Source organism: Sphaerisporangium perillae (assembly GCF_023276435.1).
GTDB classification, from domain to species: Bacteria; Actinomycetota; Actinomycetes; order Streptosporangiales; family Streptosporangiaceae; genus Sphaerisporangium; species Sphaerisporangium perillae.
The window spans coordinates 56164-171506 of record NZ_JALLPO010000020.1; the positions used below are offsets into that span (position 1 = coordinate 56164).

Below are 115343 nucleotides of genomic sequence, written 5' to 3' on the forward strand. Positions count from 1 at the left end.
CAGGGCCGCCTCGACGTGCTGGTCAACAACATCTGGGGCGGTGAGCTGATGTTCAGCTGGGACCAGAAGCTCTGGGAGCACGACCTGGACACCGGCCTGCGCATCCTTCGGCTCGCCATCGACACCCACATCATCACCAGCCATCACGCCCTGCCACTGATGATCAGGAATCCCGGTGGGCTGGTGGTCGAGATGACCGACGGCACCGGGCAGTACAACGCGGAGAACTACCGCATCTCCTTCTTCTACGACCTGGCCAAGACCTCGGTGATCCGGATGGCGTTCGCCCAGGCCAAGGAGCTCGCTCAGTACGGCGGGACGGCCGTGGCGCTGACGCCGGGCTGGATGCGTTCGGAGATCATGCTGGACGCCTTCGACGTCACCGAGGCGAACTGGCGTGACGCGCTGGAGCGGCAGCCGCACTTCGTCATCTCCGAATCGCCGGCCTTCGTCGGCCGTGCCGTCACGGCGCTCGCGGCCGACTCCGACGTGGCCCGCTGGAACGGGCAGTCGCTGTCCAGCGGGCAGCTCGCTCAGGTCTACGGGTTCACCGACATCGACGGCAGCCGGCCCGACGCCTGGCGGTACCTCGTGGAGGTTCAGGACGCGGGCAGACCCGCCGACGCGACGGGTTATCGCTGATATCGGTGGGGGCGTGCCGCCTGATCGTTCGCTGCGGTCGGCGAAGGTGATGGCTTCGGAAGTGTCGAGGGTGAATTCGGCGCCGAGTGCGGCGATCATGGCGATGTACTGGGTCACCAACTCGAGGGAGTCCGCGCTCAGCCGGATGGCGCACTCGTCGGGCCCGCGGACCTCGATGTCCCCGTGGATCGGTGCGATCAGGCCGGCCCGCACGGTGTCGGCCGGCAGCCGTACGGTGATCCACGCCGTGTAGCGGTTGATCGGCGACGAGGGTCGCGGACTCGACCGCTGAATGGGTTGTCGCAAGCGCCCTGAACTGCGACCGTGGTCCCATGGCAAATGAGGTGTTGCGGGCGATCTACTATCCTTTCTCGCGCACGCTTCAGGAAGCCACTCTCAAACGTGCCATTCTGCTGTATGACGAGGTGCTGTTCATCGACCCGAAAACATCACGGGTCCGGGCGGGTCTGTACGACGTGGAGCACCATCAGCAATATCTGCCCGACAATGCCGCACATCGCCTCAGCGCAGAGTGGGCATCGATCGCGAAGCGCTACGCCCTCTTGGAGTCCGAAGGTCTGGTCAGATTCATCGATCCCGGGCCGATCGTGGAACGGGCGGCCGCCGACAGCGTCATTACCGGAGCCATGCAGGCGGACATGCTCGACCAGCACGTGGTCGATCTATTCGCGGAGCATCCGCCCACCTGGAGCATGCTGCGCAGTCGCATCCCTTCCGCGGCCCTGCGATTCCTCAGCCACCAGTACACCCCGAGGGTGCTGTATCCGGAGAACACCCGCCGTGCGTTCGAGGTCGTCGACGGATACGGTCACGCCCTCTTCGCCGACGGCAAGCCTGACCAGGAGTTCTCCCTGCCAGGCTGGACCAAGCGCACCGCAGTCCCGGACGAGCGAGAGTGGGCTGCGGTGCTCCCGTACTACCTGGGCTCGTCCATCGCGACCAGTACGGCGCTGGCCATGGCGGTCCAGACCGAAGCCGTGCCGCTGACCGACAGCGACGCCCATTTCCGGCTGTTGTCCGCCAGGTTCGCCCGCGCCGCCGCGACCGCACCGAGCATCTCGGAGATTCCCGGATTGAACCGGACGTTCTCTCCAGCCGCCGCCCAGAAACGCGCCCTGATCGAACAGCGCATCGTGGATTCGGTACTCGACAAGGAGGCGTTGGACGCTCTTTCGCTGGAGGACTGCCTGAGATATCGGGAAGAGACGGCGGATCAGCGGAGCCGGTTTCGCTCCTACCTCACAAGTGTGGTCCGCAAGGTCAACGCCGAGCCGTGGTCGCCGGAAATCGAATGGGAAATCGCGGAAGAGATCCAGGCTGCACAGAGAGAGCTGGACGAGCACGCGGGGGCGCTACGAAGCACCTATCGGAGCCTGTTCAAGCGCACGGTGGTCGGTATCAGCGTCGCATCCGCGCCGGTACTTCTCACCGCCGTCTTCCCTGGAGTGTCCCCCCTGTGGGCTCTCCTCCTGGGCGGCGGCACGTTGAGCGGAGTCCTCGCCGACCCGATCAAGGAGCTTGCCAACATCTGGCTTGACCGCACGAAAGACACCAATGGCCTCACTTACCTGATGGAACTTCCCACTCAATAAGGCCGCCGTGCCACGCCCGCCTCGCTGGAGATGGGCCCACTTCCCCGAGACCGGCCAACGGTGCCGGCGCAGCAGCGTCCCCGGGCTGACCAGACGCTCTCGCCGTAGTTCGTGCGGCCTTGCCGGCATTGGGAGGTCTGGCAGCGGTAACATTGAATTTGGGTCGGCGCACTCTCATGTGCGACGTCCTGGAAGGGGCGGCCTCGGCGTGAACACGCCGGGGCCGTTTTGGGTTTGGACATAATGGAGCCGACGTGGGTTTCCACCGTGCGGTCGGTGAGCCACAGCCGGCGGGCGATCCCGACGTTGGCGGTCGGCTCGGTGGCCGGGGTCGACTTCGGTACGGTGGCGGCGCTCTGCCGTGCCGACCCGAGCCTGCGGGCGGGCTTTTGAACTGGGCGCGCGGTTCGGCGGGGCTTTAGTCGGGACACTCCAAGGAGAGGCGATAGACGCGTACGACGTTGCGGACTGTCTTTTCGCCTTGGTCGGCGGTGTATTCCGCCACCTTGACGTAACCACGCTTGTCATAGATGCGTGCCAGTTCAGCGCTTCCCGCCCAGTGGTCCAGTGCCAGCGCGGGAGCCTTGTGCGTCCTGGCACGGCGCTCGACTTCGTTCATGAGCGCCGAACCGACGTCTCGGCCGTCGGGGCCGCGGTGGGACATGACGGTATGCACGAACATCGATCCTTCGGGAACCAGCCCGGTGGGGATGCGTGGCGGGATCAAGGGTGCTGCGGCCAGAAGCCCCACACACTTGCCGTTCCGCTCGGCCAGCGTGATGACATCCTGGGACACCCAGTCTGTGACCCGCTCGGGGAAGCCCGGAATCTGGGAGAACGGCACTGTTCCCCACTGTTCTGTTCGGCCGTGCGCGACGAGCCATTCGAGAACCGAGTCCATGAGCGAGAGCAGGGCCGGAGTGTCGTCGGCTGTTGCTTGGCGCAGGTTGATCTGGCGGTCTGGCATGAACGCCTCCCAAAGGTCTAAGCTTTGCCGGATACGAATAATTTAGTTTTCTAAGGGTTAGATTGTCAAAGGAAAAGAAGATCCGTGTCCTGACCAGGGCTGTGCAGGAACTTCAGGACGCCACCGATCTCATCGACGAGCTGGCGGCCCGGCGTCTGGGCGTCAATCGCACGGACCTGCGCTGTCTGAGCCGGTTGAGCGCACGGGGCGCGCTGACCGCGAGCGAGCTGGCGGCCGTCGCGGGGTTGACTGGGGGGGCCACGACGACCGTCATCGATCGGTTGGAGCGGGCCGGTCTGGCCCAGCGGGTCCGCGACCGCGCGGATCGGCGCCGCATCCTCGTTCACCTGACCGAGCGGGCCGAGCAGCTCAGTATGGAAATCTGGGGGCCGATCGTGAACGACGCTCAGGCCGAACTGCGCCAGTTCAACCTGGCTGAGTTGGAACTGATCGAGAGGTTCTTGTCCTGCGCGCTGGATAACCAGAAGCGCCACGCGAGTCGGCTGCGGGACGGATCATCGTGACGGCCCACTGGTTGGGCGCTCGTGTGCGTCGTCGGCCACGTAGTCGAGGATCTCCCACTCAGGTGGCTCCACCTCGTCATCGTCGGCCGCCGGGCGCTGGACCTCGGGCCGTCGGTGGCCAGTCGTTCCAGCTCGGCGCGGTCTCCCTGCTCGACCTGGACTCGCTGACCGCGATCAACACCGTCCCGGTGACCGCGCTCAGCACGGCCGGGAACTCGATCACCCGTAACCTGACCTGGCTCCAGGCGAACGGGAACTCGCTGCAGCTGATCTCGGTGCCGGACGACGGCCAGTCGACGCTGGTGACCTACAGCACGCCCGCACTGTCCTGACCCCGCGCCCCCGGCCTGAGGTTCCGCCCACCCGTCGGCGCAGGCCACGGGCGGGCGGTCACCAGCCGGTTTGGATGCAGGTGCGGGGCCCACTCGTGCCGTTAGGCCGCCTCAGGCAAGGTCGGTGCGGACGAGGCGCAGGAACGCCTTCAGGCCGGTGATCAACTCCTGGTTGTCGCTCAAGCCGTCCACGGTCTCGTCGAAGCGGCGGGCGATCTGGGTGATGCGGCGGTGCAGGTCATGGTCGGCGGTTTCCGCGGCGGCCCGGGCGTCGGCTAATTCCACGCGGGTCTGGGTGAGCCTTTCCTCGAGGTCGCGGACCGTCTCGTCGAGCCGGGTCCGGGCGTCGGCGAGTTCGCCGACCTGAGCGCGGAGCGTGGTGACGTCTTGGCGGGGGTAGTGCAGTTCCCCCATCAGGGTGGCGATGCGTTGGCGCAGGTGACCCAGGTACGACCCGGCGGGGCGGAAGCAGGTGGCCAGCAGGTAGAAGCCCGCGAAGTAGTACCCGATCTGGGCGCCGGAGAAGAAGGTGATCACGGCGATGACGGTGGCGGAGACGAGGTGCCCGGCCACGGCGAAGCGGAGCATCCGGCGGGCGATCTCGCGTGCCTCGTCTTCGCGCGCCTGGGGGACCTCGATGCCGCGCTCGCGTGACAGGTGGGTCTCGTGAACCACCCTGCGGGCGGCGAAGTAGAGGTTCCATGGCACGGTCAGCAGGACGATCAGCCAGGTGAGGCTGATGGCGCCAAGCCCTACGGCGAGCAGGATGTCCGGGGCGACTCCCGCGTACAGGATCAGCCAGGCGGCGACGATTGCGAAAGCCAGTGATACCAGGAAAATCCACCATTTCATGGCGACCATGATGTCCTGGGGAGCGTGCCCGCGACATCGCTGTCGTACTCATCTTCATCTGAGGCTCCGCGCGATGCGGCCGATGTCAGGGCGGCCCACCACGCAGGCACCGGTGTTGTCCAGTAGGTCGCGCAGGTAGTCCGCGCTGGCCGCGGAGGTGCGGTACGTCAGTCGGTCCGGGTCGTTCGAAGGCGTCGCCACCTCGCCACTGGTGCACCAGGCGAACAGCCGATCGAACCCTGTCTGGTCCGGCCCTGCGATGAACCCGTCCAGCGATACCGATGCCTGCGCGATAACTCTTCCCATGTGCCTCTCCGAACTCTCAGCCTGCGTAGGAATTGTCATCGTCGGCCCGCAGCCGGGCTGTGACCGGGCCGGCGGTCGCAGCCCTTGACAGGGGCAGAACCTAGCACATATAAAACCGTCTAGTTATTAAACCGAGAGGTAATTTTCATGGGTGTCGACGTTCTCGACGCGACGTTCGCCGCGCTGGCCGATCCGACCCGGAGGGCCATTCTGGCCCGGCTGGCGGAGGGTGAGGCCACGGTGACCGAGCTGGCCGCGCCGTTCGCGATGACCCAACCGGCCGTATCCAAGCACCTGCGGGTGCTGGAGCGCGCCGGCTTGATCTCCCGCGGACGCGACGCGCAGCGCAGGCCGTGCCGGCTGGAGGTCAGCCCGCTCAAGAGCGCCATGGACTGGCTGGCGAACTACCGCGGCTACTGGGAGGAGAGCTATCAGCGGTTGGACGACCTGCTCGGCGAGCTCCAGGCCGGCGGACCAGGCGCCGTCGATCGGGAGGCCCCGTGATACCTCCGCGAAAGAACACCGAAGGTCTGTCGGTGATGGCACCCTCCGACACAGAGCTCGTGTTGAGTAGGACCTTCGCCGCATCCCGCCAACTCGTCTTCGACGCGTTCACCCAGCCCGAGTTGCTCCGGCGGTGGCACGGCGCTCGGGGCTGGCACCTGGTCGTCTGCGAGATCGACCTGCGTCCGGGCGGTGCCTGGCGCTTCGTCTCGCGCGGGCCGGCCGGCGCCGAGTTGGGGCACGGCGGGGTGTACCGCGAGGTCGAGGCGCCCGCTCGGCTGGTCCAGACCGAAGTCTACGACGGCTGGGACGCGGGCCCCGCGCTCGTCACCACCGTCCTGGATGAGGGGGACGGCTGGACCACGATGACCACCACGGTGCGCTACTCCTCGCGAGAGGTGCGTGACAGTGTGCTCCGGACCCCCATGGAACGGGGCGCGGGTGAGGCATACGACCGCCTCGCCGAGATGCTCAGCGAAACAATCTTGAAAGGCAGGCTCCGATGACCGAGACCCAGCCCACGCAGGCGGATATCCCGGCCGAGGTGGCCGCACCACCCGTCCGTCCCGGCATGTTTCTGCTCGAACTCGTGCCGCTGCCCGTCGCGGACATCGACCGGGCCAAGGACTTCTACGCCGACCGCCTCGGTTTCAACCTGGACGTCGACGTACAGCCCGCGGAGGGAGTTCGGGTCGTTCAGCTCACTCCGCCCGGCTCGGCCTGCTCGATCACCCTGACCGAAGGCATCTCGTCCCTCGACATGCCCGTCGGCACGTTGCGCGGCCTGCACCTGGTAGTGAGCGACATCGAGGCGGCCCGCGCGACGCTCGTTGAGCGCGGTGTGGACGTAGAGCCGGTCGAGGACCTGGGCGGCGTCTACTACGCCCGCTTCGCCGACCCGGACGGCAACACCTGGACTCTCCAGCACATGCCCTGGCGCGCCTAGAGGACGTGTTCCTTTGGATCATTCGAACGTCGAACAGGGAGAGCTAGGTGGCCCGGCTCGCATCGTTGGCCGGGTAATCGACGTGGCGACTGGCGGCCAGCAGCAGACTGTCTCCAGGACTTGATCTTGGAGGTTCGTCAGTGGACGCAATATCCGGCCAAAGCGGCGTGACAAGCGGTTACGCGACGAGCAGGAGCACGCTGATCGCCAGCATCACCACGGCGGTGGCCCTTCCCCTCTTGGCGACAGCGCCCACTATCTAGCGGCGCTAGTAGCGATAGCGACGGTACTCTATCCTCGACAGGATGTCTAGCGTTGCTATGATGTCGTCATGTCCGCCATCCACGAGCGCCGCGAACGTGAACGCGCCCACCGTCATCAGCTGATCATCACAGCCGCGCGCGAACTCGCGGAGGCCGAAGGCTGGGAGGCGGTGACGACGCGACGGCTGGCTGAATGCGTCGAGTACAGCCAGCCGGTGCTGTACAGCCACTTCAACGGCAAGGACGCCATCGTGAGCGCCGTCGCCATCGACGGCTTCAGCGAACTCGCCGCCCACCTGCGCCGCGCGCGGCTGGCCGCCGAGCCGGGGCAGGCCCTGCGCGCCGTCTGCCGCGCCTACCTGGAGTTCGCGACCGAGCGACCTGCCCTGTACCAGGCCATGTTCATCCTGCCCACCGACTTGAAGTTCGCGAGCGCCGAGACACCGCCCCCGATGCGGGCTGCTTTCGGCGAGTTCGTCAGCTGCTTCCGCCCGGACAACAAGCGACGCGAACTATTCGCCGAAGTCATCTGGAGCGCGTTGCACGGCATGGCCGTCCTGTCGGACAGCGGCCGCATCCCCCCGGACGGACAGGAGGAACGGCTCGACTTCCTCATCACCCAGATCGCCGGCCCCCCAATGAGGCCAACCACGCCATAAGGGGCTTGAAAGGCCAAGGATCTGAGCAGAGCCACTAGGTCGACGCGCGTAGGTAGGCCAGGGCGGCCAGGACTCGGCGGTTGTCCTCGTCGGTGGAGGGGAGGCCGAGTTTGGACATGATGGAGCCGACGTGGGTTTCCACCGTACGGTCGGTGAGCCACAGCCGGCGGGCGATCCCGACGTTGGTGCGTCCTTCCGCCATCAGGCCGAGTACTTCGCGTTCCCGGGTGGTCAGGGTGGCGAGCGGGTTGTCGGGCCGTCGTGTGCTGAGGAGTCTGGCGACGACCTCCGGGTCGAGTGCGGAGCCGCCGGAGGCGACGCGGCGCAGGGCCTCCAGGAAGTCGTCGACGTCGAAGACGCGGTCCTTGAGCAGGTAGCCGAAGCCGCCCTGGGCGACCAGTTCGATGCTGTGGCGCGTCTCGATCTGCTGGGAGAGCAGGAGGACGCCCATGGCCGGCCAGCGTTGCCGTAGCGCGCGGGCCGCCCGGGCACCGTCGTCGGTGCGGTCCGGGGGCATGCGTATGTCGACGATGGCGAGGTCCGGCTGGTGGGTCTCGACCGCTTCGATCAGCGCGTCGGCGTCGCCGACCTTCGCGACGATCTCGTTCCCCGCGTCGGCGAGAAGCCTGGCGAGCCCTTCGCGGAACAGCGCGGAGCGGCACCACGACGGGTGCACGGCGGCTGACCGGCATCGATTGCACGTCCACCGGTTCACGCGTGCTGGGTGATCAGGAGTCCTCTCGTTCCGCGGAGCTCCGAGCACGGGGAAGCTGGGGAGTGCCGATCTCTCTGTGCCCGATCATGAGCTGGGGACGACGGTCTCGCCCCTGGCGATCTTCTGTTCGACCTCGTCAAGACGCGCCCTGATGCCGTCGATCCCGCCGCCCGTCCTGGTGAAACCGATACCGTTCTCCTTGATGCCGTAAACGGTGGGGCCCGGCTCGGCCGAGCCGGTGGAGAAAGCCTTGAGAAAGTCGAAGACCACCATGTCGACCCGCTTGATGACCGAGGTCAGGACAACGTCACGCAGTGAATCATCCGCGGTGCGGGCCTCGTCGCCTTCGGCGCCGATGACGTGGCCGCCCGCCGCCTTGGCGGCCCGCATGACACCGAGGTTCGAGCCCCCCGCCGCCTGGAAGAGAACATCGGCGCCCGCGTCCAACATGCCGGTCGCGACGAGTTCGCCCTTGGCCGGGTCGTCGTAGCCGCTGAAGTCCGGAGGGCGGGTCAGATACTTGACTTCGAGCCCGATGTCCGTCTTGATCGACTTGGCGCCGGCGACGAAACCCGCGGCGGCTCTCTCGATGTACGACCCGTCCTCGACCGCACCGACGAAGCCCACGCGACCCTTCTTCGACAGCAGCGCCGCCGCCGCACCGGCGAGGAACCCGCCCTCCTGCTCGGCGAAGACCAGGTTGGAGACGTTCTTGCCCACGGGCTCCCCGCTGTCGACGATCGCGAACCTGGTCTCCGGGAACTCGGCCGCGACGCTCTTGACCGCGTCGGAGTAGGGAAAGCCGATGGCGATGACAGGGTTGTATCCGCCTCGGGCGAGCACCCGTAGCCGTTCTTTCTTTTGCGCGTCCGTCTCGCCCGCGCCCGCCTCCAGTTCCTTGAGTTCGCGCACGCCGAGCTCACGCTTGGCACGGTCGAGACCCAGCGCCGCCGAGTCGTTGAACCACATATCGCCCCGGCCGTTGACATCGAAGGCGACACCGACCTTGTCCAGCCGGTTGACGATGGTGGTGGAGGGCGTGACGTGGCTGGAGGGAGCGGCGGGGGACATGGCGGCGGTAGAGGTGCGGGGGTCGGAAGGCCGGGCCCAGAACCAGACGCCCGCCGTGACCGCGAGGGCGACCAACACGCTCAGCGAAGGGACGCCTGCTCGGGACACGATCCGCCGGGAGCGGGTCGCCTGGCGTGAATCGCTCATCGCCGCCGGAGCGGTGACCACCGCGGGCTTCGGCACGGGCTGGTCCGCCGAACGAGTCACGGCGGAGGCGGGGGACGGCGACGGCCGGATCCGCTCGCCGGTCGTCGCCGCAGGAGGCCGGCCCGTGCCCTGGCCCACCAGATGGAGCATGATCTCGGCGGCGGTCGGCCTGCCCTCCGGCGACTTGACCAGGCACCGGCCGAGCAGTGAACGCAGGGGCTCAGGCACCCCTCCGAGGTCGGGTTCCGCGGTGAGGACGGCGTGGAGGAGGGCCGGAACGCTCGGGCCGCCGAAGGCGTGACGGCCGCTGGCCGCGAAGACCATGGTCACCGCCCAGCTGAACACGTCGGCCGGTGGGCCGACGGAATCGTTGGCGATCTGTTCGGGCGCCATGTATGCCGGGGTGCCGGCCACGCCGCTGCTGGTGGCCGTGATCGAGTCGAGGGCGCGGGCGATGCCGAAGTCGATCACGCGCGGCCCATCGGGGCCGAGCAGCACGTTGCTCGGTTTGAAGTCGCGGTGTACGACGCCCGCTTGATGGATCGCCGCGAGTGCGCCGGCCGTGCCCAGCGCCAGTCGTACCAACTCGTCGCCTGCGAGCGTTCCACGTTCCTGGACCCGTTGCTCCAACGAGACACCCTCGACGTACTCGCTGACGATATACGGGCGCTCGCCCGCCATGCTCACTTCGACGACACGTGCCGTGGAAAACGTCGCCACCCGCCGCGCGGTGGCGACCTCGCGCAGGAACCTGCGCCGCGCCCTCTCGTCCATCGCGTATTGCGCGTGCAGGCTCTTGATGGCGACCACCTCGCCGGCGGGGGACTCGGCGAGGTAGACCGTGCCCTGACCGCCTTGACCGAGGCGGCCGAGCACCCGGTAGTCGCCGAAGCGGTCGGGATCACCGGGCCGTAACGGGAGCGGGTCGCGCATATGACCTCCATCGTATTGATCCGACGATAGCCATGAATGGCGCGCTTGACGGAGATACAGGGCAGTTCGTGTGGCCGCGCGGGCAACGCGGGCAGCGGTCTACTGAAGGGCGAAACTCCGCGACCGCGACTGCCAGTTGCAGCGAGTGGTTCCTCTGATGGAGTGGCGCGAGAACGAGTAGGCAGCCTGGGCCTACCTCGTGGTGCTTTGCGCATCTTCAGACGTCGAGTTCGCTGAGTTCGTCGTCGGTGAGCAGTCGGGAGCGGATCAGGAAGCGCACGCCTTCGGGGGCTTCCAAGGAGAAACCGCTGCCTCGGCCGGGCACCACGTCGATGGTGATGTGGGTGTGCTTCCAGTACTCGAACTGCGACGACGACATCCACACCGGGATCTGTTCGCCGACACCGTCCACCGTGAGATCGCCGAGGTGGACGTCGGCGTTGCCGGTGCGGAACTCTCCCGCTTGGTAGCACATCGGGGCGCTGCCGTCGCAGCACCCCCCGGACTGGTGGAACATCAGCGGTCCGTACTGTCCGGTGAGCCGTCGCAGCAGGTCGGCCGCGGCATCGGAGAGGTCCACTCGCTTCGCCGCAGGACGGATCCGGCGCTCCTGAATGGACATGATCAGAAGAAACCCTGGGCGTTTTGCGAGTATGACACCAGCAGGTTCTTCGTCTGCTGGTAATGGTCGAGCATCATCTTGTGGTTCTCGCGACCGATGCCGGACTGCTTGTACCCGCCGAACGCGGCGTGTGCCGGGTAGGCGTGGTAGCAATTGGTCCACACCCGCCCCGCCTGGATCTCACGGCCGGCGCGGTAGGCGGTGTTACCGTCGCGTGACCACACTCCCGCGCCCAGCCCGTACAGGGTGTCGTTGGCGATCTTTATGGCGTCGGCGTAGTCGTCGAACGGCGTCACCGACACCACCGGGCCGAAGATCTCCTCCTGGAAGATCCGCATCTTGTTGTGGCCCTCGAACACCGTCGGCTGGACGTAATAGCCGCCGGACAGTTCGCCGCCGAGATCCTTCCTCTCGCCGCCGGTGAGGAGTTTCGCGCCCTCCTTCTGGCCGATGTCGATGTAGGAAAGGATCTTCTCGAGCTGGTCGTTGGAGGCCTGTGCCCCGATCATGGTGTCGGTGTCCAGGGGATGACCCTGTTTGATCTTCTCCACCCGCGCGATGGCGTCGGACAGGAACGCCCGGTAGATGGACGACTGGATCAGCGCTCGTGACGGGCAGGTGCACACCTCACCCTGGTTCAGTGCGAACATGGCGAAGCCTTCCTGCGCCTTGTCGTAGAAGGCGTCCGGCGCGTCCGCGACGTCGGCGAAGAAGATGTTCGGGCTCTTGCCGCCCAGTTCGAGGGTGACCGGGACGATGTTCTCGCTGGCGTACTGCATGATCAGCCGCCCCGTGGTGGTCTCCCCGGTGAATGCCACCTTGCGGACCCGCTGGTGCTGTGCCAGAGGCTTACCGGCCTCCACGCCGAACCCGTTGACCACGTTCAGCACGCCCGGCGGAACGAGGTCGGCGATCAGGTTCAGCAGCACGTGGATCGAGGCCGGGGTCTGTTCGGCGGGCTTCAGCACCACCGTGTTTCCGGCGGCCAGCGCCGGGGCCAGCTTCCAGGTGGCCATCAGGATCGGGAAGTTCCACGGGATGATCTGCGCGACCACGCCGAGGGGCTCGTGGAAGTGGTAGGCCACGGTGTCGGCGTCGATCTGCGAGATCGCGCCGTCCTGCGCCCGGATCGCACCGGCGAAGTACCGGAAGTGGTCGATGGCCAGTGGGATGTCCGCGGCCAGGGTCTCCCGTACCGGCTTGCCGTTGTCCCAGGACTCGGCCACCGCGATGGCCTCCAGGTTCTGCTCGATCCTGTCGGCTATCTTGTTCAGCACCTGGGCACGCTCGGCGGGCGAGGTCCGGGCCCATGCGGCAGCGGCGCCTTCCGCGGCGGCCACCGCGCGGTCGACGTCCTCGGCGGTGCCCCGGGCGACCTCGGTGAACGTCTTGCCGGTCACCGGAGTGGGATTCTCGAAGTATCGGCCCTTTGCCGGAGGTACGTACTCACCGCCGATGAAGTGGTCGTAGCGCGGCTGGAACGTCACAACACTGCCCGGCTCACCCGGCGCTGCGTACGTGGCCATGCGTCTGCCTCCTTTATGGTGAAATGACGGTTATGTACCAATTTAGGAAGGTGGACGTTGCAGCATCGTTGCACCGGGGAACGCCAGGGGCTCGGTCGGCTGTCCGCCTTCGCCGAGGCGGGCGTTGCATAGCATGTTGTCGTAAATCTGATCACTGGCAGTGACGGCTACCCCCCACGCCCTCGTCAAGATCGCCGTGGAGTGCACTATGAAAGTCAAGCCTGGTGAAGCCTCGACAGCCCTGGGCCTGTCGTCGGACCCTGTAGGGCAGTTTCATCTGTTGCAGCGGGTGCACGATGCCACGCTCGGTGACGAGAAAGCGTCGGCGTCGCCCCGTCCGGTGATCTCCGACTCGTGGCGGCGCTCGCTGGCCGCGCGTGTGAACCCCGAGGACTACCGGCCGCCGCTGGTGTACAGATCGGATGAAGTGGCCGAGGTGCGCTCGGCCCATCCGCTGCAAGCCGTGGTGCCGTTGCTGCGCGATCTGCTGGCCGGCATCGCGGACGAGTCAAGGCACGTCATGATCGTCACCGATGCCCTAGGCACCATCCTCTGGCGCGAGGGGCCGAGTGACATCTGCCTGCGCGCGGACCCGGTTGGGTTGTGTGAGGGCGCCCGCTGGGCGGAGGACTCCATCGGGACCAACGCGATGGGCACCGCCCTCGCGATCGACGCCCCTGTGCAGATCTACTCCGCCGAGCATCTGGTGCGTATCTACCACACCTGGACCTGCGCGGCCGCGCCGATCCACGACCCGGATACCGGGGACACGCTCGGCACGATCGACGTCAGCGGACTGCTCCAGGCGTTGCACCCCGCGGTGGTCAGCCTGGTCAGCGCCACCGCACAGCTCGCGGAGAGCCATCTGCGCCGGCGGATGGAGGCGGGTGACGAGCGGCTGCGCACCAGGAACATGCCGCACCTGGCCGCACTGCGCGGCGAAATGGGCGCGCTGCTGACTCCGACCGGGCGGATCATCGCCGCAGAGCCGCACGGCAACTGGCCTGAGCGTATCCAGATCCGGTCCGGTGCGGACAAAGTCCTGCTCGACGACGGCCGTGAGGCGCTGGTCGAGCCGCTCCCCGAGGGATACCTGGTCCGGGTCCCCCGCTCGGCGCGGGCGGCGGCACGCCGGCCCAAACTGTCACTGTCGTTCCTCGGCGATCGCCCCGTGGCGGTGCTCGACGGCCGCGAGCTGCCGCTGACCTTGCGGTGGGCCGAACTGCTCGCCCTGCTCGTCCTGCATCCCGCCGGGTTGACCGCCGAGCAGTTGGCGCTGCAGCTTTACGGCGACGACGGCAACCCCGCGACGGTGCGCGCCGAGATCCATCGGCTCCGGGCACACCTCGGCGGTGCCGGCATGCGGGCCAAGCCGTACCGGCTGCTGGCCGACGTCGAGGCCGACTTCATCGCCGCACAGGCTGCGCTGTGCTCGGGTGACGTGCGCGCCGCGGCTGCGGCCTGCCACGCACCGCTGCTCGCCAATTCGGAGGCACCCGCCATCCGGGCGGAACGCTATTGCCTGCTCGCGGCACTGCGATCGGCCGTCCTCGGTCACCGTGACCTCGATGCACTGTGGACGTTCGCGCAGAGCGAGCCCGGCAGCGATGACCTCGAGGTGTTCGAACGCCTGATCAGGGACCTGTCCGCGCACGACCTGCGGCGGCCGGTCGCCGCGGCCAGGCTTGCGTGGCTGCTCGCCGAGAACGAGGAACAGTGAGCGCTACGTCAGTGCTACGTAGCGTTTCGTAGCATCTCGCACATCTCGGCACCGCCTTGAACATCCATGCGTTCGCCCCTGAGGCGGTGACGACTCCGGTGGTACCGGCCCCCGCAGGGCTCGGTGGAGGAGAAGGCAGGTACGAGCCCATGACCCCCGTAGAGATGCCCCCCGTAGAACTGGATCCGCAGCGCGATTACCCGTTGGCGTCGCACCGTCCGGAGTTGCTCAGGACACCGACCGGCAAGCGTCTCGACGAGATCACCATGGAGGCCGTCCTGGCCGGCGAGGTGGCGGCCGAGGACCTCCGCATCGCGCCGGAGACGCTGCGGCTGCAGGCGCAGATCGCGGACTCCGTCGGCAGGCCGCAGCTCGCGCAGAACTTCCGCAGGGCCGCCGAGCTGACCGCGTTGCCGGACGAGACGGTGCTGGAGATCTACAACGCCCTGCGGCCGCGCGCGTCCACGAAACAGCAGTTGACCAAGATCGCGGAGGGGCTGGAGCGTGGCTACTCCGCCACGCTGTGCGCGCGACTGATCAGGGAAGCCGCCGATGTGTACGAGCGGCGAGGCATCCTCGCGAGCTGAGTACGCCACGCGTTCGCCGGCAACAGACGCATCAGGAAGGTGAGACCGGAGATGAGCACCAAGCGTGCGGCCCCTCGTCAGACGTCAGTCCCCAAGCGGTCCAAGCGCACGGAGATTCTGGAGAACCGTCCAGTCAACCTCGACGGCTTCGTGGAGGAGCGGCCCGAGGTCGGCATGGTCGCGATGGACAGCCCGTACGACCCGCGGCCGAGCGTGCGGGTGGAGAACGGGATCATCGTGGAGATGGATGGGAAGAAGAGGGAGGACTTCGACTTCCTTGACCAGTTCATCGCCGACCATGCGATCGACGCCGCGGTGGCCGAGCGGGCGATGGCCCTCTCGCCCACCGAGATCGCGCATATGCTCCTGAACCCCAAGGTGCCACGCGGCGAGGTGCTGGCGGTGTCGTCCGGCCTGACGCCGGCCAAGCTGCTCGAGGTCGTCAAGACCATGAACGTCGTCGAGATGATGATGGCGCTGCAGAAGATGCGGGCGCGGCGCACCCCGGCCAACCAGGGGCACTCCACGAGCGCACGGGACAACCCGGTCCAGGTGGCGGCGGATGCCGCGGAGGCCGGGCTGCGAGGGTTCCGCGAGCTAGAGACCACCCTCGGAGTGGTGCGATATGCCCCGCTGGTGGCCATCGCCCTGCAGATAGGTGCGCAGGTCGGGAAGCCCGGCGTGCTCACCCAGTGCGCGCTGGAGGAATCCACGGAACTCGAACTGGGCATGCGCGGCATCACCGCCTACGCGGAGACGATCTCGGTGTACGGCACCGAGCAGGTCTTCTGCGACGGCGACGACACCCCGTGGTCGAAGGCATTCCTCGCATCCGCCTACGCGTCCCGCGGGATCAAGATGCGGTTCACCTCGGGTACCGGCTCGGAGGTGCAGATGGGCAACGCCGAAGGCAAGTCGATGCTGTACCTGGAGATCCGTTGCATTCTGGTGGCCAAGGGGGCCGGGGTCCAGGGTCTGCAGAACGGCTCGATCAGCTGCATCGGCGTACCCGGTGCGGTGCCGGCGGGAATCCGCGCGGTACTGGCCGAGAACCTGATCGCCAGCACCGTCGACCTGGAGTGCGCGTCCGGCAACGACCAGTCGTTCTCGCACTCCGACATGCGCCGCACCGCGCGGCTGATGCCGCAGCTGTTGTCCGGCACGGACTTCGTCTGCTCGGGCTACTCCGCCGTGCCCAACTACGACAACATGTTCGCCGGTTCGAACCTGGATCCCGAGGACTTCGACGACTGGAACACCATCCAGCGGGACCTGCAGGTCGACGGCGCGCTCCGGCATGTCCCGGAGCCGGAGATCCTCGCCGCCCGCAACCGGGCCGCGCGAGCACTGCAGGGCGTGTTCGCCTACCTGGACCTGGCGCCGATCACCGACAAGGAGATCGAGGCGGTCACCTACGCCCACGGTAGTAAGGAGTTGCCGCCCCGGGACGTACTCGAGGACCTGAAGGCGGCACAGTCGGTGCTGGACCGGGGCATCACCGGACTCGACATCGTCAAGGGGCTGGAGGCCGGCGGTTTCCCGGAGACGGCTGAGGCGCTGCTGGGCGTGCTGAGGCAGCGGGTCTCCGGTGATCTGCTGCACACCTCGGCGATCCTGACCCCGGAGCTGACGACGCTCTCGGCCGTCAACGACGCCAACGACTACGCGGGCCCGGGTAGCGGCTACCGCCCAAGCGGTGCGCGGTGGGAGGAGATGAAACGGCTGCGGCACGTCGTCAGCGCCCTCAACCCGGAACAGGAGGTCGGCCACCCCTCCCATCAAACGGTGGGCAAGAGCGGGGACGTGATCACGGCTGACGGCCGGGCTGCGGGAGGCGTGGTCGGCGAGCGCACGCTGCACCTGGAGGAGAAGGGCGCGGCCCGGCCGGGGCGCCGCTCGGACGAGGTGGTGATCGGCGTCTCGCCGGCCTTCGGTGAGTTCTTCTCCAAGACCATCGTCGACGTCTCGCACGCGGATGTGCTGCGCGAACTGCTGGCCGGGGTGGAAGAGCAGGGGGTACACGCGCGTGTCGTCCGGTTCCGTGCCAGCGCCGATCTCGCGGTCATCGCCCAGAGCGCGGCCAGGCTCTCCGGATCGGGCATCGGGATCGGCATCCTCTCACGCGGCACTACCATGATCCACCAGAAGGACCTGGTTCGTCTGTCCAACCTGGAGCTGTTCCCGCAGGCACCGTTGATGGATCCGGCGACCTTCCGCATGATCGGCCGCAACGCGGCCCGGTACGCCAAGGGCGAGTCGCCAGAACCGGTGCCCTCGCGCAACGACCACATGGCCCGCCCGCGCTGGCAGGCGAAGGCCGCATTGCTGCACATCAAGGAGACCGAGTTCGTACGCCCTGACGCTGAACCGGTAGAACTCGGGGTGCTGATCCGCATGGCTGACGCCGGCTGAGGCTGGGGGGAGGCTATGTCCCTGGTGGTGGGGGTGGACATCGGTAACTCGACGACGGAGGCGTGCGCCGCGCACATCGGCCAGGACGGGAAGATCACCTACCTTTCCGGGGCATTGGGCAGGACCTCTGGCGTGAAGGGCACCACGGAGAACGTCCCGGGTGTCGTCGAGGTCGTGCGCCTGGCCCTGGCCAGGGCCGGATGTGATCCGGCCGAGGTCCAGGCGGTGCTGGTCAACGAGGCGACCCCTGTGGTCAGCGGATTGGCCATGGAGACGATCAGCGAGACGATCATCACGGAGTCCACGATGATCGGGCACAACCCGGGAACTCCCGGTGGTGTCGGGCTGGGGGTCGGCGTCACCGTGGCCTTCCCGAATCTGCCGCGATGCGCCGCCGGGAGCGCGGTGATCTGCGTGGTCGGCGCGGGCGTCGACTTCGAGGACGCCGCCGCGGGGATCAACGCCGCCATCGCGCGCGGGGTCCGGGTCACCGGGGTGGTCGTGCACGCGGACGACGCCAACCTCATCGCCAACCGGCTGGGCGAGCCGGTACCGGTGGTCGACGAGGTCACGCTGGTGGACAAGGTGCCGCTGGGCATGCCGGCCGCCGTCGAGGTCGCGGAGCAGGGCCGCACCATCCGGACCCTGTCCAACGCATACGGGATCGCCACGGTGTTCGAGCTCGACTCCGAGCAGACCCGCATGATCGCACCGGTGGCGCGGGCGCTGGTGGGCAACCGTTCGGCTGTCGTGGTGCGTACCCCGGCCGGGGACATCACCGACCGCAGGATCCCCGCGGGAACCCTGATCCTGATCGGAGAGAAGACCAAGCGGGAGGTCGAGATGGACGCCGGCGCCGAGGAGATCATGTCGACACTGCGCCGGGTGCGGCCTTTGGTCGACGCCGTTGGCGACCCCGGCACACATGTCGGAGGGATGCTCGCTCGCGTCCGCGACACCATGTCGGAGCTGACCGCGATGCCTGTCGATACCGTGCGCGTTCAGGACGTGCTCGCCGTGGACACCTTCGTACCCCAGCGGATCACCGGTGGCCTGGCAGGAGAGTTCGCGCTGGAGAACGCGGTCGCGTTGGCCGCGATGGTGCGTACGAGCAAGGGACCGATGGAGCTGCTCGCCGCCCGGCTGCGAGAGGCACTCGGTACCGAGGTGCTCATCGCCGGTGTCGAGGCCGACATGGCTCTGCTGGGCGCGCTCACCACTCCCGGTGCCGGCAGGCCGGTGGCGATCCTCGACCTCGGTGGTGGATCCACTGACGCGGCGGTGACCACCGACGGTGCCGAAGTGCACTCGGTGCACCTGGCCGGTGCCGGCGATCTGGTCACCAGCCTGATCAACTCCGAACTCGGGCTGGAGAACCTGGAACTCGCCGAAGAGATCAAGAAGTTCCCGCTGGCCAAGGCGGAGAGCTTCTTCCACATCCGCATGGAGGACGGCACCGTTCGCTTCTTCGACAAACCCCTGCCTGCCGACGCCTTCTCCCGCGTTGTCGTGCTCACCGACTCCGGCATCCACCCGATACCGACCCGGCACGGCGTGGAGAAGATCCGCCAGGTGCGCAGGTCTGCCAAGCACCGGGTCTTCGTGGTGAACGCGCTCCGTGCGCTCGAACAGGTGGCCCCGGACGGCAACATCCGGCACATCATCGGCTTCGTGGTGGTCCTGGGTGGTTCCGCGCTGGACTTCGAGATCCCAGACATGATCGCGGAGGCCGTCGCGGAGTTCGGAATCGTCAGCGGGACCGGCAACGTGCGTGGCTCAGAGGGCCCGCGCAACGCGGTGGCCACCGGCCTGGTGGCCGGCTACGCGTTGGCACGGGCGAACGGCACCGCGGTGAGGGGCTGATGGATCATGCGTCATACGCCCGCCGATGATCGGCCCTTCGATCATGTGGGGCAGAACCGGCCCGCTGTCGTGGTGCTTTGCCATCCGGACCCCGGAAATCGGCACTGCGTGCGTGAGATCAATGCCGGCATGGAGGAGGAGGGCGTGCCCTGCCGCACCGAGAACGCGGCGGACGGCAGTGCGCGGGAGCTGGCCCTTGCCGCTGCCCAGGCCTCCAATCTCGACGTCGGGGTAGGTGTGGACTCCGTAGGAAACATCTGTGTGCACCACGCCAAGCTGCCGCCGGACGCCCCCGCGGTGGCGGGCCCGGCCACGAGTGCCCGCACCATGGGCCACAACGCGGCCCGGCTGGTTGCCGGCCTCCCGTTCAAGCAGCAGGAGGGCGTTCGCCGTGCCTGACCACACCGCCACCGGGTGCCCACCCAGGAGAGTGGCGGGCCCCCGCCACCTCATTGACCAGTGAAGGGAGACATCGTGCCCGCACGACTCGGCCTCGCCGACGCCCGGCACGTGCTGGACGCAGCGCTGCGCAAAGCTGACGAGATCGGCCAACCCATGAACGTCGCCGTGGTGGACCACGGTGGACACTTACTGGCGTTCGCGCGCCAGGACGGTGCGATCCTCGGCAGCATCGACATCGCCGCCCGCAAGGCCCGTACCGCCGCGCTGATGGAGATGACCACCGAGCAACTCGGGAAAGCCGCCGCACCCGGTGGCCCGCTTTACGGCATCGAAGTGACCAACGGAGGCCTGATGATCTTCGGCGGCGGTATCCCGCTGACCGAGGCGGGCGGTGAGGTCGTCGGCGCGGTCGGGGTGAGCGCGGGAACCGTAGAGCAGGACATCACGGTCGCCCAGGCAGGTGTGGACGCCTGGGGCGGCGTGGCAAGGTAGGCGCTGGCGCCGACCTTGCCCGCGGAAGGGGCAGCAGGGCCGACCATGTCGATGATGTCGTTCAGCCGGCCGCCGTTGTCCTACGAACTGGTCAAGGGGTGGCGGGGGATTCGAAGGGCTCGCCGACCGCGTAGGTGACCAGTGAGGTCAGTACGTCCTTGACCGACTCGCGGTCGCGCACGTCGCAGAGGATGATCGGGGCCACTCCGTCCAGGCCCAGGGCTCGCTGGATCTTGACCGGATCGTGGCGCCGGGCCCCGTCGAAGCAGTTGACCGCGACCACGAAGGGGAGCCCGCGCTGCTCGAAGTAGTCCACGGCAGGGAAGCACTCCTGCAGGCGGCGGGTGTCGGCGAGCACGACGGCACCGAGCGCGCCGACGGCCAGTTCATCCCACATGAACCAGAATCGGTCCTGGCCCGGGGTGCCGAACAGGTAGAGCCACAGTCCTTCGCGGAAGGTGATTCGGCCGAAGTCCAGCGCGACGGTCGTGGTGGTCTTCGACTCCACGCCGGAGGTGTCGTCGACGCCGATGCCTCGGTCGCTCAGTAACTCCTCGGTGTGCAGCGGCCGGATCTCGCTGATCGTCCCGACCATGGTCGTCTTGCCGACTCCGAAGCCGCCGGCGATGAGGATCTTGATGGCCATCGCCGGGGTGACGTCGGTCACGCCCGGCTCAAAGGCTGCGGAGCCCATGCAGCACTTCCCTGTAGATGCGTTCGTCGATGGCCTGCGCCGCAGGCTGTGGTCGGTCGATGGTCACAAGGCCGTCACGCCGCAGGTCGCCGAGGATCACGCGGGTGATGTTGAGCGGCAGTTTCAGCTGCGCCGCGACGTCCGCCACCGGGGTGGGCCTGCGGCAGATCGACAGCACGGTCAGATGCTCCGGGATCAGCTCCGACGGCTCGTAGAACGTGCTGACGGTCGTGACGATGGCCACCAGGTCGAAAGCCTCGCCCAGTGGGCGCGCACGGCCGCCGGTCAGCCCGAAGAGCCTGACCAGCGGCCCGGGATCCTCTCCCGTCACGATCTTGAACCGTTCCAGGCGGGTGCCGGAGCCGCTCCCCTCGGCTGTGCGGACAGGTGTTCGCCGACGCGCTTGACCATGAGCGCCATCTCGTAGGTGATCATGCCGAGCTCGGCGTCGCCCGCGGCCAGCACGGCCAGCCGGGCCCCCTGCCCTGCCGCGGTGACGAACAGGAAGCCCTCTTCCAGCTCGATGATGGTCTGCCGCACGCCGCCGAGGCCGAAGTGCCGTCCCGCACCCAGTGCGAGGCTGTGGCTGCCGGCGGAGATGGCGGACAGGTGCTCGGCGTCCTCCCGGGTCAGTTCCCGGGAGCCGCCCATGGCCAGTCCGTCGGCGGACAGCACGATGGCGTGCCGCACGCCGGGGATGCGCTGGGTCAAGTCATCCAGCAGCCAGCTCAGTTCAGGTCTGGGGTCGGGCATCGGAATGGCCCTCCTTTCGGTTCCACATGTCTTGCTCCTGCTCGGTCTGGCTGCGGCCCTGCTGCCAGCCCCGTTGCATGGACGACATGAGCTTCATGAGCTCCTCGGGGGATCGCACGGAGACGTCGTGCTGTTCCGGGGAACGTTCCCGGCGGAGCTGGGGGGCCAGGCTGGCCTGCCGTACTCGCACCGGTAGCCCGTCCAGGTCATCGTCGGCGTCCGGCATGGACACGGGCCGCCGCACGGGCGCCGGCGACGCGGGGGGCTTGTGGTCTTGCTGCTCGGCCAGGAACCACCCCGATGGGCGTTCCGGGCCGCGGTCCGCCGGCCGGTCCTGCGTGCCGGCGAGCGCCTTGGGCCGAGCTTCCGGGCCCGTGCTCAGCGCCCGTACGGCCCTGTCCGGCCGGGCGGGCCCGGTCTGCCCGGCCCAGCGCGGCGCGGCCTCGGCGAGGGGCGTCTTCGAGGGGGCGAGCAGGCTCGACGGCAGCAGCACGATCGCGGTGGTGCCGTCGTAGGGCGAGGGCCGTAGCCTGATCTTGATGCCGTGCCGGGCCGCGAGCTTGGCGACGACGAACAGGCCCAGCCGGTCGGTGTCGACCAGGTCGAACTCCGGGGGGTCGGCGAGCTTGGCGTTGAGGTCGTCGAGGGTGTCGGGGCTCAGTCCCAGGCCCCGGTCCTCGACCTCCACCGCGAAGCCGTTGGCCGCCGTCATGGCCCGGATGTGGACCGTGGTGTGGGGCGGAGAGAAGAGGGTGGCGTTCTCCACCAGTTCGGCGATGAGGTGGATCACGTCGGCGACCGCGGCGCCGACGAGCAGCGGTGCCTGCGGCATGGACGGCATGGTGACGCGGGTGTAGTCCTCGACCTCCAGCACGGCGCTGCGCACCACGTCGAAGATCGGCACCGGGTCGCGCCACCTGCGGGCGGGGGCCGAGTCGGACAGGATGATCAGATTCTCCGCGTGCCGCCGCATGCGGGTGGTCAGGTGGTCGAGTTTGAAGAGATCCTCCAGGATCTCCGGTACTTCGACCTGGCGCTCCATCGTGTCGAGAAGCTCGAGCTGGCGGTGGAGCAGTGCCTGGTTGCGCCAGGCGAGGTTGAGGAAGACCTGGCCGACGCCCTTGCGGAGCGTCGCCTGGCTGACCGCGGCCTCCACCGCGGTGCGCTGCACGGCGGAGAACGCGTGCACGACCCGGTCGACCTCGGCGGTGTTCGCGGAGTCCAGGTGGGGGGCCTCGGTCGCCGGGTCCACGTCGTCGCCCTTGCGCAGCCGCTCGACCAACCGTGGCAGCCGTTCCTCGGCCAGTTCCACGGCCGACGCCTGGAGCCGACGCAGCTCGTTGATCATGGAACGGCCGAACCGGTAGGACAGTGCGACCGACACGATGACCGCGAGCAGGCCGACGCCCAGGACCAGCCCGATCCGCCAGTACGCGGCCGTCTTGAGCTGCTCCGCCTCGGCCGCGGCGCGCACCAGTTCGTACTGGGTGTCCCGGTTGATCTTGCCGATGAGGGCGCCGGCGTCGCTCTTCCACACGGCGGGTTGCACCGGAGGCGCGCCGTTGGTGTCCCACACGAAGAGCGCGTCCTCCACCGCCACGAGCCGCTGGTAGGGGGCGCTCTTCACGAGGTCCTCGTAGTGCACCCGCAGGTCGGGGCCCACGTCGCGGCCCGCGTTGGCGAGGACGATCCGCCGGCTGGTCATCCCGGCGACGAACGCCGCGCGGTCGGTGGGGGTCATCCGGTGGCGCACGATCGTCGAAGTGAGGACGGCGTGCTCCCTGCCCAGGTACTCCGCGGTGGCGCTGAAGGCGGCCATGCCGCGCACCGCGCGGTAGGACGACACGTCGCTCAGCGTGTCCCCGTCGCTGAACTGCCGGTTGGCGGTGGCGATCAGGTCGCTGTACGCGTCGATGATCTTGATCGGTGGGGAGAGCCTGCGGCTGTCGGCGGCGGCGCGAAGCCCGTCCAGCCCGTCCAGCGCCGTCACCAGGGCCCGCACCTCGGCGGGGGTGTTGGCGGTCCCGCCCTGGACGTCGACGACCCCGATCACCTGGCGCAGCCGCTGCACCTGGGCGTCGGTGATCTTCCGCTGTTCCGTCAGCGGCTTGTCATCGGCGGTGCCGGCGACCGCCTCGGCGGAGAGCTGGCGCTCCTTCTGGAACTCGATGATCAGCTGCTGCACCGGCGACCCGATGGCCTTCCAGCGGTCCTGGGTCTGGGAGATGGTCGCGATCTCCTCGACGCTGGAGTAGGCGATGAAGCCCCACAGAGCGATCATGGAGATCAGGGGAAGCAGGAGGATTCTGAGCAGCTTCGAGCGGATCGGTGGTGGGGCGCTCATCCATCATGTCCAATTCCGCGTGTGCCGGGCCGCCGTAGGCAGCCGGCGGCCATGGCCCTCCCCGAGAACGCATGCCACCACTGATACGGCCTTGATCTGGACAACTATGCCTATTGGGGCAGAAGTGCTTCAAGATAGCGAATGCGAAGATTGAGTATCGATGTCTAAGGGGTTGGTTCACCCTCCGTGACGAGAGGGCGGGCTGTGCCACTCGCCTAGGTGAACTTTGTCGAATCGCCTGACAAGTTGATCACCGGGATGGCAGCCTTGCCCCTTGTGCGAACAAAGATCATGATAATGAGTGTTTGTGGCGCCATGGTCGCCTTGGCCGGTTCGGGGATGGCGAACGCCGAGGCTCGCGCCGCCGCCCCCACCTTCCAGCTACCCTTCCCCTGCGGGGAGACCTGGATCGGCAGTAGCGAGAGCTTCGCCCACACCGGCAACGAGATCGACTTCAACGGCAAGGCGAACGACGGGAACGCGGACCTGGGGAGGACCGTCGTGGCGGCGGCGGCCGGCACGGTGGTGATCTCCGCCTACCAGACGAACAACGGCTTCGGCAACCTGGTCAAGATCCGTCACGCCGACGGCAGCGCCACCCTCTACGCGCACCTGAACTCGCGCTCGGTCGGTCAGGGTGCCAGCGTGGCGCAGGGTCAGAAGATCGGCACCCTGGGCAAGAGCTCCGCCAAGTACAAGATCATCGCCCACCTGCACTACGAACAGCGTTCCGCCTCGGGCGCGATCGTCCGTGCCTCCTTCAACGGCTCCACCTTCAACTACCCCGGCCAGAAGGTGAAGTCCAATAACTGCGGCGGCGGTACCGCGCCCAAGAAGGCGCCCTCGACGTCGAACCCGTTCACCGCGGCGAAGGTGTGCGGTTCGGGCTTCAAGCAGATCGACTCGGCGCCGCTCGGCTCGCAGGGCCGCGTGGTGCTGATGTACTCCTCGGCCACCGGCCAGAACTGCGTCACGACCCTGCGCAACGGCGGTACCGGCAAGATCGGCGCCAGTGCCTACCTCGAGGTCAAGGGCAAGTCCCGGCAGACCGACTCCGGCAGCTACCAGTACTACGCGGGCCCGGTGAAGGCCAAGGCCGTCCGAACCTGCGTGAAGTGGGGCGGCTCCCTCGGCTCCGCCAAGTACGACAGCCCGTTCGAGCACTGCGGCTGATGACCGCCGGGAGCGGAGGACCTTGAGGTTCACGACCTCGGGCCTCCGCTCCCGACGACTCAGGCATGGCCTGGGCGAAGACGCCGTCGATGACGGCGCGGAGCGGCTGCTTCAGGGGGAGCCGCTGTCCGGGGTCAGCAGACGGTGCCCGGCCCGGCCGCGGTGGCCGCGAGCAGGTCGCGCACGAGGTCGAAGTCGATCTTCTCCGGCTTGCGGAAGCGCAGGCAGCCCTTGCCCATGTCGTGCCCGGCCAGGCGCTGCTCGAAGGCCGCGCGGACGTCGGTGCGCAGTATGTAGAAGGAGATGTACTGCTTCTGGCTCGCGAAGCCGATCTCCACGACGCCGTCCCGCGCGTAGGAGGGCATCCCGTACTCCATGCCCTCGGTGAAGCCCTTGAGCTCCGCACGGCACAGATCGCGCAGCCTGGCCAGCGCCTCCCTGCGCTCCCCGGGCACCTCGGCCAGGTAGCCGTCCACATCCGCCGCCTTGCTCTGCACCATGCCGAGAGCTTATGCCGGAGGGTCGAAGTCCGCCCCGAGACCACCGGCGGCGAACGGTACTGATCGTGGGCATGTTCGCATCACGGAATGGCTGGCTGCGGCAGAGGAGGAAGACATTCGCGTAGTGGTCAGCGCGGCCACCCTCGTCGAGGTCTCCCACCAGAGGCTCAATCGAGCTCGCTACGAATGGACGCTGTCGCGCCTGACCGTCGGCGGGTGAAGGTGGCGAGCAGCAGGATGAGGGCCGACTGGGCGAGCATGCCCGGAGCGAGGGGTGGGGCCGGGCCGACCATCTTGGTCAGCGCGTACCACCACTGGCTGATGGCGGGCAGGGTGTCCCACGTGGCCGCGTATCGCTGGTCGAGGACGCCGGCGTCGTGGTTCGCCGCGACGTGCGCGTAGACGCCGTACAGGGACGCCAGCAGCACGGCCACCGTGACCAGCCGGACGGCGGCGAGGAGCCTGCGGGAGTTCCGCAGGTACATGAGCGGCACGGCGATCGCGAGGAGGGCGAGCGCCGCCCAGGGGATCAGCTGCTCCACGGTCTTCCAGTGCTGTTCGGTGGCGAGCTCGAAGGCGGCGCCGAGGACGCCGATCACGGTCAGCGCCACCAGCCCGTGCCGGACGAGGCCGCCGTCGTTGCCGCCCGTGCGCGGATGGCGGTCGACGAGGCCCTCGCCCGTGCCGCTTCCGGCACGGGCGTGATCGTCCAACGGGGGAGTGCTCATGGCGTGAGTGCGGAGACGATCTTGTCGACGGTCTCCTGGCCCGGGTTGTACTTGGCGAGGTTCTGGCGCAGCGAGGTGAGGTCGGCGTCGCCCGCCTCGTAGGGACGGTACTCGACCACTTCACGGGCCCATCGGCCGGCGTTGTCCACGCCCGCGGCCTGCAGCGCCGCGGCGATCTCGCTCTCGCTCGCGGTGTTCGCCGAGACCTTCCCCGTCTGGCCCGTCCCGTTCGTGGCGGTCGCCGTGGCCGTGGCCGCCGGGGTGGTGGCCGCCTCGTCGGACGACGACCCGCACGCCGCGAGCGAGGCGCATGCGGCGAGCGCCGCCAGGGCCAACCTGAGCTTGGGTGATCTCACGGTGAACCATCCGTCCTTCATGTCGTTCGCTGTATTCCCGAGGCCGGCCGGGGCGTCACCTTCCAGGCCGGTCGGGCTGTCACTCCAGGCTGGTCGGGGTGGCTTATAGGGATATCTGTGCCACATGAATATCAGCTGAGAAGTCGCTGGACGTCATCGTGGGTGTGGCGCATGGCGATCGGGGACGCTTCTCCGGAGAGATCCGTGGCGTGGCGCTCAGAGATAAATGGGTTGCCCGCTACCGGAAGAGGCGCATTAGGGTGGGGTTCATGATCTATTCGATCCGTATGCGCAACGCCTGAGACGGCGTGACCGCAGGGCCTGCCCGCCATCGGGCGGCCCCTTCTGAGCCGTCCCCTCTTCCGGGACCTTCTCCTGCGCGCCGTCGGAACACGTCTTTCGAGAATCCGACAGGACATCATGCGTAAGCGCGAACACATCGCCATGATCGGCTGCACGGCGCCGAGCCACATCTACCCCTCGCTGGCCGTCATCAGGGAGCTCGTGTCCCGTGGCCATCGGGTCAGCTACGTGGTCGGGGAGACGCTGACCGGGCTGGTCGAGCCCACCGGCGCCGAACTCGTCCCGCACCCGTCGCTGTTCCCCGACAACGACGCCAAGTGGCCCGACGACCCGGCGTCCGCGATGCGGGTCTTCCTCGACGAGGCGATCGCGGTGCTGCCGCGGCTCACCGGACGCTTCGACGACGACCGGCCCGGCCTTCTGCTCTACGACATCGGCGGGCTGCCCGCCCCCGTACTGGCCGCCCGGTACGGGGTGCCCGCCGTGCAACTCTCTCCCACGCTCGTCGCGTGGGACGGCTACAAGGAGGACATGGCCGAAACGCTGGCCGCCATACGGACCTCGGAGTCCGGGAAGAGCTACCACGCCGCGTACAACGCGTGGCTGCGGGAGAACGGGATCGAACGGGACGCGTGGGACTGGCTGGCGCGTCCCGAGCACGTCCTGTCGCTGATCCCCCGGGCGATGCAGCCCGAGGCCGACCGGGTGCCGGCGAGCGTACGGTTCGTGGGGCCCTGCCTCGATCCCGAGCGGCTGGCCGACACGGGCTGGACGCCGCCGCGGGACGGCAGGCGCGTGCTGCTCGTGTCGTTCGGCACCGCGTACAACGACCGGCCCGACGTCTACCGGGCCTGCCTGGAAGGCTTCGCGGGCTCGGACTGGCACGTGGTGCTCGCGGTGGGGCAGCACGTCGACCCGGCGGATCTCGGTCCGCTCCCGGCCGGGTTCGAGGTGCACCGCAGCGTGCCGCAACTGGCCGTGCTCGCCGAGGCTTCGGCGTTCGTGACCCACGCGGGGATGGGCGGGTGCTCGGAGTCGCTGTGGTTCGGCGTGCCGACCGTGGCGATACCCCAGGCCGTGGACCAGTTCGGCAACGCGGCGATGCTCGAGGCACTCGGTGCCGGACGGCACCTGCCCGCCGATCAGGTCACCGCGGCGACGCTGCGCTCCGCGGTCGATGCCGTCGCGGGGTCGGCCGACGTGGCGGCACGGCTGGCCGCGATCCGCGGGACGGTACGAGCGCACGGCGGCGTCGACCGCGCCGCGGACGCGGTCGAGTCGTTCCTCCGCTGACCGGGCGACCTGGTGGGGCGGAGCCTCTCTGCTCCACCAGGCCTTCCCGATCAGTCCGGGAGACGGCCTCGTCAACAGTGGGTCATTCCTCCACAACGGTGATCTATCTGGAGACCACGTCTGGGGGACGGCCGGTGGGTTCACGCGTCGCGACCGCGGGTGGCGGGCTAGGGGGTCTCGCGGCGGCGCCCAACATGGTGCGGCTGATCATGCGGCTGGGTCTCGGAGACGCGCTCTCGCTGCTGCGGAAGGAGATGGACGATCCGGGATCATCGCTCGCCTGTGGCGGTCAGGCTCGAGCGGAGCGCATCGCTTTGAGGATCTTCATGGTGTCGCCGGCGAGGAAGTCCTGGTACTCCTTCGACTCCATCGGGCACAGCGCCACCCTGCCTTCGGCGTCGCAGGCCAGGCCCCAGCCGAACTTCTTCGGCAGGGGAGAGGCGCGCACGCAGGGCTGCGGCTTGGCGAAGAACTCGTCCCGGAGCCTGGCGACCTCGTTCTCCGGCAGGTCGGCCGGCTCCTGGCGTCTGAGCCAGGACTCGAACAGCACGTCTTCCTGGGTGTACACGTAGGGGTTGCCGGCCAGCATCTCGTACTGCAGCACGGCGACGGTCTTCTTGCCGCCGCGAGCCTGCGGGACCACGCCCTCGGTCACGGGGCAGTCGTCGGCCACCGCGATGAAGGTCCGGTAGTAATTCACGTCCATGGGGGGAGGACTCCTGCCAGGGCCGTCGGTCGATTCGGGCACCTGTGTTCGGATTCTAGCCGTCCCGGCCCGCCGAGCGTCTCGACCGCTGGGAGCTTGTCCACAGCCTGTGGACACGCGATGACGTGGCCGAGCCGCAGTGGGTACTTTGGGGGACGAGATCGCGTACGCGCCTGCCGGGGAGGGCCGATGCTCGGGTTGCCTGACGGGGTCAGGGGGTGCCTGTTCGACATGGACGGTGTGCTCACCCGCACCGCGACCGTGCACGCCGCCGCGTGGAAGGCGACGTTCGACGAGTTCCTGCGGGAACGGGCCGGCCGGACGGGCGAGCCGTTCGTGCCGTTCGACGCGGTGGCCGACTACGACCGGTACGTCGACGGCAAGAAGCGGCTGGACGGCACGCGGAGCTTCCTGGCTTCGCGTGACATCACCCTGCCCGAGGGGTCGCCGGACGATCCGCCGGACGCGCCCACCGTGCACGGGCTGAGCAACAAGAAGAACGCGCTCGTGCAGCAGATCATGGACAGGGACGGCGTGGAGGTGTTCCCCGGCTCGGTCCGGTACGCGCGGGCCGCCCGGGACGCGGGTCTGCGCAGGGCCGTCGTGTCCTCCAGCGCCAACACGGAGCGGGTCCTCGCCGCCGCAGGGCTGACCGATCTCTTCGAGGCGCGCGTCGACGGCGTGGTGGCCCAGCAACGGCATCTCGCGGGCAAGCCGGCCCCGGACATGTACCTCGCGGGCGCGGAGGCGCTCGGGCTGGCACCCTCCGAGGCGGCGGTGTTCGAGGACGCGCTGGCGGGAGTGGCGGCCGGTCGTGCGGGAAAGTTCGCCTACGTCGTCGGCGTGGACCGCGCCGGGCAGGCGGACGCGCTGCGCGAGCACGGCGCCGACATCGTCGTCACCGACCTGGCAGAGCTACTGGAGCCGTGATGATCCAGAATCCCGCGTTCGCGGTCGAGCCCTGGGCCATCCGGGAGCGCGGCCTCAACCTCGACGTGCTGGCGCAGACCGAGTCGCTGTTCGCGCTGTCCAACGGGCACATCGGCCTGCGCGGCAACCTCGACGAGGGGGAGCCGTACGGCCAGCCGGGCACCTACCTCAACTCGGTGTACGAGCTGAGGCCGCTGCCGTACGCCGAGGCGGGCTACGGCTATCCCGAGTCGGGCCAGACCGTGGTGAACGTCACCAACGGCAAGCTGATCAGGCTGATGGTCGACGACGAGCCCTTCGACGTGCGGTACGGCACGCTGCACGAGCACGAGCGGGTCCTCGACATGCGAGCGGGCACGCTGACCCGCCGGGCCCACTGGAGCTCCCCGACCGGAGCCGAGGTGCGCTGCGCCTCCACGCGGCTGGTGTCCTTCACCCACCGCGCCGTCGCCGCGATCCACTACGAGATCGAGGCGGTCGGCCGCACCTGCGGTGTGGTCGTCCAGTCCGAGCTGGTCGCCAACGAGACCGTGGAGTACTCCGGCGACGACCCGCGCGCCGCCGCCGTCCTCGAGTCGCCGCTGGTCGTGGAGGAGAACGTGCCGGCGAGCGAGGGGGTGGCCATCATGGTCCACACCACGCGGGCCAGCGGCCTGCGCGTCGCCGCCGCCATGTGCCACGACATCGAGACTCCCGGTGAGGCGAGCGTCGAGGCGGACGGCGCCGGTGACGTCAGCCGCGTGACCATAGCCACGCGCCTCGCGCCCGGCCAGCGGCTGCGGATGGTCAAGTACTTCTCCTACGGCTGGTCGGCCAAGCGCTCCCGGCCCGCCCTGCACGACCAGGTCGTCGCCGCGCTGTCGGCCGCCCGGCTGGTCGGCTGGGAGGGCCTGTGCGCCGACCAGCGGCGGTTCCTCGACGAGTTCTGGTCCGGCGCCGACGTGGAGGTCGACGGCGACGCCGAGGTGCAGCAGGCCGTGCGCTTCGGGCTGTTCCACCTGGTGCAGAGCGCCGCCCGGCTGGAGGATCGTCCCATCCCCGGCAAGGGGCTGACCGGTTCCGGCTACGACGGCCACGCGTTCTGGGATACCGAGATCTTCGTGCTGCCGGTGCTCACCTACACCTACCCCCGGGCCGCGGCCGACGCGCTGGCCTGGCGCGCGTCGATTCTGCCGATGGCGCAGGAGCGCGCCGTCCAGCTCGGGCTGCGCGGAGCCGCCTTCCCCTGGCGGACGATCAACGGCGAGGAGTGCTCCGGTTACTGGCCGGCCGGCACCGCGGCGTTCCACATCAACGCCGACATCGCCCACGCGGCGACGAGCTACGTCGACGCCACCGAGGACAGGCGGTTCGAGCGCGACACCGGCCTGCCGCTGCTCGTGGCGACCGCCCGGCTCTGGTGCGCTCTCGGCCACCACGACGCCGAGGGGCGGTTCCGCATCGACGGCGTGACCGGCCCGGACGAGTACAGCGCCATCGCCGACAACAACGTCTACACCAACCTCATGGCCCAGGAGAATCTTCGCGAGGCGGCCGAGGTGGCCACCCGCCACTTCGAAGAGGCGCAGCGGCTCGGGGTGACGCTCGAGGAGGTCGCGACCTGGCGTGACGGGGCCGCCGCGATGTACCTGCCCTATGACGAGCGGCTCGGCGTGCACTCCCAGAGCGAGGAGTTCACCAGGCACGCGGTCTGGAACTTCGCCGCCACCAGGCCCGACCAGTATCCGCTGTTGCTTCACTTCCCCTACTTCGACCTTTACCGCAAGCAGGTGGTCAAGCAGGCCGACCTCGTGCTGGCGATGCACCTGCGCGGCGACGCGTTCACGGACGGGGAGAAGGCCCGCGCGTTCGCCTACTACGACGCGCTGACCGTCCGCGACTCCTCGCTGTCGGCCTGCACGCAGGCGGTGCTCGCCGCTGAGGTGGGGCAGCTGGAGCTGGCCTACGCCTACCTCGGCGAGGCGGCGATGATGGACCTCGCCGACCTGGAGAAGAACACCGTCGACGGGGTCCACATGGCCTCACTGGCGGGGGCGTGGATCGCCCTGGTCTCCGGGTTCGGCGGGATGCGCGCCGGCCACGGGGGCATCTGTTTCGCTCCGAAGCTGCCCCCGGGCATCTCGCGGCTGGCCTTCCGGCTGCGCTACCGCGGCCGCGTGCTGCGCGTCGGCGTCACGGCGGCCTCGACGACCTACCGGCTCCTTTCCGGCGAGCCGCTGACGCTGACCCACCACGGGGAGCCGTTGACGGTCGACGGGCGGCCGGTCAGCCGCCCTACCGTCACGGTGCCGCCACCTGAGGTGCAGGTGCGCCAGCCACCCGGCCGCGAGCCGGTCCCGCGCCGTCCCCCAGCCGAACGGCCGTCCGGTCACCAGGCGGCCACGCAACCACCGGAGGAACACCCATGACCACCACCCCGCTCCGCGACCGCGCATCGTGGAAGGCGCTCGAGCAGCACCACGCCGAGATCGGCGGCCGGCACCTGCGCGAGCTGTTCGCCGAGGACCCGGGGCGGGGCGAGCGCATGTGCGCCGAGGCGGCCGGGCTGTATCTCGACTACTCGAAGAACCGCGCCACCGACGAGACGATGCGCCTGCTCGTCGAGCTCGCGCGGGAGTCGGAGCTGGAGCGGCGCAGGGACATGATGTTCCGTGGCGAGCGCGTCAACACCTCCGAGCGCAGGTCGGTGCTCCACGTCGCGCTGCGCATGCCGAAGGGCGCCTCGCTCGTAGTCGAGGGCGTGGACGTCGTCGCGGAGGTCCACGAGGTGCTCGACCGGATGGCCGGCTTCGCCCAGCGCGTCCGCTCGGGCGAGTGGAAGGGCCACACCGGCAAGCCGATCAAGAACATCGTCAACATCGGCATCGGCGGCTCCGACCTCGGGCCGGTCATGGCGTACGAGGCGCTGCGCCATTACAGCAGGCGTGACCTGACGTTCCGGTTCGTGTCGAACGTCGACTCCACCGACATCGTCGAGGCGACCCGCGACCTGTTCGCCGACGAGACGCTGTTCGTCGTCTCCTCCAAGACCTTCGGCACGTCCGAGACGCTCGCCAACGCCCACTCGGCACGCGACTGGCTGGTCGGCCAGCTGGGCACCGAGGAAGCGGTCGCGCGGCACTTCGTCGCGGTGTCCACCAACGCCGAACGCGTCGCGGAGTTCGGCATCGACACCGCGAACATGTTCGGCTTCTGGGACTGGGTCGGCGGCCGTTACTCGATGGACTCCGCCATCGGCCTGTCCACCATGGTGGCCATCGGGCCCGAGCACTTCCGCGAGATGCTGGCGGGCTTCCACGAGATGGACGAGCACTTCCGCACGGCCCCGCTGGGGGAGAACCTCCCGGTGCTCATGGGGCTGCTCGCCGTCTGGTACGTGAACTTCTTCGGCGTGCAGAGCATCGGCGTCATGCCCTACGAGCAGTACTTGAAGCGGTTCCCGGCCTACCTCCAGCAGCTCACGATGGAGTCCAACGGCAAGCACGTGACGCTCGACGGGGAGGTCGTCGACTACGACACCGGGCCGGTCTACTGGGGCGAGCCCGGCACGAACGGCCAGCACAGCTTCTACCAGCTCATCCACCAGGGCACCCGGTTGATCCCCGTGGACCTGATCGGTTTCGGCGCGAGCCTCAACCCGCTGCGCGACCACCACGACCTGCTGATGGCCAACGTCTTCGCCCAGGCGCAGGCCCTCGCCTTCGGCAAGACCGAGGAGGAGGTGCGCGCCGAGGGCACCGACCCCGGCGTCGTCCCGCACCGGGTCATGCGGGGCAACCGTCCCACGAACGTGCTGCTCGCCCAGCGGCTCACCCCACACCTGCTCGGCGCGCTCGTGGCGCTGTACGAGCACAGCGTGTTCACCCAGGGCACGATCTGGGGGATCGACTCCTTCGACCAGTGGGGAGTGGAGCTCGGCAAGGTGCTCGCCGCCCAGATCACCCCCGAACTCGAGAGCCCCACCGACCCCGACCTCACCCACGACTCCTCCACCAACACCCTGATCCGCCACTACCGAGCCCTGAAGCAGAGCTAGGCAGGCGACATCTGGCTGCCCCTGTCGGGCTTCTTCTGACGCGACGCGCTGATCCGCTGCTACCGGCTCCTGAAGCCGGGTCGGTGCGGCGACGAGCCGTGTTGGGTCGGCGGGCGGGGCTTTTCGGCTGGTGTGGTGTTCGTGCATCGGGCGCCGCGTCGGTGGGAGGGGGTGCGGCGATGCCGGCGCCGCCGTACGTCGAGCAACCTGGCGTGCACCAGGGAAGCGCAGGGAAGGCCGAAGTCGTGGCAACCGCGTGTGCGGGCTGAACCGGGCACCGTCCAGGAACGTCTGAGGGTTATGCCTATCGACGTGCCGGGCCGGATGCTCAGGCGGGAGTTCCTGGCGGCGGCGCTCGTCGCGGTCGCCGCCGCCGGTTGCGGCCGGGCGGGAGGTGACTCGCGGGTGCTGACGATCGAAGGGGTGAGCCGGGAGGTCCCGAAGGACGCTCCGGTCGAGGAGGTCGTGGGCGGGATCACCGCCTTCGGGCACGCCCTGTACGCCGCCGGCGCGAAGGCCGCGCGCAACACGGTCATGTCCCCGCTCAGCATCGCCTACGCGTTCGGCATGGCCAGGGCGGGCGCGGCCGGAGCCACGGCCACGGCGCTGGACAAGGTGTTCGGGTTCCCCACCGCCGGGCCGCACAGCGTCTTCAACGCGTTGACGCGGGAGATCGTGACGGTCGACGGCCCGCCGCCCCCGCCGGAACGAGGAGCCGAGCGAGACGCGCGGAGCGAGTCCGGCGGCCCCGTCGTCGGCATCGCGAACGGGCTGTTCACCCAGAAGGGCATGCCGGTCGGGCAGGACTTCCTGCGCACGCTCGCCGCCCAGTACGGCGCCGGGGTGCGCCCGGTGGACTTCTCCGCGGATGCCGCCGGCACGATCAACGCGTGGGTCGACGAGCAGACGGCCGGGCGCATCGAGAAGCTGTTCGACCGGCTGGACCCGGCCACCCGGCTGGTCATCGCCAATGCCGTCTACCTCAAGGCCGACTGGCAGCACGCGTTCGCCGAGGACGACCCCGAGGACGCCGCCTTCACCCGGGCCGACGGGTCCACGGTGCGCACGAAGCTGATGCGGCAGAGATCCGCGCTGCGCTACGCGTTCGGGGCCGGCCGGCAGGCCGTCGAGCTGCCGTACGCCAAGAGCGAGCTGGCCATGTGGGTGCTCGTGCCGGCGCGTGGCGGCTCCCCCGCCGAACTGCTCACGCCGCAGACGCTTCGCCAGGTGGCCGGTGGGCTGACCGCGGGCAGCGTCGGCCTCGCCCTCCCGGCGTGGGACTTCGGCACCGACCTGGACCTGGAGCCGCCACTACGGAAGCTCGGGCTGGGCGCGGTGTTCGACGACGCCGACTTCTCCGGCATCGCCGAGGGGCTGTTCATCGGCCAGGCGGTCCACCGGGCGAACATCAGCGTGGACGAGTGGGGGACCGAGGCGGCCGCGGTGACCGGGCTGGCGTTCCCCGTGTCGGGCATGCTCGGCCGGGACGTCGAGGTGCGCGCCGACCACCCGTTCGCGTTCGCGATCGTCCACTCGCCCACGTCCGCGCCCCTGTTCATCGGCCACGTCGCCGACCCGACCGCGACGTCCTGAGCGGCCGGACCGGCGGAACGACGGCGGGGCATCATGGTGCGCCATGGGGACGGTGAGGGCAGGCTCACCATCGTCAGCCGCTACGAGCTCCCGCTGACCCCGTGAGAAGAGCGGACCGTGGTGTGGTCAGTCGGTGAACAGGTGGAGGCGGTGGGCTGTGGCGGCGGCTTCGCCTCGGGAGGCGACGCCGAGCTTGGCGAGGATGTTGGAGACGTGCACGCTGACGGTCTTGGCCGAGATGAACAGCTCGCCGGCGATCTCGCGGTTGCTGCGGCCGGCGGCCACCAGGCGCAGGACCTCCCGCTCGCGGGCCGTGAGGCCGAGCCCGGCCTCCTCGGTGGTGGCGGGGACGGGTGTCGCGCCGCCCGCGGGGGTGATCGGAAGCCTGGCCCGCCGGGCGAAGGAGTCGATCTTCGCGCTGAGCGGTGCGGCGCGTAGCAGGTCGGCGAGGTGGGCGGCCCTCGCGAGGCGCTCGGCGGCGTGGTCGCGCTCACCGGCGGCGACGGCGGCCTGCGCGGCGCCGAACAGGGAACGGGCCTCGGCGTACGGCTGGCGCAGCGCGGCCCACGCGGCCACGGCCTTGTCCCACATCGCGCGGTCGGGATGCCCGGACACGCGGGCCGCCTCGGCGGCGAAGGTGACGGTCTGCGCCTCCTGCAGGGCTCCTTGCACCTCCAACTGCTCCGCCAGCGCGCGAAGCTCGTCCAGCAGCGGCCCCGCCACCTGGAGGCAGGTGATGATCACCGGCCAGGTGTAGCGCGGGCTGGCCGGCAGATCTTGCTCGCGCAGGACCTGCTCGACCACCGCGAACGCCTCGTCGCCGCGGCCGTGGGCGACCAGCAGCTCGATCTCTCTACGAGCGTGCGGCAGCACGGTCTGGTCGCGGTAGGTGCCACGGGTCATCACGCTGGTCGTCGCGTGGAAGAGGGCATCGGCCCTGGCGAGCTCGCCGCGGGCCAGCATGATGTCGGTGGCGAAGCCCTGCAGGCTCGCGCGGTAGGGCGGGGGCGGCATGACCTCGACCCCGCGCTGGATCACCTCGAGGGCTTCGTCCCACCGGCCGAGCGAGACCAGGGGCTCGGCGAGGTTGATCGTGAGGAAGGCTCCCGAGGTGCGGGCCAGGCCGTACGCCTCGGCGTCCGCGATGCCCCTGCGGGCGACCTTGGCGGCCTCCTCGTGCCACCCGGCGCCTTCGAGCACGTCGGACTCTGAGATGGCGGCCCGCATCAGCGCGCTGTAGCTGTCGGCGCGCTCCGCGACCTTCCGTGCCTCCGCGAACGCGACGACCTTGGTCTCCATCTGGGAGTACTGCTGCTGTGTCCAGGTGAGGGTGACGAGCGCGTGGGCCTCGGTGTCGGCGTCGCCCACGTCGCGGGCGATGCGCATGGCCTCCTCGGCGAGCCGCTCCCTCTCAGACCAGGCGTCGGGGCCGTGGAGCATGCGCGACAGGCTTTCCAGGACCTGGGCGCGCAGCGATGACGGCGGGTCGGCGGGGACGAGGGCGGCGGCCGTGCGCAGGTCGTCGATCTGCCCGGCCCGGCCCAGGTCGTACCTGACCAGGCCGCGCTGCCGCAGCACCTTGGCCGCGCGGATCGGGTCGGTCTCGGTGTCGATCTCGCGCAGAGCGGCCTTGGCCAAGGAGAGGCCGCGCTCGAACTCGCCGGCGAGATGGGCCACGGTGATGGTGCGCCGCAGCACGCCGACGTAGTCGGACTCGACGCGCGCCGCCGCGTCGGGCACGGTGTCCCACAGCTCGAGCACCCTGGTCAGCATCCGCAGCTGCTCGTCGTAGGCGGCGGACTTCCTGGCCGCCGCCGCCGCGCGCCAGGCGCTGGTGAGCGCGTTCGGGACGTCGTGGGCGGCATGCCAGTGGTGGGCCAGCTCGATGGCCCCGCGCAGGGCGGGCAGCATGGCGGGGTCGCGTTCAAGGGCGCGGGCGAAACGGGTGTGCAGGCGGGCGCGCTCGCCGGGCAGCAGGTCGTCATGGACGGCCTCCCGGATCAGGGCGTGCCGGAAGGCGTACCCCTCGCCGTCCACCACGAGCACGTTGCCCGCCACCGCCGGGCGCAGCGCGCTCGAAAGCGCCCCGTCGTCGAGGCCGGAGACGGCCGCGAGCAGGGCGTGCTCGATGCGGGCGCCGCCGGCGCCGGCCACCCGCAGCAGCTCCTGGGTGTCCTCCGGCAGGCGCTCGACGCCGGCCAGCAGCAGGTCGCGCAGCGACTCGGGCATCGGCTCGTCCTCGCCGCCGCTGAGCAGCGCCTCGACGAACAAGGGGTTGCCCTCGCTGCGGGCGTAGATGACGTCCACGTCGAGGGCGGTGGGCTCGCGGTCGAGGATGCTCGCGGCCTGCTCGACCACCTCACGGCGGGTGAGCCTGCGCAGCTCCAGCCGGGTGACCCAGTCGATGCGGCCGATCTCGGCGAGCAGCGGCCGGAGGGGGTGGGTGCGGTGCAGGTCGTCCGACCGATAGGTGACGAGGGTCAGCAGGCGGGTGTCGGGCCGCTGGTAGCGGACGAGGAACGACAGCAGGTCGCGGGTGGAGCGGTCGGCCCAGTGGGCGTCCTCGATGACAAGGATGGTCGGGTCTCGCTCGGCGAGCCGCTCCATCAGGCCGAGGACCTGCTCGAACAGCCGGGCACGGGCTTCGGCGCCCTCGTCGTCGGGCTCGCCGAACTCCGGCAGCAGCCGGGCCAGCCCTCGGGTGCGCCCGCCGGGCAGCAGCGCGGCGACGCCGTCGTGCCCGAGGTCGTGGGCGAGCTGCCGGAGCACCGCGGTGAACGGGGCGAAGGGCAGGCCGTCGGTGCCCAGCTCGAGACAGCCGCCGACCAGCACGCGCGCCTCGCCGACGCGCTTGGTGAACTCGCGGACGAGCCGGCTCTTGCCGACGCCGGCCTCGCCGCCGACGAACACGGTCGTGGCCGACCCGCCTCGCACCCGCGTGAGCGCGTCGCGGAGAAGGGCCAGCTCGGCTTGCCGCCCGACGAACAGCGGGCTCACCGTGTGGCCGCTCACGACGGCACCCCCCGCCGGCCCAGGGCACCCGCGGGGACGGTGGCACCGTTCCTGCCGGTCACGCGAACACCGTCTCAGCCGTCACGCCACAAGGATGCCATTCCCCGCCGACATTTCCCCCACGGTGGACCGCCCGCCGGAGAGTCCGGGTGGTCGTGTCGGCGGTGTCGGATGATCCGGTCGGCGCCTTGGTCGTAAAGTAGGGGCATGAGCCCGAAGATCGCGACCACGGACACCGTCACCCGTGACCAGCTGCTCGACTTCATCCGTGATCGCCATCGTGCGCTGCTCATCACGACGCGGCGCGACGGTGGCCCGCAGGCGTCGCCGGTCACGTGTGGGGTGGACGGCCTGGGCCGCATCGTCGTCTCCACCTATCCTGAACGCGCCAAGGCCAAGAACGCCCGCCGCGACCCCAAGGTGAGCATCGTCATCCTGTCCGACGACTTCGACGGCCCCTGGGTGCAGGTCGACGGCGCCTGCGAGGTGATCGACATGCCTGACGCGGTCGAGCCGCTGGTGGAGTACTACCGGGTCATCGCGGGCGAGCATCCCGACTGGGACGACTACCGCGCGGCCATGGAGCGCCAGGGCAAGTCGCTGCTGCGCATCACACCCTCGAAGTGGGGTCCGGTCGCCACGGGAGGCTTCCCCGCCCGCCTCGCCTGACCGCCTCGCCTGATCGCTTCACCGTCTCTCGAAGGCGGTCTCTCCCGTGCGGCCGTCTCCAGCGTGGGCCGTCTCATCGATGGCGGCGCCGTCAAGACCCTCTGACATCCGGGAGGCGGTTCAGGCGCCGAAGCGCTGGACGCGTACGCCGGTGAGGATGGCGGCGAGCCCGTGCCGGAACTGGGCGTCGGTGTCCGGGGTGAGCAGCTCGTCGATCATCTGCGCGGCGAGCGGGTACCGTCCGGCGTCGACCATCTCGGCGAGCCGCTCCCGGCTGTAGGGATTCTCGCCCTCGGCGTACGTCTCGCCGAGCCTCGCCTGCTCCTCGATCGTGAAGCCGACGGTGTAGTGGAAGATCGTCGGCACGGCCCGTACCGCGTCGGCCAGGGAGAATCCGGCGTCCTGCAGGGTTCGCAGGGTCAGTTCGATCGTCCTGAAGACCAGCGGATGGCTGACGTTGGTGCCAGCGACGACCCGCGCACCGTCGCGGTGGCGCAGCATCGTGCGCCGCAGCCGCATGGCCCGGTCGCCGAGCCATTCCTCCCAGCCGACGCCGAGGCGAGGTGATTCCAGACCCTCGTCCGCCTCGACCATCACGAGGGTGGCCATGGCGTCGAGCAGTTCCTGCTTGTTCTTGACGTGCCAGTAGAGGGCGGGGGCCTTCACGTCCAGCTCCTTGGCGACGAGGCGCATGGTGAGCCCGTCGAGGCCGACCTCGTCGAGCAGGCGCAGCGCGGTCCGCGCGATGACCTCGGCGTTGATCTTCATCCATCCTCCACGTCGTACCGGCACTTGACAGCTTAACATCGTTCGAGTGACGCTTAACGCCGTTAAAGAGGGCCGATGAAGGGATGCCTGATGGGCGGCACGACGGTGGAAGTGGTCATCGCGGGAGCCGGGCCGACCGGCCTGATGCTGGCCTGCGAGCTGCGGCTCGCGGGGGTGGACGTGCTGGTCCTGGAACGGGACGCCGAGCGGGCTGACGCGGAGTCCAGGGCAGGGGGCATCCATGCGCGGACCCTGGAGGTGCTGGACCAGCGAGGCATGGCCGGCCCCTTCCTGGAGGCCGGGCGCACGATGCAGGGCGGTCACTTCTCGGCGCTGCGGCTGGACTTCGGCGGGCTGCCGACCAGGCATCCCTACCTGCTGACCCTGTTGCAGCGGCGGATCGAGCGGCTGCTGGAGGAGCGGGCGCTACAGCTCGGCGCCCGGCTGTGGCGCTCGGCGGAGGTGACCGGCCTGCGCCAGAGCGAGACCGCCGTCGAAGTCGAGGTACGCGGGCCGGACGGCGACCGCCGGCTGAGCGCCGCGTACCTCGTGGGGTGCGACGGCGGGCGCAGCGCCGTGCGCAGGCTCGCCGGCATCGGCTTCCCCGGCACCCCGGCCACGCTCACCGCCCTGCTCGGCGACGTCGAGCTCACCGATCCACCGGAGAACGTCCTCTTCCAGGAGCGGCGCGAGCACGGCACGTTCAGCGTGCTGGCGTTCGAGCCGGGCTGGTACCGGGTGATGACCACCGAGTTCGACCACGTGGCCGATCGCGACGAGCCGGTGACCTTCGAGACGTTGCGCCGGACGTGCCGGAAGATCGCCGGCACGGATTACGGCATGCACAGCCCTCGCTGGCTCTCCCGCTTCGGCGACGCGGCGCGACAGGCCGACCGGTACCGCTCCGGCCGGGTGCTGCTGGCGGGCGACGCCGCCCACATCCACTTCCCGGCAGGCGGGCAAGGCCTCAACCTCGGCGTGCAGGACGCCGTCAACCTCGGCTGGAAGCTGGCCTCGGTGGTGCGCGGGCAGGCCCCCGAGCGGCTGCTCGACAGCTACCACGCCGAGCGCCACCCGGTCGCCGGGCGCGTGCTGCAGAACACGCGGGCCCAGACCGCCCTGTCGCGGACCGACGCGAACACGACCGCGTTGCGCGAGGTCATGGCCGAGCTCATCAAGCTCGACGACGTGAACCGCCACCTGAGCGGCATGCTCACCGCCCTGGACGTGCGCTACCCGATGGACGAGTCGTGCCCGCTCGCGGGCTACCGCGTGCCGGATGTCGACATCAAGGCGGCCGCGGGGGACACCAGTGTCTTCGCGTTGCTGCACGGCGCTCGCGGAGTTCTGCTGGACCTGGGCGGCGGCGGCGCGGGGGTGCGGGCCGTGGCGTCCTCGTGGGCGGGCCGCGTCGACCTGGTGGAGGCACGGTCCTCGGCCGGTGACTGGGAGATCCCCTCACTCGGCACGGTGCCGGCTCCGGGCGCGCTTCTCATCAGGCCGGACGGGCACGTCGCCTGGGGCGCCGGCGAGCGCCCCGACCTGGACGGGCTACGCGCGGCGCTGTCCACCTGGTTCGGACCCGAGCACTGATTCGGTCCGGACACTGGTTCGGACCCGTGCACTGATTCGGTCCGGATACCGGTTCGGCCCCGGTCACTGCTTCGACCTGGGCACCGGCTTGGACGTGAGCACTGCTTTGGACCTGAGCATGGCTTGGGGTGCGCCTGGAGGCCGGTCAACGGTGGCCGACGCATGGGAACGTGCCACTTTTCTCAGAAATTGCTGGAGTTTGACGGCAGGTGTCACCTTGTGATCGGCTCTTCCCTTTCGTGTATCTCGGTCGCCGGTGTCCGAACAACGGGGAGAGCCATCCATGCCGCGTCTCCAACGGCACTCGCTCGCGAGGATCCTCGTGTCCGCGTCGCTCGCCAGTACCGTGGTGATCATCGCGCCGCCGATCGCGCATGCCGATCCCTCGGTCGCCTCCGCCACGACCCGCCAAGCCGCGACCGGGCGGGAGTCGGTGGGCAAGGCGAAGATCGAGCCGGTGCCGGCGGTCGTCGTCCCCCCGAACGCCAAGGCGGACGTCGCCGAAGGGCCGTCGCTCGCGGACCGGCCCGTACAGGCTCAGCCGGTCGGACCCGCCCCGCCCGAGGTGACCACGCCAGCCGGTCCGGCGCTGGTCGACCAGGTGGCGGCGGAGGCGGCGTCCCGGCTGAGAACCGAGGGTCTCCTGACGGCCGGCCGTGCCGGTGCCGACCCGGGCAGGTTGCTGCCCGCGACCGAGCAAGCAGGGGTGCTCGGCGTGTCGAAGGCTCCGTCCGGAGACGTCGGGCGGACCGCGGCCAAGGTCAAGGAACTGGCCGGTGTGGACGTGGCGCGGCTGTACCGCGCGCTTCCGGAGGGCGTCCCGCTCGTCACCTACCGGTTGTGCGCGGAGACGGCGTCGCTGCCGGTGTCCTGTTCGACCCCGCGTCCCCTGGTCGAACCCGTGGCGGCGGACGTGACCGGGGACGGCACCCCCGACATCCTGGCGAGCCTGGTCCCCACGCTGGATCCCGCCGACCTCACCCGGAGGGCGGACGCGCTCGCCGACACCCAGCGCAAGCTGGACTCGCTGCTGGGAAGGACGACCGGCGGGCTCCTCGGCTCCTCCGGCCTGAGCGGTTCCTCCGGTAAGAGCGGCTCGCCGGGTGGCGAGGCGGAGCGCCGGCGCGATCGGCAGCGGGACGACCTCGCGGCGCGCGTGGCCACCGGGCTGGGCCTGGCCACGGCACGGCTGACGACCAGCGAGACGCGCGGCAAGCCGTTGAAGGCGCAGGTGTGGGCGCAGTACGACATTCCCGCCGCGGGAGGGCGGGCCACGGTCAAGCGGCTCTCGATCGGCTTCGACGGATTCCGGCGCGGTGCGTCCCTGTCCGGAATGGACTGGGGCGTCTACCAGTTCGACACCGACGGCGAGGGCGTGGCGGACGTGCGGGTGAGCGTGCGCCGGTCCGGTCCGGGCGCCTCGATCGCCACCGTCGCGGGCATCGCCGACCTGGCCGGCAGGCAGTCCGCCGAGCCGGTGCTGGTCAGCCTGCGGCAGTCCCCCGTACCGGGCAGGATGACCGCCGGCGCCCGGTTCGACGGCGGCAAGGGCCAGGGCACGTTGAAGATCACCGTCTCCGAGCCGTCGGCGCTCAACGCGCTGGTCCTGGACGGCAGGCGGGCCGACCGCCCGTCTGGGAATCGGTTCACCCAAGTGGTGCTGGACAAGGTGACCTCCCGCGTGACCGCGCAGCTGATCCGGCAGCCCGGGAGCGGTGCGACGCAGGGTGGGGGGACGGAGGTCCGGTTCGTCGGTTCCGCTCCGATGGGCAGGGCCGAGCTGCGCGACTACGTCTACCGCGACGGCAGGCTCGACAAGGTGGTCGCCGGGTCGATGACCGGGGTGCCGGCCGACTTCCGATCGCGGTACGAAGCGGTGGACGGCACGTCGCAGACGCTGACGGTCACGACGGCTCCCCGGGCGAAGGCGGTCCAGGTGCTGTACTTCGACCGCGCGGCGGCCAGGACGGTGTTCCGGACGTCGCTGACCGCCCTCCCAGCGCGGATGCAGATTTCTTACGACATAGCCCGAAATCGGGTTATACACACCGCCAGCTCGCAGATCGGCGGCGTCGAGGTGCTCCTGCAACGCGACGGGGGCGCCATCTCCGACCCTGAGGGAAGCCACGTCACGGTCATCAAGGACGGTGGGCGGTTCGGCGTCTCCGGCAGGCTGTCGGCGCTGGCCGGGTTCGACCTCACGTACGGCGAGAAGCCGCACGCCACGCTGGAACTCGGTTCCGCCGGGCGCCCGTTCCTCGCCGCCGCCGGTGTCGACGGCACCCACCTGCTCCGGATGGAGATGTCGAACACCCCGCACCGGGTGGAGGTGGACCTGGACCCGGCCGCCAGGAAGGCGCGGTACCAGGCGAGCGGAGCGATCGGCAGGCTCCGCGCCGCCTACGCCGATACCCGGCACGGCCCGACCATCGACAGCAGCCTGTACGGCCTGCGGTCCACCGTCGAGGGATCGTGGCAGCTCGGGGAGCGGCCCACGGCGGAGCTGCGAGCGGCGTCCGGCCTGAAGAAGGCCGAGCTGTACGCCAACCGCGCCTACGTGACGAACATCGCCCCCACGGGAACCGGTCCGGCCGGGGGGAAGGGCGGTGGCGGGGCCGCAGGCGGAACGGGGACCGGCTCGGCTGGGAGTGAGGATCTCCGGATCACCGTGCGCGGCGTGCATCGGCAGGTGGCGGTGCTGGCCGATCTGCCCGGCCGGCGCCTGGACTGGACGGCCGACCGGCCCGTCGACTCCGTCGCCGCCTTCGCCCGGGCCCGCTACCAGGGCCGCTACTTGCGGGTCGCGGCCAAGGCGGACGACGTGCCCGCCCGTTTCGAGGCCGAGTGGGGCGACGGGACGTACCGCTTCCGTGGCATCTCCGGGCCCGTCGGGTCGGCGACGGTCGCCGTCACCAACCACGACGGCGCACGGGCGCCTTCCGGGCCTCACCTCGCCGCCCACTACAGCCAGGCCACCGGTGACCTGGACGGCAGCGTCCGCGTGGACGGGCTGTCCAGCGTGGAGTTCGGCAGCGCCGCCGGCGGCTTCAAGGCGGGGTTCCAGGCGGCCCGCCAGACCGTGGCGCTCGACGCCGACGTGTACCTGGCCGGTGACCTGCGCTTCGGGGCGCTCGGCAGGCTCGGTCCGGTACCGGGCGGCATCGAGGTCACGGCGGCCGGAGGCGGGCCGGTCACCTACAGCGCGAGCGGCGGGCGGATGGACCTGAAGGGCCAGGTCTGGCTCGGCAAGGTGGCCGCCATCAGCGGCATCTCCGGCGTGCCGGAGGTGGCGAGCGGCGTGACCCTGGCCGACGGCGGCTGTACCCCCGGCTCGGCGGGATGCGCCGCCGACCAGGGCCCGTTCTGCGCCGGCACCGCCCCGAGCCCGGCCGCCGCCCCGAAGGCCGGTTCTGCTTCGAACGGGAGTGCCGGGTCGAAGGCGAGTACGGGCCGGGGTTGTTTCGGGGTGCGTGGGTTCGTGCACCTGAGGGGGCTGCCGTCGAAGGTCACGGTGGATCCGGCCCGTAAGACGTTCTCGTTCTCCGGGTACCGGCCGAGGGACCGGAGGCTCTCGGTCTACCTGGACAGCAAGGTCGTCGCGCCGGTGCCGATCAAGGCGTTCGCGACGCTGGACGGGCTGCCGCGTTCGGTCACCGGCATGTCGGTCGGCCCGTTCGAAACCGGCAGGGGCAAGGACGCGGACGGCCGGGACGCCGGTGTGATCAAGGTGAACTACCGGGTCGAGCCGGCGGCGACGATCACCTCGCTGCGGGCGGTGGCGGAGGCCGACACGGGTGACGCGTACGGCATCGTGCGCGGCGAGGCCGTCGTCGATCCCGTTCCGGCCGCGGTCGCGATCGACGGCACGTACGGGGGGAAGACCCACATCCGCGTGCAGAACTCCTCGGCGGTCAAGCGGCTCGTCGCCAAGGTCACCGTCCTCCCACGCCAGGCCGGACAGGGAGCGGGAGCCGATACGGCCCGGCCGGTCAAGGGCACGGGGATGGTGCGGTTGGCCGATGTGCCTGCCGGGTTCACGATCGATGCCGGTGACACCTCCGAGAAGGGTCTCCGGGTGCCGCGTGTGGCGTACAAGGCGGATGGCGGCGCGAACACGCTGGACGGGATCTTCGCGGTCGAGGGCGCGCTGGTCCCGGGGGTGTACCAGCCTCGTCAAGGCGAGCTGCTCGGTGCTTCCTTCGCCATGAAGGACCTGGCTTCCGACACCACGATCCGGATAAATCCGGATCTGTCGGTCGATCTGGCCTCGAAGCCGGTCGCCACCAAGCTCCTGGAGGTCCACGCCGGCCTGTCGGTGAGCCCGGTCGCGCGGCAGCGGATCGCCGTGCGCGAGGACATCCCGTACACGAACGGCTTCCTCTCCTTCCAGATGAACGGGGACTTCGCGCTCCAGCGCAGCACGATCCAGGACGTCTCGCTGGGCGTCCACGGCATGTCGTGGCTGAGGATCCGGCCGGGCAGGATCCCGTTCGGGATGCGCGCCCCGGGCGAGTTCGGCTACGTCTCGCCCGGCTTCGAGGGGAACTACGACCACCTAGACCTGCGAGCGGGCGGGGTCGATCTCCGGCCGGACGTGCGGCTCGACGTCCGCATCGCACGCGACATCGGCAAGGACGTCTTCAAGGACACGCTGGAACTCGGCTCCGCGACCTCGCTGGAGTTCCGGCGCTACGACCAGCGGACCCGGCCGATCAGCGCGAAGCAGGCGCTCAAGGTGGGCGCCACCCCCGTCGCCTGCCTGACGATCGACACCAAGCCCGGGCTCGCCGCGGCACGGCGGACGAACTCGGTCACGCTGCGCGGCGCGGACGGGCCGCAGGTGGTCAGCCTGCTCGACCCGGGCGGCCAGGTGCAGGGCTACGCCCTCGACCTGCTGTCGCAGTTCATGTCACCCTTCGACGGAGCCGGCTGGAAGGTCTCCGGCCTCACCGCCGGCCGCTGCCGCTGACCCCTGCCCCCGCGCTGACGCGATGTCCGGCCGGGACGCTCCCGAGGTCGCCGGCCAGATCGCGCGCCTCGGCCGGCACGCCATGCCGGCGACCGTGCCGGTCGCCGGTCTCGTCCGGCTCAGTCGCGCGCGTACCTGGCCGCCATCGTGTGGAACACCTCCTTCGGCTCCCAGCGGTTCTGGTCGAGCATCCTGACCACGCCGTAGGAGCCGAGGTCCTTGTCCCCGATCGTGTGGAAGCCCGCGAAGGTGAACCAGAGCGCGGTGTCCACTCCCTCCTCCTCGAAGACGTCCAGCAGCTCGGTGAAGTAGCGCACCTGCTCGCCCTCGTCCGGCACGGCGTCCGCCGGCACCTGCCAGGCCATGCCGCCCCGCTCGCTCGCGCCCCGGTAGGCGCAGGTGCCGAACTCGGTCACCGCGACCGGCTTGCCGTGCTTGAACCGCTCGCGCAGCTCCTCCCGGAAGGTGTCGGCGTTGTAGGCGGCCCGGTAGGCGTCGACGCCGACGATGTCGAACGGGTCCCAGTCGACGAACTCCCACGGGCCCGCCGCATAGGTGACCTGGCCGCCGAAGCGGGCCCTCACGGTGTCGGCGCTCTCGGCGAGGAAGCCGTTGAGCCGCTGCAGGACGGGTCCGAGCGAGGTCCACCACTCCACGTCGGCGGTGGCCATCGCCGCCATGCGATCTCTGTACGTGGCGCCGGGGATGAACCCGGCGCCGAACGCGCTGATCTCGCACCCGGCCACGAAGACCACCTCGGCGCCACCGCGCCGCACGGCCTCGGCACGCTCGGCGCAGTCGGAGAGGAGCGAGAGCATCTCCTCGGGGGGGAGATCCACCGGGAAGGGGGCGAACCAGACCTCGAGCCCCGCGGCGGCGGCGTGCTCGGCGGCGACGCTCAGCCGCGCTGGATCGCCACCGGAGATCCGTACGGTGTCGCAGTGCAGCTCACCGGCGATGACGTCCATGTCGTACCGGACGGCGTCGGGGTCGAACGTCTTGCGGGTGGTGTCCTGGCCGGGGAGGAACCCGGTGTCGTAGTTGATCCCTCTGGCGCGCATGTCGCTGTCCTCCCTAGTGGTTGATGCCGTGTCGCAGCAGGTCGAAGGCGAGCTCGACGTCTTCGACCAGGTGGCGGCCCGCCTCTTCCAGCGAGGCGCCGTCGACCAGGTGGCGGAAGAACCTCTCCTGGAGGGTCAGCACGGAAGCGGTGATCTGAGCGGCCATCAGGGCGGCCGTCAGCTCGTCGTGCTCTTCGGCCAGCACCCGCGCCAGCGCCTGGCGCTGCCCGTAGAGCAGGTCGTTGGCGCCGCTGCTGAGCGCGGGACTGTCGAAGATCACTCGCATCTGGGTGATCAGCGCATCCCTGTCCACCGCCGCCACCACCACGGGCTCGGTGGCGAACGCGCGATAGTGCGCGCGCAGCGCCTCCAGCGGCGACTGCCCGGGGGGCCGCGCGGCGACGATCCCGGCCAGATCCTCCTCGCCCACGCCCTGCAGAACGAGGGACTCCTTGGTCGGGAAGTATTTGAACAGCGTCACCTTGGCCACCTCGGCGGCCTCGGCGATCTCGTTGATCGTCACCGCGTCGAAGCCTCGCTCGGCGAACAGCCGCAGCGCCACCTCGGCGATGCGCCTCCGCGTCTGCTCCTTCTTCCGCTCTCGCAGTCCTGCCACGTGAGCAGCATAAAAGTGAACCAGGTACAAAAGCAAACCCGGTTCATATTACGTTGTCCCGTCCGCGCCAGGCCCGCTTTCCCGAGGCCGAGGCTCGGCCCGCCGAGGCGTGGCCGTGAGCGACGAACGGGTGACCGTGGTGGTCATCACCATGGATCGGCGGGCGGAGCCGCCGCGCACCCTCGGCCACATGACATCCCTGCCGGAGCGTCCCCGGATCATCGTCGCGGACAACGGGTCCGACGACGGGAGCTCCGCCGCTACGTGGACTGAATCGGTGAGGATCAGGCCCCCCGGGCGGAGAGGGCCGCGACCAGGAGGGAATCATTGAAGAATGGACATTTCACCCGATCCGTGCCTTTACTGCGACGTTGTCGCGGGCCGGACCGAGGCGAGCCTGGTATTCCAGGATGACGTCGCGATCGTGGTCATGGAGGGCAACCCGGTGAACCCGGGGCACGCGCTGGTGATAGCGCGTGGCCACGCTTCGGGATTGGAGGACCTCGACGAGGAGGTCGGAGCCCACATGTGGTGCCTGGCCCACCGGGTGGCGCGCGGGCTGCGCCGTTCGGGACTGCGGTGCGAAGGCGTCAACATCTTTCTCGGGGACGGCGAAGTCGCGCTGCAGGAGGTGCTCCACGCACACCTCCACGTGTTCCCGCGCTTCGAGGGTGACAACGTCGTCGTCGACGCCGACTGCGAGCCCAGGGGGCAGCGGCTGCTGAACCAGGAGGCGTGGGCGCTCCGGGAGGCCATGAAGCCTTTCATCCCGGCACCCTCCGCGGTGATGCTCCCGCACGGTGCTCCGGCGCCGTGAGATGTCGCCTTTCGCCGGCTCACCGGAACTTTGCAGGTTCAAATCCTTTCGTAACCGACCAGTGGTGATGCCCTGGGATTAAGCGGTGAACGAGGAGATTTTTACGATATTTCGATTACGCACCGGCTACCATTTGCCATGATCCGGTACTACTTAGTGTGCTGATCTACCAGGCTGGGGACGGGTGTGTCTGAGCGCGAAGAAGACTGGAAGTGGACGGAGAGCGAGCAGGTTCACCTGCCGCCGGAAATCGACACGACCAAGCCGAGCATCTCGCGCGTATATGACTTCATGCTCAACGGCAAGGACAACTTCGCCGTCGACCGCCAGGTCGCCGAGATGGCACTGCGCATCGCCCCCAACGCCAAGGAGATCGCGCAGGCCGGCCGGCGGTTCCTGAGCCGCGCGGTCCGGTACCTGGCCGCCGAGGAGGGGATCCGCCAGTTCATCGACCTCGGCTCCGGGCTGCCCACCCGGGGGAACGTCCACGAGATCGCCCAGCGGGTCGACCCGGCGGCGCAGGTGGTGTACGTGGACAACGACCCCATCGTCCTCGCCCACGGCAGGGCGCTGCTGGCGACCAACGGCACCACCACGGTCATCCAGGCCGACGTCCGCGAACCGCAGGCGATCCTGGACCATCCCACGTTGCGCGAGTTCATCGACTTCACCCAGCCGATCGGCCTGCTGCTCTTCAGCATCCTGCACCACCTCAACGACGACGAGGACCCCGTGGGCGTCGCCGCCGCCCTGGTGGACGCCCTCCCGTCCGGCAGCTTCGTCGCCATGTCCAACTTCTACGACCCCGGCGACGAGCATCCCGAGTCGTCCCGGCAGGCGCTGACCGCCGAGAAGCTCTTCAACGAGAACCTGGGCACCGGGCGGTGGCGCACCCGCGACGAGCTCATGGCGTACTTCGGCGGCCTGGAGATGGTGGAGCCGGGCCTGGTGCCGCTCGCGGAGTGGCGCCCCGAGCCCGGGGACACCTGGGAGCGCAGCCTCGCCTACTACACCGTGGTCGGCGCCGTCGCCCGCAAGCCCTGAAACACCCCCTCCCGCCTGCCCGGCTCCCGCACGGCCGACAATGGCATGGAGGGGGGATGGCGTATGCGGGTGGCCGTACTCGGGATGGGCAACATGGGCCGGGCCGTGGCGGGGCGCCTGCTCGCCGAGGGGTACCACGTCACGGTGTGGAACCGGACGCCGGGCAGGGTGGCCGAGGTGATCGAGGCCGGCGCCGTGGAGGCGTCATCCCCGGCGGAGGCGGCGCTGGGCACCGAGGCGGTGCTGATGTCGCTCACCGACGACCGTGCCGTCCTTGAGGTCATGGAGCGGCTGACCGGGCTCGGCTCCGCCGCCGACACGCGGCTCCTCGCCGACGTGCCCGGTACGACCGCCACGGCGGACGTGGCGGAGGCGCCGGTCGTGGTCGACATGAGCACGATCTCGCCCGACACCTCCCGGATCCTGCGCGACATGGCCCCCGGACGGCGGTTCCTGGCCGCGCCGATCATGGGCGCGCCCCAGGCGGTCCTCGGCGGGACGGCCTCCGGGCTGCTGGGAGGCGACCGGGGGGTGGCCGACCGGCTCGAGCCGATCTGGTCGCGCCTGTTCTCCGCCTACTGGTACTGCGGCGAGGATCCCGGGAGCGCGTCGACGTTCAAGCTGCTCAACAACTACCTGATGATGTCCGGCGTGGCCGTCGTCGCCGAGGTGGTGGCCACCGCCGAGGCGGCAGGGCTCGACCGCACGCTGCTGCGCGAGGCCCTGCACCGCTGGCCGACCGTGGCGCCGGGCCTGCACAACAGGCTCGACGCCATCATCGACGGCGACCACCAGGGCTGGTTCGCCACGCGTCTCGGCGCCAAGGACGTGCGGCTGCTCGCCGAGGTCGCGGAGTCCAGCGGGATCACCCCGCCCATCGCCCGGCTGGTCCAGCGGCGCTACGAGGAGGCGGCCGACCAGGGCTGGAGCGAGGCCGACATCACGGCCGTCGTGGAGCTGCTCCGCGCACGACGCCCCGCGTAGCGCCGTCGCGGTGCCGCCCTGCTCGGGGTCGCCCCGCGTCGTGGAGCCGCTCTGCTGGGAGTCGCCCCGCATCGTGGAGCGGCCCCGCGCGGGCCGGCCTCCGGCGAGCCGGGCCTGGTCAGCCGCCGATGCGCAGGACGGCGGCGCCGATGACGCGGTCCGCCGCGAGATCGGCCAGCGCCTCGTCGGCGCGGTCGAAGTCGTACGGGGTCGTGGTGACCTGGAGCGGGTGGAGCGTGGCCAGCTTGAGGAACGTGCGGCCGTCGTCGCGGGTGTTGGCGGTGACGCTCCGCAGAGTGCGCTCGTAGAACAGGTGCTCCTCGTAGTTCAGCGAGGGGATGTCCGTGAGGTGGATGCCGGCCACGGCCAGGGTGCCTCCCATGTCGAGGGCCTTCAGGGCCACCGGGACGAGATCGCCGACGGGCGCGAAGATGATCGCGGCGTCCAGCGGCTCCGGCGGGGCCGCGTACGCGTCGCCGGCCGAGGCGGCGCCGAGCTCCAGCGCGAGCTCCTGGGCTCGCGGGGACCGGGTCAGCACGTGCACCGTGGCGCCCTGGGCGATCGCAACCTGGGCGATGAGATGCGCGGAGGCCCCGAAGCCGTAGATGCCGAGCCGCCCGCCCGGCGGCAGGTCGGCGCGCGAGAGGGACCGGTAGCCGATGATGCCCGCGCACAGCAGCGGAGCCAGCCGCTCGGCGGGGATGTCCTCGGGCAGCTCGTAGACGTAGTCCTCCAGCGCGGTGGTGTACTCGGCGTACCCGCCGTCGACGTCCCAGCCGGTGTATCCGGCGTTCGGGCACAGGTTCTCCGATCCGCGCAGGCAGTAGCGGCATTCCCCGCAGGTCGAGTGCAGCCAGGCCACGCCGACGCGGGCGCCGATCTCCAGCCGCTCGGCGCCGGCGCCCCTGGCCACGACCCGGCCGACGACCTCGTGCCCGGGGACGGTGTCCGGCCGCCGGGGCGGCAGATCGCCCTCAGCCAGGTGCAGGTCGGTGCGGCAGACGGCGCAGACCTCGACCTTGACCAGCACCTCGCCGGGGGCGGGGGCGGGCACGGGCAGCCGCACGCGCTGGAGCGGCTTGCCGTCCATGGGCCCTGGGCGGCGCACCACCCAGGCGGTCATCTCGGCCATGCCTCCATGGTCACACGCCGCGCTTCGGATGCGACGGAGGCCGAACGTGCCGTCGGGTACCCTCACGGCCCTCAAAGGCGGACCCGGCAGTTCGCCCGCGCCCTGCGCTCGGGTGGAGACCTCTGCCTTCAGGAAACGCGGCACAGTGTGGAACGGTGTGGAATCGAATCGGTGTTCGCATACGGTTGATCGTGCTTAAGTACGAGCCGTGGCGCGAACCGTGAAGCGGGCGTTCAGATACCGCTTCTATCCGACCTCCGGGCAGGCTGAGGCGCTTGCCCGGACGTTCGGGTGCGTCCGTTCGGTGTACAACAAGGCCCTGGAGGAACGCACCCGCGCCTACAGGCGGGAAGGCAAAGGGGTTGCCGCACTGCGGCACGAGACCGGCATGCCGGTGGAAGGTGGACGATGACCTCGGCGACCGTCCTGGCGATCGACCAGGGCACCTCGGGCACCAAGGCCCTCATGGTCTGCCCCGAGCGGGGGATCATCGGATCCGGGTACGCCGGCGTGCGCCCCCGCTACGGCGCTGGAGGCTCGGTCGAGCAGGACCCGATGGAACTGCTGCGGTCGGTGCTCGACGCCGGGCGCCGCGCCATCGCCGCGGCGGGCGAGCCCGTCGCGGCGGTCGGGCTGGCCAACCAGGGCGAGACCGTCCTCGCCTGGGATCCGGTGACCGGCGAACCCCTCACCGACGCCGTCGTCTGGCAGGACCGGCGCGCGCAGCCGGTCTGCGACGAGCTGGCCGGCGAGGCCGAGCGCCTCGCCCGGCTGAGCGGGCTGCCGCTGGACCCCTACTTCGCCGCGCCGAAGATGGCCTGGCTGCGCCGCAACCTCACCAGGGAAGGCGTCGTCACCACCAGCGACGCCTGGCTGGTCCACCGGCTCACCGGAGCCTTCGTCACCGACGCCTCCACCGCCTCGCGCACCATGCTCCTCGACCTGGACCGCACCGAATGGTCGCCGGAGGCGCTGGAGACCTTCGGCCTGCGGGACGAGCGGCTGCCCGAGGTCGTGGACGCGTCCGGTGCCTTCGGTGAGACCGGCGCCTTCACCGAGGCGGGCGGCTCCGGCGCGCTCGGCTCCTCCGGCGTGGCGAGCGCCGGCGGTTCGGGGCCCGCGGTGCCGCTGACCGGCCTCCTCGTCGACCAGCAGGCGGCGCTGCTCGCCCAGGGATGCCTGGAGGCGGGCACCGCGAAGTGCACCTACGGCACCGGCGCGTTCCTGCTCGCCAACGCCGGGCACCAGGCCGTACGCTCCTCGGCCGGCCTGGCGGCGTGCGTCGCCTGGCGGCTCGCCGGACGGCCGACGTACTGCCTGGACGGGCAGGTCTACACGGTCGCCTCCGCGGTCCGCTGGCTCACCGACCTCGGCGTCATCGGCGGAGCCGACGATCTGGACCGGCTCGGCGGCAGCGTCCCCGACGCCGGCGGGGTCACCTTCGTGCCCGCCTTCGCGGGTCTGGCCGCGCCCTCCTGGCGCGGCGGCGTACGGGCGTCCCTGACCGGGCTCGGCCTGGACATCACCCCCGCCCACATCGTGCGGGCGCTGTGCGACGGCATCGCCGCGCAGGTCGTCGAGCTGGCCGGCGCGATGGCGGGCGACCTCGGCCGTACGCCGTCCGTGCTGCGCGCCGACGGCGGGCTGACCCGCAGCAAGGTGCTCATGCAGACCCAGGCCGACCTGCTCCAGGCCCCGGTCGAGGTGTACGCCTCGCCCGACGCCACCGCGCTCGGCGTCGCCGCCGCCGCCAGGATGGGGCTGGACCCGTCCCTGCAGGTGGCGGACGCGACCGTACAGGGGCCGCCGTCGGCGGTCTACGAGCCGCGCGTCAGCGCCGACGAGGCCGCGCACCGGCTCGGCGCCTACGCGGCGGCGGTGCGCGCGCTGCTCGCCGACACCGGACCGAAGACGGAGGAGAACCGGTGAGCGAGGCCCCGGAGGACTCGGCGAGCCGAGTGACGCACGGCGTGGCGGATCCGGTGGATCCGGCGGGCCAGGCGGTGTACGACGTCGTGGTCGTCGGGGCGGGCGTCGTGGGCAGCGCGATCGCCCGCGAGCTCTCCCACCACGACCTGCGGGTCGCCCTGATCGACGCCGCCGACGACGTCGGGGAGGGCACGTCCAAGGCGAACACCGCGATCCTGCACACCGGCTTCGACGCGACCCCCGGGACACTGGAGTCGCGGCTGGTGCGTCGCGGCTACGAGCTGCTCAAGGACTACGCGGCCGCGACCGGCATCCCCGTCGAGCCGCTCGGCGCCCTGCTCGTCGCCTGGGACGCGGAACAGCTCGCCGCGCTGCCCGGCCTGCGGGCCAAGGCCGAGGCGAACGGCTATCCGCTGACGCGGATCATCGACGCCGACGAGGTCTACCGCAGGGAACCCCGGCTCGGCCCCGGCGCCCTCGGAGCCCTGGAGGTGCCGGGGGAGAGCATCATCTGCCCCTGGACCGCCACCCTGGCGTACGCCACCGAGGCCGTCCGCGCCGGAGTCGACCTGCGCCTTTCGACCCGGGTCGTGGACGTGGTCCCCGGACGTGACGGTACCCCGCACGAGATCCACACCGGCTGCGGCGTGCTGCGCGCCCGTCATGTGGTGAACGCCGCCGGCCTCTGGTCCGACGAGCTCGACCGGCGGTTCGGGCACCAAGGGTTCACCGTCACGCCGCGCCGCGGCGAGCTGATGGTCTTCGACAAGCTGGCCCGCCCGCTGGTGAACCACATCCTGCTTCCCGTCCCCACCTCGCGCGGCAAGGGCGTCCTGGTCGCCCCGACCGTGTACGGGAACGTCATGCTCGGCCCCACCGCCGAGGACCTGGACGACAAGACCGACACCGGCTCCTCGCCCGAGGGACTGCGGTTCCTCAGGGAGAAGGGCATGAAGATCATGCCCGAGCTCCTCCGGGAGCAGGTCACGGCGGTGTACGCCGGGCTGCGCGCCGCCACCGAGCACCGCGACTACCAGCTCCGCTCCCACCCCGAGCAGCGTTACGTCTGCGTGGGCGGCATCCGGTCCACCGGGCTGACCGCGTCCCTGGCCATCGCCGAGCATGTCATGGAGCTGCTCGCCGAGGCTGGGCTTCAAGCCGGGCCCGGCCGCGAGTCCGCGCCGCCCCGGATGCCCGGCATCGGAGAGGCGCTCCCGCGCCCGTACCAGCGGGCCTGCCTCATCGCCGACGACCCCGACTACGGGCGCGTCGTCTGCCACTGCGAGCGGGTGACCCGCGGCGAGATCCGCGACGCGATGCACGCGACCGTGCCGCCGCGCACGCTGGACGGCCTGCGCCGCCGCACCCGGGCGCTCAACGGCCGCTGCCAGGGGTTCTACTGCGGAGCCGAGGTACGCGATCTGTTCACCCACCCGCCCGCGCCCGGTCAGGCACCGCTCGGCGAGAGCGAGCACCGGGCATCGCCCGACGGGAGAGAGCCGGGTCGGGTGCCGCGCAACGGGAGCGGGCCGGATCGCGCGGTGCTCGGCGTCCAGGAGGCGGACGACGCCGGGGCCGGCGTGCGCGAGCGCGCCGTCGAGGTGCTCGTCGTCGGGGCCGGGCCGGCCGGTCTGGCCGCGGCCGCGGAGCTGGCCCGTGCGGGCGCCGGCCGGGTGGAGGTGCTTGACAGGGAAGAGCAGGCCGGAGGCGTCCCGCGCCATTCGCACCACACCGGCTACGGGATACGCGACCTGCGCCGCGTGATGACAGGGCCCGCCTACGCCCGCCACTACACCGAGCTCGCGGCCGCCGCCGGCGCCACCGTGCGTACCGGCGTCACGGCCACCGGATGGGCCGGCCCGCTCACGCTGGAGACGACCGGCCCCGGCGGCCTGGAGAGGATCACCGCCGGCGCGGTCGTCCTGGCCACCGGAGCGCGGGAGCGCCCGCGCAGCGCCCGGCTCGTCCCCGGTACACGCCCGGCCGGCGTCTACACGACCGGCATGCTCCAGCAGGCGGTGTACCTGCGCGGGCAGAGCGTCGGGAAGCGCGCGGTGATCGTGGGCGCCGAGCACGTCAGCTACTCCGCGGTGCTGACGCTGGACCACGCCGGGGTGCGGGTCGCCGCCATGGTCACCGACCTGCCTCGCCAGCAGTCCTACGCCGCCTTCCGGCTCGGCGCCGGGGTGCGCTACCGCTTCCCGCTGCTGACCGGGACCACGGTGACCGGGCTCGTCGGGCGGGCACGGCTCCAGGGAGTCGAGGTGCGGCGGGCCGACGGGCGCGTCGAGGTGATCGAGGCCGACACGATCGTGTTCACCGGCGACTGGATACCCGACCACGAGCTGGCACGGCGCGGCGGCCTGGACATCGACCCCGGGACCCTGGGGCCGTCCGTCGACACGGCCCTGCGGACCTCGGCCCCGGGGGTCTTCGCGGCGGGCAACCTTCTGCACCCGGTCGCGACGGCCGACGTGGTGGCGCTCGACGGCCGGCACGTCGCCCGTTCGGTCCTCGCGTTCCTCTCCGGCGGCCCCGGCGCCGCCGACGTTCCCGGCGTGCCGCTCGCCGTCCAGCAGCCGCTGCGCTGGGTGTCCCCGGGCCGCGTGGGACCGGACGGACCGCCGCCCCCGAGGGACCGGTTCACCCTGTGGACGACGCGGTTCGTGTCCCGGCCCACCATCGAGATCGTCCAGGATGGGCGGACGCTGCTCCGGCGCCACCCCCGGCGCACGCTCATACCGAACCGCCCGATCTCCATCCCGGCCGGATGGCGGACCACCGTCGACCCGGAGCGGGGCCCGGTCACGATCATCGTCACCTGATCGGCGAGGCTGCAGAGAGGGCGAGGTCGAGCCGCAGGCTGGCCGATCCGGCGTCGACGGTGAGCGCGACACGGGACACGTCCGAGCCATCCCCCGGCGGCCGGGTTTAGATCTCGCATAGTGAGGAAGCGGGAGTACCCAGGACCACACCAGTAGAGGAGAAGGCGGCCCATGGATGCCATCGTGCTGTTGAAGGACGACCACAAAACGGTCGAGAAGCTGTTCAAGCAGTTCGAGAAGGCGGGGGAGCGCGCCTACAAGGAGAAGCGGCAGATCGTCCAGCAGATCCTCCACGAGCTCACCACCCACGCCTACATTGAGGAGGAGATCTTCTACCCGACCGCTCGCAAGGACGTCCCCCAGACCGAGGACCACGTCCTCGAGAGCGTCGAGGAGCACCACGTCGTGGTGTGGATGCTGTCGGAGCTCAGGGACCTCGACCCGAAGGACGAGCGGTACGACGCCAAGGTCACCGTCCTGATGGAGAACGTCCGCCACCACGTGGAGGAAGAGGAGCAGGAGTGGTTCCCGCAGGTGCGGGAGGCCATGGGCCGCAAGAAGCTCCAGGAACTGGGCGAGCAGATGGAGAAGGCCAAGGCCGACGCGCCCGACGACCCGCTGGCGCTGCTAAGCGCCAGGAAGTAGGGCCCTTCCCGGTTCGGCGCCGGGAGGCGGAGCCCTTCCGGATCGAGCGCCAGGAGGGGGTAGGGCCGCCCGGGTGCGCGCCGGCCTGTGGCGGCGGTGGGTGGTCAGCCGGGATTGTTCGCGTGGGTCAGGGTCTCCCAGGCGACGAAGAGGCTGTTGGTGCCGGCGGGACGCTGCTGCTCGGTGAGGTGCGGGGCGCCGAGCGGGTCGCGTCAACCCCGACAAGCTCGAGTACCTGGATCGCCGGCTCACCGACGGCGGACGACCACCCGCCCGCCACGGCTCCGGCGGGTGACGTACATGGGAGAGGCGGCGTCCGGACGGTGGTCAGGCGGGCCGAAGCGGGCCGATGCCCCAGCGATGGGTGACGGACTCTCCGGGGGCCAGGCGGATGACGTCCTCGCCGCTGCGGAAGGCGTTCGGCGGGCAGCTCATCGGCTCCACGGCCAGCCCCTGGCGGCGGTGGTCCGGGGCGAGGGTGTCGCCCGTGAAGAGCTGGAGCCACTCGATGCCCTCGGTCACCCACAGCTCGACGCCGCGCGAGCCGTCCGCGGTGGTCAGCCGTACCCGTGCGAGCCCGTCGGCGTCGCGCGCCAGGCCCGTGAACGCCGTGTCGAGGGCGAGATCGCCGATCGGGCGCGGGGTGCGGAAGTCGTAGGTGGTGTACTGGACGCCGCGCCTGCCGACGGGGATCTTACGGTCGTTAACGGCGAGCCATTCGGCGGCCGGCAGCTGTAGCACGGCGCCGTCGACCGGCTCGCCGAGCGTCAGGTACGGATGGGCGCCGAAGCCGTACGGCGCGGCGGTGTCCCCGGCGTTCCGCGCCCCTATCTCGACCTCGAGGCCGGAGTCGCCCAGGGCGTAGGAGACGGTCAGGTCGAGGATGTGCGGGTAGCCGGCCTGCGGGAACAGCCGCAGGCCCAGCGATATCGAACTGTCGTCGCGCGAGAAGACCCGCCAGGGGAGCGTCCGGGTGAAGCCGTGCGCGGCGTTGCCCGACTTGGGCTCGGTCAGCGCGAGCTGCCGCTCCTGGCCGTCGAAGGTGTAGCGCCCGTCCTCGATGCGGTTCGGCCAGGGGAGCAGCGGCACGCCCGCCGAGCCGGGCGGCGACTCCTTCTCGGAGTAGCCGACGATGAGCGGCCGGCCGTCGTGCGTCAGACTCCGCAACCCCGCCCCGACCTCGGTGACGATGGCCCGGAAGCCGCCGCCCTCGATGGTGTGCTGGTCCCCGGTAGGCGCGATGCTCGTCACCCGCCAATTCATACCATCGCCCCCGCCGCCCGCCGCCACCACCTCCAGATCAAGGTCCCAGGTCCAGAACCAGGTCCACGTCCGGGTCCGGGTCCAGCGCCCCGCTTCCTTCAGCCCCCCTCGGCCACCGGCCACCGGTCCTCGCTCTCCGTGCGCTTTCCGATCCCTATCGTCCAGCCCGTGGGGCGTAGGGGGAGCCGGTGATCCGAGTGTGGGGCGGCAGTGGGGTCTCGCTGCCGGAGATGCGGTGTTTGTCTTGAATCAGGCGACATTAACGGTGTGGCAGACCTCCTTCCACCGCGACGACGGGGGCGATCACTCACCGGCCGCCCGAGGACGCACTGTCGGTCACTGCGGGGTGGGAGAACACGGCATGGACTCGATCATCATGCGGGAGGCGACCCGCGGCATGACCTCCGAGGTCCTCGACGAGGGGGCCAAACTGCTGCGGTTGTACGAGTTTCTGACCGGCCTGGGTGTGGCGGCCGAACTCCACGAGCACATGCCCGCGCTCCTCCTCCACCGGCCGGACGTGGGCCTGCCGCTGTGGGTCTTCGTCGGATACGGAGGCGCGTACTTCTCCTGGCAGTCCGCCGAGAAACGCCACCCGGTAGCGGACGTACCAGGCGCCGCCCTAGCCCTGGCCGACTACATCAACGGACGAGTCTTCTAACCCCAGCGACCCTAGATCGTGTCATGGGCGGCCCTCCACGCGCTTTCGCGTCGGTTCAGGCCCGGCCTCGCCATGCCGTCGTAGCGGATTACCTCATCGGGGATACCCGGTTCTTGTCGGAAGTACGGCGACACGCCCACTTATAGCAGTTTTATGCCGAAAAGAAGACTATGGGTAGTCGTTTCATAAAAAGTGGGAAACCGATGGTCGGGTGGCAGTAAGCGGCCGTCAGCCGTCGGCGACGGGACCTGTCTGTGGACGGCCGATTCGATTTCCACAGGGCTGGTCGGTTCGCCGTCGACGGTGCGGGGTGCTCGTAGACTGGCGCGATGACCTCCCTCGACAACGGCCTGGAAGCCGGCGACGCGCTGCGGGTGCTCGACCGCGTCTTCGGCTACAAGTCGTTCCGCGAAGGCCAGCAGGAGATCATCGACCACGTCGTCGCAGGTCAAGACGCCCTGGTGCTCATGCCGACCGGCGGCGGCAAGTCCCTGTGCTACCAGATCCCCGCGCTCGTGCGGCAGGGCGTCGGCGTCGTGGTCTCGCCGCTGATCGCCCTCATGCAAGATCAGGTGAATGCCCTGACGGCGCTCGGCGTGCGTGCGGGGTTCCTCAACTCCACGCAGGACGCCGACGAGCGGCGCGAGGTGGAGGCCGCCTTCCTCGCGGGCGAGCTCGACCTGCTCTACCTGGCGCCCGAGCGCCTGCGGGTCGACGCGACGTTGAGGTTGCTCGACCGCGGCAAGATCTCCCTGTTCGCGATCGACGAGGCCCACTGCGTGGCGCAGTGGGGGCACGACTTCCGGCCCGACTATCTGGCCCTGTCGATGCTGCACGAGCGCTGGCCCGACGTGCCGCGCATCGCGCTCACCGCGACCGCCACCCCGGCGACCCACGCGGAGATCGCCGCACGGCTCAACCTGCGGGACGCCCGCCATTTCGTGGCGAGCTTCGACCGGCCGAACATCCAGTACCGCATCGTGCCCAAGAGCGAGCCGAGGCGGCAGCTGCTGAAGCTCCTGCGCACCGAGCACGCCGGTGACGCGGGCATCGTCTACTGCCTGTCACGGGCCTCGGTCGAGAAGACCGCCGAGTTCCTGGTCGAGAACGGCATCGCCGCGCTGCCGTACCACGCGGGGCTCGACGCCCGCACCCGGGCCGCGAACCAGTCGCGTTTCCTGCGCGAGGACGGCCTGGTCATGGTCGCCACCATCGCGTTCGGCATGGGCATCGACAAGCCCGACGTGCGCTTCGTCGCCCACCTCGACCTGCCTAAATCCGTCGAGGGCTACTACCAGGAGACCGGCCGCGCCGGGCGTGACGGGCTGCCCTCCACCGCGTGGCTGGCCTACGGCCTCCAGGATGTCGTGCAGCAGCGCAAGATGATCGACACCTCCGAGGGTGACGACGCCCACCGCCGCCGCCTCGGCGCGCATCTCGACGCGATGCTGGCGCTCTGCGAGACGGTGGAGTGCCGCGGCGTGCGGATCCTGGCGTACTTCGGCCAGGAGGGCTCTGCCTGTGGCAACTGCGACACCTGCCTGTCGCCGCCGGAGTCCTGGGACGGGACGATAGCCGCGCAGAAGCTGCTGTCCACCGTGGTGCGGCTCATGCGTGAGCGGCGCCAGAAGTTCGGCGCCGGCCAGATCATCGACATCCTGCTCGGCAGGCAGACCCCCAAGGTCGTCCAGCACGGGCACGATTCGCTGACCGTGTTCGGCATCGGCACCGAGCTGAGCGAGGCCGAGTGGCGGGGCGTCGTGCGCCAGCTGCTGGCCCAAGGGCTGCTGTCGGTCGAGGGCGACTACGGCACCCTGGTGCTGACCGACGCGAGCGCCGAGGTGCTGGGCCGCAGGCGGGAGGTGCCGATGCGCCGCGACCCCGAACGTCCGGCCAAGGCCGCCAAGGTCGCCAAGGCCGCGCGCTCCGCTCCCACCGCCGACCTCCCCGAGGAGGCCGTGCCGGCCTTCGAACGGCTGCGCGCCTGGCGGGCCGCCACCGCCAAGGAGCAGGGCGTGCCCGCGTACGTCATCTTCCACGACGCGACCCTGCGCGAGATCGCCGCAGGGGCGCCTGCCTCCCTCGAAGAGCTGGGCAAGGTGAGCGGCGTCGGCGAGAACAAGCTGGCGAAGTACGGCCAGCAGGTTCTCGAGACGCTCACCGCCTGACACGCGCACGCGCCTCGCCGTGTGGCGCACCCCGCGGCATGGGCCGGCGAGGTGGGCCATACGGCGTGGTCATGCGTGAGGTCCGGAGGGGGTTACCTGACCTTGGTCCAGGTGTGCCCGATGAGGTCGTCCTTGGTCAGCTCGTCGACGTAGTCGCGGACGCTGCCGCCGCCGAGGCTCACCGGCGCCCAGTAGTGCCCGGCGCGGAACTTGCCGTAGTAGCTCGTCTTGATCCAGACGTTGAACGACATGGTGAGCTTGGTGTGGTTCAGCGAACGCACGACGCAGTAGATCTCGTAGTTGCCGGCGGCGTTCCGGCTATGAGTGCCACACGAAGCGCCACGCGGCTTTGTTACGAAACGCACCTTCGAGACGATGCCGCGCGGCAGATCCGTGGCGAGAACCAGCGTTTCGTCATCGATTTCATTCGGGTTTGCAACCTTGAAGGTGTAACGGGCGGGCCACCCTCTGCGTATCTCTTTGGGATACGTAACGGTGACCCGGGATCTGAGCTGCGTGGCCGTTTCCGCGGCGGACGAGCGCTCGGTTGAGGCCTGGGCGGCCGGGGGCGCCAGGAGGAATACGCCGGTGGCCAACGCGACGGGCAGGAGGAGTTTCCGCATGAATGCTTCTCCAAGGGGGAACGTCGAAACGGTGATGCAAGGTGTATAACGACCATAAGTGGCAGAGGTTCCCGATGTCCCCGGGTTTTCGTCCTCGGTATGAAAACGTGCTAAAGCCCTGCCACGTGGAGTGGCATCCGCGCCCCAGCTATCTCGGTCCGCCTCAGCGGCCCCATGAGGCCCACCGGCACTAAGGTGCACGGCACGAGGGTCACCGTTATGGGGTCATCGGCACGAGGGTTCACCGGCGCGAGGTCACCGACATGGGGTTCACCGGCATGCGGGTTCACCGGCACGAGGTCACCGGTCGCTCGGTGACCGCTCCGCTCGGGCGGGCGAGGCGGCGTCCCGCGACCACGGCAGCGCGGGCAGCCCGTGTCGCGTGCGCAGGAACATCCAGAACACCGGGGCGGCGAGCAGCACGGCGAGCAGCACCCAGACCGTGGCGGAGGTGCTGACGTCGAACATCTGCAGTGCCGAGGCGAGCAGCACGAATGCCAGCGCCCGCCTGATCAGCCCGCCGGGGGCGCGGGAGGAGATCCGCGAGCCGATGTAGACGCCGGGAATGGACCCCACCAGGAGCGCGGCGGTGACCGAGAGCTGGAAGTCGCCGAAGAGCAGGTGGCCGAGCGCCGCCGACATGACGAGCGGCACGGCCTGCACCAGGTCGGTGCCGACCAGCTGGTTGGCCTTGAGCACCGGATACACGGCCAGGAGCGCCACGATGATCAGCGAGCCGGAGCCGACGGAGGTCATGCCGACGACCAGCCCGCCGACGATCCCGATGATGACGGTCGGCACGGGGCGTACCGGGACGGAAGGCAACCCGGTCGCGGCGGGCTCGCCCGGCTCGGCGGTGCGCCGGCCGGTGGCCGGGGTGCGGCGCTCCGCCCGGTCCCTCATCGCGAGATAGCCCCGGATGGCCAGGCCGGTCGCCGCGATGAGCAGCGCGACCCCCAGGGCCTTCTGGATCACCTCTTGGACGTCCTTGCCGTCGCCCAGCGTCTTGGCGAGCAGCACCCCGCAGAACGCCGCCGGGATCGAACCGGCGCACAGCCAGCCCACTAGTTTGAGGTTGACGGTGCCCCTGCGGAGGTGGACCAGGCTGCCGACCGGTTTCATCACCGCCGCCGCCACCAGGTCGCTGGAGACGGCGGTCAGCGGAGGTACGCCGAAGAAGGTGACGAGCATGGGCGTCATCAGCGCGCCGCCCCCCATACCGGTCAACCCGACGACGATGGCGACCAGGAACGAGCCGATCGCCATGGTGAAGTCGAAGTGCACCTGACTAACCCTACCAAAACCATCGGAAAATCGGATTAGCACCCCCTCGGCGCGACGGAGACCATCACGCACCGACCTGGCGCGACGTCCACGAACACTCACCGCTTCCGCACCGTAACCCGGCGCCGCCTTCACCACACCACATCCCGCCGCACCGGCGCCGAAATGCATGCACACGGTGGGCTGAGAAGGGGGGCCACTCCTCTCCGCCGGCTGTGGTGGTGGGGTATTCCGCGCCGGGTTTGCCTCCGGCGACTGGAGCGCTGATCCCGCAAGCGGCTGACCTTGCCGCACGCCTGAGGTTCGCGCTAGGGGCGTGCACGGGCGGTCGAGTCGCGCACGACCAGCGTCGGCTGGAAGCGGATCTCCCGTGCTGGTGATCGTGGTTCTCCTCGTCGGGCACGCGTTCCCGGTACCGGCCGTGCCGTCAGACTCCGGCTGTGCCGTCAGGCTCCGGCTGTGCCGTCAGGCTCCGGTGGTCCCGTCGATGCCCTCGCGGAGGAAGTCGGCGTGCCCGTTGTGCCGGGCGTACTCGTGGATCAGGTGCAGCATGACCAGCCGCAGCGACACGTCCTCGCCCCATCTGGCGTTGTGGCGGACCACGTCCAGCGACTCCGCCTCCCGTTCGATGCGGCGCGCGTGCTGGACCTCCGTCTGCCAGGCGTCGAACGCCTCCGACCGCTTGGCGCCGCTCGCGTCGTACGCCACCTGGTAGTCACCCTCGTCCGACCACACCAGCGGGATGTCCTCCCCGTTGATCACGCGCCGGAACCAGGTGCGCTCCACCTCGGCCATGTGCCGCACCAGCCCGAGCAGTGACAGCGTCGAAGGCGGCATGGACCGGCGGCGCAGATCCTCCTCGGACAGGCCGTCGCACTTCATGGCGAGCGTGGCGCGATGGAAGTCGAGGAAGGAGCGCAACATCTCACGCTCACCGCCGATGAGCGGCGGGGAGATCCGTTCGGTGGTCATCCGTAGAGTCCTATCAGACAAGAAGCAGGCCGGCGCGGGCAGGCCGGTGAGACAGAGGACACCGTCCGCCACGCCGGTCATATGGACATCCTTCGCGAGCTCATCGACGGAGCGACCGGCGACCACCCTCCGGACTGACAGTGGTCATTCGCCGCGCCGGGCGCGGGCGCGGCGCTTGCCCTCGTGCATCGCCTGGACGCGGGCGACCGGGATGGTGTGCCCTTCCTCGATCAGGTCGGTGGGCAGTCGCTGCGGCGGGGGCATGAGCTCCGCCCATGGGTCACGGTCGGCGACCAGCCGTGCGGCGGTGTGGATCGTGAAGTCGGCAGGGGTGACCTGGGGCAGGTCCTCCCACGCGACCGGGAACGACACGGGCGTGCCCGGCCGGATGCGAGGGCTGTAGGCGGCCACCACCGTCGCCCCGCCCGCCCGGGTGGAGTCGAGGAACACCTTGCCGCCGCGGTCCTCGCGGATGAACGCCGTGGTGGCGAGCGCCGGGTCGACGCGTTCGGCCCGCGCGGCGAGGGCGCGGGTGGCCGCGGCCAGGTCTTCCACGGCGATCCCGGCCTCCACCGGCACGAAGATGTGCATCCCCTTCGCCCCACTGGTCTTCACCGCCCCCGCCAGCCCCGCGTCGTCGAGGGCCTGCCGGACCAGGTGGGCGGCTTGGACGGCGAGCGGGAACGCGTTCTCCTCCGGCGGGTCCAGGTCGAGCACGAGATGGGTGAAGTGGTCGCCGCGTACCAGCGCCGGGTGGTACTCCACCGCCCGCTGGTTGGCGAACCACAACAGGGGCCGGCGGTCGTCGCACAGGGCGTAGGACACCTGCCGGTGCGAGGCCTCCGCCCACACCGAGACCGTCCGCACCCAGGAGGGGGTGTACTTGGGGACGTTCTTCTGCATGAACGGTGCCTGGCCCGGCCGCACGCGCATCACCGACAGCGGCCGGTCTCGCAGGACCGGAATGACCCGCTCGTGAACCGCGTCCAGGTAGTCGACCAGATCCCGTTTCGTCGCGTTCGCCCCGTCGAACAGCGGCTGATCGAGATTGGTCAGCGGCACGCCGTCCCGGGTTTCATCGCTGGTCATCGGCCCACGATGCCCCCGTACGCACGGGAGGTCAACATCACGGGCGGTCGGGCGTTGCGAACCAGGCCACCCAGCGACGCTGCCAGGGGGTCTCGACCGCCCGGCGGTGGTAGTGCTCGCGTGCCCACCCGACGGCCTCTTCGGGAGAGAGACCCGTGAGGGTGGCCAGGCACGCCACGACGGTGCCGGTGCGGCCCACTCCGCCGCCGCATGCCACCTCGACGCGCAGGCCCGATCGCGCGTGGCCGTACAACCGGACGATGGACCCGGCGGCCGCGTGCCGGTCCACGGGCAGCAGGAAGTCCGGCCAGCGGATCCACTCGTGCGGCCAGACCAGAGCGGCCTCGTGCCGACGCCGCAGGCGCGGAGAGCCGAGGTAGAGCGCGAAGTCGGGGACCGGTCCGGCAGGAGCGGGATCGCGCAACCCCCGCCCGCGCACCCAGGTGCCGTCGGGGATCCGGATCGCGCCGGTGAGCGGTGCCGCCATGGAGTGATTGTGGCCCACGAGATGACCGTCCGGCGATGAGCACCCCGATGTTCGGGGCGGTCGCCGCGACCGGACTTCCGGCCGCGATCGCACCTGGCGCGATGAGCAGGTGCGCTCTTTGCCGATCATGTCGCCGACCCGGCGAGCAGCGGAGTCGCGACCGAGGCGCGAGCGGGTCCTCGGGTTCGCCCTGGATGGCGTGCGCGCCCTACCCGGGAAGTAGCCGGCAGGCGAAGACCTGGCCGGCGGCGGCGACCGCGCCGAACTGCTCGATGGTGACCCGCACGGGTATGTCGTCGCCGGGCGGCGCCTCTTCCCTGCGGGCGTGGACCAGGCAGTCGCCCCAGAGTTCCACGTAGCGGTCGAACGTCGCGTACATCTTCACGGGGGTGACGGGCAGGGGATGTGCGATCGCGAGGGTCGCCTGCCGCATGGCCTCCATGAGGGCCATGCCGGGAACATGGTCGAGGCCGTGGTCGAAGAGCACCGGATGGGCGGGGTCCACGCGGAGCAGCCAGGTGCCCTCCGTCCCGGTCGGCGCCAGGACGATGTCCCGTGCCCGGTCGCGGCCGACCAGCCGGGGGGCGACGGGCGCCGGCAGGGGGGAGTCCTCCGCCGGCCGTCCGGCGAGCACCGGCGCGCGCAACCGGTCGTGGGCCGCCTCGGACAGGCAGTCGAAGCTTCCGTCTCCCATCCCGACGAGCCGCCCGTCCCGGTAGAAGTCCACGTGCCCGCGCAGGCCCGCGAGGTTGCGTCCCCGGTGGCGTACCTGGCTGCGGGTGAACCGGAGCACCAGGTTGGTGGGGCCCGGACCGATGGCCAGGTTGGCGAGGTTCACCTCGTAGGACAGGTCCCACATGAGGAACCGCCGGTCGAGCGGGCAGTCCAGCTCGGCGTGGCTGACGACGAGCCCCGCTTGGCGGATGGTCTCGGCGACGAGCAGCGGATCGTGCCTGTCCCCGACCGGTCCGTATAAGCCGTGCGTGCGTGGCCACTGTGCCGCCAGGATGGAGGTCTTGTCGTCGAGGGGGCGCCAGCCGGTGATCATCACCTCGGATACCGCCGCACGGTGCACCAGCCGGCGGGAGACCGTCTGCTCGAAAAGCGCGGGGTCGACGGGCACGTCCATCACGTCGTGTGTAGCCATGGGTACTACCTCTCTAGAGCTTCTGCACATGAGGTGATCGGTGGCGTAGAATACCGACCGAGCGGTTTTTTTCAGGAGGATGTACTTCCGTAATGGCGAAACAGGCACGGGCACTGGCCACCAGACAGCGCATCCTCGAAGGCGCCGCCGAGGTGTTCGAGGAGTACGGCTACGCGGCGACGACGATGGCGGTGATCCTCCAGCGCTGCGGGGTGACAAAGGGGGCGCTCTACTTCCACTTCGCCTCCAAGGAGGAGCTGGCCAGGGCGATCCTCGCCGCCGATGAGAAGCTGCTGAGCGCGCTGGTCTCCGGTGACGCGCCTCCCCTCCAGCTCCTCATCGACGCGAGCCACGGGTTCGCGTCCGAGCTGCAGGACAACGTCATCTCCAGGGCGAGCGTCCGCCTCGCGATCGAGCACGGCACCTTCTCCAAGGGCGACTTCACCACCCATGTGATGTGGCAGGGCGGCGCGAGGGAACTGCTGGAGAAGGCCCGGCAGCAGGGCGACCTGCGGCCGGAGGTCGACATCGACGCGCTGGCCGGCACCGTGGTCGCGGCCTTCACCGGCGCTCAGATCGTGTCGCAGGCCATGACGGGCCGGCGCGACCTGCGGCAGAGGCTCACGCACTTCTGGACATTTCTGCTCCCCGGCATCGTGCCGGACGCCAGGGTCTCCCGGTTCGATCCCGCCGGGGCCTCCTCCACCGGCCCCGCCGGAGCGTCCGGGAGTTCCGCCGGCGCCGACGAGCCCGTGCGGGGCGGCTACACCAGGGTGTAGCCGCCGTCCACGGGCAGCGTCACGCCGGTCACGAAGGACGCACGGTCGCTGGCGAGCCAGGCGGCCGCCTCGGCGACCTCCTCCGGTCCGGCGGTCCTGCCCTGGGGTGTCATCGCGTGCAGCGCCTCCTCCATCCCTGGCCGCAGGGCGAACCACGCCTCGATCATCTCCGACCTGGTGGTCCCGGGCGCGATCGCGTTCACCCGGATCCGGTGCTCCGCGTACTCCGCGGCGGCGGCTCTGGTGATGCCGACGACCGCGTGCTTGGAGATCACGTAGGGCGCCGCCACCGGGGTGGCGACCAGGCCGCCGACGCTGCTGGTGTTCACGATCGAACCGCCGCCGCCGGCCAGCATCTGGGTGATCTGCCGGCGCATGCAGTGCCAGACGCCGCGCAGGTTGACGTCGAGGACGGCGTCGAGCGCCGTGTCGTCCATCAGATGCATGGGGGACCGCTCCATCCCGAGCCCCGCGTTGTTGAACCCGACATCGAGCCGCCCGTATTCATGGACGGCGGTGGAGACGGCGCGGTCGACGTCCGCCGGGCGGGTCACATCGGTCACCGAATAGGCGGCCTCGAAACCCTTTCCCCGTAATTCGTCGACCAGGTCGCTCAATTCCCGTTCTCGTCGCGCCGCGAGCACGACCGCGGCGCCTTCACGGGCGAATACTCGCGCCGCCGCCGCGCCGATGCCGCTGCTGGCCCCGGTGATCAGGGCCACCTTTCCCGATAAGATACCCGACATATACGTATTGTGACTATGCCTTCATCGGGCTGACAATATGCCCCGCGTTTAAATCATGTGAATTCTTGAGAACGTGCGGCCGATTAAGTTATGGCTTTTCGGGCTTTATGTGCTGGCGCGATATCGGTGCATGAGCGCCACGGCCATCGCCCCCTCGCCCACCCCCGACGCGACCCGCTTGACCGAGCGGGAGCGCACGTCGCCCGCCGCGAAGACACCGGGAACGCTGGTCTCCAGCAGGTACGGCTCGCGCTCCAGGCTCCAGGCTTCGCCGGGCACGTCCGAGCCGGTCAGCACGAAACCGTGGTCGTCCCGCTCCACCAGGCCGTCCAGCCACTCGGTGCGCGGCCGGGCGCCGATGAAGGTGAAGACGAAGCGGACCGGCTCCTCGGCCGTCTCGCCGGTGGCCACGTCGGCGAGCGTGGCCCGCTCCAGGTGCTCCTCCCCGGAGAACTCCACGACCCGGGTCCCGAGGCGGACCTCGATGGCGGGGGTCCTGCGGATCTCGTCCACGAGGTACTGGGACATCCCCGCCTCCAGCGAGTCCGCCCGGATCAGCATGGTGACCTTGCGCGCGTACTTCGCGAAGTGCAGTGCCGCCTGCCCGGCCGAGTTGGCGCCGCCGACGACGTGGACGTGCTCGGAGGCGCATGACTGGCTCTCGGTCGTGGCGGCGCCGTAGTACAGGCCGGCGCCGGCGAAGCGGTCCGCGCCGGGAACGTCCAGCCGGTTGTAGGACACCCCCATGGCCAGCAGGACGATCTCGGCGCTGATCTCGGTGCCGTCGGCCAGCGTGATGACGCGCGCCGGATCGGCCCTGCGCAGGCTCGTGACCTCCACCGGATACAGCAGCTCGGCCCCGAACCTGCGGACCTGCGAGACCGCCCGGCGGGCCAGGTCGCTGCCGGCCAGGCCGGTGGGGAACCCCAGGTAGTTCTCGATCAGGCTGGACGTGCCCGCCTGCCCGCCCGGCACGTCGGAGTCGACCATCAGGGTCGACAGCCCTTCGGAGGCGGAGTAGACGCCGGCCGCCAGCCCGGCGGGGCCCGCCCCGATGATCACGGTCTCGTAGTGGGGGCGCGCGGCGATCGTCGGCAACCCGAGGCGCTCGGCGAGCTGGGCGCTGGTCGGCGCCGCCAGATGGTCGCCCTCGGTGAACAGCACGAGGGGGAGGGCGTCCCGCCGTCCCTCGGCCAGCCGCCGCGCCTCCGGGTCGAGGTCGACGTCCAGGAACCGGAACGGCTGCTCGTTGCGCGTCAGGAAATCCCTGACGGCGTGGGTCGCGGGAGAGATCGGGATGCCGATGACCTTGATGCCCTGGTAGGCGGACCGGTGGGAGGCCAGCCAGTCGGACAGGAGGTCGTCGAGCACGGGGAACAGGCGCTCCTCCGGCGGATCCCAGGGCTTCATCAGGTAGTGGTGCAGCCTGACCCGGTTGATCGCCGTGATCGCGGCGTCGGTGTCGGCGTACGCGGTGAGCAGCACCCGCCTGGCGTCGGGGAACCTCGCCCCCGCCTCCAGCAGGAACTCCACGCCGAGCATCTCCGGCATCCGCTGGTCGACCAGGAACAACGCGGGGTCGTGGCCGCGCTCGTCCAGCGCGTCGAGGATGTCCAGCCCTTCCTTGCCGGACGACGCGCCAAGGATCCGGTAGCGACCGGAGTACGTGCTGCGCAGGTCGCGCCGGACGGCCCTGAGCACCTGGGGATCGTCGTCCACCGCGAGGATCACCGGCTTGCCGGTCTCGTCGCTCACCTCGGTCCGGCCTCCTCCACGTGCGAACACCGCGGCCATGGCGGCCTCCCGAATCGCTGCGTGCGCCAACAGAGAACTCTCAGCGTAGGTACCCGCCCCGATCGGCGGTCGCGGACCTGATTTAGTCCCGCGAATCCGCCCCGCCGGCCGATCCTGCGACGCCGTACCCGACAAAGTGCGACCGGATGCTTTGACCGCCCGGCGGCCCGATGCGACGCTCCGCATCATCCGGCGTGAGAGGAGCCACCATGGGTACCACCCGCCTGCTCCCCGAGGAGCTGCGCGCCCATCCGCTCTTCGACGGCCTGACCGGGGAGCAGTACGACTGGCTCGCCGAGAAGGGCCGCCTGCGCGAGCTGGCCGACGGCGAGGTGCTCTTCTCCGAGGGCGCTCCGGCGCGGTTCTTCGTCGTGCTGCTCGACGGCGAGCTGCTCATCTCCAAGGTGGTCGACGACAGGGACGAGGTGCTCGCCCGGCACTCGACCCGGGCCGGCGGGGAGACCCGGGCCCGTCTCGCGCACACCTTCACCGGCGAGCTCTGCGTGCTGGCCGGCGACGCCTACCTGGCCACGGCGACCTCCGTAGGGCGCGGCCGCGTCGCCCTGTACGACAGGGACGCCTTCCTCCAGATGCTGGTGCGCACCCCTCAGGTGTCGGAGATGGTGATCCCCGTCCTGGCGCTCCGCGCCCAGGACATGATCGTCAGCGGCGGGCGGCGGTCCACGCTGGCCTCCCTCGGCACCCTCGCGGCCGGCATCGCCCACGAGTTGAACAACCCCGTCTCCGCCGTGACCCGCGCGATCGGCGAGCTCGACGCCGCCGTCGCCGAGCTGGAGGCGACGGCCGAGACCTGGGGCCGGACCGCGACGGAGGCGGAGCGCGAGGCCGTACGGGCCGCGCGGCACGACTGGCTCGGCCGCCCGCGCGGCTCCGGCCCCGGAGACGCGCTCGGCATGAGCATGCTGGAGGAGGAGCTCCAGGACTGGCTGGAGGATCACGGGCTCGCCGACGCGGCGGCCCTGGCCGCCCTGCTGGCCGAGCGTGGCCTGGACGCCGGATGGCTGGAGGCGCTCACGCGCGGGATGCGGGCCGACCACGTCCCCGCCGCGCTGCGCTACCTGTCGGAGAGCCTCCGGGTGCGCTCGTGCGTCGTGGACGTACGGGACGCGGGCACACGGGTCTCGGCGATCGTCAGGAACACCAAGGAGTACACCAACCTGGACCGCGCCCCGGAAGCCGACGTCGACGTGCGCGAAGGCCTGGAGTCGACGCTGGCGATGCTCCGCCCTCGGCTGGCGGGCGTCACGGTGGTCCGTGACTACGCGCTGCCGCTGCCCCGCGTGCCCGGCTACCCGACCGAGCTCAACCAGGTGTGGACCAACCTGATCGACAACGCGGCCGGGGCGCTGGGCGGCAGCGGCGAGCTGCGGATCAGCGTGCGCGGTGAGGGGAGCTGCGTGCTGGTCGAGGTGGCCGACACGGGACCCGGCATCGCTCCCGAGGTGCTTGCGAGGGTGTTCGAGCCGTTCTTCACCACCAAGGACATCGGCGCGGGCACCGGGCTCGGCCTCCATCTGTCCCACCGCATCGTCACCAGGCGGCACCGCGGGTCCATCACGGTCCGCTCGCGGCCCGGGGACACCCGCTTCCACGTCAGGCTTCCCGGGGCCGGTGCCTGATCTCCGCCCAGGTGAGCAGGGTCAGCAGACCGGCCACAGAGGCGGTCTCGGCGAGCGGGGAGAAGGCCGTGGACGCCAGGCCCAGCGACACCGCGCTCACGGCGGCCGTGACCCGGATGGCGACGAGCCTTCTGGCGAGCGGCCGGCGGATGACCAGGTGCGCGGCGGTCGTCGCGAGCAGGAACACGGCCGCCCCGCCGGTGAGGGCGAGGCCGGCGTTCGCCGGGAGGTGGTCGGCGCCGGCGTGTTCGATGAGCACCTCCGACCCGACCGCGGTGGCCGCCAGCCCGGCGAAGATGGGCAGGTGGCCGTACCCGTAGGCGAACCCGCGTACCAGAGACGACCGGCCGCTGGTTAGCGCGTTGATGATCACACGGTGGTCGACGTGCTCGAAGTAGACCCACCACAGGCACGCGGCGATCACGAACGCGAAGAACGCGACGGGAAGCGCGGTGGGCGTCGAGGTGGTCCCCCGCGCGCCCCAGGCGACGGCGATCACCGACTCGCCGAGCACGATCAGGGTGAACAGGCCGAGCCGCTCCGGCAGGTGGGAGGCGTGCGCCGGCGGCGAGGCCACCGACAGGTACGCCATGAACGGCGTGGCGATCTCGACCACCAGCGCGAGCGCCCACAGGGCCAGGTGCCACGGCGCGGGGACGGCCACCGAGAGCAGCCAGAGTGCTCCGCCGCACCCGAACCCCGCGACGTAGATGCCGCAGAGCCGGTGGAGCGCGGGGTTGCGCGCCGCGCTTCCGGACCCGGCGCGGCGCGCGTAGCCGTATAGCCCGGCGAGGATCGCCTGGAGGACGGCGTTGGCGAGCGCGAAGCCGTGCGCCCCGCCGGCGCCGCCCTCCGCGGGGGCCATGGCGACGCCGATCGTGCTCGCGAGCACCAGCGACCCGAACATCCCGGCCAGCAGGGCGATGCGGAAGGGCGTCGCCTCCGTCTCGAACAGATCGGCGTAGTAGGCGAAGCTCATCCACACCCACCACACCGGGACGAACAGCGCGCAGAACACCAGGAGCCCATGGAGCGTCAGGTCTTCATGCAGCAGGCGTGCCAGCTCGGAGACGGCCGCGACGAAGACCAGATCGAAGAACAGCTCCAGCCACGAGGCGTGCGTCGCCTCGGTGGAGCCCGCCAGGTAGCGCAGCGTGGGGGAGCGGCCGATGTTCACAGACCTCCTACGGTGGGACGGTGCGCGGTCAGGACAGTACGAGCTCGGCGGGCACCTGCCCCGCGGGGAGGTCCACCAGCCGGAGCACGGCCCCGGCGATGTCCTCCGGGCGGAGCATCGACGACCGGGGCGCCCAGGAGCGCGCCCAGTCGGCCATCGGCGTGTCCACCAGTCCGGGGCAGATCGCGCACGCGGCCACGCCTTCTCCCAGGAGCTCCTGGTGGAGGGCGGCCGTGAAGCCCACCACGCCGAACTTGGCCGCGCAGTACAGGGAGAACCCGGCGTCGGCGCGCTTGCCGGAGATCGAGGCGATGTTGGCGATGAGGGGCCGCCCGTCGCGCGCGACCTTGCGCAGGTACGGCAGCGCGGCCTGGCAGAACAGGATCGTGGCGCGCAGGTCGACGTCCAGCACCTCGGCCACCGTGGCCGCGCTGTAGGAGTCGAAGGGGCCGGCGGCCAGCACGCCGGCGCTGTTGACCAGCACGTCGAGCCGCCCCCACCGCTCGACGTGCGCGGCGACCGCCGCCTGCGCGGCCTCGGGGGCGGCGACGTCGGCGACCACGGCGTGCACGGCGGCCTCGCCGGTCGCGGAGGACCCCCGGCCGGCGACCGCGGCGCCGAGCCGGTCGGCGGCGCCGCGGAGCCTGCCCGGGTCCCTGCCGAGCACCGTGACCGCGAACCCGCGCGCGACCAGGGCGCCGGCCACGGCCAGGCCTATCCCGCTCGAACCGCCGGTCACGAGTGCCGCGTGCCTGGGGGAGTTCATGGGTGTCTAACCCTCCACGATGTCGGGGACGATGGTGGCGAGCGCCCGTTCGGCGAGCGCCCCGATGGTCAGGGCGGGGTTGGTGCACGCGGCGCTGCCGCCGGGGATGAGGGCGCCGTCGACGACGTAGAGGCCCGGATAGCCGTTCACCCGGCCGTACTCGTCGGTCGCGAGGCCGATGGGGACGCCGCCGCAGGGATGGCCGGTGAGGCTCGCGTCGATGGCCTCGATCGCCCCGTTGCCGAGCCGCTCGAACGTCGCGCGCGCCCCGTCGGCGATGACCGTCACGCCGGGGTCGCTCGCGGGCCAGGTCAGGTTCACCGTGTCGGTGCGCTCGTCGTAGGCGAACGAGCCCTTGGCCGGGCCGAGGCCCATGCCGATGAGGCCCATGAAGCCTTCCGGCATCCCCGCCTGGGGGATCGGCATGCAGGCCAGGGCGATGGGCGCGACGGGATTGTCGAGGTCCTCCAGCACGGCGCCCGCCGGGCCGCCCTCGCCCGGTCCCGTCGGGGGCAGGCCGCTCCTGATGATCACCAGGTCGCCGTTGGCTCCCCACCGCGTGCCCACCGCGTCGGCGAGCTTGGGCAGGGCGCCGATCTCGCGGGCCCGGACCAGGAGCCGCGTGGTGGCGACCGAGCCGGCGGCGAGGAAGAGGTGCCGGGTGTGGATGTCCCTGCGGGCGACCACGCGGCCGTTGTCGTCGATCTCGTTGACGGCGACCACGTAGCCCGTGCCGTTCTCGCGCACGTCGGTGACCTCGTGCAGCGGCAGGACCTCGACGTTGCCGGTGGCCTCGGCGCGCGGCAGGTAGGTCCGGTCGAGGCTGCGCTTGGCGCCGCTGTTGGATCCGTACCAGACCTGGCCGGCGATCAGCGAGGCGGGCACGTCTCCCGCGAGCTCGGCGCGGATGACGTCCCAGTCGAGCCCCAGTTCGAACAGGCGGGCGGTCATCCCGGCCGCGGCGGCCTCGTCCAGCAGCTCCCGCTGTCCCCGGTAGTGCTCGTCGGCGAGCACGTCCGCGGGCATGGTGGACACCCCGATCGCCGCGCGGACCTTCGGGTACCACACGTCGTCCATCTCGTCGTAGCCGAGCCAGGAGGGGAACACCCGGGCGAACAGGTCGCGCCTGGGCTGGTACAGCACGGTGTTGTACACCAGTGAGCCGCCGCCGACGCCGGCGCCCGCCAGCACGTCGATGCCGGCGCCCTTGATCCGGTCGAGCACCCCGGTGTACACGTCGATCGGCACGCCCTCCTGGGCGGGGGCGACGGTGACGGGGCTGAGCCAGGCCGCGCGGCCGTCGGGGGCGTCGTAGGTGGCGAAGGTGTCGTGCGCCTCGGTGACCGGCCAGCGGCGCCCGCGCTCCAGCACGATCGTCTGGACGCCGGCCTCGCCGAGCCGCAGCGCGGCGATCGCGCCGCCGAATCCGCTGCCGATGACCAGGGCCTCAGTGTCGCGCATTGCCGCCTCCCGCGATGAGCAGGGTGACCGGGTGGCCGGTTCTGAGGACCTCTTCCGCGAGGTCGCGGGGGGTCTTGCCGTCATGTCCGGCCAGGTGGAGCGGTGCTCCCGCCTGCACCAGGATCTCGGCGCATTCGGCGTAGCCGTGCCAGATGGCGTCGTGGAGCGGGCTGTAGCCGTTGGTGGCGCCCTGGAAGCCGAGGTCGATGCCCGGCCGGGTGACGAGCAGGCGGGTGATGTCGGCGTGCCCGTTGTAGACCGCCTTGTGCAGCGGGACGGCTCCGAACGTCGGCTCGACGGCGTTGACGTCGGCACCGGCGGCGAGCAGTTCGCCGACGATCTCGGTGTGCCCGTCGCGGCAGGCCACCAGGAGAGCGGTGTGCGCGTCGTTGAACCCGTTGACGACCGGCCAGCGGGTGTCCACCGGGAACCCGGCGGCCAGCAGTTCGCGCACCTTCGCGACGTCGCCCGCCGTCACGGCGTTCAGGAGCGCGTGATCGTGGGCGGCCGCGTCGTCGGCCTCCTGCCGGGCGCGCAGGAGCTTGTCGGACTCGATGAGCCGCTCCTTGCCGAAGGTGTTGACGTTGAGCTCGTACTGGAAGTGTTCCTTCAGCGAGAAGCCGTAGTGGGTGGAGAGGTTCAGGCCGGCGCCGCGGTCGAGGAGCACCTCGACGATCTGTGGCCATTTGAACCACAGGGCGTCCATCAGCGGCGTGTGGCCGGTCGTCGCCGCCACCGCGTCCACGAAGGCGCCCGCGTCGAGCAGGTCGCGCACCACCTGCGCGCTGCCGCCCTGGCAGGCCTTGTGCAGGGCGGTCGCCCCGGCCTTGGCGTCGGTGGTGAACACGTCGGCCCCCGCGTCGAGCAGCGCGCGCACGGCGGCGGCGTCGGCCCGGCCGGAAGCGATCATGAGGGCGTCGAGTCCGGTCTCGGGGTCGCGTTCGTCGGGATCGGCGCCGGCTGCCAGCAGGTCGCGGATCTCTCCGACGGCGCCGCGGCGTACCGCGGCGGTCAGGTCGCCTTTCATGTGCCACCTTTCGGTCAGGCATCCGTTGAGGTGGACAGTAGGCGCGGCCGCTTCCGGTGGCCATAATCGGCGGCTTTTCCCCCGGCACTTTGTCACATGGCGGCGCACGGCGAAGGGCTGCCGAGGATAAGCCGATATTTCTGGGATGCCATGTGACTTGACTTAAATTCCTGATTTAAGCCGCTATGTCGAGAAGTAATCGCATCTGCTTTGACGGTCGGCGAATACCGCTGCGATCCTCCGAATCAAGATCCTCTGCGAGAAAAAGGAGATCGCATGATCCACCAGTTCATCCTGGCGGCCCCGAAGCCAGGCATGACGACCCAGGAGTTCCAGGACTACTGGGTCAACGTGCACGCCGTGAAGTTCGCCGCCAAGATCCCGCAGATCAGGCGCTACCTCATCGACTCCCGCGTCCCGTTCGACGGGGACCGCGGCCGGCCGCCGCTTCCCCACCAGGGGATCGCGGAGATCTGGCTCGCAAGCGACGAGGAGCAGCTCGCCTCGCTCCAGACCGAGGAGTTCCTCCACGGAGCCAGGCTCGACGAGCCCAACTGGGCGGCCTTCTGGGCGACCATCGTGCTCGACACCGACGCGCACGAGATCGTCCCGGGCCCGCCGCTCACCGACACCGCGCCGTCCTGGGTCAAGGTGACGACGCTGATGAAGCGCAAGCCCGGCCTCTCGCTCGCCGACCACCGCCGGCGGACGCTGGAGGACTACGCGCCGGTGGTCAGCGGGCTCCCCGGACTCCGCCGTCACCTGCACGCGCACACCAGGGACGGCTACTACACCTTCGGCGAGGCGAGCTTCGACAGCGTCGAGCAGATCTGGTTCGACGACCTCGCCGCCGCCGCCGAGGCGCTGGCCGCGCCGTACTACGCCGACCAGGTCGCGCCGGCCCTCGACGCCGTCGCCGACCCCGCGCACGTGTTCTCCCTGGCCGCCCGGGAGAACTGGATCATCGGCCCGCAGGAGAAGCGATGAGCAGGAAGATTCTGGTGATCCTGTCCGAGCACGGGTACTGGGGCGAGGAGCTGCTCGGCCCGCTCACCCAGTTCGACCAGCGAGGATACGAGGTCACCTTCGCCACGCCCACCGGCGGCCGGGCCCACGCCCTGCCTCCCAGCATGGACCCCGCCTACTTCGACCCGCCGCTCGGCCGCTCGGTCACCACGCCCGAGGTGGCGAAGCTGACCCGCGAGCTCGACGAGTCGGACCGGCTGGACGCCCCTCTCGACCTCTCCGCGTGGGTGCCCGAGCGCCCGTACGTCAGCGACGACGGCTACCTGCGCGGCCTGGAGGCCTACAACAGGGCGGTCGCGAAGCTGGAGGAGGACATCGCCGGCTACGACACGATGCTGATCGTCGGCGGCAGCGGCCCGATCGTCGACCTGGCGAACAACGAGCGCGTCCACGCGCTGATCATGGCCTTCGTCCGGGCGGGCAAGCCGGTCGCCGCCGAATGCTACGGCGTCGCGTGCCTGGCCTTCGCGCGGGACTGGGAGGACCGCAAGAGCCTCATCTGGGGCAAGCACGTCACCGGCCACTGCAAGGAGTACGACTACAAGGACGGCACCGGCTTCCTCGGCACGGACTTCGTGATGGGGCCGCCGCCGTACCCGCTGGAGTACATCCTGCGCGACGCCACCGGACCCGAGGGCCGCTACCACGGCAACTTCGGCAAGGAGACCTCGGTCATCGTCGACTACCCGTTCATCACCGGCCGCTCGACGCCCGACTCGTTCCTCACCGGGCAGAAGATCGTCGAGACGCTGGAAGACGGTCTGCGCCGGTTCGGCTGGTGATGGGGTGATGGAGACCCGACGCGGCAACGAGGCGATCATCGAGCAGTTCCTCGCCGACGGCATCAAGTACATGTTCGGCAACCCCGGCACGGTCGAGCAGGGATTCCTCGACGCGCTGGAGAAGTACGAGGACTTCCGCTACATCCTCACGCTGCAGGAGACGGTCGCGGTGGGCATCGCCGACGGCTACGCCCGCGCCACCGGCGGCCCGGGTCTGGTCCAGCTGCACAGCGGGGTCGGACTCGGCAACGGGATAGGGATGCTGTACCAGGCCAAGCGCGGTCACACGCCGCTGGTCGTGGTGGCCGGCGAGTCCGGCGTCCGGTACGAGGCGATGGACGCCCAGATGGCGGCCGACCTGGTCGCCATGGCCCGTCCGGTCACCAAGTACGCCACCAGGGTGACCGACCCGTCCTCCGTGCTGCGTGTGCTCCGGCGCGCCGTCAAGATCGCCATGACGCCGCCGCGTGGCCCGGTCTTCGTGGCGCTTCCCCTCGACGTGCTCGACCAGCCCAACGACGAGCCGGTCCTGCCGTCCCTGCGGCCGCACACCGCGGTTGCGCCGACCGCCGAGCTGACGAAGGCGGCGGCGGCGCTGCTCTCGAGCGCCTCGGCGCCGCTCGTGCTGATGGGCGACGGTGTGGCCGCCTCGGGCGCCCAGGCCGAGCTGACCCGCGTGGCCGAACTGCTCGGCGCGGACGTGTGGGGGGTCGAGATGTCGGAGGTGTCCTTCGACGGACGCCACCCCCTTTACCGTGGCCAGCTCGGCCACATGTTCGGCGAGGTCAGCCGGGCCGCGGTTCGGCAGGCCGACGCCGTGCTCGTCGTCGGCACCTACCTGTTCCCCGAGGTCTTCCCCGACCTCGCCTCACCGTTCAGCCGGGGCGCCCGCATCGTGCACATCGACCTGGACGCCTACGAGATCGCGAAGAACCATCCGGTGACGCTGGGCCTGGTGGCCGATCCGAAGGCCACGCTGGGCGCGCTCGCGGCCGAGCTGGAAGCGTCGATGACCCCGGCGGACCGCGCGGCGGCCGGCGCGCGGCTGCGGAGGGGCGCCGAGCGCCCGCGTAGCCTCCCGGACGACGACTCGCTGCTGGCGGCCTTCGCCCGGCAGCTGGCCGAGCGCGCGCCGGAGGACCTGATGGTCTTCGACGAGAGCCTGACCGCGGCCGGCGTGCTGGGCGCCTACCTGCCGCCGCGGCTTCCGGGGCACTGGTTCCAGACCCGAGGGGGCTCGCTCGGGGTGGGCATCCCCGGTGCGATCGGGATGAAGCTCGCCCACCCCGGCAAGACCGTCATCGGCTTCACCGGTGACGGAGGGAGCATGTACACCTTCCAGGCGCTCGCCACCGCCGTCCGCGAGGGCATCGGCGCGAAGTTCGTCGTCTGCAACAACCGCGGCTACCGGCTGCTCGACCTGAACATCGAGCAGTACTGGCGCGAGCGCGACATCCCCCTCCACGCCTACCCGCGATCCTTCGACCTGGCCCATCCCGACCTCGGCTTCGTCGACATCGCCCGCGGGCTGGGCGTCGAGGCGATGCGGGTCGAGAAGCAGGGCCAGGTGGAGGAGGCCGTCGAGCGCCTCCTGTTCGACGATCGACCGTTCCTCATCGACCTCATCACGGAGTAGCCGTGGCCGACTCACGCGTCGCGATCCTCATGGAGAGCGACTACTACGAACCCGAGATCTTCTACTACCAGCGCAGGTTCGCCGAGGAGGGCATCTCGGCCGACTTCCTCACCCGGCTGTGGGGACAGGACTCCATCACCTTCACCGGCCACGAGTACCGCGCCCCGTTCACGGTCTCACTCAGCCTGGAGGACGTCGACCCGGCGGACTACGCGGCGATCATCGTGCCCTCGGGCATGGTGTCCGACCGGCTGCGCTACACCGAGGACGTGGACCGGCTCGCGCCGGCCACCGAACTGCTCCGCCGGGCCTTCGAGACGTCCGGCGTCATCAAAGGGATCATCTGCCACGGAATGTGGCTGGCCTCCTCCATCCCGTACGTCGTGCGCGGCCGCAAGATCGTCTGCCACAACAACCTCGTCGGCGACGTGCGGAACATGGGCGCGGAGTACGTCGACAAGGACGTGGTGGTCGACGGCGACCTGGTGACCGGGCGCTCGGGCCGGCACTGCCATCTGTTCGCGCGGACCCTCGTCGACCTGCTCACCCAGAAGGGCGAAACGCTATGAACTTCACCTTCTCCGACACCATCGCCGGCCGCGTCACCGCCTACGATCCGCAGGCGCGCACCGCCACCGTGGCGACCGCCGACGGGCGGGAGTTCCCCGTCTCGATGGACGGCGACCCTAGCGCCGAGCTGCTGCGCAACCTCGGGGAACCGTACACCGACGCCTCCGGGCAGCTCGACGACATGCTGGTGCCCGGGCGCTTCCTGTTCGCCTACGGCATCTTCTACCCGCACGGCGACACGCAGATCTTCGACGCCAAGCGCGTCATCTTCCTCGGCCGGCGTCCCGGCGAGTTCCGGTTCGAGGAGCCGAACTGGTGGGTCCGCCAGCTCCAGCAGATCGCGGCCTTCTACCGCAAGGCCCAGTTCGGCGACGGCCCGGCCGACTTCGCGGAGTACCGCACCATGATCAGGCTGGGCGGCGAGAAGACCGGCAGCCACGTGCAGGAGACCGACACCATCTCGCGGCTGGTCTACGGCATGGCCTCGGCGTACATGCTCACCGGGGACGACTCCTACCTGGAGGTCGCCGAGCGCGGCACGGAGTACCTGCGGGCCAACCTGCGCTTCGTCGACGCCGACGAGGACATCGTCTACTGGTACCACGGGCTGCGGATCGACGGGGACATCCAGCGCAAGCTGTTCACCTCGGAGTTCTCCGACGACTACGACGCCATTCCGATGTACGAGCAGATCTACGCGCTCGCCGGGCCCGTCCAGACCTACCGGATCACCGGCGACCCGCGGATCAAGAGCGACGCCGACGCGACGCTGCGCCTGTTCGACAGGTTCTTCCTGGACCGGGAGAGCGGCGGCTACTTCTCGCACATCGACCCGATCCTGCTCAGCCCCGACCACGAGTCGCTCGGCGAGAACCGCGCCAGGAAGAACTGGAACTCGGTCGGCGACCACGCGCCCGCGTACCTCATCAACCTGTACCTCGCCACCGGCGACCCGCGCTACGCGAAGTTCCTCGAGTACACCTTCGACACCATCGTCGAGCACTTCCCCGACGACAAGAACAGCCCGTTCGTCCAGGAGCGGTTCCACCGGGACTGGTCGCACGACACCACCCACGGGTGGCAGCGCAACCGCGCGGTCGTGGGACACAACCTGAAGATCGCCTGGAACCTCATGCGGATGAACGCGCTGAAGCCCAAGGCCGAGTACTCCGAGCTCGCCACGCACATCGGCGACATCATGCCGCCGATCGGCGGCGACCGGCAGCGCGGCGGCTGGTACGACGTGGTCGAGCGGCTCCGCAGGGAAGGCGAGGACCGCTTCCGGTTCGTCTGGCACGACCGCAAGGCCTGGTGGCAGCAGGAGCAGGCCGTCCTGGCCTACCTCATCCTGTTCGGCATCACCCGGCAGGACCGCTTCAAGGACGAGGCGCGCGGGGCGGAGTCCTTCTACAACGCCTTCTTCCTGGACCACGACGAGGGCGCCGTCTACTTCAACGTGCTCGCCAACGGCCTGCCGTACCTCCTCGGAACCGAGCGGCTCAAGGGCAGCCACTCGATGAGCATGTACCACTCCTCCGAGCTGTGCTTCCTGGCGGCGGTCTACAACAACCTGCTCATCAACGGCAAGTCGATGGACCTGCACTTCAAGCCCGACCCCGACGGGTTCGCCGACCGGATCCTGCGCGTCGCGCCCGACCTGCTGCCGGCCGGCTCGGTCCGGATCGGCGCGGTGGAGATCGACGGCGAGCCGTACGGCGACTACGACGCGGGCGCGCTCACCGTCCGGCTGCCCGAGGCGGCGGGACGCGTGAAGGTCAAGGTCAGGGTGGAGGCGACCCGATGACGGTCAACGTCAGCACGCGAACGGCGGACGGCGTCACCGTCGCCCGCGTCGAAGGGGAGATCACCAGCACCACGGCCCCCGGCGTGCAGGACCGGCTGCTGCCGCTCGTCGGCGGCTCAGGCAGGCTGCTCATCGACTTCTCGGCGGTGCCGTACGTGTCCAGTGCCGGCCTGCGGATGCTGCTGATCCTCTACCGGCGGGCGGAGCAGGCGCAGACGGGCGTCGTCCTCGGCGGCCTGTCGGAAGAGGTGCGGTTCGTGATGTCCGCGACGGGGTTCCTCGGCTTCTTCGAGATCGCCGACGACCTCGGAAGCGAGATGGGAAGCGTGCGACCGTGACCGCCGAGCGCATCGACGACTTCCCGACGCGGCAGATCGCCGGGTACCGCGTCCGGCGGGGCAGGCCCTTTCCGCACGGTGCCACCCTGGTGCCGGGCGGGGTCAACTTCTCGGTCTTCTCCGACGGCGCCACCGCGATGACGCTGGTGCTGTTCGAGCGCGGCGCCGCCGAGCCGATGCAAGAGCTGCCGTTCCCGCCCGGATACCGGATCGGCAGCGTCTTCACCATGACGGTGTTCGGGCTGGACCTGGAGAGCCTGGAGTACGGATTCCGCGCCGACGGCCCGTTCGACCCGGTGAGGGGGGACAGGTTCGACCGGAACGCGATCCTCGCCGACCCGCACGCGCTGCTGCTGTCCGGTCGCGACACCTGGGGGGTCCCGCCGGACTGGTCCAGGCCCTACCAGTACCGGTCGATGATCGCCCTGGAGGACTTCGACTGGCAGGACGACGCGCCGCTGCGCACCCCCACCGAGGACCTCGTCATCTACGAGACGCACGTCCGCGGCTTCACCCGGCATCCCTCCTCGGGGGTGCCGGCGCCGGGCACCTACGCCGGGCTGCGCGCGAAGATCCCCTACCTGCGCGAGCTGGGGATCAACTGCGTGGAGCTGATGCCGATCTTCGAGTTCGACGAGTTCGACAACGGGCGCGTCAACCCCGGGACCGGCGAGCGGCTGCACAACTACTGGGGCTACAACACCATCGGCTTCTTCGCCCCGAAGGCCGGCTACGCCGCGACCGGTGCGTACGGCATGCAGGCCGACGAGTTCAAGGCGCTCGTCAAGGACCTGCACAAGGCCGGGATCGAGGTGCTGCTGGACGTGGTGTTCAACCACACCGCGGAGGGCAACGAGCACGGCCCCACGATCTCGTTCAAGGGCCTGGACAACGCCACCTACTACATGCTCACCCCCGAGGGGTATTACTACAACTTCAGCGGCACCGGGAACACCGTCAACTGCAACCACCCCGTGGTGCGCGACTTCGTGCTCACCTGCCTGCGCCACTGGGTGGCGGAGTACCACGTCGACGGGTTCCGCTTCGACCTGGCCGCGATCCTCGACCGCGGCCCCGACGGGACCCCGCTGCCCAACCCGCCGCTGCTGGAGCAGCTCGCCTACGACCCCATCCTGCGGCACACCAAGCTCATCGCCGAGGCGTGGGACGCCGGAGGGCTCTACCAGGTGGGCCACTTCCCGAACTACGGCCGCTGGTCGGAGTGGAACGGCAAGTACCGCGACGTGCTGCGCCGGTTCCTCAAGGGCGACGAGGGCACCGTGGGGGAGCTGGCCGCCAGGGTCGCCGGCTCACCCGACCTGTACGGCGGGCGCGGGCCCGCCGCCTCGGTCAACTTCATCACCGCGCACGACGGGTTCACCCTCAACGACCTGGTGTCCTACAACGACAAGCACAACGAGGCCAACGGCGAAGGCAACGCCGACGGCGCCAACGACAACAACAGCTGGAACTGCGGGGTCGAAGGCCCGACGTCCGACCCGGAGGTCAACGCGCTCCGTCTGCGGCAGATGAAGAACGCGCTCGCGATCCTGCTCGTCAGTCAGGGCGTCCCCATGCTGCTCGCCGGCGACGAGGCCGGCCGCACGCAGCTCGGGAACAACAACACCTACTGCCAGGACAACGAGCTGTCGTGGTTCGACTGGACGCTGGTGGACACCAGCGCCGAGCTGCTGCGGTTCGCCCGGCAGATGATCGGCTTCCGGCACGCCCACCCGATCCTGCGCGAGGCCAGGCACCCGCTCGGCGTCGACTTCTCCGGGGTGGGCCTGCCGGACGTGAGCTGGCACGGCGTGCGGCCCTGGGAGCCCGACTGGTCGCCCGGCAGCAGGCTGCTGGCCATGATGCGCTGCGGGCGGAACGCCGCGGGGACCAAGGACCACGTCTACGTGGCGATGAACTCCCACTGGGAGGGCCACGACCTGGAACTGCCCGAGCTGTCCGGCGGCGTCTGGCGGATCTTCGCCGACACCGGCGCCGCCGCGCCGTACGACATCCACGAGCCGGGCACCGAACCGATGCCCGGCCACCCACGGCGCCACCACATCGCACCGCGCTCGGTCGTGATCCTGACCGGCTCCGACGACTAGGAGAAGACAGTGGCATTCACCGCAACCCTCAGCAGCGGCTCCGGCGCCGCGACCATCCATCTGGCCGGCGAGCTCGACGCCTCGACCGCGCCCGACTTCCACGAGGCCATCGACGACGCCGTGGCGACGGGCGCCGGCCGCCTGGTGATCGACGCGTCCGAGTTGACCTACATCGCCAGCGCGGGCCTGCGGGCCCTGGTGTTCGCACGGCAGAAGGTCGCCGAGGACGTCGTGATCGCCATCACCGGCGTCACCGAGCCCGTCCTGAAGGTCATCCGGATGGCCGGGCTCGACCACGGCTTCGCGATCGCCACCTCGTGAGCCCGCCGTGCCCCGGATCTCAGCGTCCCTCGACTCGCTCGACCAGGTGGCGGGTTACGTGCTGACGCTCGCCGAGCGCGCGGGCCTGCCCTCCTGCCTCACCGACCGGTTGCGACTGGCGGCCGACGAGCTGGCCACCAACATCGTGGTCCACGGTTACGGCGAGGCCGGGGGCGAGTTCGCGGTCGAAGGCGGCATGGACGGCGACTCCGTCTGGGTCAGGTTCGAGGACGACGCACGGCCCTTCGACCCTCGGGCCGGGCTCCGCTGCCCGGAGTACGGGGTGCCGTTCGGACAGCGCCGCATCGGCGGCCTCGGGGTTTACCTGGCCCTGACCGCCGTGGACGGCTTCACCTACCGGCGCGTCGCGGGACGCAACATCAGCACGCTGCGGATCCTCAGGGATGGAGCACATGAAAAAGACCAGCGTACTTGTGCTGGATGACGGTCCCGAGCCGCCGCAGGATCTGCGGCGGGCACTGGAGGAGGCGGGGGCCCGGGTGCGGGTCCACACGCCGGCCGACGTGCTCGCCGCCGAGCCGGTGCCGGTCGTGGACGTCCTCCTGGCCTCGGCCGAGGTGCCGCCGAACATCGTCCGCGCCGTCGCCAGGCGGATGGACGCGCAGGGCCTGCGACCCACGGTGCTCGCCTACACCGAGCACGACTTCGGCGCACTCGAAGGCCATGTCCACAGCGGGTCCGACTACCTGATGCCCCCCTTCCTGACCTCGCTCGTCCGCGCGCGGCTCGGCAGCTGCCGCGAGCAGGCGGAGCTGAGCCGCGCGCTGAGCGAGGCCGGAGGCGAGGCCGATCTGCTCCGGTACGAGCGGGAGCTGGAGATCGGCAGGGAGATCCAGCTCGGCTTCCTGCCGGAGTCGCTGCCGACACCGGCCGGCTGGGGGATCGATGTCCGCTACCGCCCGGCCAGAACCGTCGCCGGCGACTTCTACGACGTGTTCGAGCTGGTCAACCGGCGCCGCCTCGGCCTGGTCGTCGCCGATGTGTGCGACAAGGGAGTGGGCGCCGCGCTGTTCATGGCGCTCATCCGCAGCCTGCTGCGGCACACCGCCGAGCACGGCGGGATCCACAGCCTGAAGACCGTCGACATGCCGGCCCGGCACGACGCGCGCACGGTGCCCATGGTCGGCGCCGCCACCCTGCTGAACGCCGTCGAGGCGACCAACGACTACCTGACGCGCAACCACGTCCATCAGGGCTACTTCGCGACCATGTTCTTCGCGGTGCTGGACCCGGTCACCGGCAGCCTCGTGTACATCAACGGGGGGCACAATCCGCCCGTACTGGTCCGCGCGGCGGGCGGGACCCCGTCGACCCTCGACCCGACGGGACCGGCGGTCGGCGTCATCCGGGACTCGACGTTCACACTGGGCCACGCCCACCTGGACCCGGGGGACGTGCTGTTCATCTACACCGACGGGGTGACCGAGGCTCGCGCCCCCGACCGGGAGTTCTTCGGGGAGGACAGGATGCTGGACGTGCTGTGCGACGGCGCCGGCTCGGGGGACGACCTGCTGCGGCGGATCGACGGCGCGCTGACGGGATTCGTCGGCACCGCCGAGCAGTCGGACGACATCACCATGATGGCCGTCCACCGGACCGGTGCCTGATGGCCCGCGTCATCACCATGCACTCCTACCGGGGAGGCACCGGCAAGTCGAGCACGGCGGCGAACATGGGACTGCTCCTCGCCGCCGAGGGCCTGCGGGTCGGCATCCTGGACACCGACATCCAGTCGCCGGCCGTGGACACGATCTTCGGCGTCCCGCCCGGCGCCGCCACGTGCACGTTCGCGGACTACCTGGTGGGCCGCTGCGAGATCGAGGAAGCCGTCAGGCCCGTGCCGGGCCAGGACCTGTTCATCGTCCCGAGCAGGACGGGCCTGTCCGCGATCAACGAGATCATGGCGGACGGCTACGACGTCGGGCTGCTGAACGAGGCGGTCACCCGTCTCGTCGCGGCCTTCCGCCCGGACGTGCTGCTCCTGGACACCCACACGGGCATCAACACCGAGACCGTCATGGCGGTGGCCGGCTCGGACGCGCTGGTCATCGTCACCCGGGCCCACCGGCTCGACCTGGCGGGCGCGGCGGAGAGCGTCGCCCTCGCCGACCGGCTCGGCTGCGGGCAGCGGGCCGTGGTGGTGAACATGGTGCCCGAGGGGACGCCCGACGCCGACCTGGTGCCGCGGGTGGAGAAGGCCTACGGCTCCCCGGTCACCGCCGTGCTCCCGTACGTCCCGGAGATGGCCGAGCTCGCCGGCGAGCACGTCTTCGTCACCGCCCACCCCCGGCACGCGCTGGTCGCGGGATACCGGGAGATCAACTCCGTCGTGCTGGGGGACGCGGGCTGAGAACAGCGTGCGACGTGTACCACCGGTCGGCGCCGCCCGGCTTGACAGCCGACTTGACACAGTCGCCACGCATGCGTGTCGATCGCCCGCGCCTGAGGGTAACGTGACGAAAAGTGAACGCTTGATGGCTCCTTCGGCCTGAACGCGAGAGAGACGAGACCGTGAGTTTCCTTCTCAGGCGCGACGATTCACTGTTCGGCAACGCGTGTCCCCTTCCCCGGGCGCTGGGCGAGTTCGATCTGCGGCGCATCCGCGCGGGCCGGCACCAGCGGCTCTGGCAGGTGCTCGGGGCGCGCACCACGGCCGCCGGCACGACCTTCGCGGTGCTGGCCCCGAACGCGCGGGACGTCCGGGTGGTGGGCGACTTCAACGACTGGCGGGGCGAGGCCCACCGCATGAGGCCGGCGGGCTCCTCCGGTGTCTGGGAGCTGTTCGTTCCCGGCGTCGGCGACGGCTGCCGCTACAAGTACGAGATCCTCGGGCCGGACGACCGATGGCGGCAGAAGGCCGATCCGATGGCCTCGGCGTCGGAGTGCCCTCCGGCCACCGCGTCGGTCGTGTTCACCTCCCGCCACCGCTGGGGGGACGCCCGGTGGACGGCGGCCCGGGCCGGAACGGCGGCTCACGAGCAGCCGATGAGCATCTACGAGGTGCACCTCGGCTCCTGGCGGCCGGGCCTTGGCTACCGGGAGCTCGCCGAGGTGTTACCCGGATACGTCGCCGGCCTCGGCTTCACCCACGTGGAGATCCTGCCCGTGGCGGAGCACGTCTCGGACGACCACCTGCCCACCGGGCTCTACGCGCCCACCGCCAGGTACGGCAACCCTGACGACTTCCGGTACCTGGTGGACCGGCTCCACCAGGCGGGCGTGGGCGTCGTCCTCGACTGGACGCCGCTGCGCTTCGCCGCCGACGACTGGGCGCTCGGCCGCTTCGACGGAACACCTCTGTACGAGAGGGACGGGGACGAGCCGGCGGGGGGCTCCGGGGACGGTCACGGGGATGCCGGGGACGGTCATGGGGGCGCCGGGGATGGTCCGGGGGATGCCGGGGATGGTCCGGGGGACGCCGGAGGATCGCTCGCCTTCGACCACCGCAGCCGCCGCGTACGCAACTTCCTGCTGGCCAACGCGCTCTACTGGTGCTCGGAGTTCCACATCGACGGGCTGCGAACGGTCGGCGACCCGCGCCATCGCGACGACGACGCCGTCGCGTCCTTCCTTCGCGAGGTCAACTCGGCCGTCCACTGCCTGAACCCCGGCGTGGTGACGGTCGCGGAGGGGACGGCCGCGGGGGGCGGGATGGCGCCCTCCACCGGCTCCGGCGGCCCCGGCTTCGATCTGCGATGGAACACCGGCTGGACGGAGGACTGCCTCAGCTACCTGGCGAGGGATCCGGTCTACCGGAGGTACCACCACGGAGAGATCACGTTCTCCATGGTCTACGCCTACTCCGAGCACTACATCCTGCCGATCTCCCATCTGACCGGATCACTGTCGGCCAAGCTGCCCGGCGACCACTGGCGGCGGCGGGCCGGCCTGCGGGGATTCCTCGCCTTCATGTGGGCCCATCCGGGCAAGCAACTGCTGTTCATGGGCCAGGAGTTCGCGCAGGAGGAGGAGTGGTGCCGTCTCCGCGGCCTGCGCTGGGACACCGCCGACGAGGGGGTCCGCGACCTTGTCCGCGATCTGAACTCGGCCTACCTCCGGTTCCCGGCGCTCTGGCGGCTGGACTCCTCTCCCGAGGGGTTCCGGTGGATCGCCCCGGACGCGGCGGAGGAGAACATCGTGGCCTTCCTGCGCTATGACGCCGACGGCAGGCCGATGGCGTGCGTGTGCAACTTCTCTCCCGTGGTCCGTGCGGAATTCAGGATCGGCCTGCCCTTCCCTGGCCGGTGGAACGAGGTGCTCAACACCGACGCCTCTCCCTACGGGGGGAGCGGCGTGGGCAATCTCGGCGGGGTCGAGGCGACGGCCACTCCCTGGCACTGCTGCGCGGCCAGCGCGTCCTTGGTGCTGCCGCCGCTGGCGACCGTCTGGTTCCGGCCCGGTTGTGACAAAGTCACCGCACCCTGAGGCAAAAAAACCGCACGGGCGGTATTGTTTTCCTCGTACCCCTTAAGGGGTCGTGCCTTCCTGTGAACTCTGGGCACGGGGCGCAGACTGAGGGGGTCGCCCGTGAGTGTCGAAACATTCGCTTCCGAACAGGAGAACATCACATCTGAGTTCTTCGCCCGGTTCTGCGGCATCGTGTTCTCCTCGCTGAAGCGGCGCGACCAGCGTCGATGGGCACGGTTGTACATACGGGGGCTGCTGTCGATCGAGGGACGCAAGACGATGCGGGGAATCGCGTCCCTGGAGAGCGAGCCTGCCGTCGAGCAGAGCCTGCAGCAGTTCATCAGCCAGTCACCGTGGGCCTGGATCTCCGTCAGGCGCACCCTGGCCGGCTACCTGGAGCAGGCCATCCGCCCGATCGCGCTCGTCGCCGAGCCGCTGGTGATCCCCAAGTCGGGAGAGCACTCCGTCGGCGTGGAGCGCCGATTCGTCCAGAAGCTCGGCCGTCTGGCCAACTGCCAGCAGGTCCTGGGCGTCTGGCTGGCGTCCGAGCAGGCGGCCTTCCCGATCGACTGGCGGCTCATCCTGCCGGAGAGCTGGACCGACGATCCCGGCCGCCGGCGGCGAGCGGGCATCCCGGACGAGGAGGTGAGCCTCACCGTGGAAGAGTGCGCCGCCGAGGTGGTCGCCGACATCATCAAGGTGTGGGGGCTGAAGCCGCGCCCGGTCGTGATGGACGCACGGGAGATCGACATCGGCAGGCTGATCTTCGAGTTGTCGGCCAGGGGAGTCCCCTTCGTGCTCCGGGTGCACGACTCGACCCCGGTGAGCCCGTCCGACCCGAGGGTCCCGATGGGCATGGGCCGCCGCATCGAGGCCGGTCAGCTCATCGACGCGCTCCGCGACGTGAGCCGCATCGTCGAATCCCGCAGACCCGTGACCGGCGGCGCGGCCGCGGCGCCGCACACCGCCGTGGTCGTCACCGCCCGGGTTCACACGCCGTTCCGCTCGGCGACGGCCAAGGACGAACCCTCGACGCTCACCATGCTCGGGGCCTGGACAGGGCCTGAACAGCGCTCGGTCGCCGTGTGGCTGTCCAACATCACCAAGATGCCGCCGGCGGCACTGCTGCGAATCGCCCAGACGGCCGAGCGGGTGGCCTGGGACCGCGCCGGAGTGACCCATCGCCTCGGGCTGCGCGACTTCGAGGGCAGATCGTTCCGCGGATGGCATCACCACGTCACGCTGGTGTCCGCCGCGCACGCCTTCTGGATGCTGCTGTCAGGTGGCCGCGACCAGCGCCTGTTCCCGGTGACCGCCATGCCGGCCGTGCACGGCGGCCGGACCTCCCGCACGGCCTGACGGCTGCCCGCTCCACCCGATGCCCGCCGGGTCCATTCGCGGTTCCGGTACTAAACTGCCCGGATGATCCGTGTCCGCGGTGTCGTGGTGCCCACCGATGAGGTCGTGGATCTCTACGCGGACAAGATGACCTTCCAGGACCTCGATCCCCGGACGCCTGTGCTCGTGGGCGTGGGACAGGCGTCGGAGCGCATTGACCGACCCGGCTACCAGCGCCTGTCGCCGGTCGGGCTCGCCGCCGCGGCGGCCCGCGCGGCCATCGCCGACACCGGCGCGGACGCCGCGGTGGTCGCCGCCGCCGTCGACACCGTGGCCGGAGTGCGGCAGTTCGAGATCTCCTCACCAGGCGCCCGGGCGCCGCTGGGCAGGTCCACCAACTATCCGCGCTCCGTCGCCGATCGGGTGGGGGCCGACCCCGGCCGGGCGATCCTCGAAGTGGCCGGCGGGCAGGGGCCCCAGCATCTGGTCAACGAGTTCGCGGCCACGATCGCGGCCGGATCGGCCGAGGCGGTGCTCATCTTCGGCTCCGAGGCGATCTCGACGGCGCGGCACCTGGCCAAGGCGCAGGACAGGCCGGACTTCACCGAGGCCATCGAAGGCGACCTGGAGGACCGCGGCTACGGCCTGAAGGGCCTGTTCTCCCGCTTTCAGGCCTCCCACGGGCTGACGGACGCGCCCAGCCAGTACGCGCTGTTCGACAACGCGCGCCGGGCCCGCCTCAAGCAGACCAAGGAGGAGTACGCCGCCGGGATGGGCGCGCTGTTCGCCCCGTTCACCAAGGTCGCCGCCGCCAACCCGCACGCCGCCGCCCCCACCGAGCGGAGCGCGGCGGAACTGGTCACCCCGACCGAGACGAACAGGCTCATCGCCGAGCCGTACACCCGCTACGTCGTCGCACGCGAGAAGGTCAACCAGGGGGCCGCCGTCCTGCTGATGTCCGTGGCCGCCGCCCGGCGGCTCGGCGTCCCGCGGGACAGGTGGGTCTTCCTGCACGGCCACGCGGACCTGCGCGAGCGCGACCTGCTGGACCGCGCCGACCTCAGCGCGAGCCCTGCCGCCGTCATGGCCGCCCGGCACGCCCTTGACCTGGCCGGCGTCGGCGTCGACGACCTCGCGGCCATCGACCTGTACAGCTGCTTCCCCATCGCGGTGTCCAACGTCTGCGACGGCCTCGGCCTGCCCGTCGACGGCACCCGCGAACTGACGGTGACGGGCGGGCTGCCCTTCTTCGGCGGAGCGGGCAACAACTACTCGATGCACGCGATCGCCGAGGTCGTACAGCGGCTGCGCGCGCGCCCCGGCGCGTACGGGATGGTGGGCGCCAACGGCGGAACACTGAGCAAGTACTCCGTCGGGATCTACTCGACCACCCCGGCCGACTGGCGCCCGGACGCGAGCGCGGCACTGCAGGCCGAGATCGACGCCTGGCCCGCCGTCGAGCAGGCTCCCCAGGCCGACGGCTGGGGCACGATCGAGACCTACACCGTCAAGCACGGGCGCGACGGCAAGCGGACGGGCGTCGTCATCGGCCGGCTGGAGGCCGACGGCCGCCGCTTCCTGGCCATGACCGCCGACGGCGACGAGGAGATGCTCGGCCTGCTCGGCACCGGCGAGCCCATCGGCCGGCGCGTCCACGTGCGATCCTTCGGGTTCGGCAACCGGGTGACCACCGGCGACACCAGGATGGACGAGCTGTTCCCGCCCAGGCCCGCCGTCCTGCGCGACGACTACGAGCACGTCCTGGTGCGCCGGGACGGGCACATCCTGGAGATCACCATCAACCGGCCCGACACGACGCCACCGCACGCTTCGCGCTGAGCGAGGTCAAGGTCGGCCTGGTCGCGGGCGCCGGCGGCTTCAACAGCTCGATATAGGTCATCGGCCCTGCGCGTTCGCGTTCCCGGTCGTTCTCGGGAGCGCCTTGACCAGCGTGGCGGATATGGCCTGGGCCGTCCGCCGGACCAGGTCGGTGACCTCGGCCGAGGCCGCGGCCGAGGGCGGCCCCGCCACGCCGACCGCCATGCGGACCTTCCCGTCGGCGCCGAACACCGGGGCCGCCGTGCACACGACCCCCTCGGCGAACTCCTCCCTCGAATAGGCGACGCCCCGGCTGCGGACCGCGCACAGCTCCCGATCGAGGGCGGCGCTCCCGACGATGGTGCGGCGGGTGAGCTTCTGCGGGGTCCCGCGGTCGCGGAGGTCCGCGTTGAGGTCGTGGCTGAACGCGAGCAGCACCTTGCCGGTCGCGGTGCAGTACAGAGGCGCGCGGTCGGCCGCGTCGGAGGGGGAGTTCACCCGGCCGTGCCCGTAGACGCGCTCGACGTAGGCGACCTCCAGCCCGCGGGGGACGGCCAGGTTGACCGTCTGCCGGGTCAGCTCATGCAGGCGGACGATGTACGGCAGGACGAGGCGCCGCGTGCCGGCGGTCATCCTCGGCCCCGCGCCGGCCAGGGCGGCCAGATGGTCCCCGGCGGCGTAGTCGATGCCGATCCGCTGCGCGAACCCCTGCCTGCACAGCACGGCGAGCAGGCGGTAGGCCGTCGTCTTGGGCAGCCCGGTGCGCCTGGCGAGCTCCGCCAGGCTCATCGGCTGGTGAGCCGTGCTCAGTGCCGCCAGGAGTGTCAGCCCTTTCTCCAGGCTGCCCGGCTGCGGATGGACCTGCACCAGATGGGGCGGCGGCGCTTCTTCCGGGGAGGCGTTCAGCGACATTCGTTGCGACGCACCTAACGGGCGATGGGAACGCGTGTCCCATGGGGGATTCGGTAAGCGATGACTACCCACGGCGATAGGTCGGCACACCATGTGATGGCGGAAGCCGGGGCGGACCATGACCCGTCCGAGTTCCCCCTGGTCAGCGGTTCGGGCGATGTGGCCGCGAGTGCCGCCGTGAGGCGGGCGCGGCGAACGACGCGTTTCGCTGGCCGGAATGGGGTCTACCACTTGGCGTGATCGATCAATAACGTTCCGTGCGTCGAGCTTCCTGCGAGGGGGACACGCGATGACCATGGATACCGGGCGGACGTCGGTCGCGCGGACCGAAGATCGGATCAGAGAGCTCGTCGATCGCAGGCTGGCCGGATTCCTCGACGAGCACGCCGCGCTCATCGCCGACCCCGCCGTGACCGCGGCTCACCGGCTGCTGCGCGACTTCATCCTCGGCGGCGGCAAGCGGGTCCGGCCGTTGCTGTGTTACTGGGGGTGGCGGGGCGCGGGCGGCACCGACTGCGACCAGATCATCTCGGCGGGATCCGCCCTCGAGCTCTGCCACGCCGGCCTGCTCATCCACGACGACATCATGGACAGCAGCGACCTGCGCCGGGGCCGCCCCACCATGCACCGCAGCCTCGCGGGGCTGTACGGGGGCCCGGCGGCGGGGGCGTTCGGGCAGGCCGCGGCGATCCTGCTGGGAGTGCTCACCCTGGCCTGGTCCGACGAGCTGCTCTCCGTCAGCGAGGTCGAGCCGCCCCGCCTCCGGGCCGCGCGGGCGCTGTTCGACCGGCTGCGGACCGAGGTGATCACCGGCCAGTACCTCGACATCCTCGCGCAGGTCGGCGACCCGCCCACCGTCGAGCAGTCCCTCATGATGATCCGCTACAAGACGGCGAAGTACACGGTCGAGCGCCCGTTGCAGATCGGCGGTGCGCTGGCGGGCGCGGAGCAGTCCCTTCTCGACGTGTACTCCCGGTTCGGCGTGCCGCTGGGCGAGGCGTTCCAGCTCCGCGACGACGTCCTCGGCATGTTCGGCGATCCCCGGCGCACCGGGAAGTCGGCCATGGACGACCTGAGGGAGGGCAAGTACACCATCCTCGTCGCCCACGCCCTCCAGCACGCCTCGCCGGGCGAGGTCCTCCACTTCAGGACCTGGCACGGCAACGCCGAGCTCACCGACCAGCGTGCGGCGGAGCTGAGGCGCATCGTGGTCGACAGCGGCGCCCTGGCGCGCGTCGAGACGATGATCGAGGAGCGTGCCCGCCTGGCGATCGGCGAACTGCGCGCCGCGCCGATCGACGAGGAGGCCAGAGACGGGCTGGCCGCCCTGGCCGACAGCCTCATCCACCGCACCCGATGAGGGGACGCGCGCACCCGAGCGGTGAAGCACGTCCGCGGAACGATCCACCCGCGTGGTGACGCGACGCCGCGGACGTCCTGACCAGGTCGTCCAGCTCGCCCCGGCCAGGCCGGCACTTCACCCACCCAGCCAACACTTCACCCCGACCAGTTCGCCAACACAGAACAGGTGGTGTTCCTCATGACGGAATCGGCTCTCTCGGACGGCCGTTCACAGCTCAGCCTCGGTACGGCCGCCGCGCGGAACCTCGCGACGACCACCAAATCGGTGCCGCAGATGCAGGAGATCACCTCCCGGCACCTGCTGCGGTTGCTTCCCTGGGTGCAGGTCATCGGCGGGACGTACCGGGTGAACCGGCGGCTCACCTACGCCGTTGGGGACGGGCGGGTCACGTTCGTCAGCACCGGGGCGGAGATCCAGGTCATCCCGGCCGAGCTGTGCGAGCTGTCCACGCTGCGGCACTTCGACGACAGCGACACGCTGACCGCCCTGGCGGAGCGGTTCACCCAGCGGGAGTTCGAGCCCGGCGAGGTGCTCGCCGCCGCGGGCACGCCGGCGGACCGGGTCGTGCTGATCGCGCACGGCAAGGTGAACAAGCTCGGGGCCGGCGCCTACGGGACCGAGACCGTGCTTGAGGTCCTGGCCGACGGGGACCACTTCGGTGAGCGCATCCTGCTCGAGGACACGGGCTCGTGGGACTTCACCGCGAAGGCCGTGACTCCCTGCACCGCGCTGATCCTTTCCCGGGGGGCGTTCCAGGAGGTCGCCGAGCAGTCGGCGGAGCTGAGGGCGTATCTCGATCGGCAGCGGACCGGCGACGAGCATGCCGTCAACGCCCACGGCGAGGCGGAGATCGAGCTGGCGGCGGGGCATGTGGGTGAGGTGGCGTTGCCGGGGACGTTCGTGGATTATGAGGCGGCTCCTCGGGAGTATGAGCTGAGTGTGGCGCAGACGATTCTGCGGATTCATACGCGGGTGGCCGATCTGTACAACGAGCCGATGAATCAGACCGAGCAGCAGTTGCGGTTGACGATCGAGGCGTTGCGGGAGCGGCAGGAGCACGAGCTGGTCAACAACCGCGAGTTCGGCCTGCTGCACAACGCCGACCTCGGGCAGCGCATCCACACCCGGACGGGCCCGCCCACCCCCGACGACCTGGACGCACTGCTGGCCAAGGTGTGGAAGGAGCCGGCGTTCATCCTCGCGCACCCGCGCGCGATCGCCGCCTTCGCGCGGGAGTGCAACAGCCGGGGCATCTACCCCCAGAGCGCCGAGCTGCACGGGAACCGGGTGCCGGCCTGGCGGGGAGTGCCGATCCTGCCGTGCAACAAGATCCCGGTCAGCGAACACGGGCTGAGCTCGATCATGGCGATGCGCATCGGCGAGGCCGCCCAGGGGGTGATCGGCCTGCACCGCACCGGCCTGCCCGACGAGTACCAGCCCGGCCTGTCCGTCCGGTTCATGGGCATCAGCGAGAAGGCGATCATCTCCTACCTGGTGACGACCTACTACTCCGCGGCGGTCCTGGTGCCCGACGCCCTCGGCATCCTCGAGAGCGTCGAGATCGGCTAGCGGAGCGGCTACGATGCGACCCTTCGAACTCCCCGACTTCTACGTGCCGTATCCCGCCAGGCTCAATCCGCACCTCCAGACCGCGCGGACGCACAGCGCGGCCTGGGCGAAGGACATGGGCATGCTCGACCCGGGCCTGGGCGTCTGGGACGAGCGGCTGCTCGACGCCATGGACTACGGGCTCATGTGCGCCTACACCCACCCCGACGCCTCCGCCGCCGAGCTGGACCTCATCACCGACTGGTACGTGTGGGTGTTCTTCTTCGACGACCACTTCCTGGAGACCTTCAAGCGGGGCCGCGACACGGCCGGGGCGAAGGAGTACCTCGGCCGGCTCCCCGCCTTCATGCCGGCGGACGCCACGACGGGCATGCCCGAGCCGGTCAACCCGGTGGAACGGGGGCTGGCCGACCTGTGGGTCCGGACGGTCCCCGCCATGTCGGCGGACTGGCGGCTCCGGTTCACCGAGAGCACCAGGAACCTCCTGGACGAGTCGCTGTGGGAGTTGTCCAACATCGACGCCGGCCGGGTGGCCAACCCGGTGGAGTACATCGAGATGCGGCGCAGAGTCGGCGGAGCGCCCTGGTCGGCCAACCTCGTCGAGCACGCGGCCGGGGCCGAGATCCCGGCCCGGATCGCCGGCACCCGGCCGATGCGCGTGCTCAGGGACGCCTTCTCCGACGCGGTGCACCTGCGCAACGATCTTTTCTCCTACCAGCGCGAGGTCGAGGAGGAGGGCGAGCTCAGCAACGGGGTCCTGGTCTTCGAGCGGTTCCTCGGCCACGACCCCCAGCAGGCCGCGGACGCGGTCAACGACCTGCTCACCTCCAGGCTGCACCAGTTCGAGAACACCGTGCTGACCGAGCTGCCACCGTTGTTCGAGGAGCACGCGCTGGCTCCCCAGGAGCGCCTGGCCGTACTGGCCTACGTCAAGGGGCTGCAGGACTGGCAGTCGGGCGGGCACGAGTGGCACATGCGTTCCAGCCGCTACATGAACGACGCCTCGGACGGCTCCGCTCCGGCGGGTTCCGTCCTCGGCGGGCCCACCGGGCTCGGCACCTCGTCGGCGCGCGCAGGAGCGGCGGCCCTGCTCGGCAGGACAGGGCAGCTCGCCCCGGGCGGCCTCAGGAACCACGCGCACATCCGCTACCAGCGGGTGGGGCCGCTGCCGTGGCCCGACTTCGCCATGCCGTATCCCGTACGGCTCAACCCGCACCTCGGCACCGCGCGCCGCGAGAGCCTGGAATGGGCCGCCCGGATGGGGTTCCACGACCCGCTGCCGTACCTGTCCGGCCCCGGCCTGTGGACGGCGCGCAAGAACGAGGGCTTCGACTTCGCCCTGTGCGCCGCGGGCATCGATCCGGACGCGTCCGGCCATGAGCTGACGCTGTCGGCGGAGTGGCTCACCTGGGGGACCTACGGCGACGACTACTTCCCTGCGGTCTTCGGCCCGACCGGCGACATGGCGGGCGCGAAGGTGTTCAACGAGCGGCTGCCGGCGTTCATGCCGCTGGACCTCGGCGCGGTCCCGCCGCCGGTGAACCCGGTGGAACGCGGCCTGCACGACCTGTGGACGCGTACCGCGTCGCCCATGTCTACCGGCGGCCGGCGGCGGTTCCGCGCCGCGATCGAGAGCATGACGGAAAGCTGGCTGTGGGAGCTGGCCAACCACATGCAACACCGCATCCCTGATCCGATCGACTACGTGGAGATGCGCCGCAGGACCTTCGGGTCCGATCTCACCAGGGCGCTGGCCCGGCTCGCCCACGGCCACCGCGTCCCGCCGGAGATCTACCAGAGCCGCACGCTGCTCGGCCTGGAGAACGCCAGCGCCGACTACGCCTGCCTGGTGAACGACATCTTCTCCTACCAGAAGGAGATCCAGTTCGAGGGGGAGCTGCACAACTGCGTGCTCGTCGTGCAGAACTTCTTCGGCTGTGACCTGCCGCGGGCCGCGGGCATCGTCGGCGACCTGCTGGCGTCGCGGATGCGGCAGTTCGAGCACCTCGTGGCCGTGGAACTGCCCGTCCTGTTCGAGGACCTCGCCCTGGACGCCGAGGTCAGGGAAGTGCTCACCGGCTATGTCGCCGAGTTGCAGGACTGGATGGCGGCCATCCTCCTGTGGCACGAGTGCACCCGGCGCTATGTGGAGTCGGAGCTGGAGCATCCGCCGGCGATGAGACGGCCGCCCGGCGCGCCCACGGGTCTCGGCACCGCCGCCGCGCGGCTCGGCTCCGAGCTCGGCGCCCTGCGGGCGGCGGTGATCGGGGCGTGACCGCCACTCCCGCCGCCGATGCGGCGAACTCCTCGGCCGCCACTCCCGCCGCCGATGCGGCGAACTCCTCGGCCGCTCCGCCCGCGGACGCGGCGAACCTGAGCCTCGGTACGGCCGCCGCGCGCAACCTGGCCACGACGGCCAAGTCCCTGCCGCAGATGCGCGAGATCTCCTCGCGGCATCTCCTGCGGGTCCTGCCATGGGTGGAGGTGCCCGGTGCGACCTTCCGCCTGAACCGCCGCCGCACCCACCCTCCCGGTACGGCGTGCGCCGGCGTGCGCGTGAACCGGCAGGGTGAGGTAGAGATCGAGTTGGCGGCGGGGCATGTGGGTGAGGTGGCGTTGCCGGGGACGTTCGTGGATTATGAGGCGGCTCCTCGGGAGTATGAGCTGAGTGTGGCGCAGACGATTCTGCGGATTCATGCGCGGGTGGCCGATGTGTACAACGAGCCGATGAATCAGACCGAGCAGCAGTTGCGGTTGACGATCGAGGCGTTGCGGGAGCGGCAGGAGCACGAGCTGGTCAACAACCGCGAGTTCGGCCTGCTGCACAACGCCGACCGGAAACAGCGTATCCGCCCCAGAACCGGCCCGCCCACCCCGGACGACCTGGATGAGCTGCTGTGCCGGCGGCGGAAGTCCCACTGCTTTCTGGCCCACCCCGAGACCATCGCCGCCTTCTCCCGGCAGTGCAACGCCCGCGGCGTCTACCCGGACGCCGTCGAGGCCGGCGGGTCGACGGTCATGGCTTGGCGCGGCGTGCCGATCCTGCCCTGCGACAAGATCCCGGTCACCGGCCGAGGTCTCAGCTCGGTCCTCGTCATGCGCATCGGGGAGGACGACCAGGGGGTCATCGGGCTGCGGCGCACCGGCCTGCCGGACGAGTACCAGCCCGGTCTGTCGGTCCGGTTCACCGGGATCGACGCCAAGGCGATCGCCTCCTACCTGGTCACCACCTACTACTCCGCGGCCGTCCTGGTCCCCGACGCGCTCGGCGTCCTCGAAGACGTCGACGTCCGGCAGTAGGGCGCCGGCGAGAACGAGATCGGGCGCCCCCCGGCGAGAACGAGATCGGGCGCCCCCGGCGAAAACCAGATGCCGACATCCCGGTCATCTCGCCATGATCAGGGCATGCACTCCTCTTGGTTGATCGACGAGCTGGCATACGCCGGTCCAGAGCACCTCGATCCGGCCTTCATCGCCGGGTACGACCGCAAGCAGGGGTATCCCGACCCCAGCGAAGATCTGGTCGTGCTCGGTGAACACGGTGTGGGCGAAGGCGCGACCGTGGTGGATCTCGCCGCGGGGACGGGGCAGTTCACCCTGGCCGCCGCGCGGCGGTTCCGGCGCGTGGTGGCCGTGGACGTGTCTCCCGCGATGCAGGACCACCTGCGCGGGCGCGCCGGCGACGCCGGGCTGGCGAACATCGACTTCGTCCGGGCCGGGTTCCTGTCGTACGAGCATGCCGGACCGCCGGTTGACGCGGTGTACACCCGGAACGCCCTGCACCAGCTGCCCGACTTCTTCAAGGCGATCGCGCTGGACCGCATTTCCGGCCTGCTGCGACCGGGCGGGATCCTGCGCCTGCACGATCTGATCTACGACTTCCGGCCGGCCGAGGCGCAGGAGGTCTTCGGCCGCTGGTTCGCGGACGCGGTCACCGATCCCGCGGAGGGGTACACCGCCGAGGAGTACGCCGAACACGTTCGCACGGAGTTCAGCACCTTCCGCTGGCTGCTCGAACCCATGATCGCCGCCGCCGGCTTCCGCATCACGCAGGCGGCGTTCCGCGGATCACTGTACGGCGCCTACACCTGCGTCAAACTCTGACCCGCCCGCGCCGGACTCCCACCGCTGACCTGGCGCGCAGCCCGCCGGCATCGTGCACGCGGTGGCCCCGTGTGGAGTCCGGGCATGGGCCGGGCCCGCGCCGGGGGCGGCGCGGTCGACTCCGGTGACGATCCCGGTCAGCTTGCCCCAGTCACCGGGAGGCCGGACCGTCATCGTCACGCCGATCGGTGTCACCGCGTACGGCGTGCTGGACCTGATGCCCAGTTGGGCGGTGTAGGTGCCGGGCTGGGCCACGCCCGCCGCCGTGGTGAATCCGCACGCCGCCGCGGCCCGGTAGCGGGCGAAGTTGGCGTTCGGCAGTGCCGACCAGGTGTTCGCCGCCGGGTCGTACGCCCAGCCCTGGTTGGTCACCGTGGTCGAGTTGTTGATGACCCCGGTGGAGAGCAGCAGCAGCCCGTTGGCGGTGTCGGCGCCGGTGGCCCAGAAGTCGACCGGGAGGTCGGCGAGCTGGGTCCACGCGTGACTGCTCGGGTTGTAGGCGTCCTACGCGGTCGACATCGAAACCGGCGAGGCGCGGCAACTCGCCACCTACACCGGGCAGGACCTGTTCGGTCTGGTCCTCCCCGGCGCCGCGGGGGCGCCCTGACTCGGGGACCGGCGGCCCAGGTGGGGCCGCCGGCCTCGTCGTCACGGGCTCGTCAGCTCATACGTCCGCACGTAGTCGAACGTCGCCGTCGCGCCCGCCGCGTTCATCGAGACCAGGCCGATCTTGACGGGTCCGGTGCGCGGGAGCGACCAGGTTCCGCCCCACGTCCAGTTCGTCCCATCGGTGCTGGACGCCATCCGGACGTCGTGCTCGTTGTTCGCGGCGTCGTAGCGGTACAGGAGGCGAAGCCACGTGGTGCCCGCGGCCGGGCCGCCGAACATCGGGGCGTTGGCGACCGCGGTGGGCGGGGTCGTGCCGGGACGCGGGCCCTCCTTGCCGAACTCGGTCTGGTGCAGGACCGCGCCGCCGCCTTGGGCCAGGGGCAGGACCGTGTGGGTCAGCTTGAAGTAGCGGTCGTCGTTCTCATACAGCACGAGCCCGGCCTGCTGGTTGCCCTTGGTGCCGTTGAAATCGAGCTTCGTCTCGACGACGAAGTCGCCGGCGGGAGCGTCCCGGGTGAGGACCGACGCGGTGTTGGTCTCTCTGAAGAGCTCGGCGTTCTGCGTCGGCCAGACCAGGGCGCCCCCCGACTGGTCGGCCGCGGCCTTGCGCACCCACTCCCAGCCGACCGGCGCTCCCGAGCCGCTGAACTCGTCGGAGTACGCCGTGAGCTGCGACCCCAGCACGGGATCGGACACCCGCGAGGTCACCGGCTCGTAGAGCGGCGCGGCCCCGATGTTGTCGGCCTCGGCCGCCCCCCGCGAGGCCGCCCCGATGGAGCCCGACGTGGGGGAGCCGTCCGGCAGCGTCATGGTCACGGTCGACACCGCGTCCCTGAGCCGGTCGGCCGTCACCCACGTGACGAGCGTGTTCCCGCGCCGCTCGGCGGCGAGGTTGTGCCAGGAGCCGTAGTCGAACGAGGGCGGCAGCGCGCTGCTGAGCGTCGTCGTCACCCCGCGCACCTTGGCCGTCACGACGAGGCTCCGCTGGGCGCGGTCGATCCAGGCGGTCACATTGTTCGCGCCGTTCGCGTAGGTCACGACGAGCCCGGCGGCGGTGCCGCTCGACCCCAGCCGCAGGTCGGCCTCCACGCGCAGGTCGCCGCGCACGGTCGCGGTGCTCAGCTCGCGCGTCGATCCCTTGCCCGAGAGGTACCCGAGCGAGTCGGGATCGGAGGCGGGTTTCCACGGGCCGGTCCACCCCGACAGCCCTGAGTTGAACGTGCTGCCGACCGTCCACGTGGTGACCGGCGCGGGCTGCGGGCCCGTGGACGGTCCGGCCCCGGCTCGCACGACCGGCCAGCCGTCGATCCAGTCAAGCCGGTCGATCATGAGCGACCGCCGGCTCAGATTGCTGATCGTCGTTCCCCACGTCGTCGTGACCGGGCCGAACTCCGGGGTGGACGACGGGATCGCGTGGTAGACCAGCCAGTCCTGCCCGCTGAGGTCGGTCTGGATGGCGTTGTGCCCGGGGCCGGCCCAGCCGTTCCCATTGGCCGCGAGGACGATGCCGTCCTTGCTGGTCAGGTCCATCAGGTCGACGCCGCTCGGCGTCGTGAACGGCCCGAGCGGGTTGTCGGCGCGGCCGACCTTGACGGTGTAGCCGCTGAACGCGCCGTCGCAGCACCCGGCGTCGGAGTAGAACAGGTAGTACCGCCCGTCCCGCCGGACGACGAACCCGCCCTCCATCCGCCGTCCGCGCGCGACCTGCGTGACCGGGCCGGCGATCGCGGTCGCGGTGGCGTTCATCTTCGCGCCGCAGATCGTGTCGTAGCTGCCCCAGTAGAGGTAGTTGTCGCCGTTGATGTCGGTGTACATGGCCTGGTCGATGTTGCCGGTCGGGCAGCCGCTGCCGCCCGCCGGGACGATCAGTCCGTGGTCGGTCCAGGGTCCGGTCGGCCGCGGGCTGGTCGCGAGCGCGACGCCACCGCCCGACAGCGAGTACGTGAGGTGGTAGGACCCGTCGACGTACCTGATGTCCGGCGCCCAGGGGCGGGTGCCGTTCGGCCACCACGAGGGGTGGTCCGCCGCGGAGTAGACGTCTCCGGAGTACGTCCAGTGGATCATGTCGGGGGAGCTGAGCATCGGCAGGATGTGCTCGGTCGTGCCCTGGATCGGGTTCGTGGTGCCGTAGGCGTACCAGAGCCCGTCCTTGCCCCGGATCATCGTGGGGTCGGGGAAGGTGTTCACCACGCCGCTGGTCACGGGGTTGGTGTAGGTGGGTCCGTCCGCCTGCGCTGGAGGCGTCGGGACCACGACGGACGCGAGGAGCAAGGCTGCGATCACCAGTGGTCTCACGGCGAGCACCGTAGACAGGTGAGATTTCTCCGTCGAGACCTCGGCAGAATCACGCGTCACATTCCCCGGCCCCGGCGGCGGTGCGCCCGGCCGCCCGGCCCGGCCTTCTCGTCGCCTCGGCGGCACCGCCATGGGAGCCGATCAGAGCGCTCACCTGGGCGCTCTGGCGACCGCTCGGCGAGCGATCCGCGCCGGCGAGAGACTTTCGTTCGGAGCTTTGACAGATTTATGGATTCTTTCTGTCGGAAGGTTGACGTAAATGCCGGGTGAAGCTTAGGTTTCGAGCGTGTCGACGCCCCGGACGGGACCGTCCTGGCGGCCGGGTACGGCGCTCACGCGTGCGGCCAGCGGTCGGCCGGCGAGCTGTTTGCACTGATCAGATGGCTTTCAACGTCTTCCGGAAAGATCTCAGGTTCTTTTTGCCACATTGTTGACAGAAAAACTAGGGAACTCTATGTTTCCAGCATGGCAACCCCCAGCGGAGTGCACGCGCTCGTCCGCCGATCCCATGAGGAGCGGGTGCTGCGCGTGCTGCGGCAGAACGGCGCGCAGAGCCGCAACGAGATCGCCTCGCGGGTCGGCCTGTCGCGTACCACGGTCTCCGAGATCACCAGCGACCTGCTCGTCCGCGGCGCCATCAAGGTCGTCGACACCGACGCCGTCGAGCGCGTGGGCAGCGGCCGGCCGGCCGAACGGCTGGCGCTGGACCCGGGTTCCGGGCAGTACATGGGCATCGACTTCGGCCACCGCCGCGTGAACGTCGTGGTGGCCGACGCGGCGCACGACGTCATAGCGTCCGGCACGTCTCGCTACGACGAGTCGGCGCAGTGGCCCGAGCGCCTTCAGACCGCGCTGGCGTTGATCGACAGGCTGAGCGCCGACACCGGCGTCCACTACGGTGCGCTCCAGGCGATCGGGATCGGCGTGCCCGGCTGGGGCGACCACTCCCGTGCGGACGGGGTGGCGGAGCTGTTCGCCGAGCGCTTCCACGCCGCCGTGATCGTCGACAACAACGTCCGCTTCGCGGGGCTGGCCGAGGCGCTGCACGCCCAGTCCGACTCCGTGCGCGACCTCATCTACCTGCGGTTGTCCGACGGTGTCGGCGGCGGCCTCGTGGTGGGCGGCCAGCTCGCGCGGGGCCACAAGGGCTTCGCGGGCGAGCTCGGCCATGTGACCGTCGTGCCCGGCGGCGCGCAGTGCCGGTGCGGCAAGCGCGGCTGCGTGGAGACCGTCGCCTCGGTCCCGGCGATCCTCGGGCGGTGCCGCGAGCTCGGCGTGCCGGTGGAGACGCTCGACGACCTGAAGGCCGCTGTGGAGATCGCGCATCCGGTCGTCGACCAGGTGCTGCGCGACGCCGGCGCGGCCGTCGGCCAGGTGCTCGGCACCGCCGCGATGACGCTCAACCCCAGCGAGATCGTGCTCGGTGGCGACATCGTCAAGATCGCCCCCACGTTGCTACAGCAGGTCAAGGCCACGATCACCTACGAGCTGTCGTGGCTGACCGACGCGGCGCCGGTGGTGCGCCCGGCCCTGCTGTCGGACGACGGCGGGGCGCTCGGAGCCATCGCGGCCCTGTTCCACGAGTCCCCCCTGCTCGCCGGATACGAAGCGAACGTGACGACGGATGGAGGCCGACAGTGGCCGTGATCAGTGCGGAAGCCACCAGGCCCGCGAAAGCTCCGGCCCGGCCGCGTAAGAGCCGGACCCTGCTGGTCCTCAACATCGTCTCGATCGTGGCCGGGCTGGCGATCTGGTGGGGGCTGTCCCTGGCCGGGTTCCAGTTCCCGACGCCGGCCGAGGTCCTGGCGTCCGCCTGGACGATGATCGGGAACGGCACGCTCGTCGCCGACACCGGCGCCTCGCTCGGGCGCGTGCTGGCCGGGTTCGCCCTCGGCTCGGTCGCTGCGATCCTGGTCGGCTTCCTCATGGGGTGGTACACGATCGCGCGCGGCCTGTTCGAGCCGTGGATCCAGTTCTTCCGCACCATCCCGCCACTGGCGATGCTGCCGCTCGTGCTGGTGCTGATGGGCATCGGCGAGAGCCCGAAGATCTTCGTCATCTTCCTGGCCGCGTTCCTGGCGTGCGTCATCTCGACGTACCAGGGCGTGGTCAACGTGGACAGGACCCTCCTCAACGCCGCGCGGGTGCTCGGCGCGCGGGATGGAACGATCTTCGCCCGGGTCGTGGTGCCGGCCTCGACGCCGTTCATCCTCGTCGGGATGCGGGTCGGGCTCGGCTCGGCGTGGGGGACTCTGGTGGCCGCCGAGCTGCTGGCCGCGCAGGCCGGGCTCGGGCACCGGATGCAGAGCGCGCAGCTCTACTACGACCTGCCGACGATCTTCGTGGGCATCATCACGATCGGGGTCCTCGGCCTGATCATGGACCGGCTGCTCATGCTCGCCGGTAACAAGCTGACGGCCTGGCAGGAGAGCCGATGACCACGCCCAAGATCTCCGTACGCGACGTCACGAAGGTCTTCCCCGTCGGGAAGGAGGACTTCGTCGCCCTCGGCGGCGTCTCGCTCGACATCGCCGACAACGAGTTCGTGACGGTCGTCGGGCCCTCCGGTTGCGGCAAGAGCACGCTGCTCAACATCCTCGCCGGGCTGGAAGAGCCCACCGGCGGCACCGCGCTCGTCGACGGGAAGCCGGTCTCCGGTCCCGGCCCGGAACGCGGCGTGATCTTCCAGCAGTACGCGCTGTTCCCGTGGCTGACCGTCCGCGAGAACGTCGAATTCGGCATGCGCACCGCCAAGGTACCCAAGCAGGAGCGGCGACGACGGGCCGAGCACTTCATCCGCCTGGTCGGCCTGGAGCAGTTCGCGGACGCGCTGCCGAAGACGCTCTCCGGCGGCATGAAGCAGCGCTGCGCCATCGCCCGCGCGTACGCGGTGAACCCGTCGATCCTGCTCATGGATGAGCCCTTCGGCGCGCTCGACGCGCTGACCAGGGTGAAGCTCCAGGAGCAGCTCCTTTCGACCTGGAGCCAGGACCGGCGGACGGTCATGTTCATCACCCACGACGTCGACGAGGCGGTGTTCCTCGCCAACCGGGTGGTCGTCATGGCCGCGCGCCCCGGCCGGATCGCCGACGTCATCGACGTCGACCTCCCCTACCCACGTGACGAGGAGTTGCGGCTGAGTCCCGAGTTCGGCGACCTGCGCAACCGCGTCTGGCATTCGGTGTACCACCAGCAAGTCAAGGAGCCCGCACAATGAGGAAGACATTCATAGCCGCTGCCGCCATCGTCGTGGCGCTCGGGGCGGCCGCCTGCTCGTCGGGCGGGTCCGGCGGCTCCGGCGGCGACACGACCCACGTGAACTTCGGCTACATCGGCGACTTCAACGGCGCCAGCCTGCTCGCCGTCGCAGGCGATCAGGGCCTGTGGAAGAAGCACGGCATCGACGTGAAGACCAGCGTCTTCACCAACGGCCCGCTGCAGATCCAGGCGCTGGGCACCGGCGACCTCGACTTCGGCTACATCGGCCCGGGCGCCATGTGGCTGCCCGCCTCCGGCAAGGCCAAGGTCGTGGCGCTGAACACCCTCGGCAACGCCGACCGCGTCATCGCGCAGGCCGGCACGAGCACGATGGCCGACCTGAAAGGCAAGACGATCGGCGTGCCCGAGGGCACCTCCGGCGACATGATCCTCACGCTCGCCCTGAAGAAGGCCGGGCTCACGAAGAACGACGTGAAGATCGTCCCGATGGACGCGGCGACGATCGTGTCGGCGTTCACCTCCAAGCAGATCGACGCGGCCGGCTTCTGGTACCCGGCGATCGCCACCATCAAGAAGACCCTCCCCGACCTGGTCGAGCTGGCCAAGAACGAGGACTTCGCCGACACGCTGTCGTTCCCGACCGCGTTCGTCGCCGGCAACGACGTCGTCGCCAAGGACAAGGGCAAGACCGAGAAGGTCATCGCCGTCCTCCGCGAGGCCATCAAGTACCGTGCGGAGCACCTCGACGAGGCCATCGCCTCGACCGCCAAGATGCTCAACCTGCCGGCCGAGCAGGTGAAGGCCGACGCCGCCAACTCCAAGCTGCTGTCGCTGACCGACCTGGACGGCTACACCAAGGACGGCACGATCGACAAGTGGCTGACCGGCATGAACGACTACTTCGTCGGCGCGGGCAAGCTCACCGCCGCCGTCGACCCCAAGACCTACTACACCGGCGACCTGTTCACAGGTGCCGCCAAGTGAACATCCTGTTCCTGATGACCGACCAGCACCGGGTCGACACCCTCGGCGTGTACGGGAACCGGCTGGCCGCCACCCCGGTCCTCGACGAGCTGGCCAGGACCGGGACCCGCTTCGACCGTTGGTACACCCCTACGGCGATCTGCACGCCGGCGCGGGCGAGCCTGCTCACCGGGCAGGCCCCGTTCCGGCACAAGCTGCTCGCCAACCACGAGCGGAACGTCGGCTACATCGAGGACCTGCCCGACGGGCAGTTCGCCTTCTCCGAGGCGCTGCGGGACGCCGGGTACAACTGCGGGCTCATCGGGAAGTGGCACGTCGGGCACCACAAGCGAGCGGCAGACTTCGGGTTCGACGGGCCGGACCTGCCGGGGTGGCACAACCCGGTGGACCACCCCGACTACCTGGACTACCTGGCCGCCGATGACCTGCCGCCGTACGAGATCCACGACCGCATCCGGGGGACGCTGCCGAACGGCGGGCCGGGCAACCTGCTCGCCGCGCGGCTGCGCCAGCCGGTCGAGGCGACGTTCGAGCACTACCTGGCGACCCGGGCGATCGAGATGCTCGAACAATACGCGGCCGATGACAAGCCGTTCTTCCTGCAGCTCAACTTCTTCGGGCCGCACCTGCCGTACATCGTGCCGGACGAGTTCTTCGACATGTTCGACCCCGAGCTGGTCGAGCTGCCCAAGTCGATCGCCGAGACCTTCGCCGGGAAGCCGCCGGTGCAGGCCAACTACAGCGCGCACTGGACGTTCGACACGATGCCGCTGGAGGTGACGCGCAAGCTCATCGCCGTCTACTGGGGGTACGTCGCGCTCATCGACGCCGAGATCGGGCGGGTCATGGACGCCATGCGGCGCCTCGGGCTGGTCGACGACACGGCCGTGTTCTTCACCTGCGACCACGGCGAGTTCACCGGCGCGCACCGGCTGCACGACAAGGGTCCGGCGATGTACGAGGACATCTACCGCACGCCCGGCCTGCTGCGCGTCCCGGGGCAGCAGGCGGGGGTCGTCCGGTCGGAGTTCGTCAGCCTGCTGGACTGCACGGCGACCATCCTCGAACTGGCCGGGATCGACCCCGCTCCCGCCGTCGACTCGCGCAGTCTCGTGCCGCTAGCCTCTGCCGCCGACGTGGCCTGGGAGCAGGACATCGTCTGCGAGTTCCACGGGCACCACTTCCCGTACCCGCAGCGGATGATCCGGACCGACCGCTACAAGCTGGTGGTCAACCCGGACTCGACGAACGAGCTGTACGACCTGTTCACCGACCCGGACGAGCTGCTCAACGTCTACGCGCACCCCGAGATGGAGGCGGTGCGCGGACGGCTGATGCGGCGGCTGTACCAGGTGCTGCGGGATCGGGGTGACAACTTCTACCACTGGATGACGTCGATGTACGACGTCGGCGACGTCTCCTACGACCCCACGCTGAGCGGGCTCGACGAGGCGACCTACCGGTGAGTGGTCCAGTGAGCCGTCCGGAGCGGCATCCGGTGCTGCGTCCGGAGCGGCGTCCCAACATCGTCATGATCCTCACCGACGACCACGCGTCGCACGCCGTCGGCGCGTACGGGTCGGTGGTCAACCAGACGCCGCGGATCGACGAGATCGCGGCGTCCGGGGTCCGGTTCGACAACTGCTTCGCGACCAACGCGCTCTGCTCACCGAGCCGCGCCAGCATCCTGACCGGGACGTACTCCCACGTCAACGGCGTCTCGACACTGGTCACGCCCATTGACGCCGCGCAGCCGACGTTCGTGAGCCTGCTGAAGGCCGCCGGGTACCGGACCGCCATCGTCGGCAAGTGGCACATGGGGGACGGCCCCGGTCATGACCCGCAGGGCTTCGACTACTGGGACGTGCTGATCGAACAGGGGGAGTACTTCGATCCCCGCTTCCTCTCGCCGGACGGCCTCCGGACCGTCCCCGGCTACGCCACCGACCTCATCACCGACATGGCGCTGTCTTGGGCCGATGGGCTCGACGGCGACGACCCGTGGTGTCTGCTCATCTACCACAAGGCGCCGCACCGCCCGTGGGAGCCCGACGAGAAGCACGCCGGGACGTACACCGGCCCCATCCCGGTGCCCGCCACGTTCACCGACGACTACTCGACGCGCTCGGCCTCGGCGCGGCGGGCGGCGATGCGGATCGCCGAGCACCTGAACGCCGAGGACCTCAAGCAGGACCCGCCCCAAGGGCTGTCCTACGAGGAGCTGGCGCTGTGGAAGTACCAGCGGTACATGGAGGACTACCTGGCCGTCGTCGCGTCGGTCGACGACAACGTGGGCCGGGTCTCCGACTGGCTCCGCTCTCGGGGCGACTTCGACGACACGCTCCTGATGTACTGCTCCGACCAGGGCTTCTTCCTCGGCGACCACGGCTGGTTCGACAAGCGTTTCATGTACGAGGAGTCGCTTCGGATGCCGCTCGTCCTGAGCTACCCGCGCCGGATCCCCGCCGGTCAGGTGCACACGGGCATCGTCACGAACGTGGACTTCGCGCAGACCGTGCTGGACGTGGCCGGGGTGCCGCACCACCCCCGCATGCAGGGCCGCAGCTTCCTGGCGGACCTGACCGGCGAACCCGGCCCGGCTCCCGCGGAGGGGATGTACTACCGCTACTGGGAGCACGACGACGTCTTCCACAAGGCGCCGGCCCACTACGGCTACCGGACGTCGCGCTACAAGATCATCTACTTCTACAACGACGGCATGGGCATCCCCGGCACGGGGGCGTTCACCTACAGCGGGGAATGGGAACTCTACGACCTGCGGGCCGACCCCGCTGAGCTGCGGAACGTCTACTCCGAGCCGGAGTACTTCTCGGTCCGCGAGGAGATGAAGGTCCGCATGTGGCACGCCCAGGCGGCCCTCGGCGACGAGCCGCATCCGAGCCAGCCGGTTCCGGAGGGGGTCTGACATGCCGGGAAGCTGCTGTACACCCGCGACGCCCGGGCCCGGCGGGACGCACCCGGTCCCCGGGACCTTCGCGACCGGCGAGACGTGCTCGATCTCCGAGATGCCTGCGGCCGGCCAGACGCACACCGTCTCCGAGATCCCCGTGACGCCGCTGTCGCCGGCGGAGCCCGTGCGGCCCGCGGCGCGGGGCACGCACGCCATCGAGCAGGCGGACCTGCCCGGCGGCGAGTTCCTGATGGGAGACGCCACCGGCGACGGCAACCGGGGCGACGGCGAAGGGCCCGTCCATCCGGTCGTCCTGGCCCCGTTCTCGATCGACGTGACCGCCGTGACGACGGCCGACTTCGCCGCCTTCGCGGAGGCGACCGGCTACCGGACGGAGGCCGAGGAGTACGGCTTCTCCGCCGTCTTCCACCTGGCCATGCGCGCCCGCCCGCAGGACGTGATGGGCCCCGTTCCGGGCACCCCCTGGTGGGTCGGCGTCCGCGGCGCCGACTGGCGGCACCCCGCCGGCGTCCTGTCGTCGGCGGAAGCCGACCACCCGGTGGTCCACGTGAGCTGGAACGACGCGATCGCGTACTGCTCATGGGCCGGCCGGCGCCTCCCGACCGAGGCCGAATGGGAGTACGCCTCCCGCGGCGGCCTCGACGGCGCGCGCTACCCCTGGGGCGATGACCTGCCAGAGGACGAGTGGCGGGTGAACATCTGGCAGGGCGCGTTCCCCACCCAGAACACGCTGGCCGACGGCTACTTGACCACGGCCCCGGTCCGCACGTTCCCTCCCAACGCCTACGGGCTCTGGCAGACGGTCGGCAACGTGTGGGAGTGGTGTTCGGACTGGTACGCCCCCGACTACTACGCCTACTCCCCGTCCGGCGATCCGCGCGGTCCACTCCACGGCACGGCCCGGGTGCTGCGCGGCGGATCGTTCCTGTGCCACGACTCCTACTGCAACCGCTACCGCAACTCGGCGCGGTCCTCGAACACGCCCGACTCGTCGATGGCCAACGCCGGGTTCCGCACCGTTTCGCCGCTGGTCACCCGGTGAGTCCGAGTTCGCCCGCGCGCAGTCCGGCCTGGAATCGGGAGTCGGCCTCCAGCTTGGCCATCAGCTCCGCGACCCGTCTCCGGTAGGTGCGCAGGGAAAGGCCGAGCTGTCTGGAGGCGGTCTCGTCGGTGTGTCCCGCGCCGAGGGCACGAAGGACCGCCAGGCTGTCGGCGTCGAGATGGGGCATCTCTCCACTGAAATAGGCCGCCAGGTCGGTGCCGGTCTCCCAGACCGCCCGGAACAGCGCGTACACGCCGCCGACCAGCGCGGGCGAGGTGGTCACGGTGTACTCGCGGAGGCCCGGCGTGTCGCGGCCGGCGAGGATCATCACCCGCCGGTCGATGATGATCGTCTCGTGGGGAAGCCGCGTCGAGCTGATCCGCACCCGGGCGCCCTTCGCCATGACCTCGCGGAGGCGCAGCCGCGCCGCCTCGCCGGCCAGGGCGGCCGGGCTGAGGAGCTTGCTCACGGTGAAGCCGGTCTCACCGGCCGGAGGCATGCGATTCGCGATCGCCTGCCGGGCCGCGGGCTGCGACCAGGTGTCGAGGTCACGGGCCACGCAGACGAACTCGTGCTGAGCACCGGCGAACAGGTGACCGGCCCGGGCGACGAGCTCCGCGTCACCGCGGACGGTAAGGACCTCATCGGCAGACACCCCCTCATTATCACCGCTTTCGTCCGGACGATGGCAGCTTGCTGCCACCACGTTGGCCGATGTACATGTGCGCGGCAGGCTGACCGGTATGACGAAGAACAGCGCGTACTCAAGTGCGGCCACCCCCGCGGCTCTCTCGGGAGAGTTCCTCCTCGGCGGAGACCTCCCCGTCCACCGGCTCGGATTCGGCGCCATGCGGCTGCCGACCGGTAGCTTCCAAGGGGCCGCCCGTGACCCGGAGACGGGCATCGCGGTGCTTCGCCGTGCGGTCGAACTGGGCGTCGACCACATCGACACGGCGTGGTTCTACCGCCGGGGCGGAGTGGCGGCCAACGAGCTGATCCGGACGGCGCTCGCCCCGTACGGAGACAAGCTGGTGATCGCGACGAAGGTCGGGCCCATGCTGGACTCGGACGGGGTTCCGAGCGGCCAGGCCCGTCCGGACCAGCTACGCGGCCTGGTGGAGGACAACCTGCGCAGCCTCGACGTGGACCGGCTCGACCTCGTCTACCTGCGGGTGGGGGGCATGGCCGGCCCTGGCGGCGAGTCGATCGCCGACCGGTTCGCCGCGCTCGCGGAGCTGCGCGAGGAGGGGCTGATCCGGCACTTGGGCGTCAGCAACGTCGATGCCGCCCAGTTGGCCGAGGCGCAGGCGATCGCCCCGGTGGCCGCCGTGCAGAACAGCTTCCACGTGCAAGACCAGGGTGACGCCGAGCTTCTGGCGCATTGCGAGAAGTCCGGGATCGCCTTCGTGCCGTTCTTCCCGCTCGGCGGCGGCCGGCGTCCGATCGACGCGACGCGAATGGCGCACGTCACGGGCCGGCACCAGGCGACCGTTGCCCAGGTCGCGCTCGCCTGGCTGCTGGCGAGCTCACCCGCGCTGCTCGCCATCCCCGGCACCGGTTCGCTCGACCACCTGGAGGAGAACATGGATGCGAGCCGGATCCGCCTGACCCCCGAAGACCTCGCCACACTCGGCGAATGACCTCCGCTCGGTATATGAGTTGACAGGCCGCGTCGCGAACCGGTCCGATGAACATCGGCCGGCACGCGGCATGCCGTCGCCCGGCCGCGTGGATCGTGCCGTGCCGAGGTCTCTCTGCAGGTCGAGCGAACGCCCAACACGTAATCCACGAAGTCCTCGCCACCCACGAACACGCTCTATGAAAAGGCCTTCATGTCCGTTGTGCTAGAGCCACCGCTGTCGTTCGTGCGGGGTCTGTCAGTTCGCTGGGTCGTTTAGCGGATCGTTCAATGCGCGGCCGATGAAGCGGATGGCGTCCGCCTGGCGGAGGATCGACGATGGCCCCATGTGGCCGGCGTCCGCCATCACGCGATAGTCGTGCGCCACCTCGAGGTCCCACAGCAATCGGTGCAGGTATTCAGATCCGTCCTGCAGGCGGAACTCGTCGGCGCCGCCACAGTCGACCAGGATGGCCGGCCGATGGCGACGCAGATCGCCGGCATTGGCGCGGAGTCGCCCGTAGACACTGTTGTGCGCGTAGGCGGCCGGATCGTTGGCTCCCGCGCCCATCGTCACGTGCAGGTCGCGCAACACGCTGGGAAGGTTCTCGTCCGGCACCTCGTCCATGCGTTCACCAGGGAAGATCGCCGGCGAGACCGCGGCGATGGCCCGGTAGCGGTCGGGATGCCGGAAGCCCAGTTTGAGAGCGCCGTACCCGCCCATGGAGGCGCCGATGACCGCCACCTCCGGCGCGAGAAAACCGTGCTCCTTCGCAAGGTGCCGCGGGAATTCGTCGGCGATGAGCGTTTCCCAGGACGGCCCGTCGGGGTGATCGATGTAAAAGCCGCCGTGGGTCGGCGTGCTCGGGCAAGCCACGATGGCCCGAGGCAGTTCGTCGCGTGTCCAGCCGTCGTCATAGAGCGGCTTGGCCGCGTCGAGCGACGCGGAGGATGACATCGCGCCATGCAGATGGAGGATCAGTGGAAGCCGCTCGCCGTCTCGCCATGATGGTGGCGTGAGAATGCGGTAGTCGACGCGCGTGCCCGTCGACATCGACTGGAAGCTTGCTTCGCGGATTTCGCCGAGACCCGTGCCCATGACCGCTCCTGTTCCCCTAGCTGACAAAAGCGCTGGTCAAGAGCCGCAAGAACGCCTCTGATGTCCTTTGCCGCGCGCCGGTGAGGATGTTACCGAGGTGTGGCGGCAGCGGTACAACCATTAACGGTGCGATCAGGCTCGGTCGCGGAGCGCTTACGAACCACCGGTCCGGAGCGACCGTCGCACACCGCGCTCGGTCAATGGGACCGCGCGTGCCCGTGCGACTGCTTGATCCGGCGACAGAGGCGTTCGAGCCACGCGGGTCGCGCGCAAACAACCATAGGGTTGTACAAGCTTCTGGTTGTAGATAGGGTGCGGGCATGGCAGTCGTTGAAGACGAGTTGAGCCTGGTGTTCTCGGCGCTGGCCGACCCCACCAGGCGCGCGATCCTGGAGCGCTTGGCTCATGGTGAGGCGACGGTGAACCAGCTCGCCGAACCGTTCGCGATGACGCAGCAGGCGGTCTCCAAACACCTGAAGGTGCTCGAGCGTGCCCACCTGATCTCGCGGACCCGGACCGCGCAGTCGCGGCCCTGCGTCCTGGACGCCGAGCACCTCGACGCGGCCGTCGGCTGGATCGCGCGTCACCGGCGGATCTGGGCCGACCGCCATGACCGCCTCGATGAGCACCTGGCCGCCCTGCGAGCCGGGCAGCGTCAGGACGGGGGGACGACGCGATGACCGAGACCGGCGAGCTGACCTACCGGCGCGTGCACCGCGCCTCACCCGAGCTGCTGTTCGACTGCATGACCACGCCCGAGCACCTCACCCATT

At 70.2% G+C, this 115343-nt stretch carries 102 protein-coding genes and 2 pseudogenes (2 of these 104 only partly in view); 66 read left to right on the forward strand and 38 right to left on the reverse strand.

Annotated elements, in window-relative coordinates:
- From MYF83_RS20465 to MYF83_RS42905, 4 genes are all read left to right on the forward strand, one after another.
- Positions 1–642: the 3' portion of an SDR family oxidoreductase gene (locus MYF83_RS20465; protein WP_248962111.1), read on the forward strand. It extends 273 nt beyond the left edge of the window; 642 of the gene's 915 nt are visible here — the last part of the coding sequence; the start codon falls outside the window, past its left edge; it ends in the stop codon at positions 640–642.
- Positions 643–703: 61 nt separating this feature from the next.
- Complete coding sequence (locus MYF83_RS20470; protein ID WP_248962116.1) at positions 704–895, forward strand: hypothetical protein; 192 nt, start codon at positions 704–706, stop codon at positions 893–895.
- Positions 896–974: 79 nt separating this feature from the next.
- On the forward strand, positions 975–2255 hold the full coding sequence (locus MYF83_RS20475) for a hypothetical protein (RefSeq protein WP_248962117.1): 1281 nt from the start codon (positions 975–977) through the stop codon (positions 2253–2255).
- Positions 2256–2522: 267 nt separating this feature from the next.
- A complete protein-coding gene (locus MYF83_RS42905) occupies positions 2523–2648 on the forward strand; it encodes a hypothetical protein (protein ID WP_279339811.1) in 126 nt (41 codons plus the stop codon).
- Positions 2649–2673: 25 nt separating this feature from the next.
- Here the strand turns inward: MYF83_RS42905 and MYF83_RS20480 are convergent, their stop codons facing one another.
- Entirely contained in the window at positions 2674–3222 is a 549-nt protein-coding gene (locus MYF83_RS20480) for a GNAT family N-acetyltransferase (protein ID WP_248962118.1), read from the reverse strand.
- A 62-nt stretch (positions 3223–3284) separates the two neighbouring features.
- On the opposite strand from MYF83_RS20480, the gene MYF83_RS20485 reads away from it, so the two are divergent.
- Together MYF83_RS20485 and MYF83_RS20490 are read left to right on the forward strand one after the other, a co-directional pair.
- Positions 3285–3746, forward strand: coding sequence for a MarR family winged helix-turn-helix transcriptional regulator (locus MYF83_RS20485; protein ID WP_248962119.1), 462 nt, complete (start codon positions 3285–3287; stop codon positions 3744–3746).
- A 62-nt stretch (positions 3747–3808) separates the two neighbouring features.
- Positions 3809–4078, forward strand: coding sequence for a hypothetical protein (locus MYF83_RS20490; protein WP_248962120.1), 270 nt, complete (start codon positions 3809–3811; stop codon positions 4076–4078).
- 111 nt (positions 4079–4189) lie between these two features.
- Here the strand turns inward: MYF83_RS20490 and MYF83_RS20495 are convergent, their stop codons facing one another.
- Positions 4190–4930 carry a hypothetical protein gene (locus tag MYF83_RS20495; protein ID WP_248962121.1) on the reverse strand — a complete coding sequence of 247 codons (741 nt, stop codon included), beginning with the start codon at positions 4928–4930 and terminating at the stop codon, positions 4190–4192.
- A gap of 54 nt (positions 4931–4984) precedes the next feature.
- Positions 4985–5236 (reverse strand): dihydrofolate reductase family protein, encoded by a 252-nt coding sequence (locus MYF83_RS20500; protein WP_248962122.1) that lies wholly within the window; start codon positions 5234–5236, stop codon positions 4985–4987.
- Positions 5237–5383: 147 nt separating this feature from the next.
- On the opposite strand from MYF83_RS20500, the gene MYF83_RS20505 reads away from it, so the two are divergent.
- The 4 genes from MYF83_RS20505 (at position 5384) to MYF83_RS20520 (ending at position 7608) form a co-directional block, all read left to right on the forward strand.
- Positions 5384–5740, forward strand: coding sequence for an ArsR/SmtB family transcription factor (locus tag MYF83_RS20505; RefSeq protein WP_248962123.1), 357 nt, complete (start codon positions 5384–5386; stop codon positions 5738–5740).
- Between the two features lie 59 nt (positions 5741–5799).
- Positions 5800–6246, forward strand: coding sequence for an SRPBCC family protein (locus tag MYF83_RS20510; protein ID WP_248962124.1), 447 nt, complete (start codon positions 5800–5802; stop codon positions 6244–6246).
- Positions 6243–6686, forward strand: coding sequence for a VOC family protein (locus tag MYF83_RS20515; RefSeq protein ID WP_248962125.1), 444 nt, complete (start codon positions 6243–6245; stop codon positions 6684–6686). Before MYF83_RS20510 ends, MYF83_RS20515 begins: the two co-directional genes overlap by 4 nt.
- Positions 6687–7017: 331 nt before the next feature.
- Entirely contained in the window at positions 7018–7608 is a 591-nt protein-coding gene (locus MYF83_RS20520; protein WP_248962126.1) for a TetR/AcrR family transcriptional regulator, read from the forward strand.
- 34 nt (positions 7609–7642) lie between these two features.
- Here MYF83_RS20520 and MYF83_RS20525 read toward each other — a convergent pair whose 3' ends face one another.
- From MYF83_RS20525 to exaC, 4 genes are all read right to left on the reverse strand, one after another.
- A complete protein-coding gene (locus tag MYF83_RS20525; protein WP_248962127.1) occupies positions 7643–8284 on the reverse strand; it encodes a LuxR C-terminal-related transcriptional regulator in 642 nt (213 codons plus the stop codon).
- Between the two features lie 123 nt (positions 8285–8407).
- Positions 8408–10474 carry a BMP family ABC transporter substrate-binding protein gene (locus tag MYF83_RS20530; protein ID WP_248962128.1) on the reverse strand — a complete coding sequence of 689 codons (2067 nt, stop codon included), beginning with the start codon at positions 10472–10474 and terminating at the stop codon, positions 8408–8410.
- 217 nt (positions 10475–10691) lie between these two features.
- Positions 10692–11096: a DUF779 domain-containing protein gene (locus tag MYF83_RS20535; protein WP_248962129.1), complete on the reverse strand. Its 405-nt coding sequence runs from the start codon at positions 11094–11096 to the stop codon at positions 10692–10694.
- A 2-nt stretch (positions 11097–11098) separates the two neighbouring features.
- Positions 11099–12622 (reverse strand): acetaldehyde dehydrogenase ExaC, encoded by a 1524-nt coding sequence (exaC, locus tag MYF83_RS20540; protein WP_248962130.1) that lies wholly within the window; start codon positions 12620–12622, stop codon positions 11099–11101.
- A gap of 208 nt (positions 12623–12830) precedes the next feature.
- Here exaC and MYF83_RS20545 point away from each other — a divergent pair, with 208 nt between their 5' ends.
- From MYF83_RS20545 to MYF83_RS20575, 6 genes are all read left to right on the forward strand, one after another.
- Complete coding sequence (locus MYF83_RS20545) at positions 12831–14342, forward strand: helix-turn-helix domain-containing protein (RefSeq protein WP_248962131.1); 1512 nt, start codon at positions 12831–12833, stop codon at positions 14340–14342.
- 149 nt (positions 14343–14491) lie between these two features.
- On the forward strand, positions 14492–14929 hold the full coding sequence (locus tag MYF83_RS20550; protein WP_248962132.1) for a diol dehydratase small subunit: 438 nt from the start codon (positions 14492–14494) through the stop codon (positions 14927–14929).
- Positions 14930–14980: 51 nt separating this feature from the next.
- Positions 14981–17341, forward strand: a complete 2361-nt coding sequence (locus tag MYF83_RS20555; RefSeq protein WP_279339813.1) for a propanediol/glycerol family dehydratase large subunit — start codon at positions 14981–14983, stop codon at positions 17339–17341.
- 15 nt (positions 17342–17356) lie between these two features.
- Entirely contained in the window at positions 17357–19204 is a 1848-nt protein-coding gene (locus MYF83_RS20565) for a diol dehydratase reactivase subunit alpha (RefSeq protein WP_248962133.1), read from the forward strand.
- 6 nt (positions 19205–19210) lie between these two features.
- Positions 19211–19603, forward strand: a complete 393-nt coding sequence (locus tag MYF83_RS20570) for a glycerol dehydratase reactivase beta/small subunit family protein (RefSeq protein WP_248962134.1) — start codon at positions 19211–19213, stop codon at positions 19601–19603.
- A gap of 75 nt (positions 19604–19678) precedes the next feature.
- Positions 19679–20098, forward strand: coding sequence for a GlcG/HbpS family heme-binding protein (locus tag MYF83_RS20575; RefSeq protein WP_248962135.1), 420 nt, complete (start codon positions 19679–19681; stop codon positions 20096–20098).
- A 91-nt stretch (positions 20099–20189) separates the two neighbouring features.
- On the opposite strand, the gene MYF83_RS20580 is transcribed toward MYF83_RS20575, so the two are convergent.
- From MYF83_RS20580 to MYF83_RS20595, 4 genes are read right to left on the reverse strand one after another with little or no spacing between them, the layout of a single operon-like run.
- Complete coding sequence (locus MYF83_RS20580) at positions 20190–20792, reverse strand: GTP-binding protein (RefSeq protein WP_248962136.1); 603 nt, start codon at positions 20790–20792, stop codon at positions 20190–20192.
- The gene (locus tag MYF83_RS20585; protein ID WP_248962137.1) at positions 20773–21123 is read right to left on the reverse strand and encodes a DUF742 domain-containing protein; all 351 of its coding nucleotides are present in this window, start codon (positions 21121–21123) and stop codon (positions 20773–20775) included. The genes MYF83_RS20580 and MYF83_RS20585 overlap by 20 nt, the downstream gene beginning before the upstream one ends.
- Positions 21120–21545 (reverse strand): roadblock/LC7 domain-containing protein, encoded by a 426-nt coding sequence (locus tag MYF83_RS20590; RefSeq protein ID WP_248962138.1) that lies wholly within the window; start codon positions 21543–21545, stop codon positions 21120–21122. The genes MYF83_RS20585 and MYF83_RS20590 overlap by 4 nt, the downstream gene beginning before the upstream one ends.
- Positions 21526–23889, reverse strand: a complete 2364-nt coding sequence (locus tag MYF83_RS20595; RefSeq protein WP_248962139.1) for a sensor histidine kinase — start codon at positions 23887–23889, stop codon at positions 21526–21528. Before MYF83_RS20595 ends, MYF83_RS20590 begins: the two co-directional genes overlap by 20 nt.
- A 297-nt stretch (positions 23890–24186) precedes the next feature.
- On the opposite strand from MYF83_RS20595, the gene MYF83_RS20600 reads away from it, so the two are divergent.
- Positions 24187–25062: a M23 family metallopeptidase gene (locus tag MYF83_RS20600; RefSeq protein ID WP_248962140.1), complete on the forward strand. Its 876-nt coding sequence runs from the start codon at positions 24187–24189 to the stop codon at positions 25060–25062.
- Between the two features lie 134 nt (positions 25063–25196).
- On the opposite strand, the gene MYF83_RS20605 is transcribed toward MYF83_RS20600, so the two are convergent.
- The 3 genes from MYF83_RS20605 to MYF83_RS20615 form a co-directional block, all read right to left on the reverse strand.
- A complete protein-coding gene (locus MYF83_RS20605; protein ID WP_248962141.1) occupies positions 25197–25562 on the reverse strand; it encodes an iron chaperone in 366 nt (121 codons plus the stop codon).
- Between the two features lie 167 nt (positions 25563–25729).
- Positions 25730–26275, reverse strand: coding sequence for a hypothetical protein (locus tag MYF83_RS20610; RefSeq protein ID WP_248962142.1), 546 nt, complete (start codon positions 26273–26275; stop codon positions 25730–25732).
- An 11-nt stretch (positions 26276–26286) separates the two neighbouring features.
- Positions 26287–26646: a hypothetical protein gene (locus MYF83_RS20615; protein WP_248962143.1), complete on the reverse strand. Its 360-nt coding sequence runs from the start codon at positions 26644–26646 to the stop codon at positions 26287–26289.
- Positions 26647–27066: 420 nt separating this feature from the next.
- Between MYF83_RS20615 and MYF83_RS20620 the strand changes: the two genes are divergently transcribed.
- The gene (locus MYF83_RS20620) at positions 27067–28242 is read left to right on the forward strand and encodes a macrolide family glycosyltransferase (RefSeq protein ID WP_248962144.1); all 1176 of its coding nucleotides are present in this window, start codon (positions 27067–27069) and stop codon (positions 28240–28242) included.
- A 289-nt stretch (positions 28243–28531) separates the two neighbouring features.
- On the opposite strand, the gene MYF83_RS20625 is transcribed toward MYF83_RS20620, so the two are convergent.
- Positions 28532–28948 carry a DUF6157 family protein gene (locus tag MYF83_RS20625; RefSeq protein WP_248962145.1) on the reverse strand — a complete coding sequence of 139 codons (417 nt, stop codon included), beginning with the start codon at positions 28946–28948 and terminating at the stop codon, positions 28532–28534.
- A gap of 189 nt (positions 28949–29137) precedes the next feature.
- On the opposite strand from MYF83_RS20625, the gene MYF83_RS20630 reads away from it, so the two are divergent.
- From MYF83_RS20630 to MYF83_RS20645, 4 genes are all read left to right on the forward strand, one after another.
- Entirely contained in the window at positions 29138–29878 is a 741-nt protein-coding gene (locus MYF83_RS20630; RefSeq protein ID WP_248962146.1) for a beta-phosphoglucomutase family hydrolase, read from the forward strand.
- Entirely contained in the window at positions 29878–32286 is a 2409-nt protein-coding gene (locus tag MYF83_RS20635; protein ID WP_248962147.1) for a glycoside hydrolase family 65 protein, read from the forward strand. The genes MYF83_RS20630 and MYF83_RS20635 overlap by 1 nt, the downstream gene beginning before the upstream one ends.
- Positions 32283–33914, forward strand: coding sequence for a glucose-6-phosphate isomerase (gene pgi, locus MYF83_RS20640; protein ID WP_248962148.1), 1632 nt, complete (start codon positions 32283–32285; stop codon positions 33912–33914). The genes MYF83_RS20635 and pgi overlap by 4 nt, the downstream gene beginning before the upstream one ends.
- 300 nt (positions 33915–34214) lie before the next feature.
- Positions 34215–35507: a serpin family protein gene (locus MYF83_RS20645; RefSeq protein ID WP_248962149.1), complete on the forward strand. Its 1293-nt coding sequence runs from the start codon at positions 34215–34217 to the stop codon at positions 35505–35507.
- Between the two features lie 126 nt (positions 35508–35633).
- Here MYF83_RS20645 and MYF83_RS42910 read toward each other — a convergent pair whose 3' ends face one another.
- The gene (locus MYF83_RS42910; protein WP_308201480.1) at positions 35634–38519 is read right to left on the reverse strand and encodes a helix-turn-helix transcriptional regulator; all 2886 of its coding nucleotides are present in this window, start codon (positions 38517–38519) and stop codon (positions 35634–35636) included.
- 207 nt (positions 38520–38726) lie between these two features.
- On the opposite strand from MYF83_RS42910, the gene MYF83_RS20660 reads away from it, so the two are divergent.
- Entirely contained in the window at positions 38727–39188 is a 462-nt protein-coding gene (locus MYF83_RS20660) for a PPOX class F420-dependent oxidoreductase (protein ID WP_248962150.1), read from the forward strand.
- 120 nt (positions 39189–39308) lie between these two features.
- On the opposite strand, the gene MYF83_RS20665 is transcribed toward MYF83_RS20660, so the two are convergent.
- Positions 39309–39956 (reverse strand): TetR/AcrR family transcriptional regulator C-terminal domain-containing protein, encoded by a 648-nt coding sequence (locus MYF83_RS20665; protein WP_248962151.1) that lies wholly within the window; start codon positions 39954–39956, stop codon positions 39309–39311.
- A gap of 75 nt (positions 39957–40031) precedes the next feature.
- Between MYF83_RS20665 and MYF83_RS20670 the strand changes: the two genes are divergently transcribed.
- Positions 40032–41549, forward strand: coding sequence for an FAD-dependent monooxygenase (locus tag MYF83_RS20670; protein ID WP_248962152.1), 1518 nt, complete (start codon positions 40032–40034; stop codon positions 41547–41549).
- Between the two features lie 283 nt (positions 41550–41832).
- Positions 41833–46518, forward strand: coding sequence for a hypothetical protein (locus MYF83_RS20675; protein WP_248962153.1), 4686 nt, complete (start codon positions 41833–41835; stop codon positions 46516–46518).
- 119 nt (positions 46519–46637) lie between these two features.
- On the opposite strand, the gene MYF83_RS20680 is transcribed toward MYF83_RS20675, so the two are convergent.
- Together MYF83_RS20680 and MYF83_RS20685 are read right to left on the reverse strand one after the other, a co-directional pair.
- Positions 46638–47579 (reverse strand): glycoside hydrolase family 113 protein, encoded by a 942-nt coding sequence (locus MYF83_RS20680; RefSeq protein ID WP_248962154.1) that lies wholly within the window; start codon positions 47577–47579, stop codon positions 46638–46640.
- Between the two features lie 13 nt (positions 47580–47592).
- Positions 47593–48195, reverse strand: coding sequence for a TetR family transcriptional regulator (locus MYF83_RS20685; RefSeq protein ID WP_248962155.1), 603 nt, complete (start codon positions 48193–48195; stop codon positions 47593–47595).
- Between the two features lie 334 nt (positions 48196–48529).
- On the opposite strand from MYF83_RS20685, the gene MYF83_RS20690 reads away from it, so the two are divergent.
- The 3 genes from MYF83_RS20690 to MYF83_RS20700 all read left to right on the forward strand — a co-directional run bounded on the left by MYF83_RS20690 (position 48530) and on the right by MYF83_RS20700 (position 51040).
- On the forward strand, positions 48530–49012 hold the full coding sequence (locus MYF83_RS20690) for an HIT family protein (RefSeq protein ID WP_248962156.1): 483 nt from the start codon (positions 48530–48532) through the stop codon (positions 49010–49012).
- Between the two features lie 186 nt (positions 49013–49198).
- Positions 49199–50056 (forward strand): SAM-dependent methyltransferase, encoded by an 858-nt coding sequence (locus tag MYF83_RS20695; protein WP_248962157.1) that lies wholly within the window; start codon positions 49199–49201, stop codon positions 50054–50056.
- Positions 50057–50119: 63 nt separating this feature from the next.
- Positions 50120–51040, forward strand: a complete 921-nt coding sequence (locus MYF83_RS20700) for an NAD(P)-dependent oxidoreductase (RefSeq protein WP_248962158.1) — start codon at positions 50120–50122, stop codon at positions 51038–51040.
- Between the two features lie 118 nt (positions 51041–51158).
- On the opposite strand, the gene MYF83_RS20705 is transcribed toward MYF83_RS20700, so the two are convergent.
- Positions 51159–52172, reverse strand: coding sequence for a zinc-dependent alcohol dehydrogenase family protein (locus MYF83_RS20705; RefSeq protein ID WP_372500204.1), 1014 nt, complete (start codon positions 52170–52172; stop codon positions 51159–51161).
- Between the two features lie 208 nt (positions 52173–52380).
- On the opposite strand from MYF83_RS20705, the pseudogene MYF83_RS20710 reads away from it, so the two are divergent.
- From MYF83_RS20710 to MYF83_RS20725, 4 genes and pseudogenes are all read left to right on the forward strand, one after another.
- Positions 52381–52524 (forward strand): annotated as a pseudogene (locus tag MYF83_RS20710) (helix-turn-helix domain-containing protein); the annotation flags it as partial.
- Positions 52525–52580: 56 nt separating this feature from the next.
- On the forward strand, positions 52581–54101 hold the full coding sequence (locus tag MYF83_RS20715) for an FGGY family carbohydrate kinase (RefSeq protein WP_248962159.1): 1521 nt from the start codon (positions 52581–52583) through the stop codon (positions 54099–54101).
- Complete coding sequence (locus tag MYF83_RS43845; protein ID WP_248962160.1) at positions 54098–56926, forward strand: FAD-dependent oxidoreductase; 2829 nt, start codon at positions 54098–54100, stop codon at positions 56924–56926. The genes MYF83_RS20715 and MYF83_RS43845 overlap by 4 nt, the downstream gene beginning before the upstream one ends.
- Before the next feature lie 171 nt (positions 56927–57097).
- Positions 57098–57571: a hemerythrin domain-containing protein gene (locus MYF83_RS20725; RefSeq protein ID WP_248962161.1), complete on the forward strand. Its 474-nt coding sequence runs from the start codon at positions 57098–57100 to the stop codon at positions 57569–57571.
- Positions 57572–57898: 327 nt separating this feature from the next.
- Here MYF83_RS20725 and MYF83_RS20730 read toward each other — a convergent pair whose 3' ends face one another.
- Positions 57899–58822 (reverse strand): aldose 1-epimerase family protein, encoded by a 924-nt coding sequence (locus MYF83_RS20730; RefSeq protein ID WP_248962162.1) that lies wholly within the window; start codon positions 58820–58822, stop codon positions 57899–57901.
- A gap of 373 nt (positions 58823–59195) precedes the next feature.
- Here MYF83_RS20730 and MYF83_RS20735 point away from each other — a divergent pair, with 373 nt between their 5' ends.
- Entirely contained in the window at positions 59196–59495 is a 300-nt protein-coding gene (locus MYF83_RS20735; protein WP_248962163.1) for a hypothetical protein, read from the forward strand.
- Positions 59496–59824: 329 nt separating this feature from the next.
- Complete coding sequence (gene recQ / locus MYF83_RS20740) at positions 59825–61663, forward strand: DNA helicase RecQ (protein ID WP_248962164.1); 1839 nt, start codon at positions 59825–59827, stop codon at positions 61661–61663.
- Between the two features lie 92 nt (positions 61664–61755).
- Here recQ and MYF83_RS20745 read toward each other — a convergent pair whose 3' ends face one another.
- The 3 genes from MYF83_RS20745 to MYF83_RS20755 form a co-directional block, all read right to left on the reverse strand.
- Positions 61756–62286 (reverse strand): hypothetical protein, encoded by a 531-nt coding sequence (locus MYF83_RS20745; protein ID WP_248962165.1) that lies wholly within the window; start codon positions 62284–62286, stop codon positions 61756–61758.
- 300 nt (positions 62287–62586) lie between these two features.
- Complete coding sequence (locus MYF83_RS20750) at positions 62587–63570, reverse strand: sulfite exporter TauE/SafE family protein (protein ID WP_248962166.1); 984 nt, start codon at positions 63568–63570, stop codon at positions 62587–62589.
- 465 nt (positions 63571–64035) lie between these two features.
- Complete coding sequence (locus tag MYF83_RS20755) at positions 64036–64542, reverse strand: DinB family protein (protein WP_248962167.1); 507 nt, start codon at positions 64540–64542, stop codon at positions 64036–64038.
- A 12-nt stretch (positions 64543–64554) separates the two neighbouring features.
- On the opposite strand from MYF83_RS20755, the gene MYF83_RS44370 reads away from it, so the two are divergent.
- Positions 64555–64680 (forward strand): mycothiol transferase, encoded by a 126-nt coding sequence (locus MYF83_RS44370; RefSeq protein ID WP_372500206.1) that lies wholly within the window; start codon positions 64555–64557, stop codon positions 64678–64680.
- A gap of 6 nt (positions 64681–64686) precedes the next feature.
- Here the strand turns inward: MYF83_RS44370 and MYF83_RS20760 are convergent, their stop codons facing one another.
- The 3 genes from MYF83_RS20760 to MYF83_RS20770 form a co-directional block, all read right to left on the reverse strand.
- A complete protein-coding gene (locus tag MYF83_RS20760) occupies positions 64687–65631 on the reverse strand; it encodes a DNA polymerase domain-containing protein (RefSeq protein WP_248962168.1) in 945 nt (314 codons plus the stop codon).
- Positions 65632–65668: 37 nt separating this feature from the next.
- Positions 65669–66118, reverse strand: coding sequence for a phosphatase domain-containing protein (locus tag MYF83_RS20765; protein WP_248962169.1), 450 nt, complete (start codon positions 66116–66118; stop codon positions 65669–65671).
- A gap of 208 nt (positions 66119–66326) precedes the next feature.
- Positions 66327–67265: a ScbA/BarX family gamma-butyrolactone biosynthesis protein gene (locus MYF83_RS20770; protein ID WP_248962170.1), complete on the reverse strand. Its 939-nt coding sequence runs from the start codon at positions 67263–67265 to the stop codon at positions 66327–66329.
- 92 nt (positions 67266–67357) lie between these two features.
- On the opposite strand from MYF83_RS20770, the gene MYF83_RS20775 reads away from it, so the two are divergent.
- Entirely contained in the window at positions 67358–68044 is a 687-nt protein-coding gene (locus tag MYF83_RS20775) for a ScbR family autoregulator-binding transcription factor (protein ID WP_248962171.1), read from the forward strand.
- Here MYF83_RS20775 and MYF83_RS20780 read toward each other — a convergent pair.
- Positions 68029–68790, reverse strand: a complete 762-nt coding sequence (locus MYF83_RS20780; RefSeq protein WP_248962172.1) for a glucose 1-dehydrogenase — start codon at positions 68788–68790, stop codon at positions 68029–68031. The genes MYF83_RS20775 and MYF83_RS20780 overlap by 16 nt on opposite strands.
- 105 nt (positions 68791–68895) lie before the next feature.
- On the reverse strand, positions 68896–70545 hold the full coding sequence (locus MYF83_RS20785; protein WP_248962173.1) for an FAD-dependent oxidoreductase: 1650 nt from the start codon (positions 70543–70545) through the stop codon (positions 68896–68898).
- A 248-nt stretch (positions 70546–70793) separates the two neighbouring features.
- Here MYF83_RS20785 and MYF83_RS20790 point away from each other — a divergent pair, with 248 nt between their 5' ends.
- Entirely contained in the window at positions 70794–72224 is a 1431-nt protein-coding gene (locus tag MYF83_RS20790) for a sensor histidine kinase (RefSeq protein ID WP_248962174.1), read from the forward strand.
- On the opposite strand, the gene MYF83_RS20795 is transcribed toward MYF83_RS20790, so the two are convergent.
- Genes MYF83_RS20795 through MYF83_RS20810 form a run of 4 tightly spaced genes read right to left on the reverse strand, consistent with a single transcriptional unit; the run spans position 72199 to position 76655 of the window.
- A complete protein-coding gene (locus MYF83_RS20795; RefSeq protein ID WP_248962175.1) occupies positions 72199–73401 on the reverse strand; it encodes a low temperature requirement protein A in 1203 nt (400 codons plus the stop codon). The two genes, MYF83_RS20790 and MYF83_RS20795, sit on opposite strands and share 26 nt — an antisense overlap.
- Positions 73402–73429: 28 nt before the next feature.
- Positions 73430–74167: an SDR family oxidoreductase gene (locus tag MYF83_RS20800; RefSeq protein ID WP_248962176.1), complete on the reverse strand. Its 738-nt coding sequence runs from the start codon at positions 74165–74167 to the stop codon at positions 73430–73432.
- A gap of 6 nt (positions 74168–74173) precedes the next feature.
- Entirely contained in the window at positions 74174–75628 is a 1455-nt protein-coding gene (locus MYF83_RS20805; protein ID WP_248962177.1) for a GMC family oxidoreductase N-terminal domain-containing protein, read from the reverse strand.
- On the reverse strand, positions 75615–76655 hold the full coding sequence (locus tag MYF83_RS20810) for an ankyrin repeat domain-containing protein (protein WP_248962178.1): 1041 nt from the start codon (positions 76653–76655) through the stop codon (positions 75615–75617). Before MYF83_RS20810 ends, MYF83_RS20805 begins: the two co-directional genes overlap by 14 nt.
- A gap of 276 nt (positions 76656–76931) precedes the next feature.
- Here MYF83_RS20810 and MYF83_RS20815 point away from each other — a divergent pair, with 276 nt between their 5' ends.
- From MYF83_RS20815 to MYF83_RS20880, 14 genes are all read left to right on the forward strand, one after another.
- Positions 76932–77642: an EthD domain-containing protein gene (locus MYF83_RS20815; RefSeq protein WP_248962179.1), complete on the forward strand. Its 711-nt coding sequence runs from the start codon at positions 76932–76934 to the stop codon at positions 77640–77642.
- Positions 77639–78463 (forward strand): type 1 glutamine amidotransferase domain-containing protein, encoded by an 825-nt coding sequence (locus MYF83_RS20820; RefSeq protein WP_248962180.1) that lies wholly within the window; start codon positions 77639–77641, stop codon positions 78461–78463. The genes MYF83_RS20815 and MYF83_RS20820 overlap by 4 nt, the downstream gene beginning before the upstream one ends.
- Before the next feature lie 7 nt (positions 78464–78470).
- Positions 78471–80099 (forward strand): thiamine pyrophosphate-binding protein, encoded by a 1629-nt coding sequence (locus tag MYF83_RS20825; protein WP_248962181.1) that lies wholly within the window; start codon positions 78471–78473, stop codon positions 80097–80099.
- Between the two features lie 2 nt (positions 80100–80101).
- Positions 80102–80668 (forward strand): DJ-1/PfpI family protein, encoded by a 567-nt coding sequence (locus MYF83_RS20830; protein ID WP_248962182.1) that lies wholly within the window; start codon positions 80102–80104, stop codon positions 80666–80668.
- Positions 80665–82473 carry an AGE family epimerase/isomerase gene (locus tag MYF83_RS20835; protein ID WP_248962183.1) on the forward strand — a complete coding sequence of 603 codons (1809 nt, stop codon included), beginning with the start codon at positions 80665–80667 and terminating at the stop codon, positions 82471–82473. Before MYF83_RS20830 ends, MYF83_RS20835 begins: the two co-directional genes overlap by 4 nt.
- Positions 82470–82811, forward strand: coding sequence for an STAS domain-containing protein (locus MYF83_RS20840; RefSeq protein WP_248962184.1), 342 nt, complete (start codon positions 82470–82472; stop codon positions 82809–82811). The genes MYF83_RS20835 and MYF83_RS20840 overlap by 4 nt, the downstream gene beginning before the upstream one ends.
- Positions 82808–84919, forward strand: a complete 2112-nt coding sequence (glgX, locus tag MYF83_RS20845) for a glycogen debranching protein GlgX (protein WP_248962185.1) — start codon at positions 82808–82810, stop codon at positions 84917–84919. Before MYF83_RS20840 ends, glgX begins: the two co-directional genes overlap by 4 nt.
- A gap of 9 nt (positions 84920–84928) precedes the next feature.
- Entirely contained in the window at positions 84929–85240 is a 312-nt protein-coding gene (locus MYF83_RS20850; RefSeq protein ID WP_248962186.1) for an STAS domain-containing protein, read from the forward strand.
- Positions 85241–85247: 7 nt separating this feature from the next.
- Positions 85248–85685 carry an ATP-binding protein gene (locus MYF83_RS20855; protein ID WP_248962187.1) on the forward strand — a complete coding sequence of 146 codons (438 nt, stop codon included), beginning with the start codon at positions 85248–85250 and terminating at the stop codon, positions 85683–85685.
- Positions 85654–86868 carry a PP2C family protein-serine/threonine phosphatase gene (locus tag MYF83_RS20860; RefSeq protein ID WP_248962188.1) on the forward strand — a complete coding sequence of 405 codons (1215 nt, stop codon included), beginning with the start codon at positions 85654–85656 and terminating at the stop codon, positions 86866–86868. Before MYF83_RS20855 ends, MYF83_RS20860 begins: the two co-directional genes overlap by 32 nt.
- A complete protein-coding gene (locus tag MYF83_RS20865) occupies positions 86868–87611 on the forward strand; it encodes a MinD/ParA family ATP-binding protein (RefSeq protein WP_248962189.1) in 744 nt (247 codons plus the stop codon). The genes MYF83_RS20860 and MYF83_RS20865 overlap by 1 nt, the downstream gene beginning before the upstream one ends.
- 161 nt (positions 87612–87772) lie before the next feature.
- Positions 87773–89686 carry an alpha amylase C-terminal domain-containing protein gene (locus MYF83_RS20870; RefSeq protein WP_248962190.1) on the forward strand — a complete coding sequence of 638 codons (1914 nt, stop codon included), beginning with the start codon at positions 87773–87775 and terminating at the stop codon, positions 89684–89686.
- Positions 89687–89788: 102 nt separating this feature from the next.
- Positions 89789–91027: an IS701 family transposase gene (locus tag MYF83_RS20875; RefSeq protein ID WP_248962191.1), complete on the forward strand. Its 1239-nt coding sequence runs from the start codon at positions 89789–89791 to the stop codon at positions 91025–91027.
- Between the two features lie 63 nt (positions 91028–91090).
- Positions 91091–92845 carry an acetyl-CoA acetyltransferase gene (locus MYF83_RS20880; protein WP_248962192.1) on the forward strand — a complete coding sequence of 585 codons (1755 nt, stop codon included), beginning with the start codon at positions 91091–91093 and terminating at the stop codon, positions 92843–92845.
- A gap of 57 nt (positions 92846–92902) precedes the next feature.
- Here MYF83_RS20880 and MYF83_RS20885 read toward each other — a convergent pair whose 3' ends face one another.
- On the reverse strand, positions 92903–93736 hold the full coding sequence (locus tag MYF83_RS20885; RefSeq protein WP_248962193.1) for an IclR family transcriptional regulator: 834 nt from the start codon (positions 93734–93736) through the stop codon (positions 92903–92905).
- Between the two features lie 289 nt (positions 93737–94025).
- Here MYF83_RS20885 and MYF83_RS20890 point away from each other — a divergent pair, with 289 nt between their 5' ends.
- The 5 genes and pseudogenes from MYF83_RS20890 (at position 94026) to MYF83_RS20910 (ending at position 100772) form a co-directional block, all read left to right on the forward strand.
- A complete protein-coding gene (locus MYF83_RS20890) occupies positions 94026–95096 on the forward strand; it encodes a polyprenyl synthetase family protein (RefSeq protein ID WP_248962194.1) in 1071 nt (356 codons plus the stop codon).
- Positions 95097–95276: 180 nt separating this feature from the next.
- The gene (locus MYF83_RS20895; protein WP_248962195.1) at positions 95277–96668 is read left to right on the forward strand and encodes a family 2B encapsulin nanocompartment shell protein; all 1392 of its coding nucleotides are present in this window, start codon (positions 95277–95279) and stop codon (positions 96666–96668) included.
- A 13-nt stretch (positions 96669–96681) separates the two neighbouring features.
- Positions 96682–98943 (forward strand): family 2 encapsulin nanocompartment cargo protein terpene cyclase, encoded by a 2262-nt coding sequence (locus MYF83_RS20900; protein ID WP_248962196.1) that lies wholly within the window; start codon positions 96682–96684, stop codon positions 98941–98943.
- A gap of 284 nt (positions 98944–99227) precedes the next feature.
- A pseudogene (locus tag MYF83_RS20905) lies at positions 99228–99968 on the forward strand (family 2B encapsulin nanocompartment shell protein); the annotation flags it as partial.
- Between the two features lie 105 nt (positions 99969–100073).
- Positions 100074–100772 (forward strand): class I SAM-dependent methyltransferase, encoded by a 699-nt coding sequence (locus tag MYF83_RS20910; protein WP_248962197.1) that lies wholly within the window; start codon positions 100074–100076, stop codon positions 100770–100772.
- Here the strand turns inward: MYF83_RS20910 and MYF83_RS20915 are convergent.
- Complete coding sequence (locus MYF83_RS20915) at positions 100737–101144, reverse strand: Kelch repeat-containing protein (protein WP_248962198.1); 408 nt, start codon at positions 101142–101144, stop codon at positions 100737–100739. The genes MYF83_RS20910 and MYF83_RS20915 overlap by 36 nt on opposite strands.
- Positions 101145–101420: 276 nt before the next feature.
- The gene (locus MYF83_RS20920; RefSeq protein WP_248962199.1) at positions 101421–103676 is read right to left on the reverse strand and encodes a family 43 glycosylhydrolase; all 2256 of its coding nucleotides are present in this window, start codon (positions 103674–103676) and stop codon (positions 101421–101423) included.
- Positions 103677–104141: 465 nt separating this feature from the next.
- Here MYF83_RS20920 and MYF83_RS20925 point away from each other — a divergent pair, with 465 nt between their 5' ends.
- From MYF83_RS20925 to MYF83_RS20955, 7 genes are read left to right on the forward strand one after another with little or no spacing between them, the layout of a single operon-like run.
- Positions 104142–105323 (forward strand): ROK family transcriptional regulator, encoded by a 1182-nt coding sequence (locus MYF83_RS20925; protein ID WP_248962200.1) that lies wholly within the window; start codon positions 104142–104144, stop codon positions 105321–105323.
- Positions 105314–106114: an ABC transporter permease gene (locus tag MYF83_RS20930; protein WP_248962201.1), complete on the forward strand. Its 801-nt coding sequence runs from the start codon at positions 105314–105316 to the stop codon at positions 106112–106114. The genes MYF83_RS20925 and MYF83_RS20930 overlap by 10 nt, the downstream gene beginning before the upstream one ends.
- Positions 106111–106893 (forward strand): ABC transporter ATP-binding protein, encoded by a 783-nt coding sequence (locus MYF83_RS20935; protein WP_248962202.1) that lies wholly within the window; start codon positions 106111–106113, stop codon positions 106891–106893. The genes MYF83_RS20930 and MYF83_RS20935 overlap by 4 nt, the downstream gene beginning before the upstream one ends.
- Positions 106890–107879: an aliphatic sulfonate ABC transporter substrate-binding protein gene (locus MYF83_RS20940; protein ID WP_248962203.1), complete on the forward strand. Its 990-nt coding sequence runs from the start codon at positions 106890–106892 to the stop codon at positions 107877–107879. Before MYF83_RS20935 ends, MYF83_RS20940 begins: the two co-directional genes overlap by 4 nt.
- The gene (locus MYF83_RS20945; RefSeq protein WP_248962204.1) at positions 107876–109345 is read left to right on the forward strand and encodes a sulfatase family protein; all 1470 of its coding nucleotides are present in this window, start codon (positions 107876–107878) and stop codon (positions 109343–109345) included. The genes MYF83_RS20940 and MYF83_RS20945 overlap by 4 nt, the downstream gene beginning before the upstream one ends.
- 8 nt (positions 109346–109353) lie before the next feature.
- The gene (locus MYF83_RS20950) at positions 109354–110805 is read left to right on the forward strand and encodes a sulfatase family protein (RefSeq protein ID WP_248962205.1); all 1452 of its coding nucleotides are present in this window, start codon (positions 109354–109356) and stop codon (positions 110803–110805) included.
- Position 110806: 1 nt separating this feature from the next.
- Positions 110807–111853, forward strand: a complete 1047-nt coding sequence (locus MYF83_RS20955) for a formylglycine-generating enzyme family protein (protein ID WP_248962206.1) — start codon at positions 110807–110809, stop codon at positions 111851–111853.
- On the opposite strand, the gene MYF83_RS20960 is transcribed toward MYF83_RS20955, so the two are convergent.
- Positions 111843–112508 carry a helix-turn-helix domain-containing protein gene (locus MYF83_RS20960; RefSeq protein ID WP_248962207.1) on the reverse strand — a complete coding sequence of 222 codons (666 nt, stop codon included), beginning with the start codon at positions 112506–112508 and terminating at the stop codon, positions 111843–111845. The genes MYF83_RS20955 and MYF83_RS20960 overlap by 11 nt on opposite strands.
- A gap of 88 nt (positions 112509–112596) precedes the next feature.
- On the opposite strand from MYF83_RS20960, the gene MYF83_RS20965 reads away from it, so the two are divergent.
- A complete protein-coding gene (locus MYF83_RS20965) occupies positions 112597–113493 on the forward strand; it encodes an aldo/keto reductase (protein ID WP_248962208.1) in 897 nt (298 codons plus the stop codon).
- Positions 113494–113730: 237 nt separating this feature from the next.
- Here the strand turns inward: MYF83_RS20965 and MYF83_RS20970 are convergent, their stop codons facing one another.
- A complete protein-coding gene (locus MYF83_RS20970; protein ID WP_248962209.1) occupies positions 113731–114570 on the reverse strand; it encodes an alpha/beta hydrolase in 840 nt (279 codons plus the stop codon).
- A gap of 320 nt (positions 114571–114890) precedes the next feature.
- Here MYF83_RS20970 and MYF83_RS20975 point away from each other — a divergent pair, with 320 nt between their 5' ends.
- Both MYF83_RS20975 and MYF83_RS20980 read left to right on the forward strand, forming a co-directional pair.
- Positions 114891–115250: an ArsR/SmtB family transcription factor gene (locus tag MYF83_RS20975; protein WP_248962210.1), complete on the forward strand. Its 360-nt coding sequence runs from the start codon at positions 114891–114893 to the stop codon at positions 115248–115250.
- A protein-coding gene (locus tag MYF83_RS20980) for an SRPBCC family protein (RefSeq protein ID WP_248962211.1) crosses the window boundary here: on the forward strand, positions 115247–115343 show its beginning. The gene runs 368 nt beyond the window's last position; only the first 97 of its 465 coding nucleotides appear in the window; it begins with the start codon at positions 115247–115249; its stop codon lies beyond the right edge, outside the window. The genes MYF83_RS20975 and MYF83_RS20980 overlap by 4 nt, the downstream gene beginning before the upstream one ends.

Excerpts from the sequence above, each read along its gene's own strand:
- MYF83_RS20475 (WP_248962117.1), top strand. The coding sequence starts at position 975 with ATGGCAAATGAGGTGTTGCGGGCGATCTACTATCCTTTCTCGCGCACG.
- MYF83_RS20480 (WP_248962118.1), bottom strand. The coding sequence starts at position 3,222 with ATGCCAGACCGCCAGATCAACCTGCGCCAAGCAACAGCCGACGACACT.
- MYF83_RS20495 (WP_248962121.1), bottom strand. The coding sequence starts at position 4,930 with ATGAAATGGTGGATTTTCCTGGTATCACTGGCTTTCGCAATCGTCGCC.
- MYF83_RS20500 (WP_248962122.1), bottom strand. The coding sequence starts at position 5,236 with ATGGGAAGAGTTATCGCGCAGGCATCGGTATCGCTGGACGGGTTCATC.
- MYF83_RS20505 (WP_248962123.1), top strand. The coding sequence starts at position 5,384 with ATGGGTGTCGACGTTCTCGACGCGACGTTCGCCGCGCTGGCCGATCCG.
- MYF83_RS20515 (WP_248962125.1), top strand. The coding sequence starts at position 6,243 with ATGACCGAGACCCAGCCCACGCAGGCGGATATCCCGGCCGAGGTGGCC.
- MYF83_RS20520 (WP_248962126.1), top strand. The coding sequence starts at position 7,018 with ATGTCCGCCATCCACGAGCGCCGCGAACGTGAACGCGCCCACCGTCAT.
- MYF83_RS20530 (WP_248962128.1), bottom strand. The coding sequence starts at position 10,474 with ATGCGCGACCCGCTCCCGTTACGGCCCGGTGATCCCGACCGCTTCGGC.
- MYF83_RS20535 (WP_248962129.1), bottom strand. The coding sequence starts at position 11,096 with ATGTCCATTCAGGAGCGCCGGATCCGTCCTGCGGCGAAGCGAGTGGAC.
- exaC (WP_248962130.1), bottom strand. The coding sequence starts at position 12,622 with ATGGCCACGTACGCAGCGCCGGGTGAGCCGGGCAGTGTTGTGACGTTC.
- MYF83_RS20545 (WP_248962131.1), top strand. The coding sequence starts at position 12,831 with ATGAAAGTCAAGCCTGGTGAAGCCTCGACAGCCCTGGGCCTGTCGTCG.
- MYF83_RS20550 (WP_248962132.1), top strand. The coding sequence starts at position 14,492 with ATGACCCCCGTAGAGATGCCCCCCGTAGAACTGGATCCGCAGCGCGAT.
- MYF83_RS20555 (WP_279339813.1), top strand. The coding sequence starts at position 14,981 with ATGAGCACCAAGCGTGCGGCCCCTCGTCAGACGTCAGTCCCCAAGCGG.
- MYF83_RS20565 (WP_248962133.1), top strand. The coding sequence starts at position 17,357 with ATGTCCCTGGTGGTGGGGGTGGACATCGGTAACTCGACGACGGAGGCG.
- MYF83_RS20570 (WP_248962134.1), top strand. The coding sequence starts at position 19,211 with ATGCGTCATACGCCCGCCGATGATCGGCCCTTCGATCATGTGGGGCAG.
- MYF83_RS20580 (WP_248962136.1), bottom strand. The coding sequence starts at position 20,792 with ATGGGCTCCGCAGCCTTTGAGCCGGGCGTGACCGACGTCACCCCGGCG.
- MYF83_RS20590 (WP_248962138.1), bottom strand. The coding sequence starts at position 21,545 with ATGCCCGACCCCAGACCTGAACTGAGCTGGCTGCTGGATGACTTGACC.
- MYF83_RS20595 (WP_248962139.1), bottom strand. The coding sequence starts at position 23,889 with ATGAGCGCCCCACCACCGATCCGCTCGAAGCTGCTCAGAATCCTCCTG.
- MYF83_RS20600 (WP_248962140.1), top strand. The coding sequence starts at position 24,187 with ATGAGTGTTTGTGGCGCCATGGTCGCCTTGGCCGGTTCGGGGATGGCG.
- MYF83_RS20605 (WP_248962141.1), bottom strand. The coding sequence starts at position 25,562 with ATGGTGCAGAGCAAGGCGGCGGATGTGGACGGCTACCTGGCCGAGGTG.
- MYF83_RS20620 (WP_248962144.1), top strand. The coding sequence starts at position 27,067 with ATGCGTAAGCGCGAACACATCGCCATGATCGGCTGCACGGCGCCGAGC.
- MYF83_RS20625 (WP_248962145.1), bottom strand. The coding sequence starts at position 28,948 with ATGGACGTGAATTACTACCGGACCTTCATCGCGGTGGCCGACGACTGC.
- MYF83_RS20630 (WP_248962146.1), top strand. The coding sequence starts at position 29,138 with ATGCTCGGGTTGCCTGACGGGGTCAGGGGGTGCCTGTTCGACATGGAC.
- MYF83_RS20635 (WP_248962147.1), top strand. The coding sequence starts at position 29,878 with ATGATCCAGAATCCCGCGTTCGCGGTCGAGCCCTGGGCCATCCGGGAG.
- pgi (WP_248962148.1), top strand. The coding sequence starts at position 32,283 with ATGACCACCACCCCGCTCCGCGACCGCGCATCGTGGAAGGCGCTCGAG.
- MYF83_RS20645 (WP_248962149.1), top strand. The coding sequence starts at position 34,215 with ATGCCTATCGACGTGCCGGGCCGGATGCTCAGGCGGGAGTTCCTGGCG.
- MYF83_RS20660 (WP_248962150.1), top strand. The coding sequence starts at position 38,727 with ATGAGCCCGAAGATCGCGACCACGGACACCGTCACCCGTGACCAGCTG.
- MYF83_RS20665 (WP_248962151.1), bottom strand. The coding sequence starts at position 39,956 with ATGAAGATCAACGCCGAGGTCATCGCGCGGACCGCGCTGCGCCTGCTC.
- MYF83_RS20670 (WP_248962152.1), top strand. The coding sequence starts at position 40,032 with ATGAAGGGATGCCTGATGGGCGGCACGACGGTGGAAGTGGTCATCGCG.
- MYF83_RS20675 (WP_248962153.1), top strand. The coding sequence starts at position 41,833 with ATGCCGCGTCTCCAACGGCACTCGCTCGCGAGGATCCTCGTGTCCGCG.
- MYF83_RS20680 (WP_248962154.1), bottom strand. The coding sequence starts at position 47,579 with ATGCGCGCCAGAGGGATCAACTACGACACCGGGTTCCTCCCCGGCCAG.
- MYF83_RS20690 (WP_248962156.1), top strand. The coding sequence starts at position 48,530 with ATGGACATTTCACCCGATCCGTGCCTTTACTGCGACGTTGTCGCGGGC.
- MYF83_RS20700 (WP_248962158.1), top strand. The coding sequence starts at position 50,120 with ATGCGGGTGGCCGTACTCGGGATGGGCAACATGGGCCGGGCCGTGGCG.
- MYF83_RS20705 (WP_372500204.1), bottom strand. The coding sequence starts at position 52,172 with ATGGCCGAGATGACCGCCTGGGTGGTGCGCCGCCCAGGGCCCATGGAC.
- MYF83_RS20715 (WP_248962159.1), top strand. The coding sequence starts at position 52,581 with ATGACCTCGGCGACCGTCCTGGCGATCGACCAGGGCACCTCGGGCACC.
- MYF83_RS20725 (WP_248962161.1), top strand. The coding sequence starts at position 57,098 with ATGGATGCCATCGTGCTGTTGAAGGACGACCACAAAACGGTCGAGAAG.
- MYF83_RS20735 (WP_248962163.1), top strand. The coding sequence starts at position 59,196 with ATGGACTCGATCATCATGCGGGAGGCGACCCGCGGCATGACCTCCGAG.
- recQ (WP_248962164.1), top strand. The coding sequence starts at position 59,825 with ATGACCTCCCTCGACAACGGCCTGGAAGCCGGCGACGCGCTGCGGGTG.
- MYF83_RS20745 (WP_248962165.1), bottom strand. The coding sequence starts at position 62,286 with ATGCGGAAACTCCTCCTGCCCGTCGCGTTGGCCACCGGCGTATTCCTC.
- MYF83_RS20755 (WP_248962167.1), bottom strand. The coding sequence starts at position 64,542 with ATGACCACCGAACGGATCTCCCCGCCGCTCATCGGCGGTGAGCGTGAG.
- MYF83_RS20760 (WP_248962168.1), bottom strand. The coding sequence starts at position 65,631 with ATGACCAGCGATGAAACCCGGGACGGCGTGCCGCTGACCAATCTCGAT.
- MYF83_RS20765 (WP_248962169.1), bottom strand. The coding sequence starts at position 66,118 with ATGGCGGCACCGCTCACCGGCGCGATCCGGATCCCCGACGGCACCTGG.
- MYF83_RS20770 (WP_248962170.1), bottom strand. The coding sequence starts at position 67,265 with ATGGCTACACACGACGTGATGGACGTGCCCGTCGACCCCGCGCTTTTC.
- MYF83_RS20775 (WP_248962171.1), top strand. The coding sequence starts at position 67,358 with ATGGCGAAACAGGCACGGGCACTGGCCACCAGACAGCGCATCCTCGAA.
- MYF83_RS20780 (WP_248962172.1), bottom strand. The coding sequence starts at position 68,790 with ATGTCGGGTATCTTATCGGGAAAGGTGGCCCTGATCACCGGGGCCAGC.
- MYF83_RS20790 (WP_248962174.1), top strand. The coding sequence starts at position 70,794 with ATGGGTACCACCCGCCTGCTCCCCGAGGAGCTGCGCGCCCATCCGCTC.
- MYF83_RS20800 (WP_248962176.1), bottom strand. The coding sequence starts at position 74,167 with ATGAACTCCCCCAGGCACGCGGCACTCGTGACCGGCGGTTCGAGCGGG.
- MYF83_RS20805 (WP_248962177.1), bottom strand. The coding sequence starts at position 75,628 with ATGCGCGACACTGAGGCCCTGGTCATCGGCAGCGGATTCGGCGGCGCG.
- MYF83_RS20810 (WP_248962178.1), bottom strand. The coding sequence starts at position 76,655 with ATGAAAGGCGACCTGACCGCCGCGGTACGCCGCGGCGCCGTCGGAGAG.
- MYF83_RS20815 (WP_248962179.1), top strand. The coding sequence starts at position 76,932 with ATGATCCACCAGTTCATCCTGGCGGCCCCGAAGCCAGGCATGACGACC.
- MYF83_RS20820 (WP_248962180.1), top strand. The coding sequence starts at position 77,639 with ATGAGCAGGAAGATTCTGGTGATCCTGTCCGAGCACGGGTACTGGGGC.
- MYF83_RS20825 (WP_248962181.1), top strand. The coding sequence starts at position 78,471 with ATGGAGACCCGACGCGGCAACGAGGCGATCATCGAGCAGTTCCTCGCC.
- MYF83_RS20835 (WP_248962183.1), top strand. The coding sequence starts at position 80,665 with ATGAACTTCACCTTCTCCGACACCATCGCCGGCCGCGTCACCGCCTAC.
- MYF83_RS20840 (WP_248962184.1), top strand. The coding sequence starts at position 82,470 with ATGACGGTCAACGTCAGCACGCGAACGGCGGACGGCGTCACCGTCGCC.
- MYF83_RS20860 (WP_248962188.1), top strand. The coding sequence starts at position 85,654 with ATGAAAAAGACCAGCGTACTTGTGCTGGATGACGGTCCCGAGCCGCCG.
- MYF83_RS20865 (WP_248962189.1), top strand. The coding sequence starts at position 86,868 with ATGGCCCGCGTCATCACCATGCACTCCTACCGGGGAGGCACCGGCAAG.
- MYF83_RS20880 (WP_248962192.1), top strand. The coding sequence starts at position 91,091 with ATGATCCGTGTCCGCGGTGTCGTGGTGCCCACCGATGAGGTCGTGGAT.
- MYF83_RS20885 (WP_248962193.1), bottom strand. The coding sequence starts at position 93,736 with ATGTCGCTGAACGCCTCCCCGGAAGAAGCGCCGCCGCCCCATCTGGTG.
- MYF83_RS20890 (WP_248962194.1), top strand. The coding sequence starts at position 94,026 with ATGACCATGGATACCGGGCGGACGTCGGTCGCGCGGACCGAAGATCGG.
- MYF83_RS20895 (WP_248962195.1), top strand. The coding sequence starts at position 95,277 with ATGACGGAATCGGCTCTCTCGGACGGCCGTTCACAGCTCAGCCTCGGT.
- MYF83_RS20900 (WP_248962196.1), top strand. The coding sequence starts at position 96,682 with ATGCGACCCTTCGAACTCCCCGACTTCTACGTGCCGTATCCCGCCAGG.
- MYF83_RS20910 (WP_248962197.1), top strand. The coding sequence starts at position 100,074 with ATGCACTCCTCTTGGTTGATCGACGAGCTGGCATACGCCGGTCCAGAG.
- MYF83_RS20925 (WP_248962200.1), top strand. The coding sequence starts at position 104,142 with ATGGCAACCCCCAGCGGAGTGCACGCGCTCGTCCGCCGATCCCATGAG.
- MYF83_RS20935 (WP_248962202.1), top strand. The coding sequence starts at position 106,111 with ATGACCACGCCCAAGATCTCCGTACGCGACGTCACGAAGGTCTTCCCC.
- MYF83_RS20940 (WP_248962203.1), top strand. The coding sequence starts at position 106,890 with ATGAGGAAGACATTCATAGCCGCTGCCGCCATCGTCGTGGCGCTCGGG.
- MYF83_RS20955 (WP_248962206.1), top strand. The coding sequence starts at position 110,807 with ATGCCGGGAAGCTGCTGTACACCCGCGACGCCCGGGCCCGGCGGGACG.
- MYF83_RS20965 (WP_248962208.1), top strand. The coding sequence starts at position 112,597 with ATGACGAAGAACAGCGCGTACTCAAGTGCGGCCACCCCCGCGGCTCTC.
- MYF83_RS20970 (WP_248962209.1), bottom strand. The coding sequence starts at position 114,570 with ATGGGCACGGGTCTCGGCGAAATCCGCGAAGCAAGCTTCCAGTCGATG.
- MYF83_RS20975 (WP_248962210.1), top strand. The coding sequence starts at position 114,891 with ATGGCAGTCGTTGAAGACGAGTTGAGCCTGGTGTTCTCGGCGCTGGCC.